Here is a 99,811-nt window from a genome sequence, read left to right as displayed (position 1 = left end):
TTTTCTTTAAATTAGTCATAATTCCCTTTTTTATAGTCCCATTTTCATTATAATTATTAGGGTTATTACTTCTTCTTTGTCTATCTAATTTCCTGAGTAATATATTTTTTTTATGTTCTATATTTTCAACCTCAGGACATAATTCTAATAACTTAACTTCGTTTTTACTTGATATTGCAATTGTTCTTGTACCAATATCTATTCCAACATTTCCGTCACCTATTTTATTTCTAACCTCACCGGTTTCTTTATTATACTTAATCGGTGGAATTCCTTCTAGTATTAATTGAACATAATATTTAAATTTACCACGAATTAATTTTCTTACCACTCTACAATATTTAGTTTTATTTAATAATGCAACTTGTGCGTATTCATCGTTTTTATTTATAATTACATTTATATCTAATCCATTCCATCTTAATTTGTTGTCTATAAACCTAATCCCAGTTTTATTAGATTTTCCCTCAACACTATTCATTTCACCATACTTTTTAAAATAAACTCTATTGGACTTATGGAGCATTAATTTTTGAAAAGCACTAAAACACCTAGAAGCTATCTTTTGAGCAGTGAAACTATCTACATTATCTTTAAAATATTTCTGCATGACTTTGACATATTTATGGAAAGAATACTCTGTCAAATTATATCTCTTGTTTAATTCATTAAATTTTTTATTCCGTTCTTTCCCTTTAACCATATTAATTACTTTCTCATATTCTTTCGATTCTATCATATGATTATATCTTTTAAACAATTCACCTAAACAACTATTATAAATGCTTCTACTTATTTCTAATCTTTTATTTAATATGTCTTCTTGATATTTCTCTGTGTTTAATTTTAATGTTAAAATATAATTTGACGCAGCATTCACCCCCTTCTTAATATCTTGTCTTTTGATTATCTACATAATTTTTTACTGTTTCACTCTTTACGTTACCAGCCGTGGATACAAAATAACTTCTTGTCCATAGACTAGGCATTTTATTTAATTCTTGAAATTCTGCTCTCAAAACTTTACTTGTTGCACCTTTTATTTTTTGCATAATATCCGATGGTCCTAATTTGGGAAGACAATTTAAAAACATATGTGTATGATCCTTATCACATTCTATTGCAATAATTTCAATTTCTATTTCCTTACATACATCTTTGACCAAACACTTAAATCTTTCTTCTACATTAGGTATTAAAAATATTTTTCTTCTATATCTTGGGCAAAATATAAAATGATAATTAATTAAAGAAACTGTTGTTTTAGTTGTTCTATATTTATTTTCCATAATATCATTATACCCTATTATGTGTATGTTTAAACTCTTTTATACATATATATCAGATAAACTTTTATACATTATGCTATCCATCCCACACCTAAAGGAGTGGGCTTTCCGCACAATATATTGTAAATCTTAAAAAGTTCCATAAAGGAGGACTTATCATGTTTTTTACATCCGGATATTAATTTTTTTTCAATTCGTTCAACATCTCCTTTCGCTCCCACCGTAGAAATTAAAACATCTCTTTATAATATACACATAATTAATAAATAAAGTTTCAACTTCATTTTATTATTGATAGTTTTGCAACAAACAATATTTGGGAAGTTCATTTGAAAATTTTACAACTTTTTGTCTTTTTTTTGTATTTTTAAAAAGTTTTAGTTATAGATAAGTATATTTTTAATAAATTATACGCATTTAGATTGATTTTTTACAATAAGGACTAAAGTTTCTACCTTTAAATGTCGATAAAGTAACTAACAAACACATGAATAACATTAATTAGATATTGGAGGAATTTTAAATGATTAAAAAATTAGCAAATGGTGAATTGGATGTAACTGTACTAGAAATTAAAGATGTTATTGATATTAAATTACTTCAAACCTTTCAAGATAATTTCGCCACTGCAATGACTATGGCAAGTGTTACTGTAGATAAAGATGGTACCCCTGTAACTAAACCGAGTTCATATACAAAGTCATGTTTAGAGTTTACACAGTCTACAAAAATAGGCTGCGAAAGATGTGCATTATCACACAAAAAAGGTGGCCAGGAAGCTGCAAGAACTCTAAAACCGTATATATATACTTGTCATGCTGGACTATTGGATTTTGCTGCACCTATATTAGTAGGTGACCATCTAATAGGTACCATATTAGGAGGACAAGTTTTAACTTCTGCGCCAGAAGAATCTATCTATAGGAAAGTAGCAAATGAGATAGGTGTTAATGAAGAAGGTTATATTGATGCAGTTAATAAGATAGCTTTAACCAATGAAAAGAATATAACAGCAGCTGCGGAAGTATTATATATTGTAGCGAATTCGCTTTCACAAGCAGGCTATCAAAAACTTAAACTAAGCACTATGTCCCAAAACCTTTCCGATAATTTTAGCCAGATATCTGCAACTATGGAAGAACTCAGTGCTTCTTCAATAACTGTAACAAATAATCAGCAAAATTTAAGTGATGAAATTGTTAACGTAAAAGCTATATCAATAGATATAAATACAATACTCGATTCTATAAAAAGTATAGCTGCTCAGACAAAAATGCTCGGATTAAATGCGGCCATAGAAGCTGCTAGAGCAGGAGATGCTGGTAAAGGTTTTGGTGTAGTTGCAACTGAGATAAGATCTTTATCAGAAAATTCAAAGGAAACTGCTGTTAAAATATTAGCACTTACAACTAAAATACAAGAATCTGTTGATAAAACTATTGAAACTTCTCATGCTACACTTGAAACTACAGAGCAACAATCAGCTGCAATTCAAGAGGTTACCTCTAATCTGATGGAAGTTACAACTTTATCTGATGCATTAAATGAAATGGCAAATAGTAAATAAAAAGCTAATGATGCTTCCAAAGTTTAGCCTTTTGAAGCATCATTAGCTTTTAAGTTTAAGCTCCTAATGATATATTCTCTTCCTTTTCATCATCTTCAGCTCCATTTTTAACAATAGCATTTACGAACTTCTTTCCATATGGGAGAAAAAATTGTATGCATGGACCAGTTAACAATGCAGATATTATTGTACCTATACCAAACACCCCGCCAAGTGCAAAACCGATTACTAAAAAGCTAATATCTAATGCCATTCTAATCCAACGATATTGAAAATTAGTTTTATCTTGTATTATGAATGGAATAATATCATTTGGCGCAACACCTATATCACTTGCCGAAAGTATAGAAAATCCAATCGCAATTAGAATACATCCAAATACAATTAAAAGCATTTTCAAACCAATATTTAAAGATGCTATTGGGAAAAATGAAACAGCCTTTACTCCAAGGTCTATAATTGGGCCTACTCCAACTACACATATAATTGTTCCTATTTTTATACGAGTTCTTTCAACTAAAAGTATTATGCAAAATAATACAAATAAAATAATCATATTAGCATTTCCCGGTGTTTTATGTAATAAAAATGCTAATCCTTGAGTGAATAAAGTAAAGGGATCAGATCCAATATTCGTCTTTAAAAACAAGGCTACCCCCAGCTGTATTATACTCATTCCTACAAAAAACAGAATTAGTCTTTTAAATAAATTTAGTTTCTTAGTCATATCTTCATCCTTTTCTTTAGTTTTATAGTTGCTCTTTATTATATTTCCATAATTTCATTTATAAACTGACAAAAAGAGCAACTTTAATTATACAATAATACAAATTTATATACAAGTATATATTATTTCCTTAATGTTTTCTATTTTTGTTTAAATTCTGACCAAATTGAATCATACACCTTAGAGGCACTACCAGCATCCTGTAAATGTTTAGCTTTACTGAACTCATCTTTAGGTATATAGATAGCTTTGTTATTAAGCACCGCTTTTGGCATGAATTTTTGGGCTGCTGTATTAACATTTATATACTCTATGCTAGTTGTAATATCGCTACTTGCTTTACCCTCTAATACAAAATTTATAAATTTCTGCGCATTTTCTTTATGTGGTGCATTGACAGGCATTATTAAATTATCTTCTTCAAATTGCATTCCCTCTTTTGGATAAACAATTTTAAACTTTTTATTACCCTTAAGTGCTGCGGATGCCTGAGATCCCCACATAACTCCAATATTTGTATCTCCATTAATTAAGCTAGTCATTGGTGTATCTGCATCAAACACTTTAACATTTGCCCTAAGTTTTGTTAGTTCCGCTTTCGCCTGGGCTAGTTTTGCTGGATCTGTCTCATTAATGCTATAACCAAGCTTTGTTAATGCCATACCAATAACTGATCTTGAGTCTTCGAGTAATACCTCGGAACCTTTCAATGAAGGATCCCATAAATCACTTATTCCTTTAATATCTATTTTAACTTTATCCGGATTATAAACTATCATTTCACTTCCAAGTGAATAAGGCACTGAATACTTATTTGTCTTATCATAATATTGGCCTAAATAAGCCTTATCTATATTTTTATAATTAGGAATAGCCGCTTTATCAATAGGTTGTAATAATAAGTTTTTCTGTTTCGCCATAATTTGAACCATATAATCCGCACAAATTATTACATCATATGTTCCACCTTTTGATGCCTGTAGCTTTGAAAGCATCGCTTCATTTGTAGAAAAGTTGCTATAATTGACCTTAATTCCCGTCTTTTTTTGAAAATCTTTTACAACATTATCTGGCACATAATTTGCCCAGGTATAAATGTTAACTACTTTTTCCTCACTCTTCTTTGATGTACTTGATTTTCCGCACCCAACAAATGTTGATCCTATGACTGAAACTGCGAGTAAAATTATTAAAGCTTTAAATCTTTTTTTTAACATATAAATCCCCCCTAATTTCTTTAACAAAAGAAAAATTGATTATAAATGTATTCTATTTTTCCCTTTTTATTTTTATAACCTGTGATAATATTAAAAAGGCAAAAGTTGTTACTAGCATTATTGTACACAATGCATTTATTTCAGGTGAAAGCCCAAATTTTAGCATTGAGAATATTTTAATTGGAAGTGTAGTACTTGCTGGTCCACTCAAAAAAATATTTATGATTATATCATCCAGTGACAGTGCAAAAGCAAGCATAGCTCCTGAAAGCACTGCTGGTAAAATCATTGGAAATGTAATTGTTCTAAACACCGTAAGTTTTGATGCACCCAAATCCATCGCCGCATCTTCAATTGACAAATCAAGTCCAGCAAGTCTTGATTTAACATTTATAAGCACAAATGGTGTACAAAATGTTGTATGTGCTAGTACTAATGTAAATATGCCCAAATCAATTTGAAGAGTTGAGAACAAAATTAGTAATGATACTCCCATAATTATCTCTGGAATTACAATTGGAATATAAACAAGTAAACTTATAATTCCTTTTCCTTTGAACTTATGCCTTTTTAGTCCGATTGCTCCAAGAGTTCCAATTATCGCTGAAATTATTGTACTTATAGTTGCAATAGTTAAACTATTTACAAGCGCTGTAATTACATCCTCATCACTAAATAACTTAGTGTACCAATCAAGAGTAAAACCACTAAAAACTACATTAGATTTAGCTGCATTAAATGAGTACATAATAATTATTACTATTGGAACATACAAAAACGCAAATATACAAAATATATATGTTCGCTCGAGTCCTTTTGATAATTTTGAATCCATTAGAACACCTCCGCGTCTAACTTTTTACCAACTATTTTTACGTAAACAAAAATTAAAATTATAGATATAAAAATCATTACTATTGACAGCGCTGCCCCAAAAGGCCAATCATTTGCTCCCATAAATTGATTTTCAATTAGATTTCCAATAAGCATTACATTACTTCCACCCATTAAATCTGGTATGAAAAAGAGTCCTACAGAAGGTACAAATACTAAAATACAACCAGCAACTATTCCTGGCATAGTTAGAGGCACAGTAACTGTTATAAAAGTCCTCAACCTACTTGCCCCAAGATCTTTAGCTGCTTCAATATAAGCTCTATCCATTTTATCTATAGAATTATAAAGTGGAAGCACCATGAATGGAAACATTGTATATATCATTCCAATCATTACTGCCCCATAAGAGTACAACATCTTTAATGGTTCTTTTATGATTCCAGTTATAAGTAGTGCATGATTTAATATCCCCTCAGTACTTAGAATTACAATCCACCCATAAGTACGTATTAATGAATTAGTTAAAAATGGTGCCATTATTAAAAGCATTATTAAAATTTTATATTTCTTTATTTTAGTAGCAAAGTATGCAAAAGGATATCCAAACCCCAATGTAAATAATGTTGTAGTAAACGCCACGAGTATTGAATCCCAAAACACCTTAACATATAGAGGCTTCACCATTCTTGTATAATTTGAAATTGTTGCTACATATACTATACTACCGTCATCACCCCTTTGCATAAAGCTAATAAACACAATATACAAAAGGGGGATAGCCACGAAGAATAGCATCCAAAAGGATATTGGAACTATTGTAAAAACCTTCAAAATATTTTCTTTCATATTTTTCATTTTAGTCACCTAACCTTCTTCAACTATAACTACATCTTCAGGTTCAAAGTACATCCAAACCTCACTACCTATACCTATTAAATCTTTTTTCTTATCATAATCACAAACTATAATTTCCTGCCCACCTTCAATTTCCATAGTAGTTTTAATAATAGATCCAATATAACTATGTTCTTTTATTATTGCAATAAGCCCGAGTGGCGGTTTTATCCTAGTATATTTTATATTTTCCGGCCTGATTAAAATATAGCTTTCTTTATTTCCTGAATTATCATAGTTTTTATAATTCAAGTTCATATCATATTCACCTATTTTAGCAGATATCTTTTCTTCATCAATCTTTTTTATTTTGGTCTTAATTAAATTAGATTCTCCAATAAACCCTGCTACAAATTTTGTCTTAGGCCTCTCATATATGTCTTCCGGCGTTCCTATCTGCTCTATGATTCCGTCGTTCATCACTACTATTCGGTCAGACATATTAAGTGCTTCCTCTTGATCATGCGTAACATATACAAATGTAATTTGTAATTTTTTTTGAAGTTTTTTAAGCTCTACTTGCATTTGCTTTCTAAGTTTTAAATCAAGTGCACCTAACGGCTCATCTAAGAGTAATATTTTAGGATTGTTTATTAGCGCCCTGCCTATTGCAACTCTTTGTTTTTGACCACCGCTTAGTCCATCTATTTTTCTTTTCGCGTATCCTTCTAGCTGAACTAAACTAAGCATTTCGATAACTCTCTTTTTTATTTCTGTCTTATTCACCTTTCTAATTTTTAAACCATATGCTATATTATCAAACACATTCATATGTGGAAATAATGCATAATTTTGAAATACTGTATTTACATTTCTATCATTAGGTTGCTTATTCTCAACATGTATGCCTTCTAATAGAACGCTCCCACTTGTTGGTTTTTCAAACCCTGCTATTATTCTAAGGGTCGTTGTTTTACCACAGCCACTTGGCCCTAATAACGTTAAAAACTCACCTTTGTTTACTTTTAGCGATATATTCTTAATTACTTCCTGATTTCCAAACTTTTTTATTATATTATCTATTTCTAATATAATTTCTGACAATTTAAAAAAACTCCTCTCGTTTATCTAACATAAAAAAATATAATTCTAAAAATTTCTATTCTAATTATACCATAATGTTCATTATTATGATGATATATCCTAATTATACTATGTGTTTACCTAAATTTGTTTACATTATTTAACTTATTTAGTAAATACCTTTTCTTTGTTAACCATCCATATACCTATACATACTAATACAAGCGCAAATATGTTTTTATATTCAAATATATTTTCATTTAAAAATATTGCTGAGAGTATTGATCCAAAAATTGGTATTAAAAAATTAAAAATGGACACGGGACCTACCTTATTATATTTTAGAAGCAGATTCCATAATGAAAATGCCGCTGATGACAATAAAGCAAGGTACATTAATAAAAGTGAAGAATCCATTGTAAAATGATAAACGCTACCACCGGATAACATGCCAAGTAACATTAACATTATTCCTCCTACAAAAAGGCTATACCCCGTTACCACCATTACATCCATGCTTTTAGTAAGTTTTTTACCATATATAGCACCTACCGCAGAAACAAATGCCGCAATCATTAAAAAACCTTCTCCACTAAACCTAAAAGAAAAATCCAATAAGTCAGCACTAAAATTCATACTCATAACCCCTATAAATCCTACAATACATCCAAGTATTTTCTGCATACTCAATTTATCATTTGCATATATATAATGAGCTAAAATAACACTAAAAAATGTAACAGTAGAATTCATTATAGACCCTTTAACACCTGTTGTATTAGAAACACCAATATAAAAAAATATATACTGAAGTGTTGTTTGAATTACCCCCAAACAACTTAAATCCAGAACGTTTTTTCGCGAAATATTAAATATTTTCTTTCCACAACTTTTAGCAATAACAAGTAAAACTAGCCCTGCTATAATAAATCTATAACCAGCAAATACAAGTTTTGAAGGTATGTCACCTACAGAAATATTAAACATTACATATCCATTCTTAATCGCTGGGAATGCACTTCCCCATAAAAAACAACAAAACGTTGCAATAATAGCTACAACTTTTTTATTTGTAAAAATATTTTCGTTTCTCAAAATAATCAAAATCCTTTCCTATCTATTTATTTCACACTAATCATTATACATTTATCCTCTATTCAATACCAATTTCAATATTAATTACCATATTTAATAATAACTTTAACAAAATGACTCTATTAATAATATTATATAATATGTTTCTTTATTTATATTAAAAATCTAGAACACGAGGAGGAGATTATATGCGCATAAATAATATAGGAAACTCAAGTTTATCTACACTTAAGTATTTATATTCTAATTATAGAGAAATACCCCAACATGCTTTGAAGGACATATTTGAAAGCTGTATATTAAGCCGTGAGTTAAGTGATGACAATGATGAAATTTTGGATGTTACTGCTTCACTTTTAATAAAGACTTACAATGACAAGACAATTTTGCCCACAATAGTGGATACTATTTTTTCTAGAAACAGAAAAGGTCAATTTAATCATGATCTAATATGGACTTTTTTTCAAGCAAGAGAGCCCTATAGTTTAATGCTAATTGCAAATTATTTGAATTCAGATGACATAAATGATGTTAAATTAGCTAGTCAACTTTTAGACTTTATGCCCTCCCCAGATATGACTCGAGGTTGGGATAGCAAAAAACAATATATATCTTTTTTCTACTATCTTAAAGAAAACTACCCTTTTCTATATTTTACAGGTGAAAGTTTCCAACGGACAAGTAATCCAAAGCCTTACGCAATAGCAATCGATGCCAAATATTTATGCAAACGAGTATCTGTTTATACCGGTAAGCCCTTTATACCATTAACAAAAAATGAAAATAATTTATCTAATTATTTTAACAAATTAGATGATAATAACAAACAATTACTCTCAAACTTCTCTCTTAAAATTCAATATGAAAATAAATATTTATGGAGGTCATGGATTAACCAACCCATAATTAATCAAATAAACATAGCGGAGGTTAATATATGATAATAATTTCTAATAATGTTGTTGACGTTAATACTTTTATTCATGATTATAATCCAAATGATATTGAAAAAGATATTATAACTAAGATGGATTTAAGTAAATCGCAATATGAATATGATTCATTAACTCAATTTAAATTTGAGTTAGATTTTCGATATAGTATTGTTATTGCTGCGAAAAATCTAAATAAAGGAGATATGGATTTCAGAACCTTTCGTAAATCAATATGTAACCCTGATTATTGGGATCGTACTAAGGAAGGTGGTTTTATATTAAAAAAAGGAGTAGCCCCTAGTGATGCTATTAAGGACATTTCTATAAACAGTTATAAATATGGTACTGAATGTGCAACCGCCATGATTATTATTTATTATCAAGCATTACTTAATATATTTTCTGCAAATCTTTTCAATAGAGTATTTCCAAATATACAGTTAATGAATTGGCATTATATAGATAATCTTCTTGAAGATGTCGGTTTTATAAAAAAACGAAGTGACTATTTTCCAGGTGATAGAAGATACTTTTACAATCCGGATGTAGATCCCGTAGCACCTGAGTGGCAAGGAGAAAATGTTATAGACCTTAGTAATGGTCTTTATTATGGGCATGGCATAGGAATCGGAGATGCTGACGAAATAATTAGTGAATTAAATAAATTTAGAATAAAAGAAGCAACCACCTCTTCTTACTTATTAGATTCAGCTGCACGCCCGGATTTTAAATCTTTAGCTGATATAAAATAAACTGCTTCTAAAGGTAAATTTTTACCTTTAGAAACAGTTATTTTTACACTATCCTATTTTTCTTTATATTTTTTCGGCTAGGTTTCCCATCATTTCAGCTGTTGAATTTAATTCCTCAAGGGATGCTGCTATTTCTTCAAGTGTTGCAGCCTGCCCCTCAAACACTCCTGTTGATTTACCTATTTTTTCATTTATACTTTTTATTGAATCACCAATGTTTTTTAATACATCATCCACCTTTTTAACTGATTCACTAGTTGATGTTGATAATTTTCTGATTTCTGTTGCAACTACTTTAAATCCTCTCCCTGCATCTCCTGCTCTTGCAGCCTCAATTGCAGCATTTAAACCTAACATATTTGTTTTTGATGAAATTGCTTGAATAAAACTTAGGATCTCATCTGTATTTTTTGAACTTTTATCGGCCTCTTGAACTTTTAATACTATATCTTCATTCATATTAACTACATCTTGTACTCCTGAAGAAAGATCATTAACAGCATCTGATATTTGCCCAAGAGCTGACGATAAAGTTTGAGAAATACTCATTAACTCATTTCTTTTAACTAAGCTTTTCCCCATTACAATGCATCCTTCTACGGTGCCCTGTTTATTATGAACGGGAATTGCATAAGATCTAAATGGAACTCCATATACCTCTTTGGGCACATTCTTAACAAGTACTTTATCATTTTGCATTGCCGTATGTATTGCTCCATCAGGTGGTATTGCGTCGCCTTCCTTTAATTTCAAATCTAAGTTTGCATTACATACTACATTCAAATATGTTTTTGTATCTGCTACCCCAAAAGAAACATCATCATCATCAAAGAAATAGGGTAAGTACGGTAATAAAGTATTGAACGCTTTTAATACCTCATTGTTAGAAATTGTTTTTTCCATCTTTATTTTTCTCCTTTGTATTATAAATTTATCTTTTTTCACCTAATCACTTAATACTCGTTTATTATATATAATTCTTTATTTTTTTACATAAAAGTCTTATATAACAGACAATTTCGACATTTTCCATCCATTGGATACAACTAAAATCAACAGTTCATATTATAAAAGGCATAACAAACTATTGTTACACCTTTTTTGTAAACTATGTATAATATCAACTATCTAATTCTTCCACTCCGTCACATATTCCTCAAGTATCTTATGGAGCACTTTTCCTATTTTACTGTAATGCTCATCATCAAGATTTGCTAAGGATATTCTAATTGACCATTCAGGTCCATGAAATCCATCACCACCAAGTAATACTATAGAAGATTCTTGTGCTAAACGGAAAAGAATATCCACAGGTTTATATTTTTTTTGCAAATACTTTGCAAATTCATCACCATAATAATTACATGCCCACTCTAACAAATCAAATTCTGTATAATATGCTGCATCCAGCGGATCGCGTCGAAGTTCTAAACCCAACCCTTCAAATAAAAGTTTTTGCCTACGATGGCAAATATCTTTAGTAAGCTGCTTATATTTATTTTCTTTATCAAGAAGTGCAAATACGGAGAAAAAAGCCATTTGTATTTGTTGTGGTGTTGATAAACCTGCAGTATGATTTAGTGCTACTTGCCTACTATCTGCTACTATTCTATCAATAAATGGGATTTTTTCAGGATTAGTTGATAATGATGAATAACGTCTCCTTGCCCTTTCTTTTTTATCTTCAGGTAATTCTCTTAACAATTTATCAAATACATTATCTTCATAAAGAGCAATAGTCCCAAGGCGCCATCCTGTTACTCCAAAATATTTGGAAAAAGAATATACTCCTATTGAATTATATGGCAAATCAGCTACTAATGAACGGAAATTATCAACAAAAGTACCATAAACGTCATCTGAAATAATCATTAAATTAGGATTATCTTTTTTTACTATACTTTTTATAAGTTGAATTGTTTCAGATTTCATTGCGACCGATGGCGGATTGCTTGGGTTTACAATAAATAAAGCTTTTATAGATGGATCCCTAAGTTTTTCAATTTGATCATTAGGGTATTGCCAAGTATGGACTCCATCAGAAGTCGTCTCGGAAGCTAAAAGCTCCACAACATCAAAATTATAACGTGGTAAGTGTGGAATCTCAAGATAAGGAGTAAATATAGGTGCCATTAAAGCAACTTTATCACCAATAGATAATATATTATTAGCAATCAAACTATCAAATATATAACACATTCCAGCCGTTGCACCTTCTACAGCAAATAAATTGAATTTCCCAGCAATTTGAGAGTTATAACACAATTCCTGAATAAGATAATCATGAACAACTTTTTCAACATGTACAAGCATTCTATCAGGTTCTGGGTAGTTATCTCCTATAATTCCATCTACCAGTTCATATACCCAATCATCTTGATCAAATCCTTTGGATATTATTCCATAATTAATAATATTTTCAAGAAGCTCAATTCCTGGATAAGTAGGATTTTCTCTAATAAAATCTCGAAATCTATCTGCTATTCCTTTTTTTTCTGGCATCCCACCAAGATCATCATTATTCCATACTCTACGTGTTTCTAAAACCGAAAAAAGACCAAATGTAAAAAAAGCTTCCCGAGGAGTTGCAGCTGTCCAATTTGGATTCCCCCTACCTGCATCTAGTAATGCATGTGCACCCTTTTCTTTTGAATCTTCTGCAAGGCTAATTAATTTATTTTTAAGTTCAAATGGACTTACCTTACCATAAATATGTTCTATTTCTTTACGTTTGACATCAAGTGTATCCATATTTATCCTCCTCCTATATCAATATAATTAGTATTAGGAATTAATACTGTTTTATCCTATAATCTAATACTATTTTTTTCTTTGCTTTTTTTTAGTAGCCTTTACCTGTTTTTTCTTGTTCTTACTTTTCCCTTTGTTTAACTTACTAACTCCTAACATAAATTGAGATTTAGAGTCATTGTTTTTTTTAGCAAAACAATCCCAGCATCCTAGTTCTGCTATAGTATCATTAAAAAATGAATAACCTTCGTCCTTCAAATTCGGGAATTTTGTTATGTCATGTATTTTAATAGCTTCATCTACTTCTTCTAAAGATATACACTCCTCATCAACTAATTCATCCGCATAAGCTTTTTTTATATATTGATATAGTTCACTAGGACCTGCATCACAAGAATCGTATATAAGTTCATTCCAAACTTGTGAAAATTCACGTTCAAGTTTTCCTTCAAATAAACTCTTATAGTATTCAATAACTTCCTCTTGAGATATAACCCCTTCGCCCAGGAGTGCAATAAAGGATTTAATAGCAGCACTTCTAACATATTCATTAATGCCATTATCCTCCACTAATTTTTTTAATGGCTCTGTATCACTTCCACAAACTGAAGCTAGAATCTTATGTAAGTCTTCAGTAAGATATTCACGGAAAATATCGCTAGAAATTTCATTTTGTATACTAATCAAATCTATAATTGGATTAAGGCTCCTCTTTTCTTTAAACTGTGCTAACAAAAATATTGCATATATATGTGCAAAATAATCGGGTTTTTCTAGAATCTCTTCATAATTATCTTTAGCATTTTTTAATATTTCAAGTAATTCAGGTATAAACTCATCCCTGCGATTTATTATCTCTTTTAATTGTTCTTCTGGAAACTCCCCATTATTATATTCGATCTCTTTAAGTAATTCTTTCATAAAATAAAACTCCTTCTTCATTTAATTTGTTCACTACATTATATCTTATTTTATGCCCAAAATTTAAAAAGCGATAAATTATTACACTATTCGATATTTGATGACTATAGGTAGCTTTAAAAATTAAAATATATACATAGATGTCGCCTTGTTTACACCTTCTAAAAATTGTAGTATATTATATACTAACTACAATAATTTTATTATTGAAAACTTATCTAAATTATTTAAAATTTATATGAAGGGGTGATAACCATGGAAAATTTTACAACGCCTAATTATACTCACCTTGAGGATATTAAATTTAATATATCTGACTTAGAAAATTCATATTACGGTGGCAGTCAGTATTGGTTTCCAAAAAAACTTAATAAACTTAGTGGTTGTGGTCCAGTTGTTGCTGCTAATATAACTGCATATTTAGCTCAAATATTCCCAGATAAATACAGTGCTTTATACCCTTATAAGGGTATTATTAATAAAAATGATTTTATCATGCATATGATTGAGATTAGAAAATATGTAAAGCCAGGAATATTTGGACTTACCTCTGTTCAGCAATTTTCAGATAATGTTTTAGATTTTGCAAAAAAAAGAAATGTATCTTTAACGCCTCATATTTTAGATTATAGTGCTAATAGTATTGATGAAGCTGTAACCTTTATTTTAGAGGCTTTATCACAAAGACTTCCAGTGGCCCTCTTAGTTCTTAAGCATCCAGTAAAGGAATTTAAGGACTATGCTTGGCATTGGATGACTATAACTGGCCTAGAGCTAAATTTGAAAGACAATATATATTACATCTCGGTATCCACCTATGGTGAGCATCGGGAGATAAACTTAAATATGCTTTGGAATCAAAGACGTGCAAAAGATATAATTAGGCTTGCATATTTCATCTAAGAGTTCACTTTTTATAATCTCATTAAGACTTATAACTTTAAATAAGTCCTATGAGATTATTTTTTTTGAGATAAATTTTTTATTCTTATTTTAATGTAACTTAGCTATTTATCTTTAATATTACTTTTAGAGAATGTTTTTGTTAAATATGATATAAAGAATCCAAAAATTATAAATCCTACTGGACCACCATAATTTTTTAAAATTGGAACTATTGCTTCTGAGAAGTTCTTAGCTCCTGCAATATTTCCCCATCCTGCTCCAAAAAATGCTAATATACCTAATATAAAAACAACACTTGAAGCTATTATTACAGCCGCTTTTGATTTTAACATTACAAATGGAGGTACATTCCCTTTAAGTCTAAATACTAAATATGCAGCTGCAAGAACAATATAAGGTATTGCAAGTGATAGAGCTGACAACGTAGTTAATAGATTAAAGAATTTATCTATATTGTTTAATCCTGCAAGCGGTACTATTATTAATACTAATAATATGACGCATTGAACCCAAAGTGCATTAACTAATGTTCCATCCTCACGTTTTTCGGTTAATAATTTCGGGAATGTTCCACTAGGAACTTCTGAGAACATTGCTCTAATTGGAGATTCGAGCCATACTACAAATGCCGCTACAGATGATATAGTTAAAATAAATGCATATATTTGAACAAATATTTTACCATTCAAACCCCAATTTTCTGCTAATATCTTATAAACAACATACCCTGCATCTTTAACTCCAGCTTTAGTTATTAATTCAGGTGATGCAACTAAACAAATTGCAAGTGATCCAAGTATATATGCTCCTGCTACAAATGTAGTAGCAATAATAACAGCCTTTGGGAAAACTTTTTTAGGATTTTCGACATCCTTAATATATGTCCCCGCCACCTCAGCTCCAGCAACAGCAAGAATTAGCCATGAAAATGTTGAAAAATAACCTGCATCAAATTTAGGAATGACTGTTCCTGTGGTAAAGGCTGTAGCTGATGGTTGTTTTCCAACTAATACTCCAACAACAGCAAATAATATAAATATAACTGTAACAGCTAAAGTTAATTTCCCACCCAAATCACTTATTTTAGAGAATCTTTTAACTCCGGTTGTAGCAATATATGTTAATGCTATTGCTAGTCCCATGCCTATATAAGGTAATAAATATGCATTGGCATCGTTAAATCTATTTTCTCCAAAAAGAGTCCAAGATATCATTACTGGTATTCTCGCAAAAACCATTTGCAAATAGAATAGATTAGCAACAAAGTAGGACCAAGTGCCAATAAATGCCCATTTTGGTCCAATTGAGCATTCTATCCAGTTGTATAACCCTCCCTCTTTGTCTTTATTAGCAGAAGCAAGTTCTGCTATCATTATTGATAAAGGTAAAAAGAATAATAATGCAACTATAAGCCATGATGGAATAGCCGCGGGTCCAAGTGTCACCGCATTTGAAGCAATATTCCCAAATCCGAAGGTTGGAACAAAAATTAACATTACTAACGTCCATAAACCCAGTTTTTTTGTATCTTTCATAATTTCACTCCTTAATTTTAGAATCACCATTTATCATTCTACAAAATACGCTAATTTCCTCTAAATAAACACAATTAAATTATTTATTATATATAAAAGCTCAAAGCAAAACAGGCAAATTCAAAGAATTAGCCTGCTTTTATTATAACTTACAAAAAATTTATGATTTTATATGTTCCATCGCTGTTATCTTCTCTATCATCACTTTTGTCTTTCTCTCCACTCACATTTTCTAATGGAGACTTACTCTCAGAATTTTTTTTAAGAAGTTCATCTTTTATACTATGACTATTTGCTATACTATTTAGAAATTGTTTAACATTATCATTTTGGATTTTATCATTACCCTCATTATAATTTATATCATTATCCTTTGACATATAAATTCCTCCTAATTTTTAAATTCAATAGTATTATTTTAGGCTTTTTGCCTTCCTGTAATACTATGAAATTTTTGGAATTTATATATCAAACTTCTTTACATTTATAAATTTTTAGAAATTTCTTCCTCTGGTAATTCACCATCTATTCCTAAATAATAGTGACGAATCGGCTTTAAATCATCATCCAATTCATATACAAGTGGGACTCCGGTAGGTATATTCAAACTTACAATGTTGTCACTTGATATATTATCAAGATATTTAACTAAAGCCCTTAAAGTATTTCCATGTGCAGAAATTATAACCTTCTTGCCTACTTTTATTTGAGGTACTATCTCTTGAAACCATTCTACCATAACCCTCTTTATAGTATCCTCTAGACTTTCAGTTTTAGGAATCTCCTCTTCTCTTAATTCTTTATATTTTAACTCCGATCCAGGATACCTTTCATCCGCAATTGAAAGTTCTGGTGGCCTTACATCTACGTATCTTCTCCATTTATGGACTTGTTCATCTCCATATTTTTGCGCCGTCTCCGCCTTATTTAAACCTTGAAGCGCTCCATAATGTCTTTCATTTAGCTTCCATGACTTATATACAGGAATCCACATTAAATCCATCTCATGCAAAACAATCCAAAGTGTTCTAATTGCCCTTTTTAATACAGAAGTATATGCTATGTCAAAAATATACCCATTTGCCTTAAGTATTTGACCAGCCTTTCTTGCTTCAATTAGTCCATTCTCTGATAAATCTACATCTGTCCAACCAGTAAATCTGTTTTCTTTGTTCCAAAGACTTTCACCATGTCTTATTAATACAAGTTTAATCAACATAATCACTCCCTACTTAATTAAATATTTCTATTATCAACCTATGACAAACTACCTCTTAGTGCTTCTCTTTATTTTAAATGTAATATAATAGATTATGCTTATTATAACACCACTTGCTTATAACTTTATATGCAAAAATATAATACAGTAAAAAAACAAGCTAAAAGTTTTGGCATTAAACTAATACCATACTTTTAGCTCATATATTTTATCTACTAACCCTTCACACTACCTACTGTAAGCCCACCAACAAGATATTTAGACAAACAAACAAATAATATCATTACAGGGACAGCTGTAATTAAGGCACCTGCTGAATATATACCCCATGCAGTTGAAAATTGTCCTTGCATACTTACAAGCCCAACAGGTAACGTTAATTTTCCTGCGTCATTTATGATTACACTTGCAACTATATACTCAGACCAAGCTGCCATAAATGAGAATAATGCAGTTAATGCAACAGCTGGTTTTGCAAGTGGTAATATTATTTGATAAAAGGACCTAAATATCGAAGCTCCATCTACATAAGCACTCTCTTCAAGAGACTTCGGAATGGTATCATAGAATCCCTTCATCATCCAAATATTAAATGGAATTGCTGTTGATACGTAAATTACTGCCAATGCAAAATAACTATTTGTCATATTTAAATTAATTATCATTAAATATAAAGGCAACAAAGTCATAGCTAATGGAAACATCTGAGTAACTAAGAGCAAAGATAATCCCATCTGTTTACCTCTAAATTTAAACCTAGAAAATGCATACCCAGCTGTAACAGAAAGAATTATACTAAAAGCACAAGAAAAACTTGACACAATCAAACTATGAATAAGCCAATTTAACATATCATATTGTATAAACGCTTGCTTAAAGTTATCAAATGTTGCATTCGCTGGAATTATACTTAAAGATTTGGTAAACAATGCATTTGATGGTCTTAATGATACTGTTAATATATTTAAGATTGGATATAGTGAGCACATACATGCAATTATTAAAATTGCATATATTAGTATTATTTTTAAAGGAGAATCTCCCCTGTTAAATTTTGCTCTAAATTTATTACTTTTCATACAATTCACCTCTAATCCTCTGATTTTTGAGCTCTAATAAAGAATGTACTAAATGCTAATAAAATCAAGAATATAATTACTGAAAGTGCCGCTGATTGACCATATCTGAAATACTGGAATGCTCTCTTAAATACCATAGTTATAAGAATCTGAGATTCATCTGAAGCTGAACCACTCGTAATTATATATATTATATTAACCATATTAAATGTCCATACTGTTCCAAGGACTATAGCAGGAGTGAGTATAGGTTTTAAAAGTGGTAAAGTTATACTTTTGAATTTTTGAAAACCCGTTGCCCCATCAAGATCTGCAGCTTCATATAATTCTTCTGGAATACTTGAAAGTCCACCAAGTGATATCATCATCATAAAAGGAATTCCAAGCCATATGTTAGTTATTATGCACCCTACAAACGTCCAGCTTGGTACAGATAACCATGGAATAGCTGCCATATTGCCAAAGATATGCGTTAAAATGATATTAACAGAACCGTATTCAACATTATACATACCTTTCCAAGTCATTGCAGCAATATATTGTGGTATTGCCCAAGGTAAAATAAGCAAAACTCTTATAAATGCCTTACCCGGTAATTTTCTGTTTAAAAGTATAGCGAAAAACAATCCAAAGGTAACATGAAAAACCACATTAATAACAGTCCATAATATCGTTCTTATTAAAGTTGAATAAAATAAACTATCACTAAGTATATTTTTGTAATTATCAAGACCAACCCAAGGATAATTTTGACTTTTTAAATTTAGTAAAGTTACATTTTTAAATGAAATTATAATTTCATATATAAGTGGATAAGCAACAACAAGTAATAAAACTATAACAGCTGGTGCTAAAAAAAAGAAAGGTGTCATCTTACCTTGTCCTATTCCTAAACTAACATTGCCTTTTTTCTTTTTTAATTTTTCGACAGTCCCCTTCATGACAAAACTCCTTTCTTTAAAATAAAAGAGGATTTCTCCCCTTTTATAAATATATTTTATAAACCTAAAGCTTTAATTCCTTCCTCAGCTTTCTTCTGCATAATTGCTCCTGCATCCTCAGGTTTTGTTTTTCCTGACAATACATTTTGCTGAACTGGTTTAATAGCATCCCAAATAGCTCTCATTTGTGTAATATTTGGCATTGGTGTAGCTTTAGACAATTGATCTTTTTGCCCTGCTATTAGTGGATTTCCAGTAATCTTAGCATCTTTTATAGCCTCAAGATTAGTCGGAATTTGTTGATGTGCATCAACCATCTGTAACTGCGCATCTTTTGAGTTTACAAATATAAGGAATTTCTTGACCGCAGCTAGTTTATTTGCATCCTTTACTCCTGCAGATACTGTGTATCCTTTAACTGCAGAATAAGGTGCTGGAGATTTGCCATTTATCGTAGGTATTGACATTATGCCTAAATCAATTCCAGCTTTCTTATAATCTGCAAAGCCCCATGGTCCGTTGATTATAAATGCTGCTTTTCCACCTTTGAATAAGTTATCAGCAACTGTTGCATCAGATTCTTTAGGAATTAGACCTTCGCTGTGTATTTTTTTCATAAAAGTCATCCACTGAGTAACAGCTGGTGTATTTAGTGTTGGTTTAGGTGAAGCCGCATTAACATCGTCAAATACTTTACCACCATAAGCCCCTAAAAATCCAATTGAGAAAAATGGTTCAACTTCATTAAATACTAAGCCATAATCAACTTTACCTTCTTTTTTAAGTTGTAATCCCATTGCTTCTAATTCTTCAAAAGTTTTAGGTGGAGTTTTCACTAATTTTTTATTGTAAGAAACCAAAACTTCATTACCATTTCTATCTGGAATCATATATTGTTTTCCTGTAAACTTGCCAGCTTCTAATGTTTTTGGGTCTAAAGTTTTCATAAAATCTGCTCCAACAATAGTATCAATAGGTTGTACTAAGCTACCTGGAACAAATACTCCAAGGTTATCGTTTGGTGATAATACAATATCTGGTCCTGTTGTACCTAATGATGCCGTTGAGAAATTTTTTCTTAAATCTTCAGTCTCATAATGTGTTCTTTTAACTGTTATAGTAGGGTTTGCAGTGTGAAAATCAGTAATTAATTTATCAAGTGTCTTTTGTGCGGTCGCATCATCTTGTTCCCAAAACGCTAAACTTACTGGCTTACTTGAATCTACTGATGATGATTTTGTAGACGCCTTACTACCACACCCCGCTAGCGTTCCTACTACCAATGTTGATATCATTGCAATAGCTAAAATTGATTTAATCTTTTTCATTTCTTTACCCCCCTAAAATTTGTGAAAAATAAAAATTCAGGAATTACTTAGATACATTTTAAATGAGTTATCATTTATGGAAAATTTGAAAACGTTTGTAATTATCTATGCAACCGTTTGCCTAAATTTATTTTACTATTAATTTCTTTACATGTCAAACTGAATTTCAAAAATAATTATTTTATTTTTAAGTTCTAATTTGCCATACTCAACAGAATTATTATTGCTTCCTATTTTTTCACGCAAACGAATGCATAAAATGATAAAAAATATATACATACTTATATAATAATGTATATTACATAAGTATGTATTATGTTTTTGTCCAATTTGATTAATTATTTATATGTATAATGTCTACTTAACGGTTACTTTCATTTTGCTCACTAAAAATACTAATTTGATTTAAGTGATTCAAAATTTGAAGATAGTAATCTGACTTTATTTGAACTGATGAAATAAGTTTTTCAAGATATTCTCCTTCAGTCTTAGAACGCTCACCAACGTTAGTCAAATTTTTACTTATTTGCTCTATTTTTTGAATATTTAAATTTTGTGATTCTTCAACTTCTTGCATATGTCCATGAACACCATTCTCGGCTATTACAATATTATCTAAAAGACTAATAGACTTATCAATATTCTGGAGTGTATTCGTCATAACTGTTTTGCCTTCAACAGATTTATTGTTTAATGAGCCCATAATAACATCCATATTTTTTAATGCATCCATTATGTCTGTTGCACTATTTTTAGTAGATTGAGATAATTTTTTAATCTCATTTGCTACAACAGAAAAACCACGCCCAGCTTCCCCTGCGCGAGCAGCTTCAATTGCAGCATTCAATGAAAGAAGATTAGTTTGACTGGCAATACTCGTAATAATTGTTGCAAAATTGTTAATATTAGTATATTGGCTTTGCATTTGGCTAAAAAGGTTTAATAAACTTTCAAATACTGTAGAAACATTATTCATTTCCTTCGCTAAATCATTAATTCCAGACTTAGCGGAACTAACTTCCTCCGATGAATGGCTTAAACTACTAAAAACTGTAGATACTTGCCTTTGGGTATCATAGGCATTTTGAGATAATAATTTTAAATAAGCTTCTACTTCTTCAATTTGGTTTGTTGTACATCCAGTACCATTTAGAAGATCAGAAAAACCGAAAGTAATTGTGCCTTCTTCTTTAAGTAAATTATGAATTTGTATATTAGTTTGGTTTGCTAGTTCAAAAATTTCTTCTAAATTTTTAAAATCCGATGATTTAGAATTTGGTTCATTCAATAAATTATATGGTTGAACCTGCTTATTTGAGCTCCCATTTTTATTTTTAAATTTTAATAACATGTTATTATGCCTCCCCTTATTCTACTAGTAACAGTACCATAGTTTGATTAAAGTGATTTTGGTAGAATTGTTCACCATAACTAACAAATCCTGTTTGATTTTCACATAAAGATAGGAGGTTCGAACTTACATTTCCCCATAAATTTTTATCTAAAAACATTAAAGAACGAAGAATACAATTTATTGATAAAACAAAACTAGGTTTAAACACAGCAGATGTCACTGTTTCCTTCATAACTAAATTATAATTAGCAGGCTGTAAAACTTCAACGAAGGTATTAGGGAGTATTTGGCAATAAAATGTAATTGATTTATCTGGATTAACCTTCATAGGTGATGCTATATAAATTCTATCTTTAGAAACCTTCCCTAAGGGATTATTCATGAAATGATTAGCTAAATCAGCTTCCTTAATTCCTAACATTTTGGCATACTCTACAGTCGCTAAATTATTATTAAAAGTTTTTACAGTACGTTTAATAGGATCTGCATCAGTAACCAATAATTTTTTTCCTGAAGGGATATAAATATTTTCTTTAATTAGCTGTGTTCGTTTTTTCATATCAAAGAAAATAGCAACACTATGTACTTCTTTCTTACCAATATAAATTAGAGTTTTTTCAAATTTAAGATTATCGCCAGCACTTCCTCCAATAATTTTAAAATTAGGGTCTGCAAAATAAAAAGTAGTAATTATACTTTCTTCCATAGCAGCTAGACCATCACATAACAATAGAGTAAAAGCATTAGGATTATTTTTTACCTTTTCATATGATTTTTTGAGTTGCTGAAGACTTTTGGCCGGTGGATACATTATTTCAACAATTTCAGCAATCTCTGAATTATATGAAAAGCCCGTAATTACATTATCTTTATATCCTTTAGGAGAAAATTCACCCGATGTTGAGCAAAGAATGACGTTATCTGGGGCAGTTGTAGATAAACTTTTAATTAATGGAATACCTGCAAAAATAACAAATGAAAGGTCAGGATGATTCCCTATATAATCAAGAGTTTCTATAGGGGTAGAGAATAAAAAAGAGTTCATTAATTTGCGCCTCCTATAAATTTATAAAAATAAATCTAACTATTTCCATCAATGTAAATAGTTTTAATTATTTTTATAATTTAACTAAATTATAATATAACTCATTAAAATGTTCAATATAAATATAATTTGCTATTACAATAAAAAAAACCCTAGATATCTAGAGTTTTTTTGTTGAATCTCTTTCTACTAATTTTGTATCAATAATATAATTATTGATATCTTGCTTCTCATTTTCTAATTTGTTTATTAATAGCTTAACTGCATAATAACCTAATTTTTCAGAATTGATATCAACTGAAGATAACGTTGGGTTTCGAAAGGCTGCAATTGGAGTATTATTAAAACCAATAATTGAAATATGCTGGCCTACCACTTCACTTATAGCTTTTAATGCACCAAATGCTATTAAATCATCAGTGGTAACAACAGCTGTAGGTCTCCCTTTACTTAAGATTCTTTTCATAGCATCATACCCACTGTTTTCTGTAAACTCAGCTACTTGGACCATATTTTCATCAAGTTTTTCTCCAATATTATCCATAGCTCTCGTGTAACCATCTAATCTATTTATAGTTACATTAAGTGTAGGTGAACCTCCTATAAATGCAATCTTTCTCTCACCCTTTTGTATAAGATAATTGACAACACTGTACATAGCATGAAAATTATCATTATCAACCCATAAAACCCCTTCAGAATTTTCTGGTTTACCTATTACTACAAAAGGATAATCTGCTTCTTTCAAATAAGCAATGCATTTGTCATCCTTTCGAGCTACAGCCAGAATAATTCCGTCAACTCTTCTACTATTTATCAAACTTGCTATGTGTTCTACTTCTTGGTCTTCGTTATTACTGTATGTATACATGATATAATATCCTTTTTTCTGAGCATAATGACTTATGCCTCTCATAATCTGAATAAAAAAAGGATTAACAAATAAATCTTCATCAGTGTTAGGTAATATAAGTCCTATAGTCTTTGTTGTTTTACTAACTAGGCTCCTAGCTATTGCGTTAGGATGGTAATCTATTTCCTTCATTGTTTTATATACTCTTTGTTTTGTTTCATCGCTAATTCTAGGATTATCTGCAAGTACTCTTGAAACTGTTGATGGTGATACATTTGCGAGCTTTGCTACATCTTTTATAGTTACTGACATGTTACCTTCACTTCCCAATTTGTAAAAATATTCTACGCTTATTATATTATTAATTTTGATATTAATCAAGGTAACTCATGCAAATAGTGCCACATTCTAAAGTAGCTAAATAGAATGATAGTTTATGTATATTACAGCCATAATGACGTTAATAAAAAATAAATTAAATTATTTTGTGCAAACGCATTCACAAATCTATAATTTTATATTATTATATAAATATAGATGTCAGTAAAATAAAAATAAAGGAGACTTATATGCGAAGCATTAAAGCAATGATATTTGATTTAGATGGCGTATTAGTTGATACTGCTAAATATCATTATTTAGCATGGAAAAGGCTAGCAAAAGAATTAAACATTGAATTTTCTATAGAAGACAACGAGAGACTAAAAGGCGTAAGTAGAATGAATTCCCTAGAAATCATACTGGGTATTGGTGGTATTACATTAGATAATGATGCAAAAGTTAAACTAGCAGATAAAAAGAATATCTGGTATGTGGAATATATCTCTAAACTAACCCCCGCTGATATTTTACCTGGAGTTATAGACTTTTTAAAAAGCATTAAAATAAATGGACTAAAAATTGCCTTAGGTTCTTCAAGTAAGAATTCTATGCTTATCCTTAACAACTTAAAATTAACAGATTATTTTGATGCTATCATTGATGGTACAAAAGTTTCTAATACAAAACCAGACCCTGAAGTCTTTTTAAAGGGTGCACTAGCACTAGAAGTATTACCTTGTCAGTGTATAGTCTTTGAAGATGCACAGTCTGGCATCGATGCTGCTATTAATGCTGGTATGTACTGTATTGGTATAGGTTCTAAAAACATACTAAAAAAAGCTAATTTAGTCCTTTCGGGATTTTCTAATATGACTTTTGATAAATTGGAACTATTAAGTAATTAACTGTGAGACTAGCAAGGGGGATTTTAATGAAACATTATTATGAACTTGATGAATGGAATATTATTGAAAAAGGATTTGATTCTGATAATAACGAAATATCTGAGAGTATTTTCAGCTTAGGTAACGGGTTTATGGGACAACGAGCAAATTTTGAAGAAGACTATAGCGGTAACTCTCTTCGCGGAAACTATATAGCTGGAGTTTACTATCCTGATAAAACAAGAGTTGGTTGGTGGAAAAATGGATATCCAGAATATTTTGCTAAGGTTTTAAACTCAACAAATTGGATCGGAATAAACATTAGAATTAATGATCTTACTTTAGATCTTGCTAAATGTAGTGTTAGTGAATTTAAAAGAGTTTTGAATATGAAAGAAGGATATCTGAAAAGAAGTTTTGTGGCTACACTAGAAAATGGAAATGAGATTGAAGTAAATTCTAAAAGATTTATAAGCATGGAAAGATGTGAGATAGGTGTTATAAAGTATTCCATTAGGTTATTAAATTTCAGTGGTAAATTAGAATTTTCGCCTTACCTTGATGGAAACGTTGTGAACTGTGATTCAAACTACGATGAAACGTTTTGGGATGAGATTTCAAAAGGAGCTAAACCTTATGAATCATATGTGATGTTAAAAACTAAGAAATTAGATTTTCACATATGTACAAGCATGACTTTTGAGCTAACTAAAAATGGTGAAACAATTAAACCAATTGTAACACTCAACGAAGGCGAAAAATATGTTTCAAATACGGTCTCAGTCGATTGTTATAAAAACGATGAACTTATAATTTATAAATATGTTGCAAATACCTCATCAAGATATTATAAAATACCAGAATTAATTAAAATAACTAGAGAACTTGCAAGCATTGCTAAAAAAGATGGATTTGGGATGCTTCTAGAGGAACAGTCTAAGGCTTGGAGTGAAAAGTGGAGAGAAAGTGATATAGTTATAAAAGGTGATGTATCTGCTCAACAAGGCATTAGATTTAATATATTTCAATTAAATCAAACCTATACAGGGGAAGATTATAGACTAAACATAGGTCCAAAAGGTTTCACAGGTGAAAAATATGGTGGTGGAACCTACTGGGATACTGAAGCTTACTGCATTCCTTTCTATTTAAGTACAGCAAAGGAAAAAGTATCAAAGAATCTTTTATTATATAGATACAACCAATTAGGCAAAGCTATAGAAAATGCAAAAAAATTAGGTTTTAAAAATGGAGCGGCGTTATATCCAATGGTTACAATGAATGGGGAGGAATGCCATAACGAGTGGGAAATAACTTTTGAAGAAATCCATAGAAATGGAGCCATAGCTTATGCTATATACAATTACGTAAACTACACTGGCGACAAGTCTTACCTTTATGAATTTGGTCTTGAGGTACTTATAGCTATATCAAGGTTCTGGGCTCAAAGGGCAACTTTTTCAAGCAAAAAAAATAAATATGTAATTTTAGGTGTTACTGGACCTAATGAGTATGAAAACAATGTAAATAATAATTGGTATACTAATAAAATTGCCTGTTGGACGATGCAGTATACCCTTAATGTTATAAATTATTTAAGTGAACATGAAAGTAAAACATTAGATGAATTAAAATCAAAGGTTAATTTTAAGGATGATGAGATAGTTAATTGGATAAACATAATTAAGAACATGTACTATCCTCATGATGAAGAACATGGAATTTTCCTTCAACAAGATGGTTACATGGATAAAGAGCAAATATTAGTTAAAGATCTAGACAAAAAAAATATTCCGATAAATCAAAACTGGTCATGGGACAGAATACTTCGCTCATGCTTTATAAAACAAGCTGATGTACTTCAAGGTATTTATTTATTTGAGCAGGAATATGACATAGCCACAATTAAAAGAAATTTCGATTTCTATGAACCAAGAACTGTACATGAGTCGTCCTTGTCCCCATGTATTCATACAATACTCGCTGCTAAAATTGGGAATCATGAAAAAGCTTATGATATGTATTTAAGAGCATCTAGACTTGACCTTGATAATTATAATAATGACACAAAAGACGGCTGTCATACAACTAGCATGGCTGGAACTTGGATGGCAGTAGTACATGGTTTTGGTGGGCTTAGAGTTATTAACAACAAGTTAATTTTAAACCCATTTATTCCAGATCATTGGTGCTCATGTTCCTTCAAAATAATGTTTAGAGGTGCACTTTTAAATATTAAATTTACTAAAGAAACCCTCCAAATACAAAACGAGAATGAAATGCCTATAAACTTATTAGTCTATGAAACTGATTATTATTTAACTGGAAATGACTTATTAGAAGTTAAACTACCATAGATATAAATTCTTTTCTACAAAATGAATTTATTTACAAAAGGTATAGCAAAACTCCGCTATACCTTTTCTTAAATTTTTCTATATAAGCCTAGTGGCATTTCAGTTATCAATTTTTTTCATTAGTTCTTCTATTTTCTTTGCTGACATCGGTTTATAATAGTAATAACCTTGTATTTCATCGCACCCTTCCTTTTTCAAAAATTCTATCTGCTCCTTTGTCTCCACCCCTTCAGCAATTACCTTTAATTCTAAATTTTTAGCTAATGCAATTATAACCTTAATTATCGCTTCATCTTTATTGTTTATATTTATACCTCTAACAAACGAGATATCTATTTTTATTTTATCTACTGGTAATTGTTTAATATAATTTAAAGAAGAGTATTCTGTACCAAAATCATCTATTGCAATTTTTACCCCAAGTTGTTTTAATTGCTTTAAAGATTCAATGATATACTCTGTTTCCTTCATGATTATATTTTCTGTTATTTCTATTTCCAAATCATTTGGATCTAGACCTGTTTCCCTTAAAATCACAACAATATCTTCAATTATTTTTGTGTTTTGAAATTGATTCACTGAAATATTAACTGCTATAGGTACATTTAAAATGCCCATTTCTTGCCATTTTTTATTTTGTTTACATGCAGTTTTAAGTACCCATTCACCTATTGGCAATACCAAACCAGTCTTTTCAGCTATATGTATAAAATCTATTGGATTTACCATTCCAAGTTCTGTATTATTCCACCTTATTAATGCTTCTAGACCAATTATTTTACCTGTTATTAAACTAATTTGTGGTTGATAAAATAATTCTAGTTCATTTTTCTCTATTGCCCCAAATAAACTATTTGTTAACCTCATCTCTTCAACTAAGCTCGCCTTGATACTTTCAGTACAAAGCTGGAATTTGTTCCTACCCTTTTCTTTTGCCTTATACATTGCGATATCAGCATTTTTTATTAATGCTTCTACATCACTACCATCTATTGGATAAATGGACCCACCAATACTAGTAGTTATATATAAATCAGTATTATCTATTATAAATGGTTTTTTAAGATCAGTAAGTATTTTTTCTGATACAGCTTTAATCTCTTCGTCATTTTTTATATCTTGAATCAGAATAAGAAATTCATCTCCTCCAACCCTACAAACTGTATCACTTTCCAACATTATATTTGTTAACCTCTTTGAAACCATTTTTAAAAGCTCATCACCTTTTGCATGTCCCATTGTGTCATTTACCCTTTTAAATGAATCTAAATCAAGGAATAATACTCCTAGGAAACTTTTGCTTAGATCCGCATTAAAAATCCCCTGATTTAATCTATCAATAAATAATGTTCTATTTGGTAACCCCGTTAAGAAATCATAATACGCTAATTTTTTGATTTTAAATTCCATATCTATACGCGCACTTATTTCGCACTCGAGTTCTTCGTTAGAACTACTTAACTCCATAGTTCTCTCCCCTACCTTAATTTCAAGTTCATCATATGATTTCTTCAGTTTTTGCTGAACAAGTTTTATTTCAGATATATCCTGAAAAATGCAAACAATCCCCAGCGAATCTCCCCACTCATCCTTTAAGACTGAAGAAGACAAAAGTATTGGTAATTTATTATTGTTACTTTGTAAAACTTCAATTTCAAAACTACTACAGTTTGATAATTTAGATAATTTTATTGTATCTGCGAATAAATAATTTATAGGTTTATTAATTATCATACTTTTATCATAACCTAATAATTTAAGCGCTCCTTTATTAATATCTTTTATAATACCCTCATGATTTGCAATAATTAACCCTTCACTCATTATTTTCAAAACCTCTAGAGCAAAATTCTCAGGATTAAGGTCCATTAATTTGTATTTTTTAATAGAATACCATACTCCAATTACAGGTATTACAATAATTATAATACCAATACACGGCATAACTGGCCTTCTAATCATTGGAATTACGATATCTGTAATTCCACCTGCAACAACTGCAATAAAAGTTGTTACCAATATAAGTTTTGCCTGTTTTCTCTCTCTTACTATTTCTGAATTCCTCCACCATTTAAATAATAAGAATATAACTGAAATCATATAAGAAAGCCAATATATATTGAAAAAATTTGACCAAATAAACCCCTTATTTTTTGATGAAATATAAGCCCAACCTAATTTTGTTCCAACAAAATTTTGCGATGTTTCTGTATGTAAAACATAAAGATAAATAGATATTATTGCTGGTAAATATAAAATTATATTAGCGAATTTCTTTTTAAAAAAAGCGCCTTTATTAGTTAAAATAATTATAAAATTTAAAAATATACAATAAAAAATCGACCAAAAAAATGTAGAATATAAATGAAAATCACTTGCAGCTTTAGCACTCATTGAACCATTCATCAAGAAGAACATAAACGACCATAATGCCAAATTTATGGCCATTACAGAAAATAGTTTATTTAATTCATTCTTTGAATCATTTAAAAATGTAATAATACCCAAAATCACATATGTAATCCCACATAAAAAATATAAAGTTGTTAAAATAACCATGTATTACTCTCCCCCAGGTTAGTCCTGTTTCTAATTCATTTATAAAGTATACCATAATACTTACAAATTTTATCTATGCTTATTCTTTAAAATCGACAAAACTCCCCTTCTTAAATTTAAGAAAAGGAGTTTTGTTTTATTAATTAACACAATAATTATATTTAGATATTAAAATTTCTGTGCTACTTTCCTTGCTTCGTTTATAGCATTTTTCTTTATTTCATCTGCTTTATCTGGAGCCGAATTCATACCTTCTACAATAATTGATTGTTTATCTGTAATTCCAACAAAACTTAATATTGTATTTATATATCTGTCTCCTAATTCAAAATCTGCAGCAGGTCCACTAGAATACACGCCACCTCTAGCCTGAATATGGACTGCTTTTTTATCAGTTAAAAGTCCAACTGGTCCATTTTGTGTGTATTTAAATGTCTTATTAACTATACATATATTATCTAAATACGCTTTCATCATTGGAGGTATTGTGAAATTCCAAAGTGGTGTAACAAATACATATTTATCAGCTACCATAAACTGATCTAATAAATTATTCATAGCAAGCACTTTATTCTGTTCTTCTTTATCTAACTTTTCAAATGTAACTCCTGCTCCAAGTTTTCCCCAAGCACTGAATACTACCTCATCAATAAATGGAACCTCTGTTTTATATAAATCTAAAGTTATTATTTCATCAGATGGATTAGATTTTTTATAAGTTTCTAAAAATTCATTTCCTACAGCTAAACTAAACGAATTTTCCTTAGTTTTTGGATTTGATGTTATATATAATATTTTTGACATTTTTACATTCCCCTTTTCACTCTTTAATATATTTTTTTAATTTAAATAATTAGTATTGTTTTAATATTAATTTTATATGCTCTGATTTTATGTTACATAAAGTAACTTGTATACTTTTTGTAATTGGATTACTTTATATTGTTATAATACATTGATATACTTACTTTTGTCAAGTAAGTATGTTAAAATAATTATAGGAGATGATTTAGCATGGATAAATTTCATTTATGTCCAAGATTTGAAGCAGCTTTTCAAATTTTAGGGAAACGATGGACCGGATTAATTATACGTTCCTTATTAAGTGGTTCAAAAAGATTTTCAGAGCTACAAGAGATTATTCCAGCTTTAAGTTCTCGTGTACTTACAGAAAGGTTTAAAGAATTAGAAGAACTAGGCATTGTTACTCGTAGTGTTTACCCAGAAATGCCTGTACGTATAGAATATGGACTTACGCAAAAAGGCAAAGACTTAGAAAAAACTATGGATGAAATCCAAAAATGGGCAGAGAAATGGCCCGATAAGTAATTATTTTTATATACCCTCTAAAAAATCAGAGGGTATATTTATTTTTTGATTATATAAACATAGTAAACATATCATTTTATTAACAACTTTATATAAGAAACTTAATTTGTTATTGACTTCATGAAATTAATAAAGTAGAATGGTTTTGATAATCATTATCAAATAAGAAGTTAACAGAGGAGTTTTTACATGATTTTTATCTATTCTTTAATTTTCGCTTTACTATTATCGTTATTTTTTACATCAAACATCAAACAAAATTATTGGACTTATTATTTAATCTCCATAGTTATTGGAATCATTACTACTGTTTATGAAGTTCTTAGAATAACTTCAGGTGTCAAACTTTATGGATTTCCTCTCTACCTAGAAAAAATATTTATAAGAGGTTATATTTCCATAGCATTTTTCATTTTAGTAATGTTTGCAGGTGCTCTAAATTCTAAATGGAAAATAACAAGAAAACTCCAAAGCATAAGGGCGGAACTCGCAATTATGGCATCTATATTTATAATACCTCATGCTCTTATTTATTTTGTTCGCTTCATAGTACTTAAACTTCCAAAAATGTTTAGCACAGGTGTAATACCAAAATTATATATAGCTTATATTCTTTTGGGAATTATAGCATTTATTATAATGATTCCCTTATTTATTACCTCATTTAAAAGGATCAGACGCAAAATGCAAAGTGGAAAGTGGCGAAAATTGCAAAAGCGAGCATACATATTTTACTTTTTAATCTACATACATATCCTGATTATAATGTTAAATGAAAAAGAAATTGATCTGTTAAAATTAAGTAGTTACACAATTACATTTGGTACATACACAATTTTAAAGTTGATTAAATATAAAAATAATAGACAATCTAAATTAAAAATTGCTAGTTAAGTTATCTCCTGCGGAGCTGCAATATTAAAAACTAATAACTAAATATTAAATTTAGTTATTAGTTTTCTCCATATGATAGGTGTACCATTTGCTAATTAATACTTTAAAACAAGCAGCAACTGGTACCGCTATCATCATACCTATAAGTCCCCATACACTTCCACCTATTATAATTGCAAGCATAGTAAATACTGGATGTAGTCCCACACTGTCTCCAACAATTTTCGGTGCAAGTAATTTATTATCCACCTCCTGGACTACAATCATGCCAACAACTGCCCATACTGCTCTAATAGGTTGTCCACTTAGAAGTGCAATAATTACTGCGAGAATAGTTCCAACAACAGGCCCTATATATGGTATCATATTACAAATACCTGCAATAATTCCTATTATTAAAGCATAATCGATTCCAATGAAATACAAGACGATAGCCGATAAAACACCTACAATGCAAGCCTCTAATAATTGACCTCTTATATATTTATAAAAAGTAATATCTATAATTGATAAAATTTCTTTTAATTTATTTCCCACTTTACTTTTCCCAAATATGAGATTGAAAGTTTTTTCCCATAAATCCATAAAATATTCCGAGTCTTGTATTAAATATATACTCAATACTAAAGCTATAAAAAATGAAGCTATATTTCCACCTATAGATAAAACAGAATCTGTCATTATTCCTATACTTGTTGTAAAATAGTTCTGAACATAACCTACGATTTGAGTTATTTTATCATTTAAATTTCCTAGCATTGAAATATTTGAGTTTTGTAATTTCTTAGTGATTGAACTAACTGACAATGTTGGGTTATTTAAATATTGGGTAAGATATTCTGTCATATTGGTTATAGTTATATTATTAGAAAGCTTTCCTCCAATCATAATGTATATTCCACTAATAATAGCAGCAATACCAGCTATTACTAATAGATAAATTGCTAAAATTCCTACTAATCTTCTAGGTGCAGCTCGTTTAAATATCTTTCTCTTTTTTAAGAAATTTTCAATAGTTTTCACACCTGGCTTGAATAAGTACACAATTACTAATGCCATAAGAAGTGGTTTTACAAGTCCAATAATTTTCCCTATAAAGCTTGATACAAAAGAAAATATAGCACCTATATCATTAAAAATTGTTATACCTATATAAATTAAAAGCACCGTCGCCGCACCATATAAACAGTATTGTAATAATTTTCTATCTATTTTCATTTTTATCCCCTTTATTCTATAGTTACCTTACATTATAATAAATTTCTGAGTAATGGTAAAGGTTAATATTAAATATTACTAACACATTATAAATTTAGTATAGATTCGACATAAATTCATTGTTTTTATTTTAAAACCTTTGAAATCCACATTTATTTTAGTATAATATCTATTATAAAGCTTAAAGAGGAGACGGTAATTTATGTATTGTTCTAAATGTGGTTCTGAGATAAAAGATGGCGCCAATTTTTGCTTTAAATGTGGTAATAAAAGCACAAAACAAAGTATAGTAAATCATGAAAAGATTTCAACTATACCAGTATCAACTACTTCAAAGGGAATTAATGCTTCAAATGAAATGACTACTTCAATGACAAGCATCAAAAATAAACCTAATACTAAAAGGTTTATTATAATTGCTGTTGTAATTGGAGTATTATCAATAGGATTTATTAGCTATTATATTTCGCTTTCAAAATTTTCATCCACAACTACTAAAGCTTCAGACACAACTTCTATAAAAAACGAAGTTATTCCAAGTAATACTGGTACTAATAAAACCTCTAATACAAAATCTCAAGCTACTACATCTGCAAATAAAACTGATTCCTATATTTTTTCTAAAAGCGGTAGTGAAAATCTTTTAGAATCTGATATATCTAAATTAGTAAAAGGAGATTTATCTTTAGCTAGAAATGAAATCTTTGCAAGACATGGTTTTGTATTTAAAAGTGAACCTTTTAAGAGCTATTTCAATAATAAGTCTTGGTATAAACAAAATTCTCTTTTTAAAGGAACTGATCTAGAATTAAATGCAAAAGAATTATATAATGTACAATTAATTTTGAAATATGAAAACAAATAACAAAATTCAGAAAATGATGATAAAGTTATCTACATTTTCTGAATTTCTTGTAATTTTATAATAAATCAAAAATATCTTCTAATCATCTACATTACCAATCCGGTTTTCATTTTCCCTAATAACTTCGATAAACGAATCCGCAATTTCTTTATCAAACTGCTTTCCGCTACATCTTTTAAGCTCTTCAATAGCTTCTTTATAAGTTTTTCTTATATTATAGGGTCTAGAAGACGTCATAGCATCAAAACAATCTACTACTGTCAACATCCTCACAAGGTAAGGTATGTCTTTTCCTTTTAAATTATCTGGGTATCCATTACCATCGTATCTTTCATGGTGATATAATATTAGAGGAGCAATTTCCTTAAGTGATTCAACGGATTTTATAATCTCTACTCCATTTACTGAATGTTGTTTCATTATTTCCCATTCATCTGGGGTTAATGGCATATTTTTATTTAATATTTCCTTTGGAATGTTTATTTTTCCAATATCATGCATATAAGCGCCATATATTAATTCCTTTTTATTTTTTTCATTTAGTTTAAGTTTATCAGCGAGTAACCTACTGTAAATAACTACTCTTTCGACATGACCATATGTATATTTATCCTTAGCATTAATAACACTTATCAGAGTTTTTATTGATGTAATAATATCTATATGTTCACCTTCTGTATCGATTTTTAATTCTTCCAATATAGAAGTATAACTTTCAACTCTATTTTTATCAAAAAACTTAGCCCTATAAAGTGCATCATCCGCACTTTTAAAAAGTTCAACAGCATTTTTAGCTTTACTTGGATAAATTGATGTTCCTATTGAGACAGTCAATTTACCATTTGGCTGATTTTCTTCACCATTAAAATAGGTTACTTCTATCTTTTTTCTTAATCTTTCTGCTTGCTTAATTGCATCTTCCTCAGAAGTATTTGGAAGAACTATAACAAATTCTTCTCCCCCATATCTCGCAACTACATCATCTTTACTAAAACTATTTTTCAATATAAAAGCAACTAACTTAAGTACTTCATCACCCATTTGATGTCCATTCATATCATTATAAATTTTAAAATAATCTATATCTATCAAAATCATCGCTACTAAATTATTCTCTTTTTCACAGGTTTTCATTATTCCCTCTAATGCATCATAAAAAAATCTATGATTATAAAGCCCTGTAAGCCCATCTTCATTTGCTAATCCCTCGAGCTTCTTTATATGTTCACCTTCTATCCTTACATAAAATTCCAACGGCCATGCAGTAAGAATAAAAACTCCAGATAAAATTAAATCATTCTCAAAAAACTGATTAACTTGTACATTAGGTGCACCCATAATAAGATCTAATGATAATATAAAAATTGAAGAAATACTTGCAACTAACATCCCTTGTTTCATGCCTTGTTGAAGCGTTGAAGTTATTATAATAAATAAAAATAAAAATTTATAATCACTTGTATTTTTACCTGAATAAAATATAACAATAATAAAAAATAGAATAAATACAAGGTTTTCTATGATTTGTACAATGTTAGTATATTTAGAATCTATTTTTTTAATAGTTGCCATTGACCATATAAAATATACCGACAATAATATTAATATAACTACGAAAAATGAAATAAAACTATAATTAGTATCTACTGTGACTTCTGCTATGGTATTACCCTTAAAAAAATATCTTAGAAATACCATTCCAGAAAATAATAATGAAGCTAATTTTACTATTGACACTATTTCCCAGATTTTTTTTTGTTTGTCATCTTTTAAATCACCCATATTATCACTACCTCATTAAATTCATTATAATAAATAAAAAAGGTCAGTAAACTGACCTTTTTTATTTATTATTTTTCTCTTAGGCATTTTGGTTCTTCAGGCTGATAAACACCCCAATAACATGCCGAAGATGCCACAGAAGTCGCAGCAAGTGTTGTTGCTAATGCAATTAAAGTGAATAGGTGTTTCTTTAAAAATTTCATAATATTTACCCCCTATTTTTAATTATATGATATAAAAAGTGATCTACTTTACCTACTAATAAGTACCCTGGAGACGTAATAGTAAAAGTTTGCCATAATATGCCTGAATATAAACATAAAACATAAAACATAAGTTTTTTTTCTCCACTACTTATATATAACAAGATAAGAAATACTGTTATAGCTAAATAAACACTTAAAAGTATTATAGATACTTTCTTCATCCGATTTCTTTTTTCTTGTTTTACTATAGGTTTTGAGGCGCTGTCCACCGGAACTAATTTATAAATTATATAATAAGACCAAGTAAAAATTACAACTTCTAGTATTATAACTAATTTAAAATCAACTAAAAAATTTAATAAAAGTGATATTAATATTGCTTGTCCTACACTTACAATTGTGCCTATAAAATTGCAAATTCCTGGTGAACTTGCATGAACCCCTCCTGAATATTTTCTAAAAATAGCAGCTGTAAATGATATTATTAAAGCTTGAAAAGCTACATTAAACAATGATCCAAATATAAAAACAAGAATTATAGAAAAAAACATCTGTATTAAAGCAAAAGTACCATAGGCTATTACTTCCTGATTATCATTATCAAGGGATAATTCTAATACTACTTTATTAGCAATATTATTAGATAATTTCTCCATCTATAACCTCCTTCAACTTTTTATTTTTAACTAAATAGACATAATACATAGATACTATAGCAGCAAAAATCAACAATGATGGAATACCGTATAATATTTTTAATGAAGGATCGTTTAACACATACCTCACATCTGCTTTAAATATATACTGAATTATAAAAACGTTCGCTCCTTCACAGACGAACTCGAGAATTATTGTCATAATACTAGCTTGTATGGACTTAATTATACTTATCTTATTTATATTAATTGTTAATACAATAACTACTACAACAGCAATAATAGTATGTATCCCATATTGAATTGGTAATAACCTTATTAAATAAACTGCAATAATAAAAAATATACTTGATATTATATATTTTTTTACATTAATAACAGTTTTAGAAAATACATGAACTGCAAAAATAACTAAAAACTCCTCCGGCAGAATTCTTAAGAATACATATAATAACGTCAATCTTAACATCTTTTGTTTCTCTCCTAACAACCCTATGTATATTTTTGTATATGTTAATAATTATATCATTAATATTACAAAATAGGATATATTTATTAATATAGTTCAATTAATTTTATATACTATTAAATCAAAGTTCCATCTTCTATTACTTATGTTTTGTTAATGACTTTTATAGTATTAAATAGAATTATAAAAACAAAAACTCTTATACATATGTCGCCAATACTCATAATACAATAACCTACATCAATTATATCTGTTAAACACTTCAATTTAGTAACTCCACTTCCTAAAATGTGTATATCCTTAACCTTCATAAAAGAATCAGATTTTACATAACCAGTTAAGTATGATAATGTTGGAAATACAGGCATTTTCCCATTATTAGCTGCTATAACAATATTATTTAAGATACTTCCAATAATAATAAATATCGACCCTATAATTGCACTAATATTAAGTTTATATTTGATAATCAAAATTATAAATGTTAAAAGATAAAAATAATGAAAAACACTAGTATACTTGATAAATGTATAGTTATCATTAAATATCATAACCTCTGAAATTACATACAATAGTACAAATGTTAATACAGGGTATATCGCCCAGTTCTTAAAAAGTAGTCTTATTTTGTAACCTTTTATCTTTGCAAAAATAAGTGCTAAAAGTATTGGTTCAATCATATATATTCCTCACATTCAGAATTTTTACATTTAATTTAATTTATTTCTATTATACTAATATTTAGTATGTATTTCTACCTTTTTACAAAAAAAATGTGTTTTATAAATAAAATAAATAATACCCAGCGACGCCATTACAATATTTTTGATATTGTTCCATGGTTTTCTGGGTATTTTAAAATTTTATATAATAAGTATATTCATTTATTATTATTTTAAATATCGTAATGCTATTTCCTTGTATAATTTAATAGAATTAATGTATTTACTTATTTTTACATATTCGTTTGGCTTATGAGCTTGCGTTTCTTCGCCAGGTCCACAAATAATAACGGATAAATTATTATTAAAACTCGGAACAAATATGGATGCATCTGTACAATAAGTTACACCTTTGGCTTTATATTCACTTCCAAACAATTCTGTTGCTGTATCTAGTGTTAACTTAATAAATTGATCATCTGATTTGTTTTTTAATGCCACTTTATCATTGAAAACTTTAATATCAAATTTAGCTTTAGAACTTGACTCAATTTCTGCTAATAATGCCTTAATATCTGATAGAATTTCCTGATGATTTTGACCCGGAACAGTACGAATGTCAATTTGCAATTTGCACATATCAGGCACTACATTGACTTGGACGCCACCAGAAATAGTAGCAATATTTAAAGTTGGACCCCCAAGTAGGCTATCCTCCTTATATTTGAATTTAAACTTATCATGCAAAGCATTTATAAAATAGTTCATGTTATCAATTGCATTAATTCCATGTTCAGGCATTGACCCATGAGCAGTTTTACCATATGAAATTATCTCTAGCCACAAGGCACCTTTGTGGGCAACAAAAATTTCACCATCACTAGGCTCAGCTATGACCATAGCTCCAGCACCATTTAAGCTTCCATCCGCTACCATAGTGTTTGCACCTATACAATCAACCTCTTCTCCTGCAGTCGCTGCAAAAACCAGGTCCCCTTCCAGTGTTACTCCTGATTTAGAAACTTCAATCATAGCCATAATTAAAGCGGCTAAACCACCTTTCATGTCAGAGGATCCACGTCCATAAATTCGATCATCAATTTCTTCAGCTCCAAATGGTTCATGTTCCCATGGGATTTCTCCCACTGACACAGTATCCATATGACCGCAAAAAACTAAACTTTTTTTATGTCCTGTTCCCTTTATCCTAGCAATCAAATTGGCACGGTTGTCACCAACAGACTGTATTTTGGATTCAATACCACTTTCCCTTAACTGCTTTGCAATAGCCATAGCTACCATTATCTCATTACCAGGTGGATTGATACTGTTAATTCTTAAAAGATCTTTTAGAAAATCAATTGCCTCTTTAATTTGTAATCACTCCTCATAACATTGCTTATATACAATCTCTTTAATACCTCTTATATTTACATTCCCTAAAGATTATATTATATTCGATAATAGATATAAGTGCTCTTAATTATTGAAAATAAGAGATTAAATTGATAATATAACTCCACCATTCTGTATAATTTTATAATTTCAACTATATTGTATTAGGCTAAAATCTCATATATAATTATATTATGTGGTTTTTCATTTAGGTTTCAAAAGTAAATCAAAGAATATAGAATAAAAGGGGATATTATGAAAAAAATAATTTTAACTTTATTTGTTGCCCTTTTACCAGTTTTAGTGTTAAGTGGTTGTGTTCAATATTATAATGGTGTACCTGTTAACAGTGCAAGTTATACTAGAACATTTACTTTTACCAAAGATGAAGAGGGTTTCGAAGGTGGATTTGCAGATCTCCCTATTGATTATAATCCATTTATTTATACCTTGGCTTTTAAACAAGCAAGTGTACCAATTAAAGATAAACTTGATAAAGGCCTTATGTTAAAGGGTCATAATCGAAGTGATGATTTATTTATGTATGTTTCTAAAAAATTTAATGTTAAGGATGGATTACGTCCAAATACAAAATACACAGTACTTCTTAGTTTTGATATAGCTACAAATATTGCTGGTGGTGGAATTGGTGTTGGTGGCTCACCAGGAGCAAGTGTATATGTGAAAGCAGGGATTATAAACAAAGCACCTCTTGTTGAAAACATAAATGGCATGAAAACTATAAATGTTGATAAAGGAATTCAAGCAAATGGTGGAAAAGAAATGCAAGTTTTAGGAAATATAGAAAAAATAAACTCTACAGATGATACCTACGAATATAAAAATTTTCAAAATAAAATTGATGTAACTACAAATGCCAAGGGAGAAGCTTGGTTAATTATAGGAACAGATTCGGGTTTTGAGGGATTGACAGACATATATATAACCAATATTAAGCTAACTGCTAACCTATTCACTAAGTAAAAAATGATTTACACCCTACAAACATCTCCTAAACATAAAAATAACATGTAGTTATTATTTACATAACTACATGTTATTTTATATGTACTCATTAATGTACTCAGTGCATTTGTATTGCTAATTTGATAACTTACAGTTAGCGTCTAATGTTAAAACCATGTCATACCATTTCGCGCCACCATGTACTGATTCAGATACACCCATATTTTTATATCCAAATTTCGCATAATAATGAATAAGCCTCTCCTTGCACGTTAAAATAACCCCTTTTAGGCCCGCTACCTTTGATACTTCTATCATATAATTCATAAGTTGTGCTGCAATTCCTTGATTACGATACTTTGGTACTACATCTAGTCCAAAAATAGTCTGATAATCTCCATTTGGGTTATGTAGTGTAGCATTCTCGTAGAGCTCATCATAGATAACAGTTCCATTGATAACGCAGCCATTTACAAACCCAATAATTTCCCCGTCTACTTCTGCTACGAAAAAGTTTTCTGAGAATGTATGAATACGTTCTCCTAAAGATATTCTTGTAGCTGCTTCCGCCTTTGGAAAACAGCTTGATTCCACTTTCGTTATCGCGTCTAAATCTCCAATCACTGCTTGTCTAATTTCAATTTTCATTATAATTCTCCCTTCATTACCATCAATTTATGCCACTTTGTTTAACGACATTTCAGAAGGAGAATAATATTACAACAAAATACAACTTGATATTTATCAAGTTGTTTTTGTAACTATTATCTTTCATAATATCAACAATTTCTATTGCTATAGTATAAAATCTTTAGCTTTCCACTACATCCTCAATAAACTCAGCGCTTTCCAATTCCTCAAAAGCATCTTCTACAGATATACTGTCTAAAATCCTTCCTGTAAGAATTACACCTTTTTTGAAATCTTCATCCCATTGAAAATCGGTCATTACGCTATCAATTCCTAAATCTTCAGCCATATCCTTTGCACTAATATCTTGACCTTTATAGTTTTCTAGACCATCTTCACTGATTGTTATTTCATAAATTTTATTTTTATTTGACATTTTTATTCCTCCCTAGACCATAATATAGTATTTTAAAAATACTACATCTAATGTTCTACAAAGGACTGAATAATATCCCTCTGTTTTTTTTAGGATATAAAAGTTTAAATTATATTAAATCTTATATCCTGGTAAAAGTTAGCTATAGCAGCTTCATAGTAAGGCCTAATCCATAAAAATCCTATACCAAAAGTTATTATTCCTAATATGAACCAGCCTATATAACTACACCATAAACTAAACAGTTTAAATTTGAAGCCAACCATCATGCGTTTACTTCGGTCTAATGATTCCGAGGCACTTAGTTCAGGATTATCCATCATAATATAGTATGACATTGAATATCCTAGCGAAGCAATAATTCCTGGAATGATAAGAAGTAACATCCATAAAATTGTGAAAAGCCCAATAAGAAAATTTAGAACAAATGATTTCACAAAAAATTTAAAACCACTAAACATATTTTCAATAACTGGCCCCTCATTCCGTATAAGCTTAAGAAAATAAACTGATACACCAAGAGTTATTGGTCCAGACAAAACAAAACTTACCAAACTACCAAAGCCATTGGATGAGTACGTCATTGGAACTCTAACCAATTCTTCATTCTGCCAAATATTTTGAAAGGAATGTACAACATTCCCCCCTGAAAATGACATTGTAACTAACCAAGCAATAAAACACACGATCCCAGCTTGAAGCCATTTACCATTTAACTGTTCCCTTGCCCTACGTTTTAAATCACTACTTTGTTGTGGCATGTTTTTACCCTCCCCTTAATAATTTAACTAATCGCTCCTATTTATAGTATTCAAATATTGTCTTAAATAACCCTAAAAATTTAACTTTACTATCTTATCACATTTTTTAGCAAAACACTCTGCTTACATACTTCAATATCATTCTACAATTACCCTTTAAATTTCCTAGGAAATATCAAAAACCACTACTCCCATACGTAGTGGTTTTATAAAAAAAATTTTTCTAATCTTTAAAAGAAAGAGTCTTTATCTTTCTATCCGTACCAATAATAGTGTTTTTAAAAATAACTTCTGCTCTATCCTTATACTCTTCTGGGCTCAGCATTGAAGGACTAAAATGTGTTAATAAAAGCTCTTGTACTTCTCCGCCTACAGCAAGCTTGGCTGCCTCGCAAAAGGTCATATGTTTATTTCGTGTAGCTTTTTCAATATCATTTTCATCACCATAAGTTCCCTCACATACAAACAAGTCGCTTCCATTAATAAATGCTTTTATTTTAGAAATTGGTCTTGTATCCGTTATAAAACTAATCTTTATTCCTACTCTTTCAGCTCCAAAAACCAACTTTGGCAAATATGTTTTTCCATGGTCCGTTATAATCTCATTTTTCTGGAGTCTATTCCAAAATTCTTTTGGTATTTCATTTTCAATTGCACTTTTAACATCAAATTTTGGTTTTCTATTAAAATAGAGGCTATAACCTAAACAATTAGTTGAATGCTCAAGTTCCAGTGTTGAAATTATCAAGTCATTAAATTCTCCTACTGTAGTTTCTGTAGAATTTAACGGAGCTTTTATCTTCACAGGTTCTTGTGGATTTTCTAAGATATTAATTTCATAAGGAAGATAAGGGGCTATAACCATTAACCCTTTAACCATAGCCGTAATACCTATAGGCCCAATTATAGTAATTGGAAGCGTTCTGCCACTGTTACCAATTGTTAAAAGCAAACCGGGAAGTCCAACAATATGATCTGCATGTCCATGGGTTAAACAAATCACATCTATTGATTTAAATCCCCACCCAAGCATTTTCATAGATACTTGAGTGCCTTCTCCACAGTCCATTAATATTTTTCTTCCTTTATAACTTATTAGAAGTGAAGATAAATATCTTTCTGGAATTGGCATCCCTCCTCCACATCCTAGAAGTGCTAAATCAACCAATTAAATCATCTCCATCTATTTTTTGTTTGTAAAATATTATCTATATTTTTTTAACAAATTCAGATTTTAATTCCATGGCTCCAAAACCATCAATTTTACAATCAATATTATGATCTCCATCAACCAAACGAATGTTTTTTACTTTTGTACCTTTTTTTAAAGATGTTGGACTTCCCTTTACTTTAAGATCTTTAATTAGTGTTACAGAATCACCATTGTTTAATACATTCCCATTTGCATCTTTGATAATTTTTTTCTCTTCACTATTTTCAGTTTCTGATCCTAAAGTCCACTCATTTGCACATTCCGGGCAAACCAAAAGATTTCTATCCTCGTATGTGTATTCTGAATTACATTTTGGGCAATTTGGCAAATCGGCCATAATTTCATTTCCTCCATTCGTTATTGTTTCTAGTATATAATTCCTTCTAGATTTCATTTTTAAATCATCAACTGCGTTGCTGCAACAGCTTCGCAGAAGATACGTTAGTTTCTCATTCATTTATATACTATCATAGTCTTCTACTATCCACAAACCATCATGCAAATATATATAAAAAGCGCATTAGATAAAATATATATCTACTGCGCTTTAAATTTTAAATGTTTTAATTAATTTAATTTAGTTTTTGTTTCTAGTCCCTTCATTCGCCGCTTGGACGCTAGCATTTCCATTAACTTTATATCCATTGTTAGCATTTTTACTATCCAAGCTATTAGCAACAAGACTTTGATCCTTTTGTTTTATGCTCATATTTTTACTCAGACTATTATCACTATTAGGTATAATATTTTGATTATTTTCAGCTATGGTTTTATTTTGGCTCATAAAAAACATCTCCTTTAATAATTATTCTATATTATAATGCCATTAACCTAATATACTTATACTAAAATAGAAATTGCGTATTTAAATAATTTTTTTATTTTTTAGATTTAATAAATTTATCCGCTTGCTCCTGAACTGCTTTCATTACCTTATCTAATCCTGCAGCTTTTAATTTTTGACTGTAAATTTCAGTTCCCTTAACTGGATCTGCTATTATTCCAAGGTGAAGAGGAAGACCGTATTGAGTAACTACAGTGTTTATTGCTGCCATTTCATTTTTCACAAGACTATCATCAAATGTAAATGTCTCTAAAGGATTATGAATAGTATCATTCTTTTGCCATTTAGCAATAGTTTCTGGTACTATCTTTGGTCTAGCAACATCTGTACGGGTTATAGATGTATGCCATCCCCATGGGCAAACGTTTCCTGCTGGGAAATTAGCTGTGGCACCTAAAGTTTTGAATTCTTTATCACCGACAGCATCCCAATGAGTACCTTTTACTCCGTTAAATGTTATGTCATTTAAATCTTTATCATATCTTAAAAGGTCTAATGCCATTAATGCTCTCTCAGAATTTTTTGAATTTGCATTTATAGCCATACCATTATTAGTGTAAGGATTAGCAAATTTTTTGCTTCCTGGTAATATATCTGCTATTTCTACTTTCCACTCAGGATGAGCTGCATTCATTATTTTAAGGTCATTTGCAACTGATCCAATATTCCAAATCATTGATGCTGACTTTCCAGCTTTAAATCCATCATCTCTTGTTTCTTTACTAGATATAGAACTCTTAGACCAATACCCACTGTCTGCATATTTTTTCATTTTTACAGCGTAGTCTTTGTATTCTGGTGTATCAATTATAGAAAATATTTTTCCAGTAGTATCATTCATTTTATATCCTAAAATAGGATCAGAACCATAGGTTCCCATTACTCCAGTAAAACCATTTGCCTGAAGCTCTAAAGGAAATTGAAGATTTTGTCCTCCGCCATTAATTATAGGAACTATATCTTTTTCATTTTTTGCTATAGTCTCATAATATTTTTCAAGGCCTGCCTGACTTGTAATTGCAGGTATATGATATTTTTCTCTTAAATCCCCTCTAATACCTACAACTGAATATGCATACTCATCTTGGTCGTTAGGAATCATATATATTTTTTTATTAACCTTAGCTTGTTCCCATGCAAGTTTAGGTTCATTTTTAACGCTTTGAGGCGCATATTTTTGGAGTAGTTCAGGTGTTAACTCAAGGAATCCATTTCTAGTAGCCATTTGGTTATAATAACACCATCCTGTTGCAGTGAAGATCAAATCAAAATCTTCCCCTGAAGAGAATAGCAATGGATATTTTGTAGCTTGATCCCCCCAAGATATGAAATTAACATCAATGCTTGCATTAATTTTTTGCTTTAATATTGCATTCATTTTACCATAAACAGCATCAGCATCTTTTGGCTTATCTCCTAGAATATACATTTTAAGCTTTACCGCATCTTTTGTATCAGCAGTTGCTTTAGTCGAAGTTGTATTTTTGCTTGTTGAACAACCCGAAAGTGACGACATAATGATACCAGCTACTAAAAATGTAACCCCAAACTTTTTCATAAATTTATTCATAACTAATTTTCCCCCTCATAATGTAATATATATTTAATTAATGGGTACTACCCCTTAACTGCACCTATTGTAAGTCCTTGTACAAAATATTTTTGAACAAATGGATACAAGAATATTATCGGACCTGTAACTATAACTGTAAGTGCCATCTTTAAAGACTCACTTGGCAAATCCATTTTAACATTAACACTTCCTCCTGAAGTTGCTAATATGTTTTTGTAAGCATCGATATTATTAACTATTTTATAAAGAAAATATTGAAGACTATACATTTTGTCATTTTGAATAAATAACATTGCATTATACCAATCATTCCAATATCTTAAAGCAATAAACAAACCCACAGTAGCAAGGGCTGGTTTAGATAATGGTAGTATTAGTTTAATAAATATAGTAAAATCTCCAGCGCCATCAATTTTTGCAGACTCAGATATGGCATCCGGTATACTACTCATATAACTCTTCATTATCAATATATTAAAAACACTTAAAAGTAATGGAAGTATAAGTGCTAAATAATTATCCTTCATACCTAAATATCTAACCATTAATATATACCAGGGTACAAGTCCACCAGTAAATAAAGTGGTAAAATAAAAGTAGAAAGAAAATTTATTTCTCCATTCGAAATCCTTCCTTGTAAGTACATATGCTGTCATCGCAGTTACAAGTAGCCCAACAAACGTTCCAACAATTGTTATAAATATAGTAACACCATACGCTTTAAGTACTACCATAGGTTCCTTAAAAGCGAGTGCATAGGCTGAAGTTGTAAACTCCTTTGGTATTAAACTAAACCCATGTTTTAAAATATATGACTCAGATGTAAATGAGCCCGAAATTACAATTATTAATGGAATTATACAAAACAATGTCATAATTATTATAACAAGATAAGCTATTATATTAAATGCTGCTCTATCCTTTGATAATTTCTTCATATTCCTACCCCCTCCATTCTAAAATAATGCATTATCCTCATCGTGTTTTTTAACTGCAGTATTTACTACCATTATTGTTATGAAACAAAATACTGACTGATAAAGGCCTGCAGCAGCTGCCATACCAACTTCGTTAGTTTGAAGTAGTGCCCTAACTGTAAATGTATCAATAACATCAGTGGCATTGAAAAGCGTACCATTATTTCCAATGATTTGATAGAACATATCAAAGTTTCCTCTAAATATAGTACCAACCGCAAGTAGTGTAAGTATTGTTATTGTTGGAACAAGCGACGGAAGTGTAATATATCTAATACGCTCAAATATATTTGCTCCATCTATTTCTGCTGCTTCATAAATTTCTGTATCAATACCCATTATTGCTGCTAAATAAAGTACCGTACCATATCCAAGGCCTTGCCATGCACAAAATATTATTATGATTAAAACCCATGCAAGTGGTTTTGAATACATATCTATTGCTGCAATATGAAAGAATTTAAGTACAGAATTAAATGTTCCATGCTCAAAACTAAATATATTATACGATATAACCCCCACTATAACCCAAGATATAAAATATGGTAGAAACATAAGTGATTGAGTTATCTTTTTAAAATATTTGTTTTTTATCTCTGATAAAAATATAGCCATTGCAATTTGAAGTACTGTATTAACAAATATAAATGCCAAATTATATAAAACTGTATTACGAGTTACTATAAAAGCTTGCCCCGACATAAAGAAGAACTTAAAATTATCAAGACCAACCCATGGACTTCCAAATATTCCTCCCTTAAAGTTGTAACTCTTAAATGCAACAACTATTCCCGCAATCGGAAGATAGCTAAATATAAAGAAAAAAAGTACCGCCGGTAGAAGCATTAACAATAAAGTTTTATTTTTTTTAACCTTATGTAAGAAGCTTGTATTTTCCATTATAATCATCATCCTTTCAATTTATAAACGTTTTCATTACTATGACATGAGTATATCATTTTCAAGTTTAGAATTTATTAGCAATTTTTTACGATATTAGTAAAATCATATTTATATGGAGCGATTTGATTATAACTTCATTTAACTATATAATTACTATGTAATCGTTAATTGAAAAATTTGGTTAGTATGGGGGTTATGATGATTAAGGTACTAATAGTTGATGATGAAATTTTCACAAGAGAAGGAATAATCGCTGAAATTCCTTGGGCTAAACTAGGTCCTATTGAAATAGAGCAAGCCTATGATGGTATAAATGCTCTTGAAGTCGCAGAAAAGTTTGAGCCTGATATTTTATTAACTGATGTAAAAATGCCTAGAATGAATGGAGTAGAATTATCTTTTGAACTTAGAAAAAGCTACCCTACCTGTGAGATTATATTTTTGAGTGGCTATTCGGATAAACAGTATCTAAAATCAGCTATTGAGCTTAAAGCCGTTAGTTACGTTGAAAAACCTATAGATATTGAAGAACTTCAATCCGCAATTAAAAATGCAATAACACTTAAACTAAAAGAAACAGAAAATACTTTGAATATTAAAAATAATATTGCACTTAAGCTTATTGAAAAAAATGCTGATTTCTATAATTTAGGTAAATATATTGATGTAATTCCTGAAAGTAAACTTACAGGGACTAGTTTCATTACCATTTTAATTAATATTTTAAATAAAAACAAAATCATAGAGGAGGCTGTTCTCCTTGAGCTAAAAAGAATAGTAGTTAAATCTAATTTCAATTGTATTCTATGTTATAAAGAAGACGATCTTATACTTATGCACTTATACTTTCATACTGACATAAACTCTTTGTCTGTTAATACCATATTAGAAAATATATATAACCTAATATCTGAATATCTAAAGAGTTTCACAACTTTTTTTATATGCCAAGGTAAAAAAGTTATAGGTCCTACAAATATACCGATTTCCTACAGCTTTGCTGTGGACGCATTGAGCAAAGCTTTTTTTTATGATTATAATTCTGTAATTTATTATGATAAAATTAGCCTCCTTGTTTACAACTTAGATGAAAATCTTGTTGAAAATTTCACAAAAAATCTATTAAATGAAGATAAACAAAACAGCATTCTTCTAATTAACAGGCTTACTTCTGAAATAAAAGGGAGTGCTTCTACTCCAATAAATTATACAAAAGATGTTTATTATAGACTTTTACATCAATTATTAAAGTTTTCATATGACAGAAACTTAATCATAAATCAAAATGATTTGGATAATAAAAGTCCTTTTGAATATCTTGCGAATTCTTACACCCTTATGGATATCAAAAGTTATATGATAGAAAAAATACATACTATTTTTGACGCTGTTGAAGAAAAAAATTCGAATATAAACCCTGTTTCATCTATCCTAAAATATATACATGATAATTACTCAGATGTAGCTTTGTCCCTGCAAAATATTAGTAATAAAACTTATCTATCCACTGCATACATGTGCTCCATATTTAAAGAAGAAACTGGGACAACTATAAACAGTTATATTACCAAGTACAGAATTAATAAAGCAAAAGATCTTTTAAAAGACCCTCACATGAAAATTATTGATATAACAACTAAAGTAGGATATGGTGATGGAAATTATTTCTCAAAAATATTCAAAAAAGAAACAGGTTTAACGCCCTCTGAATATAAGAAGAAATTTTTGTGATGAGAAGGATAAAATTTTCAAATCTAAAACTTATGCAAAAATTCCTGTTATCTTATTTCATACTAATAATAATTCCATTGATTCTTTTATCTTCTATAACATACAAAACGGTTTCTACCATTTTAGAAACCTATATTACCTCTGCAACAAAACAAGCTTTTGAGCAAACTTATTCTTTTTTATCATATAAATTATATAGAGTTAATGATGTTTCAGATATAATTTCTAATGATAATAATATTACAACAATTGATAGTAATTTAATTACTATCCTTGGTAAATCCCCTAATACATATCCTATAAATGAACAAATTAAAGATATGTTTTTTCTGCGCAAATATCTTAGTTCTTATGAGAACGATATTGATATAAGTAATTTAAAACTCTATGTAAATAACGATTTTCTTTATTCCAATGAAGACTATAATATGTTTAGCCTTAATAAGGCCAAAAATTCTAAATGGCTTACTATATTCAAGGAAAATAACACAAGAAATTTATGGTGTCCTAGTTCCTATCTTGAGGATAAACCTAAAAACTCTACTAGAGAACTTTCCCTTGTATCTGCTATAAAAAATCCAAATGACTTTTCCAAGGATATTGGGTTTCTTCGTGTAGATTTTAAAAAATCAATGGTTGACGATATTATAAAAAAGACAAATTCAGTAGATGGTAGCTTTACATATATACAAAATTCCAAAGGGGTAGTTGTATCCTCTACAGATGACTCTTTAATTGCTAAATATAATCTTAACAATACTTTAGCCACCAGCCTTTCATCAAATACACAAAATTTTCAAAAGCTTACTATAAATAATAATAAATGCCTTTTGAAAAGCTCATTAATAAATAATACAGATTGGTATATGACGACAATTATACCTTATGATAGTATTCTTGTTAAAATTAAATTTATAAGAAATACCTTGATTTTGTTATTAAGTATACTTGGAACAATAGCTTTTACTCTTGCATACTACTTTTCAAATTCAATAACTAGAAGAATTACAAAACTTAATAAGGCTATGAGACAAGCCCACACGGGAAGCCTTGAAACTTATATTAAAGATTCAAGTTCTGATGAAATCGGTGAGCTCATAGATAATTATAATTTTATGATTACTAAAATGGTAATACTTATTGATGAACAGTATAAATCTGGCAAGGAAGTTAAAAATGCAGAATTAAAAGCCCTTCAAGCACAGATAAATCCACACTTTTTGTATAATACTTTGGATATGATAAATTGGATGGCTTTCAAGGATATGAATAAAGAAATCAGTAGCGCTGTTAAGAGCCTCGCAGGTTTTTATAAGATAAGTTTAAATAAAGGTAAATCTAAAGTCTCCATTAAAGATGAATTAACACATGCCTCCCTTTATGTTGATATTCAAAACATGAGGTACTCAAACAGAATAAAGCTCACAATAGATTTACCCGAGGAGCTTTATCGTTATAGTATTTTAAAGATAACACTACAACCTATTTTAGAAAATTCTATTTCACATGGCATTCTTGGCCGTGGTAATGTCAGCGGAGAGATAATAATTAGTGGTAAATTAGAAAATAATGATATAACTCTATATGTGAAAGATGACGGTATCGGTATACCTGAGGATAAAATAGATAAAATCTTAACAGATGATATAAGTAGTAAAACCGGAAGTGGTTATGGTCTTAAGAATATCGATAAGCGATTAAAACTATCTTATGGTGAAGGTTACGGCTTAACTTTTAAAAGCCATTACGGACATGGCACTACAGTAGAAATTAAAATTCCAGCTACCGTGCATGAAGATGGTTTTGTATTATAATTCAAAAAAAATAAAACACAGGATTCACGCGAGTCCTGTGTTTTATTTCTTATTTTATATCAAAGATTTTCTCTTCATAATTTTAAAACCATATGGCGTTAAGTTAATTTCTCCTTCTATTTTATTTCCAGAAAGTATATCTTCATATGAATTTTCATCTAAAGAAACTTTTTCATTACAATTATTAAAGTTCATTAAGAATATAAAGTCATTATCACCATCAGTTCTTAATTGCGCTGTAACTCCCTGTGGTAATTTTGTCTTAACTGTTTGTTTAATCCCAAGTCTCCTTATTAAATCACCATAGAATAACTCATTGAAATCATCTTTATTTCTCGATGCAATATAATAAGCAGAGCCGTCTCCATATTTATTAACTGTAAGAGCAGGTCTTCCAGCAAAGAAATCTGATTTATAAGTGGCTAGTACCTGTGCACCTTCAGCATGTATCAAATCAATTAACTCTACAGTTTCATATTCACCTTTTAGCTCTAACTTATTGCTATTATCAAATACTATATTATTTACTTCCCCATCATAAAGACTCTCTATCTCTTCTGACCATATTCCGAGTACTTTTCTAAGAGGTCCTGGGAAACCACCAAGGAAACACAGATCATTTTCATTTACTATGCCAGACCAATAGGTTGCTACAAACGTTCCGCCATTTTTTACAAATGCTTCAATTCTTTCTCCTACACCTGGTTTTACCATGTAAAGCATAGGTGCTACAAGCAATTTGTAACTAGAAAAATTACATTCCATATCAATTATATCAACCGGCACGCCACTTTCCCAAAATGGTTTATACTGCGCGTATACAGTGTCTTCATATTTGATTCCACAATTTCTTGGGCCTTGTGAATCATTTATAGCCCACCTATTTTCCCAATCAAATATTATAGCAACTTCTGGTTGTACACTAGTCCCTAAAATTTCATCTAACTTTTCAAGAACCGTACCCACCTGCGTAACATCTTTAAATACTCTAGTATTTTCATGACCACAATGATCAACTACTGCTCCATGAAATTTTTCACTTGATCCTCTGCTTTTTCTCCATTGAAAATACTGCACTGTATCTGAGCCGTGAGCAACAGCCTGAAGAGACGAAAGCAGATGCATCCCAGGCTTTTTAAGCTTGCTAGTAGCCTGCCAATTTGTACCACTTGGAGTGCTCTCCATTAACATAAATGGTTTACCACCCATTAAGCTTCTAAATATATCATGATTCATAGAAATCCTTGAAGCTAAAGAAGATTCATCTGCATTTTCATGCCACTTTGGATAATTATCCCAAGAAACTATGTCAAGTACCTCTGTAAACTTCCAATAATTTAATCCATCAAATAGTTCCATAAGATTCGCTACAACTGGCAATTTAGGATTTATTTCTTTTAAAGGTTTTATTTCTTGTTTACAAAAATCAACCGTTTGATCTGTAACGAATCTCTTCCAATCTAGGCTTAATCCATGTACACCAGCTTCCCCATGAGGCGCTGGCGACTCTATTTGAGACCAATCTGTGTAAGTATGACTCCAAAAAGTAGTCCACCAAGCATCATTCAAATTATCTAGAGACATATATTTATTTTTAAGCCAAGTTCTAAAAGCCTCCTGACATAAATCACAATGACAATCCCCACCATATTCATTAGAAATATGCCAAGCGACTATTCCAGGATGATTTGAATATCTCTCTGCCAATTTTCTATTTATAATTTGTGTCTTTTCCCTATAAACTGGAGATGTAAAACAGTGATTATGTCTTTGACCATAAAGATTTCTAACTCGATTTGCTCCTACTCTTAGAACCTGCGTATACTTAGCTGCCATCCATGCAGGACGTGCTCCTGTTGGAGTAGCTAAAATTGTATAGATACCGTTTTCATAAAGTTTATCTAAAACATAATCAAGCCACTTAAAATTAAATACTCCTTCCTCGGGCTCTATTGTAACCCATGAAAATATACCTATAGACATTACATTACACTTTGCTAGTTTCATAAGTCTTATATCTTCTTCAAAAATTCCAGGATATTTAAGCCATTGTTCTGGGTTATAGTCTGCACCGTGATAAAAGTGCTTTAGCTTCTCATTTATTAATGGAAATTTTTTTATCATTTTTTCACCTCATAAAATATTTTTTTAAACGCTTACAATTTAAATAATATGCATTCCAATTTAATAGTATTAGTAATATTATCTATAATAATAGCATTATTTTAATGTATAAAGTATAGTAAAATGTTTTGAACCTAGTAAATTATTCTCTGCTTAAAAAAACATTACATTATAAATAACTAGAGTGAATAAAATTTGATAAATTGTCAATAATTTAAATACACCAACCTATTATTAAATTGGTAAATAAGTAAAAAATAAAAATACTGCACTAGGATCCCCCTAAGTGCAGTATTTTTATTGAATTCTATTTAAATTAGAAATTATTTTTCATCATGAATGTGCTTCGTACTAAAATCAATTTCTTTTAGATTAACAATCTTTGTTTTATTCTTTACCTTATATACTAGCCATAAAAGTAAGAATAAAGGTAGTCCAATATACGAAGCAATTATATTTTTCCAATCAATTGAATCCGCTGTGAAATAGGTTATTCCCTGCCCTAATATAACAATTACACATAATACTAGTGCAAGAATTGGCCCAAAAGGAAATAATTTTGCCTTATATTTTAATTTAGCCAAATCTTTTCCTTGAGCCACAAATGCTTTACGGAAACGATAGTGGCATATTGCAATTCCTACCCATGCTATAAATCCAGCTAAGCCCGAAGCTGCAACTAACCACATATACACTGTTTCTTGTGCATATAAACCTACTAAGAAAGACGCCGAGGCTACTAATGTAGTAATTACTAATGCATTTACAGGAACCCCTCTCGAATTTACTTTACAAAGAGACTTTGGTGCCCTTCCTTCTTTCGCCATTGCATATAACATACGACTAGCCGCATACATTCCAGAGTTACCACATGAAAGAACTGATGTTAAAACTACAGCATTCATAATACTTGCAGCTCCTGCAATACCTGCCCTTTCAAAAATAACGGTGAAAGAACTTGTGGTCACGCCAGCTTGAGTAAACGGTATCAATGCACTGATAATAAATATAGCTCCTAAATAGAATATAATAATTCTCCAAAATACGCTTTTAATTGCTTTAGGTACATTTTTCTCTGGATTTTCACTTTCTCCAGCAGCTATACCAACGAGTTCTGTTCCCTGAAAAGAGAATCCAGCAATTAAAAAAACCATTAATATTCCTTTAAACCCAAATGGGAATGGTCCTTTAGCACCACTTTTAGGATCTAAAAATGTAAAATTTGAAAGTCCAATATGATGATCGCCAATTATTCCAAAGATCATTGCAACACCTATTGCTAGGAACACTAGAACTGCTACAACTTTAATGCTTGCAAACCAAAATTCTGACTCTCCATAAGCCTTAGCAGAAAGCATATTTAAACCAAATAGTAATACTAGAAAACCAACACTCCAAACAAGTGCGGGTACACCAGGAAACCAATATTGCATAATCATAGCTCCTGCAACCATTTCAACTGCAACAGTAATTGCCCAGTTGTACCAATAGTTCCAACCTAGCGCAAATCCAAATGCTGGATCAACAAATCTTGATGCATATGTTTCAAATGAACCAGTAACTGGCATGAATGTAGCCATTTCCCCTAAACTTGTCATTAAGAAATATACCATTACACCTATAAGTGTATATGCAACTAATGCTCCTCCTGGACCTGCTTGTTGCACTGTACCGCCTGAGGCTAAAAATAGACCTGTTCCTATTGCTCCACCAATAGCAATCATTTGAAGATGACGCGGCTTTAATCCTCTTTTCAATTCACCTGTTTTTACTTCACCCATTGTAAATACCCCCTTATTTAATAGCTACTTAACCTTAAAAAAGTAGTAAGAAGATGTTGAAAATTTTATATTCATACTAAACTAAACCTCTCTCAACCATTTCTGTGATAGCAAAACTTGCTACGTCACCAGCGAATTTACCTGGTCCAAAACCTGCATCGTACCCAAGTTCTTTTGCAAGTTCGTGAGTTATTCTTGGGCCCCCACAAATTAACACAACTTTATCTCTAATCCCTTCTGCTTCTAATAGTTCCACTAAATTAGTAAGGTTTTTTATGTGTATATCCTTTTGGGTTACTGTTTGAGAAACCAGAAGAACATCCGCTTTAAGCTCTATAGCTTTTTTAATAAATTCTTCATTTTCTACTTGGCTTCCTAAATTATAAGCTTCTATCATAGGATACCTTTCAAGACCATAATGTCCTGCAAATCCCTTCATATTCATTACGGCATCTATTCCAACTGTATGGGCGTCTGTTCCTGTACTAGCTCCAATTATTACAACTTCACGTTTAATATTTTCTTTTATATATTCTCCAACTTGTTTCATATCCATTATTTCTACTTCTACTGTTTGAACATGTACATCTTCATAGTTTACAGTATGCATTAATGAACCATAAATAACATAAAAAGAAAATTCTTTATCTAAAGCTTCATGATGAGCACAGTTTGTATCAACAAGGCCCATAGATTTTGCAAGTTGAATTGCAGCTTCCACTCCTCTTTCATTATTTTCTACAGGAAGAGTAAAACTCACTTGAACCTTACCATCATTCATAGTATCTCCATAAGGTTTAAGCTTTGTTAGGTCTAAGTTTTTATTGAATTCTTTAACCTCTAATGAATATTGTCCTCCACTCATTACTTCTTCCCCCCTAACATTAGATCTACAAATGGATTAAAGTAAGCTTTTTCTTTTTCTACAACTCCTGCAAGTCCCTTTCCACCATTTAGTGGCCTCTTAATTCCGGCAAATTTTCCTTGTTGCAATGTGCTAAATAAGCCTTCTTTTTCAATCTCTCCAATTAGATCTGCTGCTTTGTTTAATACCTCATCCACTCTTGTTTCCATTATGCCTCCTTTTTTAAAGGTAATTTCTGATCCTAAATCCTTCATAGTCCTAAATACATATTGAGCATTGTCTATTGATAACGCTCTATCTGACATAAATGGAGTGTGGATTGCTTCTGTCAGCATTCCAAGAAGATGTAATTTTTGTCCTGTCATAATAGTAACCATGTTGAATAATGCATCTTGCACTTGTCCTTTAAATATATTTCCAGTCATGAACTTAGTTGGTGGCATATATTTAAGTGGTGCTCTCGGGAAGATTTCTCTCGCCATTTGTGCTTGTGCTAATTCATATACAAATCCATTTTCAACATCTGGGCTTATTTCGAATGCATGCCCAAGTCCCATTTGTTCTTCTGGTATTCCAGCAACTAATGCAAATTGTTCATTTATAAATTGTGATGCAAGCACTGTATGAGCCTCTTCTACTGCATCTGATGTAGTTAAATAATTATCTTCCCCAGTGTTTATGATAACTCCAGCATATCCATTAATTATTCTTGAAAAATACTGGTCAACTATCGTTCTTTGCATATTAATATCTCTGAACAGAATTCCATATAGTGCGTCATTTAGCATTACGTCTAACCTTTCTATTGCTCCCATCGCAGCTATTTCAGGCATACATAAACCAGAACAATAATTGCAAATTCTAATATATCTTCCTAATTCTTCTCCCACCTCATCAAGTGCAGTCCTCATAAGTCTAAAATTCTCTTGAGTTGCAAGTGTTCCTCCGAAACCTTCCGTTGTAGCCCCATATGGAACATAGTCAAATAAACTTTGCCCTGTACTTCTTATTACTGCAATTATATCTGCACCTTGTTTTGCCGCTGCTCTTGCCTGGATTATATCTTCATAAATATTACCTGTAGCAACTATTACATAAAGATAAGGACTACTTTTATCGCCAAATCTTTCAAGATATGATTCCCTCTTATCTCTGTTTTGTTTGATTTTGAAAGTCATTGCTTTAGCCACTTTACCAACAGCCGTTTTGATCTCAAATTCTTCGTGCATAGGTATTTTAGTTAAATCTATTTCACCCTTTGATACTTTTACTGATATTTCTTGTGGTGAAAGTCCAGTTTCAACCATAGCATTTCCGATAAACATTGCGGCACCAAGTGCTAATCCATTACCATCTTTAATGTTGTCTACCACAATATTGGGAATTGGCACGAAAGCTTCATCTACACCATCAATACCTAAAAGTCTACATACTGTTCTTTCTACTGTTACTGTAGTATGCATGTCAATAAATTCTTGAGTATCTTTTGCTATGTTTTTAGCTGATTGTCTAGCTTTTTCAACGAGATCCCAATTTAAATTCAATTTGCTTTCCATTTTACTCCTCCTCTTTATAGAAACTTTTTGCTATACTTACTATCTCTTCATCAAGGCCTAGTAATATTGCTATATTAAGTGCATCTTTTGGTACTCTATTTTCTTTTGAGACTTTTTCTAGTTTATACTCCATATGTTCTTGTATTATTTCAACAGATTGAGTTTTATTTAGATTTATCTCATTTTTTAGGGCATTTAAATCTACATTTTTGAGCCCAGTTACTTGATAATGCACCATATTATCTTTCACCACTCCGTCATAATGAGTTGAGATTAAGCTTATTGACTCAAATTTATTCAAATATTTTGAAAGGGCTCTCACAAGATAATAACCTTCTTTTGGGTTAGTGCCCCTTGCAAACTCATCTAAAGCTACAAATCCATTTTCTCTCGCTGCACACTCTACCACTTCTTTTAGCTTTATTATTTCTGCTCCAAATGTACTTAACCCTTTGGAAATGGATTGCATATCATCGGATACAAAATGAATAAAATTAAGGATTGGGAATTTTGATTTTTTAGCGAATACGAAAAAGCCCATTTGCCCAAGAAGTAAATTCAAAACAATAGTCTTTAGGGTCACACTTTTCCCACCCATATTCGCCCCTGTTATAATAGTCGTACCTCTAGACAAGCTTAAACTAACTGGGGTAAATGCCTTCTTACCTTTTTCTAATATCTCTTTGATTTCAGGATTAAAGGCTTCAATAAATTCAATTTCCATCTTCTCAGAAATTTTTGGTCGAGAAGCATTATAAGATAATGCTAAATTTGCTTTAGCAATTAAAAAGTCTAATCTTCCTATTGCTTTTATATTTTGGTTTATAATTTCTGTTTTTTTAGAAATTTGAAGTGTTAACTCTTTTCTAATCCTTAATTCTTCCTCTTCTTCTTCTATAACTAAATCTAATCTTTGTTTTCTTAATTCACTTATTTCCTCTTCGGTTATCGCCATAAAAATTTCTTTTTCCTTTTGTCTTTTCTTTTTGCGAGTATATTTCAAAGTTTCAGAATACTCATCATAAACATAAAAGGTAGATATTCCATTTTTTTGTGGATCTAGAAGATAAATAATTTCATCTAGAGAATTCAAATGAATTTCATCTATATTAAGATGTAATTTATCCAGGATATTTTTTAATTCTGTTACTAATATTGAAAAATATTTAATTTCATATAACTCAACTTCATCTAATGATTCAGCCTCATTACATCTTTTAATAGAATTTCTAATATCTTTCATAATGCAAAATATTCTACCTATTTTGTTATACTCATAAGTATTAGTTTTTATGGATTTAATTATATTTTCTAGGTTATTTAACTCCTTTGTTAATTTATTTATTTCGCAGGTTTTAAATGGCCTAATATTTTTGCTCTCACAAAGTCCATAAGAAGTGATTATCCCCAGCTTATCCATAACGAAGGAAAAGCCAATTTGATCTCTCTGCTGCTTATCTAAAAACTTCATTTTACTCCCCTCCAACTACATCAAATACAGGTATATTTAATTTATTGCGAAGCTCATGTAAAAACTTATTTCTATCAAATTCATACCCATAAGGTGATTTTGGATTGGATGTAACACATACTATATTAATAGATTTTATTGTTTTTATGATTCCACCTCTATTTTTAAATTTATAAAGAGTTTCCCTAGTTAAAAACAACTTTGTTCCGTCTTCAACTAGGAAAGTTACTCCCTTATAGTTGTTCGTGGATGTCATAATTTCTTCTAATAGTTTGTCTGTTACTACACCTTTGATAACAACATGTGTTGTATTTTTGTCTAATAACTGCGCAATCTCTTTAGATGCTCCAATTGATGTAATCACAGCTAACATCCTTATAGCATTATCTCTGTCAATAATACCTATTTTGCCTTTGCATAAAATTTCCTTCGCACTCTTTAATACTTCCATATCTTTTTCACTCTCTAATGATAATAAATTCACTATATGACAGGTTGCGTCTATTACCTTTACCATACTTTTTGACATTGCTGCTCCAGTTGATAAAATTGTAGCATTAGTAATTGATGGTGATGCAAAAGTTTTTCTACTAAAAGCACCATCCACAATTACAAGCTTACTTCCAAAGCTTTTAAGTTCATTGCATATTAAAGTCATATAAGAATTTATAGAAGTACCACCTAAATCCACATATCCATCACTTATTGCTCTGCATATAATTATTTCTCCCATAGGAGTATTAAACCCAGTTGTTTTTAAAATCTCGCGAGTTATATCACTATTTAATAAACACTGTTTTGCTGTCGCAATTATACTTCCTTTTTCTATATAAATTTTAGGTTTTTCGGTTCCAGTTACTCTATCTGTTTTTTCACCGTCACGTCCTATAGATGTAAGCCCAAGGGATATTCTCCCTCTAGCTTCTCTTAAAATATGATTTAGAGTAGTTGTTTTCCCTACATTTTTATCCATCCCTATTATAGAAATGCTTTCATAATCGCGAATCATATTGAAAATGCTGCTTATATTTTTTATATCTTCCATTTTACTCGTGATGTCCTCTTAAATTTCTCTCAAGTCCAACTGGTTCCATTGACATTTGTTGATTATTTAATAATCCAGCTACTCCCACTTTGTGAACCTTTTTGACTCCTTCGCATACTTCACAATGGCAACCTGAAGTATAGCTAGTTGGTTGTTCATAAGTAGTTATAACACCCTCAAAGTTTCTGAGTACTACTTTTTCAGGACTTTGAGATATAACATAGTTTGGCATCACCGGAGTTTTCCCACCTCCGCCTGGAGCATCAACAACAAATGTTGGCACACAGAACCCTGAAGTATGCCCTCTTAAAGCTTCAATAATTTCTATTCCTTTAGATACTGGTGTTCTAAAGTGCTCAAGCCCCATTGAAAGGTCGCATTGATAAATATAATATGGGCGAACCCTAATTTTGACAAGCTCATGAACTAAATCCATCATTACATGCGTACAGTCGTTAACCCCTCTTAAAAGTACTGATTGATTTCCAAGAGGTATTCCTGCATTTGCAAGCCTTTCGCAAGCAATTTTTGCTTCCTGCGTAATTTCATTTGGATGATTAAAATGAGTATTTAACCAAATTGGGTGATATTTCTTTAACATATTAACTAATTTTGGCGTAATTCTTTGTGGAAGAACTACAGGTACTCTTGAACCCAGTCTTATTATTTCAACATGGGGTATATCTCTTAATCTTTCGATTATATATTCTAATTTGTCATCATCAACAAGTAGGCAATCTCCACCTGATAATAATACGTCTCTTACTTGCACCGTATTTCTGATATATTCGATTGCTTTATCTATTCTTGCCATTGGCAGATCACTATCGCTATGCCCTGCGAATCTTCTTCTTGTACAGTGCCTGCAATACATGGAACACTGATCAGTTATTAATAGTAATACTCTATCTGGGTACCTATGAGTAAGCCCCGGCACTGGAGAATCCGTATCTTCATGTAGTGGGTCAAGTAAATCAGCGTGCGCCTTGTGTAATTCAAGTGCTGTTGGTATAGCCTGTTTTCTTATTGGATCATTTGGATCATTTATATCTATTAAAGAAAGATAGTAAGGAGTTATTGCCATTCTTAATGTTTGTAAACATTTCCTTGCTCCTTCTTCCTCATCTTCTGTTAGTGGTATATATTTTTTAAGTTCATCCACAGTCTCAATTCTATTTTTAACTTGCCATTTCCAATCGTTCCACTGCTCATCTGTTACATCTTTAAATAGTTCGACTCTTCTATTAACCCTCATGTCAGCCCCTCCATCGTATAATAATTTATCTATAACTAAACATATAATTCTTCGAATATTCCTCTTAATGTCTCATTTTCCCTTAACTCTTCAAGCGTTATTTCAGCATGTCCTTTAGTGTATCCATTTCCTACAATCATGGTAATGTCTTTACCTACTCCTTCAGCTCCAAGTGCTGCTTTTGTAAAGCTTGTAGACATAGAGAAGAAGTAAACTACTCCGCCATCTTTTACAGGCAGTATTGTTGACATTTCAGTATCGGAAACGTTTACCATATTGATTGCAACATCCACTTCACACCCATTGTTGCACTCCAGAGTAGCATTCATTACATCAATAGCAGCTCTAGCATCACAAATAACTATTTTCATTTTTAAACCAAGTCTTTTCAATCTCGTTTTTTCTTCCTCGTTTCTTACAAGTCCAATAACATTTCCTGTTGGTCCTACCCTCTTAACCGCTTCATAAGAGCAAAGCATTCCCGATTTACCTGCAGCACCAAGTAAAAGAACTGATTGACCTGGTTTAACAAGTTTGGCAACTTGAGCTGCTGCCCCTGCAACGTCTAATGCTGCTAATGCTAAATTTTCATCCATATCTTTTGGAAGTTTTGCATATAATCCACTTTCAAACAAAATAGCTTTTCCTTTTATCACAACTCTATCTATGTCCGGTTTAATATCTATAATTTCATCTATTTTTAAAGGAGTTAACGATAATGAAACTAATGTGGATATTTTGTCTCCAACTTTAAGATCTATTTTTCCATCTAATGCTTCACCTATTTTTTCGACTGTTCCAATAAGCATTCCACCTGATCCAGTTACTGGATTTTGCATCTTTCCTCTTTCTGCAACAATCTCAATGATTTTAGCTTTTATTTTTTCGATGTCATGTCCAGCTTCTTCATCTATTTGGGTAAAGCTAGCTGAATCTATATTTAAAGCATGAACATCTATTAAAATTTCATTATCGTATATATTCATATCATTTGAGATTTTTGCTGCTGGCTGTGGCATAACACCTATTGGTTGAATTACCCTGTGTGTTCCGTATTTACATCCTTTTTCCATAATCAATTCCCCCCTTTATATATCCATTATTTTCAAGTTCTCTGATATAATCAATTCAGCCTCAGTAAGTGATTTAACTTCTTCAACTGTTGTATCTTTATGAATTTCAATAAGTACAAGACCTTTATCCGTAACTTCCATTACTCCAAGTTCTGTAACTATTAGGTTAACTTGTGCTTTTGCTGTTAACGGTAATGTACACATCTTTAGTATTTTAGGAATTCCTTTAGCTGTATGTTGCATTGCAATAATAACCTTTTTAGCTCCTACTACTAAATCCATAGCGCCACCCATACCAGGAACCATTTTGCCCGGCACAATCCAATTAGCTAAGTTACCTTCTTGATCTACTTCTAATGCTCCAAGGACAGTTATATCAACATGTCCGCCTCTTATTAAAGTAAAAGACATTGCAGTATCAAAGAATGCCCCACCGGGAATTATTGAAGTAAATTGACCTCCTGCATTAATTACATCGTTGTTTTCTTCTACTGGGGCCGTTCCCATTCCAATCATTCCATTTTCCGATTGGAGAGTAACATGTACACCTTCGGGAATATATTTTGTAACTAATGTTGGGAGCCCTATACCCAAATTAACAAGTTGGCCATTTTTAAATTCTTTTGCAATTCTTTTTGCAATAATTTGTTTTGCAAGTTTACTATCTATACCCATATTAGTTATCCTCCCTAATAATATAATCAACCAGTACGCATGGAGTAACAATATTGTTTGGATCAAGATCCCCAACTTTAACAATCTTTTTAGCTTCAATTATTACAATTTCTGCAGCAGTAGCTATAATGGGATTAAAGTTTTTTGTTGTTCCATAATAAATTGCATTGCCAATTTCATCTACCACACTTGCATAAACAAGTGCTAAATCTGCTTTAATTGGAGTCTCTAACAAATATTTTTTTCCTTCTATTGTAAGTTTTTGTTTTCCTTCTTCTATCATAGTACCAACTCCAGTTGGCGTAAGCACTCCACCAAGTCCAGCTCCAGCTGCTCTTATTCTTTCAATTAGCGTTCCTTGTGGCACAAGTTCTACTTCTATTTTTTCCTCTGTCATAAGCCTCCCTGTTTCTGCATTTGTTCCTATATGAGAAGCTACAAGTCTTTTAACTTGACCATTTACTATAAGTTTTCCTATACCTCTATCTACATAACTTGTATCATTTGCAATTATAGTTAAATTTTTAATATTTGTTTCTACTAATAAATCTATAATCTTTTCTGGTGTTCCACAGGCTAGAAATCCTCCTATCATTATTGACATTCCGTCTTTAAGTAGAGGTCTAATTTGTTCTAACTCTACAACTTTATTCACTTATTTTGCCTCCTTCTATTCATTTTTGGGATAGAACAACCTTTATCGCTTAACACCTATCTTGATTTAAGGTAATAAACCTAATATTTTTCTTGCTTCATGTGGAGTTGCAATTTCTCTACTAAGATCCTTCGCAATTCTAACTACTCTTTCTACTAATTCTGCATTTGATTTAGCCGGGATACCCTTTTCAATATATACATTATCTTCAAATCCAACTCTTACATGCCCACCCATAATAATGGCCATAGCTACCATTTGAAACTCATATTTCCCAATTCCTGATACTGTGAAAGTACTTCCCACTGGTATACTTTCTTGCATAAATACTAGATCTCTTGGTGATGCATTAATCCCACCATTTACACCCATAACAAAATTAAAATGCATTGGTGTTTTTATAAAACCTTTCTTTTGAAGTCTTATAGCCATGTCTACCATTCCCTTATCAAAAACTTCAATTTCCGGTTTTACGCCGGATTCAATCATCCTTTCTCCAAATTCTTTAATTGTATTTTCAGTATTTACAAATATGTCATCTCCACCAAAATTACAAGTTCCTGCATCTAAAGTTGCCATTTCTGGTCTAAGATTTATAGGTTGTAATCTTTCTGCGTTACTCATCCCTACCGCTCCACCGGTTGACGGTTGAATGATTACATCTGGGCACCTTTCTTTTATAGCTTCCATGCATGCCTCGAATCTTATTAAGTCTTGAGTAGGTGTTCCATCATCTTTCCTTACATGCAAATGAATAATGCTAGCTCCTGCTTTATATGCTTTTTCAGCTTCCATTGCTATTTCAAGAACAGTATAAGGCACATTTAAATTATGTTCTTTTGTAACTTCCGCTCCGCATATAGCTGCAGTAATTATTAATTTTTCCATCTGTTACCTCCTTGTTGTTCTCTATTTTCTTTGTTTATCTTTTAGAACTACACAAGTCCCACTTGCCTTGCAAACAACTATTGGTTCATCTAATACGTCACAAGCTGAATCATTTATATCTGGTCTTGGCACTATAATTTTCCTTGCCTCAAAAATCATTTTTCTTGAAGAATTCCCTACACTCACTATTTCTCCAACCGCTTCTATATAATCTCCCGCATAAACTGGTGCTAAGAACTCTACAGCATCATAGGCTTTGAATAATCCTTCATCACCATCATTTAGAATTAGAAGTTCTGTAGCCACATCCCCGAATAATTGAAGCATTCTTGCTCCATCCACTAAATTTCCACCATAATGTGCATCATGAGCACTCATTCTTAGTCTAATTAAAGATTTCATTTTATCCTCCTTTTTAATCATAGTGTCTAATTTGCAATCCTAGGTTGATTCTATTGTGAACACAGAAAAAGGCACTGAATTTTCAGTGCCTTAATTAATAGAAACAAAAACCTATTAATGCAATGAAAAATTAACTTTCCATTACATAAATAGCTCTCCATAAGAACTTCATGACAGTGATAGAAATACTGTTCTCTATCGCCAAGAATATTTTAAAGAACCAAAATATCCTTTCGGCAAACAAATCCTTCATTTTTGACATTGGATGTTCTTATCCTTAACATTCAAAAACTACCCCTTTATCTGCACCTCTATTTATGTTAAATTATTAAATTTTATTTTAATTTTGTTTCTAACTTAATTATATTATTTACACTCCAACCTCCTAAAATTTCTTATGATACCACTTTATTCAATTTTCTAAGATATATTACAGTTTTAAATAATAAAGTTCAAGATAATAAAACTTTAATTACTACGCCAAATAAGCCTGTTGACTGGTTTAGATGTATCTACAACATAATCACTAATTACAACAAATTCCATTTGCATCGCGAATGGTACTAAATCACAAAAGTGAAAACCAAAATAATGTTAACTAATGAATAATTGAAACTAAATAGCTAAATCTAAAATCACAAAAATAGGGCAAGCAGATATATTTATCCACTGACCCTATTTCTCTAAGATTTTTATTATTTACTCTGTCTACTTTAAAGAAAAAATATCAACTTTTTTTATAATAATTCCAACGTTCTAATTATTGTCTTAACTTAATTACTGAAGAATTTTCTGAGATATAAGGTAATTGTTTTATCATAGTATAAATATATTTTGGTTTTAATTTATCATCACTTAGAACTTGCTTCAGTGATAATTTTTCATAGTACAACAATTTACACCAAAAACTGGAAAAGTCTTCTTTTGTAATAAAAATTGTATCATCACTTTCTTTAACAACAAATCCCGAATCAAATTTCTCCAAAATGTTCATGTCTATGTAGTCATCATTTGATAGCAGTAATAATACATCATCCCACATTTTCTTAAATGTAATCATTAAATTTCCCCCTAGATATAAAATTTATTTTCAGAATATTTTTTTAATTTCATTTTACCGCATTTTTTTATTCTACCATATTTTTACATCTTTATCAATACATTTATTTTAATATATGGTATTATTATTCATTTAATAATTTATTTACAAATACACTTATTTAAAATTAACATAACCTAAAATTAATCTAAAGTACCTATAAGTATAAAATAATATTTGTTACAATAACTATATATGTAATAAATTTCAAGAACGGTGATATTTTGAAGAACATCTCAAAAATCCAGTAGCAAAATTACTACTACTGGATAATCAACAAAATATTATTTAGATTATAGGTTGATGTCTTGCTTCCAATTCTTTAACGATTTTAGGATGAATACTATCTAACTTATAAAATGCTAATGCATATTCAATAGCTGCGCCACCAATAGCCACCCCTACTTTTGTGAAAAAACTATAACCAGCATAAAGTGTTCCTTCTGTACGTTCTCCAAATTTCCATTCATTATAATCAACAGAATTTGCTATCATTCCAAACACAGCCCCTGAATTAATTCCACCAAAGATATTTTCAATTAAATAAATTCCAATAAACAAAACCATATTACCTCTAAAAAATGGCATAATACAAAAATAGATAGTTATTGCTACAACTGCTCCAATTTTTACAAACATAAGTAATGCAAAAACAACAGTTGATACCCATGGTCCGTTTTTAAAAGAATTTTTATAAGTTTGGAGGATTCTAATTTTGTGCTTATCTTTTGTTTGTACATTTATTTGTACATTTATTTGTACATTTATTTGTACATATTTCTCTTTACAATTGAAATATACAACTAAATAACAACCGATCCCAACTACTGAAAACAAGGTAGCTATCAACAAAAATACCATTTTTGAATTTCCTTTACCCAATGAATTTACAAACGGTCCAGGTCCAACAGCTTTTGTAGATATTTCTATACAATGCACATTCATTCTACATAAAAAAAATACAAACACATTCTTATAATTATCTACTTTTACTTGTATTTTTATCTAAAATATAAATCTTTGTGTTCTTTTCTTAAGATAGATTAAAATTTATAACATATAATTAACCTTTATTCTTTATAGATTGTTTATTGATTGCATTTTCAATTGCCTCTATTCTAAGACCAAACAGATTAATAACTGGCAGGATAATTTGAGTATCCATAATACTAGAAAAGTTCATAAATTATCCTCCTAAATTTTGTTTATAATCCCACGATACTTTAGTTTAAATATAAGTGCAAAATAGAAAACTAAAGAAATCGTTTCAAATTGTTAATATCGCGTAAATAATTTATCAAAATTATAGAAACTTTATATGGAAATGTTATAAAATAATTTTTACTTAAATATTCTTTTAGTACTATCACATACTGTGGATCCTTGATAAATATGACCCTAATAATAGTATTAAATACACCAACCTATTATTAAATTGGTAAAAAAATAAAAATACTGCACTAGGATCCCCCTAAGTGCAGTATTTTTATTGAATTCTATTTAAAAATAATCTAAACCACCTATAAGTGCAAAACAATATCTGTTACAATAATTATATATGTAATAAATCGCAAGGATGGTGATATTGTGAAGAAAATTAACTTTAATAAAAATGTATTGGATTTCTTATTTGTAAGCATAGGTTGTTTATTGATTGCATTTTCAATTACTTCTATACTAAGACCAAATGGATTAATAACTGGTGGGATAACTGGAACATCAATAATACTCGAAAAACTAATTCATATTAAATATACATATATCGATTATATGTTATCTATTTTAGTTTTAGCTGTTGCTTGGATATCTATGGGCAAAAGGGAAGGTATAAAAATAATCACCCTCTCCGTAATATTTCCTATTATACTAATAATTTTTGAAAGATTTAATTATTGCTTTATAAAAAATGATATGATGCTGGCTTCAGTTTATTTTGGACTTATTTGTGGAATTGGAACTGGTCTTGTGCTAAAAAGAGGATTTTCAATGGGAGGAACTGATACTGTTGCGAAAATTCTTCATCATAAGATTTTTACTTTTGTAAGCATAAGTGAGATTCTACTTTGTATTGATGGAACACTAATTGCATCATCAGTTATAGTATATAATTCAAATATCGCACTTTATGCTATTCTTTCACAAATTATAATGGTGAATATGATTGACGCTGTGATGTTTGGATTTGGTTCAAAGAAGGTCAAACTTGAAATAATAAGCGATCATCATCAAGCTATAACTCAATACATAATCCACACTATTAAAAGAGGAGTTACCAGTTATGAAGTAAAAGGCGGTTATAAAAATTTACCACGCTTAAAACTTCTAACACTCTGTTCTCCAAGAGAATCTATGTTAATTAAGAGGTATATAGCAGAAACTGATCCAGATGCCTTTGTAGATGTTTTACCTGTAATTTCGGTATGGGGCAAAGGAATAGGATTTGATCGTTTATCCGAGGAGTAAAATAAATACGTTACAACTTAAATCTTTGAACCATAATGTTTAATTGCTCTGCTAGCATTGCTTGGTTTTGTGAAGCTTTTGTTATTTCCTCAATCGCTATAACAGATTCATTAACACTTTCTAATATTTCCTCAGAACTTGCTACTGATTCCTCAGATGTAGTTGATATACTTTCAATTGCCTTTTTAATTTCTAATACAGTCTGGTTTACAATATTCATTGAATCTCCTATATCTGAGGACATCTTATTAAATACTACAGCATCTTTACCATACTGCTTACCTGTACCTACAAATGAATCATAATCAGGTTTTACCTTATTATCAATAAAGCCTAATACATCCTGAGCGTTGCTAGAAAGATTCTGGAATGCTAGTTGAACTTTACCTGTTACTTCTTGAATCCTTTGAACTGCAGTAGATGACTGTTCAGCTAATTTCCTAACTTCATCTGCAACCACGGCAAAACCTTTACCTTGCTCTCCGGCTCTTGCTGCCTCAATTGCTGCATTAAGTGCGAGAAGGTTTGTTTGACTTGCTATATTCCCTATCTCATCCGCCATTAACTTAACTTCACGAACAACTTCACCATCCTCAATTGCTTTTAATATGTTCCCTTGTTTTTCTAAATATAGTTTATTTGAAGTTATAGAACTCTTTTCAGCATCTTCACTAATTTGTTTTGCCTTTAGTTCTATATCCTTTGCAATCTCATTTCCTTTATTTGCACGTACAGTAACCTCCCCGACATTTTCTGCAATACTTTCCGTGGTCGCATTTACCTCTTGAGTAGTAGCACTTAACTGTTCTGTCCCTAAAGATACTTGCCTCACTGATTCATTTACGATCTCCATCTTAACAGATATTTCCTGTATTGTAGCAGATAGTTCTTCACTTGTAGCACTAATTTCATTAGCACTACCCGATATTTCGCCAATTAGTATTTTTAAGTTTGTTATAGCCTTATTTAAAGCTTTTGCCAAACCTCCAAGCTCACTTTTATTATCAATGTCAATAATTTTTGATAAATCATTTTCGGAAAGTGCTTCAGCTACGATTACAACCTTCTTTATTTGCCTTGAAATTGACATAGCAATTATTAGACCTAAGATTATAGCAACGAATAATCCCAAACTAGTTAATGATATTATTTTAACATAGGCACTATTATATAATGCGTTACTATTATTATAATTTACTTTTCCTCTATCTGTAATTAATTTTAATTGTTTATCTAAAAATTTGATCTTATTGGTTGAAATTGCTGCATAACCCATTATGTACTCATTTGAATGAGCATAGTTACCTTCATCAACTTGTTTAAGTATTTTAGCCTCCACTATCCGAGAACTTTCCACTAATTTTTCAAAATTAACAAACTGTATTCTATCGTTATCTGTAATTATAAGTCCCTTGTAACTTGCAATAAGTTCATTATCACTAATTTTCGTACTTGCAAGGTCTTTTTTAAAAAAGTTTAGCCCCACCTTGAATGATGGAGTAAGGATTAATAATATTTCCTTCTCTCCTGTAATTGAATTTGTTTTAAGTTTGTTAGTAATAACACTTATTTGATCATTATTGTAAAGGTTCATAATATTTTTATTAATGACTCTCATGCTATTCATTCCGATAAATCCCACAATGCCTATAAATAATGCAATCATGACAAACGATGAAACTAGCTTTTGAATCATTTTTAAGTTATTAAACCATTTCATTAATCCCACTCCTCGTATAAAATATTACAAACCCTCTTCTTAATTATATTATACTGTCGTTACTATCAACAATATCATAATTAAAAAAATCCTACAGATTAAATTTATCATTTATCTAATCTACAGAATTCTTTTATGTACTTTATCTTTATTTATAAATTAAATATATTTACTATTTAGAACGTCTTTCTTCAATTTCTGTAGCATAGCTTGTTGCTTTTGCTTAGTTATACCATAGAAACACATTGGAATTATTCCTTAAAAAAATCCTTTCTGATTGTTTCCATGACCTAATGCAGTCACTAAAGGCATAAGTAAAGCACCTGTAATAACACTAGATATCAAAGCGAAGAATCCTCTGTATGAATTCACCTCCTTATTAATATTTATATAATTCAATATAATAGCAGCTTAGCTTATCTTTTAAATGCAATGCCATTTTTTCATCCCCATTTAAAACACGGCTACACTTCCACTCACCATTCTCAAATTCTCCTTCTTCAAACTTCAAAATATCTACCTTCTTATTTTCACCCAATTTTGGTAAAATATTAATATTACACATCATACCAATAATATAAAAGCTATTTTCTCCAACTTGATATATCATACCAGCTGCTACTGGTTTCTTTGGTTGTTTGGGAGCATATCCAATCTGAAAATCATAGTTCTCAAATTCGAAAAATGTACCATAATCAATTTCTGACGTTTTCACAAAGCTTTTTAAATTAGGGGTGCCACGATATTTAAAATACAATGGCTTAATTTCTTCCATCAATCCATATACTCTTGCAAGATACTCCTTACTACCTTCTATATCAAAGGATGTTGGATCTATATTTAATGCAATCATTAATTCCATAGGAGGTTTTTGAATAGCCTCTGGATTCATTCCATATTCTTCTATTGAAAAAGGTGAATAGCCGATAGCATTATATTTTCCAAAGGCATACAATGCATACGATGCTGTCACAGCATCCTTACGTACTTCTGGAATGAAAAGCGGATTTCCATTTTGAGTATATTCCTCCATTACTTGAGGTACATATGATACATAAGTATCTGGTGCAAGGCAGAACAATGATGGTGCAATCAGTTTCCACATCTTATGCATAGATGCAACAGGTCCGCCACATGGATATGATCCTAAATGCCATGGATACTGTTCTAACCAAGCATTTGCATAACAGGGAATATTATATTCTTTTTGTGCTGCCTTTGTAATATATTCTACTGCCTTAGCATAATAATATGCCATAAAATATTCTCCTGCTTCATATCCAAAGCACTCTTTCCAATTTCCTTGAACAGAAAATTCTTTTTCTATCTCAGCTGGAACATTCTTCGCAAATTCACTTTCTCCCTCTATTGAATAATCTCTATCAGTCCCCATCAGACCAATTTCATTTTCTACCTGAATTGCAATAACTGTATTTTGTTTTTCATCAATTTCTTTTATATGTTCCATAATGTGAGCTAATGCATTAGCATCCTTTTCAATAGCAGTCTGACATAAAGGTGATACGGTATTCGTCACTTCACCATTCACTTTTTTCGCACGGAAATACGTATTAGAGTTTTTTTTCACCCAACCTGGAACATAAGTGGATTCTGTATTCTTCCATAACCCAAACCATAATAAAATTAAATGCATATTATTCTTTCTTGCTTGGTCGATAATACCATCTAAAATTGAATAATTAAAAACTCCTTCTTCTTCCTCAATCAACTCCCAGTAAATTGGAATGAGGGCTGTATTCATATTTAACCCTTTTAGATTAGGCCAAACATTTTCCTCCATAAATTCAAGATTACTGGCACTTGAATTATGTATTTCTCCACCAAGTACAATAAAAGGTTCATTATGAACAAATAATGTATCAATTCCGTTATATTTTTTAATACCAGGTAAGTTTTCCATAAAAACATTCCTCCATAATTTTATATTTCAAATGTGACCTAAAATGATACGGTTGCCCATAAAATACGTGCATGGGATTTTTTTCTGTAATATTCCTTTTTCATCAGTTCAATTTTCTCTTCTTAAGTCATTCTTACTAATTTTCGCCTATATACTCAAACCAATCAAAGTCTGCTATATTATCACAAGCGACCCCATTACTACTTGCAAACATACCTATATATGTTCCTACACACCCTCCTGCTACTTCAGAACATAATATCCTACCATCTACATTTTCTATTAGCAGTTCCATTGAGTCTAAAGATGATCCATAGTAGAAACTATAATCTTGACCCCTTACAGATACCTTTAAATAAATTATTTGTGAATTAAAGACTTTCTGTTCAAGCTTACTTTCTATGTTTTCATAGCTGAAGGTTTTTGCGTGAAAATCCATGTCCACTTTAGCTATACATTTCATTAAGCGTATAATTTTTTCTCCATTTTCTATTGAATATTCAAATCTAAATTGATGATTATTATCTTGAACCATTGCAATTCCTGCAGTTTCCAAATCGTTTTTAGGACTAAATTCCATTTTTGTACAAGCATCGAAATTCATGTGTTGTATACGTCGTCCTATAAAGCTAGGATTATCTACAATCGTTTCTTTTTCTTTATAACAAAGTCTCTTACTTTCATCATAAGGTGGTGCTTTAAGAATATCCACCATCCCTTGAGTTCTAAGTTTTAGTCTAAGATTACCAGGTCTTTCTGTTAGACTAAAAAACTGTTTTCTTGGAGTACGAATGCTATTCCATATATAATCTAGTGTTTCTTTATTAAAATCATCACGATTTGCTCTTGAATCAACATCAAATTTCGTAAGGTTTGGAATGGAATATTCAAACTCTATTTTTCCTGTTCCAGGACTTACAATCGGCCAACCATCTTCCCAAATCATAGGCATTAGAAATGTTTCTCTTGCTAGATTTTTATAATATCCTCCATAAGGCCTAGAAGCAAGTGCAACCATCCACCATTCACCATTTTGAGTCTCAACAAAGTCCGCATGTCCAGTATTTGAAATAGGATAGCTTTTACCAAGATGGCGGTGGGTTAATATTGGATTTCCAGGGTTTCCTTCATAAGGTCCAAAAATATCCTTACTTCTTGAAATAGTAACTGAATGAAAATGCTCAGTACCACCTTCTGCAATCATTAAATAATAAAAATTATTAATTTTATATAGATGAGGTCCTTCAATAAAATACGCATTTTTTAAAGCACCTTTCCAAAGTACATAACTTTCACCAATAAGCTGCATTGTATTTAAATCAAGCTCTTGACACCAAATATCTTGGTCTCCCATATACTGTGGATCTTGTGGACTTCTTGTACCAGTATAATAAGCCCTACCATCCTCATCAAAAAAGAGAGAAGGATCAATCCCAGGTGCTCTCTTTATCCAATATGGATCTGACCATGGACCTGATGGATTTGTTGCAGTTACAATAAAGTTTCCTCCATTGTTTACATTTGTAGTTATCACATAGTACACACCTTTATGATAACGAATAGTAGGAGCAAATATTCCTCCTGTAAATCCAGCGCCATCCAAATTTAACTGAGATGGGTGATCTAATACATGGCCAATCTGTTCCCAGTGTACAAGATCCTTACTGTGCTGTATTGGTATGCCAGGAAAATACATAAAACTGGAATTAATCATATAATAATCTTCCCCTACACGGCATATAGAAGGATCCGGATAAAATCCTGGTAAAATTGGGTTATTAAAAGTCTCTTCTTCTTTATTTTTAATTATCATTTTAAAATCTCCTTATCAGCTTTTTATTTAACCCTTAGCTACTCCAACGCCTATACCCTTTACAAAATACTTTTTCGAAGAAATGGTATAAAATGATAATTGGAATAATTTCTATAATCTCAATTAATCTTAAAATTATAGGAGTAAATTTTTTAGATTTATCAATTATATTATAAGTTACTCTTCAGTAATGCTTTTATTACGTCTTTCAAGTAATATTTCACTAGTTTTCGTAGCCCTAATTTTAGTAATACCATAAAAGGACATTGGTATTGTCGCTAATAAAAACATTATGCCTGGTAATAAATTTACTATAATATTTATTCCATGTACTGCTTCTGCAGTCTGTTGTGCTTTTGCAACATAACCTACCATGCCTAAAAAAGTAACACTTAGAGCTCCTACTAATGCATTCGAAATTTTTGTTATAAGACTTGTAAAAGAGTATATTGATCCATCACTACGAAATCCAGTTTTAAGTTGATTATCATCTATACAGTCAGCTACCATACTAAATATCATAATACCATTAATCCCCAATGGTATACATGCAAAAACTGACAAGATTAGAATCATTGTAATGTTTGTTTCAGGAGTTAAATAGATGCCACAAAGTGAAATCCCAGTTGTTACTAATCCAATTCTTAGTAATGTACTCTTTTCAATGTGTTTTGTAGCTATCGAAGGTATGAATGAACCAATAGCCATGCAAACAGATAATAATGTAAATAAAACCGCTATTAAATCAGGACGTTTTAAATAATATATGCAGTAATACATTAAAGTTCCTAATCTTTCAAATAAACCAGTAAACAGTAAGAATAGAGTTGCATATACCAACAGTAATTGCTTATTTGAAAATGCAGCCTTTAAAGATTGTTTTACTGTAGGCTTTTCTGCCTTTGTAGGTGTTATAACTTCTTTACAATTTTTAAATGTTATAAACAACATAGGCATTGAAATTAATGATAATACAATTGATGCATAGAAGTAACCCTTTTGATTATTACCTTTACCTAATATTTGAATTAAAGGCATTACTGTAGCTCCTGTAAGAATTCCTGCAATAGTTCCAAAGAATCCCCTGAAAGAATTTAAACTAGTTCTTTCATTAGTATCCCTAGTCATAACTGTAGCAAGTGCACCATATGGAACATTAACTAGCGAATGAACTGAACCTAATAATAAATATGTTACAGCTGCATAGATTATCTTTGATACGCCAGTAAAAGATGGAGTATAAAAAGTTAATACATTAAATATACAAAGAGCTATTGAACCAAATAGGATATATGGTCTAAACCTTCCAAACCTAGTATTTGTATGTTCCATAACTATACCTAGTAATGGATCTACAACACAATCCCATACTCGTGCTACAAGTAATAATACAGCTACAACGGTACCTGGTAATCCAAATACATCTGTATAAAAAAACAAAAGATAAGATGCTATTAGACTCCAAACAATACTACAAGCAAATTCACCTAAACCGTAACTAACTTTTGTGCCAAAACTAAGTTTTTTAGTAACCATTTTTTGAATAACCATTTCCTTATTACTTAATTTAGTTTCCATATATTACCCTCCCTAACATAATTAATAATATCTGTTTGGTCACGATTACAACGTTAATAAATGTATTAGGCAACAATACCATATACTATGAAATCAACAACCTTCATTAGTTTTAAACTTATTTCACTGATGACCAAATAATCTATAATAACGTTTTCATTATTGGCTTTTATAATAGATCTCTTTAGTAGTTTATTTGGTATAAGCAACTATTAAAGAGATCTATGAAAGACTATTGAATTTTCATGGTCTTTTATTTATTTTGTTAATTTATCAAAATCTTTATATCTTTGTAATAGTTCTGGCAATATATCCTTTGCTGCTTTCATTTTTGGTCCTGCTATAGCACCAAATCCTTGAATCTCTAAATAATGCTCCTTAAGTCCTGCGTATGTTCCTCTGGCACGCTCTTGTTGCTCTTTTGAGAAAGTTACATTTACCCTTTCTCCATCTATTTTTAATTTACCTTCAATACCACATACTGTACACTCTACAGTAGTTGTACCGTTTAATGTAATTAAATTTTGATGACATACTGGGCAAGTTCCTTCTTCTCCGTACCATTCTATATCATCATCAGGTCTACCTATTGCTTCTGCAACCTTAACTCCTAGTGTATTTACATTTTTAATTAAATCTTTGTTTAATACTGGACTTCCTGTTCTTCCCATATCATATACATCAACTTCTCCAACAACTTTCATTGCCATTGACATACCAAAAGTATGCATAGTAGGCATTCCTAAAGAAACCCAATTTTTAGTATGTGCACCTCCAACAGAAATATACCCAACATAAAACTTCTTAAAATACCTTGGATCAACTTGGTTATCTACCTCACCTCTTACTATACGTTTATCCTGTTCACCTTGCATTGCTGCACTGTCATGACGAGGTCCAAATCTATCAATAAAATCTTTAAATTGTCCAACTGGTTCAAGCACATACACTGGAGCAGCTACAATTATTGCATCCGCATTAAGAATCTTCTCCTCTAATTCTTGAAAATCATCTTTGATAATACATTGTGTATCTTTTCCCTTTTGAAATCCTGTACTACATGCTCCACAACCAGTACAACGACCAATGTTCAGATTAACTGTATTTACAAATTCAACCTGCGCACCTGCAGCTTTTGCTCCGAATAATGCTTCTTTTACTAATATATCATTGTTAGCCATCTTTTTACCAAATGAAATTCCTAATACTTTCATGTTTTTAATCTCCTCTATGTCATATTTATATTTATATATCGAATACTAATTTTACTCCACCATAAATCCCTGCATAATTCCCCAATGTAGCAAGTTCAAATTTTGTTCTTTCAGAAGCATGAAATGCTTTTTTTATAAAATGTTTTTGAATTACATTCAGAAGAATTTCTCCTGCTTTTGATAAACCTCCACCTATAACGAAAATTTCCGGATCACATACACATGATACATTTGCAAGTGTATTTCCTAATTTTTCTCCCAAATCTTCAACTAACTTACTTGCTAACTCGTCACCCTCTCTTGCAGCATCAAATATTTCTTTTGCTGTTATTTTACTATGATTTCTTAGTATAGAGGGGCTACTATCATTTTCTAAAAGCTTTTGTGACTCTTTTACGATACCATTAGCTGATGCATATTGTTCAAGGCAGCCTGTTTTTCCACATCCACAAACTTCTGTTTCATTTTCAACAACTTTAATATGTCCAATTTCTCCGCCTGCACCGTGTATACCTGAAATTATTTTACCATCAATTATAATTCCACCGCCTACTCCAGTCCCAAGTGTGACCATTATTAAACTTTTATATCCTTTGCCTCCACCCTGCCACATTTCTCCTAATGCAGCAACATTGGCATCATTGCCAGCTTTTACTGGAAGATCAATCATTTTGCTCAAAGTTTCTTCTACATTAAATATGTCCCAACCTAAATTAACGCATTTTAATACAGTTCCGTCACAACTTACAGGTCCAGGTACACCAATTCCAACACCTACTACACTATTTTTATCTATTTTTTTTTGCTTTAATTTATTTTCTATTTCCATAGATATATCCTCTAATATATATTTACCATTTTTCTTTCTATTGGTATCTATCTCCCATTTTTCTAATAATGTTCCATCAACTTTAAACAATCCTATTTTTATTGCGGTTCCACCAATATCTACCCCAAATCCATATTCTCTCATTTGATTTCCCTTCGCCTTTTTTTCTTTTATATAAAATAACTTAAAACATTATAGCTTTGTTTGTTTCACTAGATTCAAATGCAGCTTCCATAACAGATAACACTTTTCTTACTTCTGGAATCTTTATTTTTAATTCTTCTTTTCCATTTATTACTTGAACAAAATTCTTATAAAAATCTGTCCATTCTGTTTTCACTTCCGGTAGTGCTTCTGAATACAATACACCTGCAGGTTGAGGTGCAAATTGTCTAGTTGGACCAGCAACAGTTTCTGCAATTTGTGCAGGTAATTTATCTAATAATTCACTAGTTCTCCAAATCTCACCATCACAAGCAAATGAATTGATTTTTAAAGTTCCTCTATTTCCTGCAACTAACCATCTTGGCTGATAACTTAATATATAAGTACCTAACTCAAGATGCACTGTAATACCATTATCAAATTTCATTAGAATTTTAAAATAATCATCAACTTCGTCATTTATAATACTTTTAATATCTGCAAACACACTCACTAAGTGTGCATCCCCCATCATAAATAATGTTTGGTCTATTAAATGCACTCCCCAGTCATACATCATACCGCCACCGTATTTTTTGTATAAATGCCATTCATGAATTCTTCCATTTGCTGTATGAAGTTTTGATTCTATTGTGAATATTTTACCTATTAAATTTTCCTCATATACTTTTTTTACAATTTGAAAATCTTTATCCCATCTTCTATTTTGATGCACTGTAAAAATTACATTGTTATCTTTTGCTGCTTGTGTCATCTCATCAAGTTCTTTTACATTAAGTGCTGCTGGCTTTTCGCATATAATATTTTTCCCAGCTTTAGCAGCTTTTATTGCCATCTCTTTGTGTAAATAATTTGGGACTGTAAGCAACACTGTATTAATATCAGGATTTGCTAAAAAATCATCTACAAATTCATAGGATTTTACTCCTCTCGCTTCTGACTCTTTTCTTTTTTCTTCCTTAATATCACAACTTGCTATAATTTCTACTTGGTCAACTCTTCTGGCATTTTCTTCGTGCCATTTTCCCATACCGCCAAAGCCTAAAATCCCTAATTTAACGTTCATAGTATTACCTCCTTGTATTTATATTACAAATTGTCTAAGATATTTTGCACTTAAAATTACGGCCTTCTTTGCATCTTCAACGGAGCCTTCAAATGCTTTATCCTCAACTTCAATACATGTGTATCCTTTGTAACCTATATCAGTAAGCGCTGAAACATATTTACCCCAATTAACATCGCCAAGTCCCGGTAATTTAGGTGACATATATTGAAGTGGTGTTGCCATAATTCCAACATCGCAAAGTTTATCCTTGTATATCTTTATATCCTTATAATGTACATGAAAAATCTTATCTTTAAATTCATATAATGGCTTAATATAATCAATTTGTTGCCATATAAAGTGCGATGGATCATAGTTTATCCCGAAATTGGGACTATCTATTATTTCAAAAACTTTTCTCCAATTTGCTGGTGATGTCATAAGGTTTTGTCCACCTGGCCATTCATTATCTGAAAATAACATTGGACAATTTTCAATTGCAATCTTTACACCTTTTTCTTCTGCATATTTTACAATTGGAGGCCAAACTTCCTTAACTATTTCTAAATTTTCCTCTACTGTCTTTGAAGGTACTCGTCCTACAAAAGTAGTAATCATATTAACATCTAATTTACTAGCCGCATCAATTAATTTATATATATGTTCAATATATGTTTTCCTTTTTTCTAAATCAGCATCAATTGTATTTGGATAATACGCTAAAGAAGATATTTCAACACCTTTTTTAGAGCAATAGTCTTTGATATAAATAGCTTTTTCATCATCTAAAGTATTTACATCAATATGGCTTACCCCTGCATATCTTCTATCAACTTTTCCTTTAGGCCAACATGCAACTTCAAGGCACTCTAATCCATTTTCAGACGTAAAATCTACTAATTCCTCAAAACTTAATTCTCCTAGTATTGCACTAATAAAACCTAATTCCATAAATTTTCACCTCTCATAAGTATTTAACTTTCCAATAACTTTCTTTCCATCATAAGATGTTTTTTAGTCATTTCGATTGCACGTCCAGATGCATGATCTTCATACTCTGACATTATATATCCTTCAAAATCCGAGTTTTGTATAACAGGTAATATCTCCTGATATGGAATACTCGCTTCATGGTTTTGTTCGTCCATGTAATGGAATTTACCATGAAAGTGAAAACAATATGGGATTATATTTTTTAGTCCTTCTAAATCTGGTTCTTTACGAAACTGCACGAATCCATACATTCCTTCAAGTGCCCCAAATACTGGTCCACCTGCCCCTACTTCTATTAATTTTTTTCTAGTTTCCTCTTTTGGAACATCATCATATCTCATCTTAGCAGCTAATTCTAAATGTTCTAGTTTTGCTCCTGCTTTCAATGCATCATCCCAAATTGGTTTATTAGGTTTCGTTGCAAAACATCCAAAGTCAGGAATCAATCCAATAAATTTTGAACCTGATTCTTTAATAACTTCAATATATTCTTTAACAATTGGAGTTGATGGAGTTTCAGGATTATGAATTTCTATACCAACTTTTATTCCATACTCTTCTGCATAAGGGGCTAATCTTCCTAGTGCTTTTGGAGATAACAGATATTGAGCCCTCATAATTTTACATCCTAATTTATGTGCACTTTTCAAATCAATAATAGCACTAGCTAATAATTCATCTTCTGTTAAGTTACGCCCTGGAATCATACCTCTATCTTGGTTTGCACTATAGCAAATAGGCTTGATACCATATTTTTGTGTACAATTTTGAACTAAACCTAAGAATTCATCACTTACATATGGATAAGAAGGATTCATTTGTGTCCCTACAACTTCATATCCTTCAGCACCCATTTGTGCAGCAATACGAACACAATCTTCAAATGATAAAATTCCTCTTGCATATTCGGCTGTAAAACAATATAGAGTTACACCTAATTTAATATTACTCATATTTTTCCCTCCTTTAATCTTCTTTAATACTTAAAACCTTTTCACCACAACTGTCTAATGGCATATAATTCGAGTCTTCTGCAGATGCAGATAGTGGCATATAGGGAACTCTTAACATTAAGTGTACTTTAATATCATGATTTCCAGCACTTAAGCCGCTCTTTTTATGTACCATTATATGAGCTGGTTCAATTAGTTGCCAAAATTCACTTATTAAATTAGAAAATTGATTTACATTAAATTCTTTATTATTTATACCAAAAGTAACCTTTTCGTCAGCAATTTCTTCACCATCAACTGTAACTTTAAATTCATCAATACATGAAAGATAGTGTCCTCTATAATTACTTAAACGCATATCAAAAAGAAATCCTCTTTTTTCTCCATTTACATAAGTATTCTTTAAACTATTGTCGCAAATAACATCAACAAAATTAATTCTCATTGCAAATCCCACATTAAGACCTCCTATTTTTAAAATATAATTTCTTTTCCGAGTGCAGCTGATTTATAGATATAATCAAGTATTTTTGTTACGATAAAAGCCTGTTCAGGTTTTACTAATGGCTCTGTATTGTTTTTAATAGCCTCTAACCATTGTTTTGCTTCTACCATCTCTGGTGATGATGCACTTCCTTCAAAGAATGAAATACTTCCTGCTGCTGAATTTTTTTCTTCTACTAGCATTCCATGATGAGCTCTGTTGTATATTAATTCATTTACTGGGAAACTCATTCCTGATTTGATTTCTGCTCCTGCCTTTGTTCCACAAAGTGTAGTAGATGCTTCCTTAGACTCTACTACATTTAATGCCCATGAAGATTCTAAGAAGATAGTTGCTCCATTTTCCATTTTAATAAATCCAAATGCTGAATCTTCTACTTCAAAAGTTTTAGGATCCCACGGTCCAAACATATTGCCTTCAGGGCCGTCTTCCAAATTCCCTAATTTATAAAACACAGAACCCGTTACTGAAACAGGTTTATAATTATCCATCATCCACAAAGTTATATCAAGTGCATGTGTTCCAATATCTATTAATGGCCCCCCACCTTGTTGTGATTTATCTGGGAATACTCCCCAAGTTGGAACTGCTCTTCTTCTAAGTGCATGTGCTTTTGCAAAATAAATATCACCAAGTTCTTCTTTTGCACAAGCTTCATGTAATGATAGTACTTCAGGGCGAAATCTATTTTGATATCCAATCGTAAACTTCTTTCCTGATTTCTTCCAAGCATCAATCATCGCTTGAGCTGCATCGGTTGTATGTGCCATTGGTTTTTCACACATTACATTTTTTCCTGCCTCAAATGCTGCCACCGTAATTGGACTATGCATTACATTAGGTGTTAATACATGAATTACCTCTATCGATTTATCCTTTAACAATTCATTATAATCTGTGTAAACCTTTGCTCCGGGTGCCCCAAATTTTTTAGCGGCTTTAACAGCTCTTTCTTCAACAATATCGCAAAATGCTACCATTTCACATAAATCCTTGTGGAATGTTAATGCGGGGAAATGCTTGTTATTTGCAATACCTCCACATCCTATAATACCTATTCTAATTTTACTCATTTTTATTTCCCTCCTATTGTTACATTTCTTATTTTTCTTACTACCTAAATTATACTTTTTTAAACAGATTCAATCATCCAATTAATTACACCTAATTCAATTAACTATTGCCCAGTTTTATATTTAAAAAATTTTCATAAAAAATAAGGTCAAAAACAGTACGTCTGTTTTTTGACCTTATTTTATATTGACCTTGATATTAATCTTTATATGATATGTGTATCATGCTAAACTCATGTGCTGTTAAATTAATCTCTAAATTCAACACATTTTCATCTACTTTACATCTTTTTATAGACAACCTAGGTGTTGAAATTCGTTTTAAATACTCTATCTCATCCTTCCCTAAATCGTCAAACTCATCCATTTTAACCCATTCATCTAGTACACTTCCATTTTGTCTACTTACTGAATAAGTTTTTACATCATATTGCCCATTCAATACATTTTTAATTTGAAAATTCAAACATAAATCTTCATAATTATTGAATATTTTATCCTGCTCACTTGCCTTAATTTGATCCTCTGCTTTTAAATAATAGTAATAATTAAAATGTTTATAATTATGACAAGCTATATAATATCCATTATGATTGTTAGCAGTTATAATATAATTGTTCCCTTTATCTATAATACTATTGCTCATTCTATTCATGAATTCAATGGCATAAAATGGTGGTTTTTTTATTTCATCCTTCGAAATTAAACCTGCACCACCATTTAACAATATGTTAGAATCATAAAACTCTGAAAATAAATCAGAACCAATCCAATACCCTAGTAAATCTACTTCATATATATTATCAATAATAGTTTTCATTACATAAGCACCTTTATAACAGCTATCATTAGTATAATTACGACTAGATATTGTGTCATTCCATTCAGTAATATATAATTCTTTCACATTCCATTGTATATCTTTCAATATTTTATTAATGTATTTGGTCTCATTTAAAATAAAATTTTTATCCGTGGTGCGTTTTGAATATTTCTCACCTTTCTCACTCCCTGCCAAATATGGATAAAGATAAACTGATAGAAAATCTGGCTGAATACTTTCAGCTTTCCACTCTGTAAAATCTTTAATTAACTGTTTTTGTCCATAATCCACACAAAATCCTGCTCCACCAATTTTACAATTTGGAATATAACGTTTTAACTCTGTATATCCCACATTAAAAATAGTAATATAATCAACCTGTATATACTCATTAAGGTTGTCTTTCCACATTTCAAAACACCAAGTCTGAACCTCCTCACCACCATATCTCTTAACAATATGAGTAGCAAAAGCCTTTACAATATTTCTCCATTCATTGATGTTCGAAAAAAGTGGTTTATCTTCCTTAAATATAATTGGTTTACTTACTGTTCTATTAACTCTCTTAGGTTTTTGCCCAAGTTCAATAAATGGTTTTATATTATATTTTACCAAGAAATCTAAAACTCTATCTATTTTATCAAAATTATATTTCCCTGTTATATCTGATACATTTACATACATATCATGTCCAAATATATCCCAAAACCTAACAAATTTAAATTTCAAATCATTTTTTAATATTATTATATGTTCTTGCATATCTGAATGTAACAAATCGCTTGCTACTCCAATGTTAATGACTTTATCCCAATTCTTTTCATATTCTTTTTTGCTGTTTGTATCTACAATTATATACTGGTTATCTTTTACCTTATCTGATTTGTTTTCTGACAAATTTCCTTCAAAATGAGTCTCAAGTCTAGATAATATAGTTTTCTTATAACCAGCATTATCGATTTCATCTAGACTATTATCTTTGTCTTTTGTTAGTTTCTTTTGATATACAGAAGGCGTCATATTATAAGTTGCTTTAAATAACTTGTTGAACACAGCTGTATTCGCAAATCCATTATTCAAAGCTATCCTAGTAATAGTTGTATCCGTATATAATAACTCCTCTAACGCATGATGCAATCTAACATTATTTAAATACTCTATAAAGTTCATTCCCAGTTGTTTCTTCAAATATCTTGATAAATAAGCGTTAGATAAATGTAACTGATTGGCTAAATCATTAAGGCTTATTGCTTTATTATAATTACCTTGAATATAATTAGTAATCTCATTAATTCTATCATCATATTTGCTAGTCATATTATGAAAACGCTCATCTGCATTATGTATTAGAAAACTACTTGTTAATAAATTTAATAATTGATAAAACAGACTATATTCGTAAAAATCTTCTTCTCCCTTTCTATTTAAATAATTATTAAAGATTAATTTCAATATTCTCCTAACTTCTTGGTATGAATCATCTTTATCTATAGTTGAATTACACCAAAATAATATTAAATTATTACCAAGGAAACTACTTAGTTTTTGAAATGAAATATAGAAACTTGCCATAAGAATATTTTCTGAACACTTATAACTATGTTTTTTATTGGCATTAATAACTACGAAATCATCCTGCTCCAAGTGGAATTTATCAGCTTCAACTTCTAATTCCATTTTACCTTCTAATATATAAACTAACTCAATCTCTTGATGTGAGTGAATTCCCATTCTTTTATTATCCATTATATTGTATGTAATTATTTTTTCTCTACCCATACTTACATCTTCCACCTAATAACCTCCATGCTTTTTAGACTCTCAGTACCTTTAAATTGAACATACCTTCTTTATGATTCTATATGTTGATCTTAATGATTGCAAGTAGGGTTATGAATTTAATACTGCACTGGGATCCCCCTAAGTGCAGTATTTTTATTAAAACCTATTTAAATTATTATTCTGTCTACTTTAATGGTAACACATCAATTCATAATACTCTTTTATATTACAAAAGCTGATACACAAATAGAATTTATGTATCAGCTTCTCACTATTTCATTCACCATAGCCTTTATATTTCTCAAGTAATTCCTTTTTATTCGGTATTTGACCAGGTCCAACAGCTTTTGTAGATATTTCTATACAATGCTCAAGTTTTCCTGCATAAAATAAACGGGAGCGTTTTTTCTGAGCCTCACTAAAGTTTACTTTAATTTCTCCATCCACTAAGCTTAAATCTCCACTAATTCCGCAAACCGGGCATTCTACCTGATTTTTGTTATGAACTATGGTTAACATGTCACAATGGCATACAGGACAAACACCTTCTTCATTTCCTCTCCATTTACTCATTTCTTCTTCATTACTATGAATGGCCTCAGACATATTTTGACCAAGCCTTACCATACGCTCCATTACTTCTTTATTTCCTACTACATGCTCATGTGCCATGGCACCAAAATACTCATATTTATCTACTACATCTATTCCCATTGACATCGTAAATTCATACATTGTTGGCATTGCAAATGATAACCAATTTTGCGTCAATGCGCCACCAACAGTAATTAATGCAGCGACTCTAGGTTTAAATGATCTCTCATCCGGTAATTCATTTGGTTTTTTACCCATTTTAATTCCGTTTTCTTTTGCATTTGTTCTAAAAGAAATATCATGAGATGGCCCTAGCCTATCACATACTGTTTTAAAATTACCAGTAGGTGATAAAACATATGTAGGCGAGCCAACTATCACAGCATCACACTCTAATAATGCCTCATCAATAATATTCATATCATCTTTTAAATGACACTTTCCATTGCCTCCACCTAATAAACTTATTACACAAGAAATACAGCCTGTACAATTTTTAATATCTAAATCATCAGCACGAATAAATTTAATCTCTGCTCCTGATTTTTCGCATTCCATTAATGCAGTCTTAATCATTACCTCAGTATTGCTCATTTTTCTTCCAAAAGAAATACCTAACACCTTTTTTTTCATAATTAAATCTCCTTTATATATAATCTACTAGTATTTTCTAAAATAAATCATCCACTACTTGTCACTTTTTAAATCTAACTTGCTTCCTATACATTCATTCTACATTTAAAAAAATACATACACATCATTATAATTATCTACTTTTATTTATATATTTATCTAAAATTTAAATCTTAGTGTTCTTTGATTAAAACAGATTAAAATTTATAATATATAATTATCCTTTATTCTTTATTCTTTATTCTTTATTCTTTATTCTTTATTCTTTATAGATTCTTTATAGATTGTTTATTAATTGTATTTTCAATTACCTCTATTCTAATACCAAACGAATTAATAATTGGCGGACTAACTGGAGTATCAATCATACTAGAAAAGTTAATTCATATTAAATATATAATCCGCGGCAAGAAATCAAAAAAGGATAATAAACTATTATCCTTTTTGTAATGTAATCTCCATTATATAATCTTATAAAAATTAATAAAGCTTCATAGTTTTAAATTAAAAACTATGAAGCTTTACTAATTTCTATTTCTTCATTATTAGCATTCTCGATATTTCTAACAAGATTATTTAACTCTAAGTAATAAGATCCACTGTGATTGGGTTGAGCCAATAACATACCTATCATAGCCTTCTTAATATTTTTAGAACCAAATATTTCTTTCATAATTTCTTTCATAAATCATCCTCCTAAATTTTATTTATAATGTTATGATACTCTAATTCAAATAAAAGTACAAAGATGGAAAACATAAGAAATCGTTTTAAAATACTAATAAATCATGAACATTTTGTTAATATTCTAGAAATCCTATCTGAAAATATTGTAAGATTATTTAAAATTTTAACAACATTTCAAATGGAAAGTCGTTAAAAGAGGAGTTACCTCCTATTGCCACTTCCACTAGGACACAAATCACTTCTTCTAATTTATCTGCGCAAAACATTTTTCAAACGTCTATTTACAGAATCCGAATCATAGTCCTTATACCTCTGACCCTGCGCCCACCTTTTCGTATTTTCATATTCAGCATGATTAGGATTTTTCATTGTTTTTAAAAATTCCTTGTATCCAGTAATACCACCAACATCTTCTGGTGGAGTATTACCACTCCCCATTACACATGTTGGATAATTTTTATCATAATTCGCATTAACACCTTGTATAGTAATTTCATGCTCCCAGTTATCCCCGTAGTCATAACAATAAACTATTCTATATTTCTGATTAGTGTATTCTGAAATATCAACCTGTGAATCTAAAAGTATTTTACATTCCTTCGATTCTTCATAAATTTCCTCAAATTCACTAATAACATTTGAGACATATTTACCTGAATCATCAATAATATTGAATTCATACAGATGGTAGTCTTTCCAGTCAAAAGCGACTTGGAGTATTTCATGAAGCTCCTTAAATGTAGTATTTATAGGAGTTATAATTCTTCTCCATGCTATTTCAGGATATAATTTAAGCTTAACTATTAAATCTACTGCCTCACACCTAACAATTTCTTCACCAGCAAATATTTTAAGATCCTTGCTTAAGAGTTCATACGGATAGTGATAATCAGATTCCTTACTCATTTTTACAATGTCCGTATTAATTATTCTAGTTGCCGAAGTTTGAAAAAGTTCACTTAATTCTAAATTATCTCCAAGTCCTTTTATAAGTTCACAAGCTTTATTAAGCCTAGCCACATATTTCGAACCTCTTGTCTTCGAATAAATAAATTCTCCCGAACTTTTCAAATACTTATCTACGATTTCTTCCTTAATTTTTTCATCTCTCAAACAATTTCTAATTCCAATAATGAGTAACTCATTTAAATTTTTAAATTGTTTTGCTTTTAACCCATAAAGAACAAATCCGAATCTATTGCTATCATTTACCATAACAATTGTCTTTCTTCGATTTACGGTAATCAAATGTACACTCCAGCAAAAGAAATCTTCCTCTTCAGTTTCATTTTGAAGCACTATTCCCATCTCATCTTGTAGTTTCTTTGTACAACATATTTGCATTTTATCCCCCCTTAACCCTGTCTTTCGGAATCCACTCCTATTAATTTATAGAATTATTTTATTATAACATTTTATTGTCATAATTGACCTAAAAAACTATCATTTTCTTGTGTGATCGTGGAATTTGACTTTAATAAAAAATAAAACATAGGATTAACGATATTGTCGTTAATCCTATGTTTTATTTATTTTTTATATCTACGTTTTTCTCTGCATAACTTAAAAATCAAAAGTGATACAAAGTCATTCGTTGTTTAATTAACAGTCAGATAAAAGCGACTTATCCGGAGTTACAAGTATTTTCACATGTTTCTTCTTTTCTGGTCCAGTTAAAGCTGCGAACCCTTCTTCTACTATATCATCAAGAGCTATCTTTTTAGTTATATATCCTTCAGCTTTAATTCTTCCATCACTCATTAAAGCAATTGTTGATGGGAATTCATGCCTATACGCTAATGTTCCTACTATTTTCTTTTCAGTGAATACCAAAACATTTGGATTAAAGCTTACATCACCTTCCCAAATGCTTGTTATAACCATAGTTCCTTCGTATTTTAAACTATCAATACCTATATCAAAACCTATTTTTGCTCCAGTAGTTTCAAACGCTGCATCTACACCTACTCCACCTGTAAGTTTTTTAACTTCCTTAGCTATATCAACTTCATTTGGATCAAGAACAACATTTGCGCCTGCTCTTTTTGCATATTCTTGTCTTATTGATTTTCTTTGCAATACTATTATAAGTCTTGCTCCTGCAGCTTTTAAGCATTCTATTGTTGCAAGACCTATTGGGCCTGAACCAAGTACAATCGCAGTATCTCCTGTATTAAAATTAGCCATTCTAATAGAATGAAGAGCAACTGCTATTGGCTCTATCAATGCTGCTTGTTCATAGGACATATTGTCAGGTATTTTATGAACATATTCTTCTGGGAATACAGTATATTCAGCAAGTCCACCGCCACTTCCACAAAGTCCATGAAATCCTAATGATGAGCAAAGATTATATTTTCCTTCTTTACATGCTGGGCATTTACCACAAGCTACAATAGGTTCCACTGTAACTCTATCTCCAACCTTAATATTAGTTACATTTTCTCCAATTTCTACAACGTCACCTGAAAACTCATGACCTAAAACAACTGGTGCAACATTACCACTTATAGGATGAGGTTCTCCGACTGGTATAAAAATTGGTCCTCCTAGGTACTCATGTAAATCTGATCCACATATTCCACACCATTTTACTTTAATTTTAATATTTCCTTTAGTAACCTTTGGTTCTTCTATTTCTTCAACTCTAACATCTCTTACTCCATACCACAATGCTGCCTTCATAATAAAAATCCCTCCTAAATGATATAATTATATGTTTTATTGTTAATTTTCTCACATACTTATATAGCAATTATCATTCCAAGATAATAATTTCAGCATAATATTAAAAAAAAAGCATTTACCTCATTGCTAAACTTTCTTAAATCACTGCTGTATAATAGCTACCACTTAAAAAAATTAATTATTTTTTCTCATCTTACAAAATAAAAAGCCTGATAAAAATTATTGAAAATAGCCTCAATCTCAAAAAGACACACTAATTAGTGTGTCTTTTTGACATTTTACATGTTTTAACTCTCTTTTTAGTACACTTTATAGTTATTTGTTTTAAATTTGAAAGTTAAATATGGAATATATATTTAAACATTGTTAATATTATATTTTTTAATTTTTCTGTACATAGTAGATCTACTTATTTTCAACATTTTAGCTGCTTTTACTAGGTTCCCATGACAAAATTTAAGAGCCTTTATTATACTCTCTTTCTCTAAAATATCTATAGGTATAATGTCTATATCTTTAATTTCTTTATCTTTAGTTTTTTCTATACATTTATTTATTTCTACTATATCTGAAGACTCTAATCCAATTATATTATCTTCGCTTGAATAATAATCTCTTTCTATAACATTCCTAAGTTCTCTCACATTACCTGGCCATTCATATTCCATAAGATTCGTGATATAATTTTTATTCATGACTTTGATTTTATCATTATTTTTCATATTTAGCATGTCTATGAAATATTTTGCAAGTACTCCTATGTCCTCTTTTCTTTCTACAAGTGGAATAGTTTTTATATTCATTACATTTAACCTATAATAAAGATCCGCTCTAAAAGTTTTCTTTTTTACCTCTTCTTTTAGCCTCTTATTAGTTGCACATATAATTCTAACATTTAACTCCTTCTCATAGGTTCCACCGACTCTAACAATTTTATTGTTATCGAGTACCCTTAATAGTTTAGATTGAATATCTAAAGGAAGTTCTCCTACTTCATCTAAAAAAATAGTTCCTCCATCTGCAAGCTCAAATTTTCCAGGGTGTCCCTCTTTAATCGCTCCCGTAAATGCGCCTCTATCATACCCAAAAAGTTCACTTTCTACCAATTCTCTTGGTATAGATGCGCAATTTATAGCTACAAAAGGTCCCTGCTGCCTTTTACTATAATTATGTATTGATTGAGCCACTAGCTCTTTACCTGTACCACTTGAACCTTCAATTAGTATATTACAATCACTTTTTGCAGCTTTCTTTGCAAATTCTATTAAACTTTTCATTTTTTCATTATCACTTATAATATCATCAAATTTATAGGTTGCTTTATATCCCACTACTTTATTAACCAACTTATGTACATATTGCGTTTCTCTAAAAGTTATAACGCTGCCCATAAATTTATGATTAACTTTCATAGCAACAGCATTTATTATACATTTTATTCTCTTATTTCTTATATGAAAATCACATTCTATATTATTATAAGCTTGCCTAGAACTCGATATCATATGATCAAAATTTAAATCTTTTAGTGTTTCTTTTATGTTCATTTTAAATATTTCATTTTGTGTTATTCCTAAAATATTTTCAGCCCTGTCATTTATCCTTTTGATATTAAAATTCTCATCAATAACAATCATACCCTCCACTATTGAATCAAAGGTTATGTTTAATAAATCATAAGAAATAATAAGTGCTAGCTGCTTTTTTATGGACTCCGCTGCTGCCGTAACAATTCCTAATGTATGTAAATGTGCATCACGACAAATACCTGACATATTTATACACCCTATTATATTTCCCTCTTCATCATGAATAGGCGCTGAAGAACATGTCCAAGAATGTTGATTTATACCATAATGTTCAGCCCCTATTGTCTGTATAGGTTTATCTAAGTGGATCGCTGTTCCTATAGCATTAGTGCCCACTGCCCTTTCTGTCCACAGAGCTCCTTTTACAAAATTCAACTCATTTGCCTTTTGTATAATATTACTTTCTCCAATAATATCAAGTATATATCCATCTCTATCTGATAAGAACAAAGCAAATCCAGAACCCGCTATAATATTATGTATATCCTCCATTATAGGACGGGCTACGGAAACAAGTTCCGCATTTTCTTTGATTTTAGATTCTACAGATACCGCATAAGCATCATTACCACGACCATCCATAAAATCTACACCATATCCCTTGCATCTTTTCCAGGAGTCTGCTATTTCTAATCTTACATCATTATTCATATTCCCTTGCTTCACAAATTCTTCCCACGCCTTAGAAATAAACCCCATATACTCTGACATATTCTTCATTCCACCCTCCCTTTTGTGCCACCCACGTGGCAAGTGGCATTTTATTATATTATACTATTTTATTATGAGAAAGCAATTTGAAACTGTTACCACTACAATTGATAGCAAAAGTTATTCTGTAAATAAGGTATCATGTTAGGGTGTATTTAAAATCAATATTTTTATGTTAAATATTTGAAATTTATATTGATATTCTATATAATTGAATAAGGACATACTTAAAATAAAAATTCAAGCAAATTTTAGTTAAAAGACAACAACTATTATTGTTAAATGCTTATTATATTAGAAACTAAGAGGGAGTGGTATTATTATTCTGAATAATATATTTATACTTTTCATATTTATAGTAGGATTGTGCATTATTCTGTATGGAATGACGAGAACAGAAACAAATTTCGATATGCTTAGATATGCTTTAACTACAAATACAAAAATTGAAAATAAAAAGGGGTATGTAAAATCTTATAAAATTAGCTCTTTAGTAATAGGGTTTTTATTCTTAACGTTAAGTGTTCTATCGTATGCTGAGGTATTTTCTTTTTGGTATACGACTTTATGTTTTCCTTCAATAATTTTATTGAAATTTATAATGAGACTGTTTATTCAATTTAAATATTCTAAAAAATCTACAACGTAAGGGATGTTTAAATATATTATTTTAGTGGTTAATTATTGTGTAATTTGTTAAAGGGAAAACATTTTTATTTCTATGCGAGACAACTCAAATAAAAAGACATATCTAAGAGTTTTTCTATAATATACCCTATAGAGTAGACAATAAAAAAAGCCGCTCTATAGGGCGTTTTTATGGATATTCCCGTCATCAACGGTTATCTACAGTATATAACAAAACATTAAAAGGTATATTTACAAGAAAATTTCACCTAACCTCACATCTAATTAATGATGGAAACTAACTTTGTCGTGATTATTTAATACTGGGTTTTTCTTTAAATACTCCAGTTCTTTACGAAAATCACGAAGTAGTAAAAATATCATGTCCCTACTAACTCCATGACGAATTAAAATACGTTGTACGGTCATATTTTGACGATCACTTGGGAGTGGATAGGATGCAATTTGCCAACCGTGCATTCTTAAACGGTCAGAAAGATCGTAAAGTGAAAATCCTGCTTCCTCTTCATCTTTTAACGAATAACAAACTGCTGGTATACCACCGTGTCCATCATATAATATTTCCAAAGTATCTATTTCCCTTAATTGCTCACCTAAATACTGAGCAGTGCTAGCACATTCACTTTGAATTGTAGTAAAGCCATCACGACCCAATCGTAAAAAGTTGTAATATTGAGCAATAATTTGACCAGCTGGCCTTGAAAAATTTAGAGCAAACGTCGGCATTTGTCCCCCTAAGTAATCAACATTAAAAATTAACTCCTTAGGCAGATCAGCCACAGTCCTCCAAATTATCCAACCAACGCCAAGTGGTGCCATACCAAATTTATGACCTGATGCATTAATTGATTTGACTCTAGCAATGCAAAAGTCCCACTTAAGCTTTTTCTGTATAAATGGGGCAATGAATCCTCCACTAGCTCCATCTACATGAATAGGTATATCAAAACCTTTTTCATTTTGAATCTTATCTAAGGCTCCAGCTAGCTCCTCTACCGGTTCATATATTCCAGTAAAAGTACTACCCAAAGTTGCTACTACTCCAATTGTATTTTCATCACAATAATCATTTAGCTTATCTGGATTTATACCTAATTCATCTTCGGTTATTGGAATCTCTCTAATTTCCACATCAAAGTAACGTGCAAATTTATGCCAACATATCTGAACAGGCCCACATACAATATTAGGATTATTAGTAGATTTCCCCTCGGCTTCACGCCTCTTACGCCACTGCCATTTAAGTGCAAGCCCCCCAAGCATCGCAGCTTCACTTGATCCCGTTGTTGAACATCCAATGGTATCTTCTTTTTCAGGTGAATGCCATAAATTTGCGAGTATACTCACGCATCTATGTTCAATTTCAGAAGTTTGAGGGTACTCATCCTTGTCTATCATATTTTTATCGATTGACAAATCCATGAGCTCATGAACTTCATCTTCGATATATGTTGTGCAAAATGTTGCTAAATTTTGACGCGCATTTCCATCCATAAAAAGCTCATCGAGAACTAATTGCCTAATTACTTTAGGATCTGAAGTTGTTTCAGGCAACTCATTTTTGGGAAGCTGATCTAGTGCTATTGAATTAGTATAAAGATCCTTAAACTCATCTTCATCTCTACCTTTTTTATAATGATATAATGTCATAGTCTATTCCTCCTTGCTCCCTGCGATAATGTTATTTTAACATTAATACATCTAAATACTTGTCATTTTTATTCAATTCCGCTTTAGCGTAAGGACAGATAGGAATTATTTTTTTGTTTGTATCTCTCGCTAAACTAACAATCTTTTCTAACAATTGTCTAGCTACATTTTGACCTCTTAACCCATCAGATACAAAAGTATGATCGATGGTTATCGCATCTCCATGATATGCAAATTCCATCTTAGCGAGTGGTTTTTCTTCATTATCACCCACATAAAAACTCTTTACTCCTTTTTTTATATCTAACAAAATAATACCTCCTTTAGTATAAATATATTTATTCTTTTATAATGATAATACTACATTAAATCATCTCGTGCGAAGTTGCAATATTAATTATTTATAGCTGTTATCATTAATTTAGGAATCCCTCCAGTAGAAGTCACTTCATTAATCCAAATATTAAAAATATCCTCACCAAACATTATCCCTTGATAATTTACAAATAGATTTTTTGTGAATGAATTACTTATTGATGCCTTATATTTTGGATAGAAAATCAAATCATAATTCTTAATAAAATAATCTTTATTTTGTATTTTTACAACCTTACCATTAATTTTAGCATTTATAGGATATTTTATTTGCTCAGCTAATCCCTGCTTATCACCATTTACTACATAACTTTGAATTTTGCGAGCAAATTCCTCAACATCTTTGTCCTTTTTAGTATTTAAAGCTACAGCATACCTTTTCCCATATACGTCTGACGCAATGTTACTTTTAAGTGTTAATGTAAATGGATAGCTACTTTTATTATCAGCGCTTACCCATTTACCCTCAATTTTATCAACTGTTTTCATTGTTCCTGTAAATATACCCGTATTTTTACCTTTGGCATCATATTCATATAGAATAATATCTTTTTCATCAGACTTTCCTTTTAGTTTAATCTCCTTCTTCTGCTTTTCATAAAAATATGTCCCTACTATCTCTTTGTTCTGCTTATAAATACTCATTTGAATTTTAATATTATTTTTTATAGTTCCCTCATAATCATAATATCCTTTTTTAAACATACTTTTAGTAATATCCATATTTTCTAGCAAACTAGAAAACGATTTACTATTAGTATCTTTATTACTTTGGGCTTTAGTTACTGTTTTTGCTGTGGCCGCTGTTTTTGTCTGTTCTTGATTACTACTACTCTGAGTATTATTAACATCCTGTTTTGCACTTGAACACCCTGTCATTAAAGTAGTTATCATAATAATTAGTATTATTTTCCTCACATTAAGCCCTCCTATGTGTATAGCATATTTACCTTATTATAACATAATGCATGTTATTTTCATTAGTAGTATGAGCTAAAATCAGAAAAGGTATAACAAAATAAAATTGCTATACCTTAAACTTTGAGTTAAGTTTTTTACTAACCATTTACTATAACTGGATCATTATCTCCTATTGTTATTGTAACTTGATTTTCTACATATAATACCTCTTCTTTTAGTCCTAATGCCTTTGCAACCTCTATATTCTTGAAAAATTTAGTGTTCATATTTTTTTCTTCCTAATATTTTGTTTTCACATATTCTTGCTTTCCTATGTCTTTATTTTATGCTTATTTAAGTTATAAGAATGTGATTTGAATCAAATTATTAGGATTATAAATTTTTTTTATATAAGTCTCTCAAAATTATGATTTTTAGGCCTAGCATAATTAAACTTTAGTCCAAAACATTCACGCGTAAGTAATCCCTTTTCTGAAGAAAAATCCACTACATGCTCTAAAACTTGAACTATCTTTTCTTTTTCTGAATCAGTAATATCTAATTTCACTCCATATATATATTTATTTTCTTCAACCTTTTCTCTCCATGACATATAACCTTTAGCATAAATTTTTGTATCAGCAATAACTATACTAAATTCTAACATTGTATTCTCATCTATTACTAAATTAATATCCGTAATAAATTGAATACCATCATGTGAGATATTATCTATTCGTATAGTGACCCACTGCGAAATGCCCGATTTATTACTTATTTTATGCACTTTCATTTTCGCAACAAAATTATTATTAAGTTTATATCTTTTATATGTTCTTCTATCAACATTCACCGTACATTTTCTAATACAATCTACGTCATATGAACAATTACCAGAATTCTCTAAAGTTCCATTTTTATTTAACTCATTAAGCCTGCTCATAAACTGTTCATGGTCATCATCGCCAGCCTTATTAATAAACTTAACTCCATATCTATATATGCCACCATCGACTTCTTCTTTCCTCACAATATAGCCATAAAAAGCAGTACACTCCTCTTCAACGGTCAACTTAAACTCAATAATCATAATATCACTTACTGGCAAATTTAAGCTAGAAAGAAACTTGAGTCCACCAGAACTGATATTTTCTACACAGATATTTCCTTTTCCTGTAGTGACAATTTTATTATTAAATTTAACAATAGAAATTTGTGTACAAATTGGTGTCTTACATTCAATTCTAGAATATTTTCTAATGCCTCTTGTTTCCATAAAACCGTCCTTTCTAAATCGAGATATATTACATATTTAATACATTTTATTATCGTACGATTACGTTAAGCCCTGAACTATCACTCTCTAAAATTTATACCTAATATGTCTTTAGTATATGTGATAAGACAAAAAAAATTTACTTACTTATCTTCATTTAAAAGCAATTCAAAGTAAAACAGATAAAACCGAAGCTTGTTTAAGATATATTTTACATTTGAGTTATACTGGGGTTATATGAGCTTATATGATATAATACTAATATAGATCAAAAAAAATAAAATATTATTTAGGAGGACAACAAATGAATATATGTATTTTAGGTGGTGGAAATATAGGTACACTTTTAATGGGAGACATCGGAAGAAACAAGAATATTTCTGTTCGATTATTGACTTCCAGACCAAATGATTGGAACCATATTATTGAGGTTTGTGATAATGATGGCACAATTAAACACACAGGGAGAATAGATATTATATCTAGTAACCCAGAGGAAACAATAAAAGATGCTGACATCATTATATCCACACTTCCATCTTATATATTTAGCAAAACGCTTCAAAGAATAAAACCTTTTCTTAAAAAAGGAGTTTGGATTGGCATGATGCCAGGTAACGGTGGTGGAGAATTCTATTGTAGCGATCTTATTGAAAACGGCTGTACAGTATTCGGATTTCAGAGAGTTTATGGCATAGCTAGATTAAAGGAGTACGGAAAATCTGTATATGACCTAGGTAAGAAAGAAGAGCTTTTTATAGGAGCTATTCCTGCTAGTAATACCTCAGAAGTATGCAAGGCATTAGAGACCATACTTAGCATGAAGTGTAATCCACTAGAAAATTTTCTGCAAGTTTCACTTACACCAGCTAATCCAATTCTTCATACTGCAAGACTTTATGGAATCTTTCACGATTATAAAGAAGGAGTATATTTTAAAAATATGATTCAATTTTATAATGAGTGGACGGATGAATGTTCAGAAATGTTAATAGCTACTGATGAAGAGGTTCAGAACTTGTGCCTAAAGCTCGGGACTATTGATTTGAAGAAAGTCGGTTTTATAAAAGAGTATTTTGGAGCAGATTCCTCGCATCAAATGACAAAGCAAATTAGTGGTAAGCCTGCACTTAAGAATATAGAGTCTCCGCTTATAAAAACAGAAAATGGGTATATTCCAGATTTTAATTCAAGGTACTTTCTAGAAGATTTTCCATATGGACTATGCATTATTAAGAGCTTTTGCGAATTAGCGGAAGTTAAAACTCCATTTATTGATAAAATTCTTATGTGGTTTGAGAGCTTTTTCGGGGTTGAATATTATGTAGATAATAAATTTATAGGAAAAGATTTAAAAGGTCTTCCTCTTCCACAAAATTTCGGGATAAAATCAATAGAAGATGTGTTTGCATATTATAAGTAAATTAGGATTATCCTCGACAGTACTACATTAAAGTACTGTCGAGGATTTTTTTTGATAAATGAGTGGCCTTTTATCTTGTTAAATATTTTCAATGTAAAAACTACTAAATTCAATGTTATAATAATACTATTCTTCTTTAAGCTTAAGAAGACTAATGTTAAAGCTATTTAAATATAAAACATTATCTAAAATTTCTTAAGGAGAAGACGTAAAATGGGAAAAAAATATAATAAACACGAAAATGATTCTGAAAACATTAATAATTTAATCAATCATGACGGAATCGGTAATACTAAAAAATCAGCAATAATTCTTTCGCAAAAAGAAGTAGATAGATTTCTTTCTGCCAAAAAGTTATCTGGGCTTGCACTAAGTATTGGTGTATCTTTATGTAATATGGCAGTTATTTCGTCAATATTAATGTACACCCTCATAGATGACTACATTATCCGAGAGAATATGCTTGGACTAATAGTACCATTAGCTATCCTTTTATCCGCTATACCTTTTTTAATTTATTCCGGTAAGAAGTTGAAAAAGTACAAACATCTCAGAAGTGGTTTTGATTATTCTCTTGATGTAGCTTTAACTATTGAGATAAAAGACTCTGCTTTTGTATTAATTTACTTTTGGTCCTCCTTTATTGCTGGATGCCTCTTTATTATGTCACCTTCAGCAATTTGGATGGAGAACAAGTTTTATAATGACCAATCTAATTATGGAGTAGTTGCTATGCTTACAATAGTTTGTATTGCTGCTTTTATATTCATCTATGTAGGTTGTATTAATGAGGGTTACAAAATACTTTTAAATAAAAAGGACTATTCAAAAATAAAGACCCACCATAATAAACTTACCCTTAGAGTTGTCGCTGCAATTTGGTCACTTTCAGGATCTATTTTCTTTATTAGCGGATGTATTTTTAGCCAATGGAATATTATTATATTCCCTATTACAGGTATTTTAGTATATATCTATAATAAATCACAATACTCTACTTAATCTAAAATTGAATATATGTATATATTAAAAGGGAATTCATTTTGATATGCTCCCCTTATGGTAGACAGTTAAATAATAAAACTGTTTACTATAAGGAGAGCTATTTTTTATGGGAAGAAAATCAATTATCTCAGACCAACAAAAAATCAAGGC

General features: G+C 30.5%; 89 protein-coding genes, 1 pseudogene and 1 riboswitch. Of the genes and pseudogenes, 16 read left to right on the top strand and 74 right to left on the bottom strand.

All coding sequences use genetic code 11. The features are described 5' to 3' along the window. Together KPL44_RS18220 and tnpA are read right to left on the bottom strand one after the other, a co-directional pair. Nucleotides 1-880: pseudogene (locus KPL44_RS18220) on the bottom strand (RNA-guided endonuclease TnpB family protein); the annotation flags it as partial. Between the two features lie 7 nt (nt 881-887). Beyond that, nucleotides 888-1,289: an IS200/IS605 family transposase gene (gene tnpA, locus KPL44_RS18215; protein WP_216253034.1), complete on the bottom strand. Its 402-nt coding sequence runs from the start codon at nt 1,287-1,289 to the stop codon at nt 888-890. A 523-nt stretch (nt 1,290-1,812) separates the two neighbouring features. Between tnpA and KPL44_RS18210 the strand changes: the two genes are divergently transcribed. Further along, complete coding sequence (locus KPL44_RS18210) at nt 1,813-2,856, top strand: PocR ligand-binding domain-containing protein (RefSeq protein ID WP_216253033.1); 1,044 nt, start codon at nt 1,813-1,815, stop codon at nt 2,854-2,856. Between the two features lie 55 nt (nt 2,857-2,911). Here the strand turns inward: KPL44_RS18210 and KPL44_RS18205 are convergent, their stop codons facing one another. From KPL44_RS18205 to KPL44_RS18180, 6 genes are all read right to left on the bottom strand, one after another. Beyond that, complete coding sequence (locus tag KPL44_RS18205) at nt 2,912-3,583, bottom strand: YczE/YyaS/YitT family protein (protein WP_216253032.1); 672 nt, start codon at nt 3,581-3,583, stop codon at nt 2,912-2,914. 140 nt (nt 3,584-3,723) lie between these two features. Then, nucleotides 3,724-4,800 (bottom strand): polyamine ABC transporter substrate-binding protein, encoded by a 1,077-nt coding sequence (locus KPL44_RS18200; protein WP_216253031.1) that lies wholly within the window; start codon nt 4,798-4,800, stop codon nt 3,724-3,726. Nucleotides 4,801-4,852: 52 nt separating this feature from the next. Continuing rightward, complete coding sequence (locus tag KPL44_RS18195; protein ID WP_216253030.1) at nt 4,853-5,635, bottom strand: ABC transporter permease; 783 nt, start codon at nt 5,633-5,635, stop codon at nt 4,853-4,855. Next, nucleotides 5,635-6,492 (bottom strand): ABC transporter permease, encoded by an 858-nt coding sequence (locus KPL44_RS18190; RefSeq protein ID WP_253201838.1) that lies wholly within the window; start codon nt 6,490-6,492, stop codon nt 5,635-5,637. Before KPL44_RS18190 ends, KPL44_RS18195 begins: the two co-directional genes overlap by 1 nt. A gap of 9 nt (nt 6,493-6,501) precedes the next feature. After that, the gene (locus KPL44_RS18185; protein WP_216253029.1) at nt 6,502-7,575 is read right to left on the bottom strand and encodes an ABC transporter ATP-binding protein; all 1,074 of its coding nucleotides are present in this window, start codon (nt 7,573-7,575) and stop codon (nt 6,502-6,504) included. A gap of 144 nt (nt 7,576-7,719) precedes the next feature. After that, nucleotides 7,720-8,649 carry a DMT family transporter gene (locus tag KPL44_RS18180; RefSeq protein WP_216253028.1) on the bottom strand — a complete coding sequence of 310 codons (930 nt, stop codon included), beginning with the start codon at nt 8,647-8,649 and terminating at the stop codon, nt 7,720-7,722. Between the two features lie 188 nt (nt 8,650-8,837). Between KPL44_RS18180 and KPL44_RS18175 the strand changes: the two genes are divergently transcribed. Beyond that, nucleotides 8,838-9,590 carry a hypothetical protein gene (locus KPL44_RS18175; protein ID WP_216253027.1) on the top strand — a complete coding sequence of 251 codons (753 nt, stop codon included), beginning with the start codon at nt 8,838-8,840 and terminating at the stop codon, nt 9,588-9,590. Next, nucleotides 9,587-10,336: a protein-glutamine gamma-glutamyltransferase gene (locus KPL44_RS18170; RefSeq protein WP_216253025.1), complete on the top strand. Its 750-nt coding sequence runs from the start codon at nt 9,587-9,589 to the stop codon at nt 10,334-10,336. The genes KPL44_RS18175 and KPL44_RS18170 overlap by 4 nt, the downstream gene beginning before the upstream one ends. 63 nt (nt 10,337-10,399) lie before the next feature. Here the strand turns inward: KPL44_RS18170 and KPL44_RS18165 are convergent, their stop codons facing one another. The 3 genes from KPL44_RS18165 to KPL44_RS18155 form a co-directional block, all read right to left on the bottom strand. Beyond that, a complete protein-coding gene (locus tag KPL44_RS18165; RefSeq protein WP_216253023.1) occupies nt 10,400-11,239 on the bottom strand; it encodes a methyl-accepting chemotaxis protein in 840 nt (279 codons plus the stop codon). A gap of 225 nt (nt 11,240-11,464) precedes the next feature. Continuing rightward, nucleotides 11,465-13,087, bottom strand: coding sequence for an aspartate 4-decarboxylase (aspD, locus tag KPL44_RS18160; RefSeq protein ID WP_216253020.1), 1,623 nt, complete (start codon nt 13,085-13,087; stop codon nt 11,465-11,467). A gap of 69 nt (nt 13,088-13,156) precedes the next feature. After that, the gene (locus KPL44_RS18155; protein WP_216253019.1) at nt 13,157-14,008 is read right to left on the bottom strand and encodes a DUF1186 domain-containing protein; all 852 of its coding nucleotides are present in this window, start codon (nt 14,006-14,008) and stop codon (nt 13,157-13,159) included. 255 nt (nt 14,009-14,263) lie between these two features. Between KPL44_RS18155 and KPL44_RS18150 the strand changes: the two genes are divergently transcribed. After that, on the top strand, nt 14,264-14,911 hold the full coding sequence (locus KPL44_RS18150) for a hypothetical protein (protein WP_216253017.1): 648 nt from the start codon (nt 14,264-14,266) through the stop codon (nt 14,909-14,911). A 104-nt stretch (nt 14,912-15,015) separates the two neighbouring features. On the opposite strand, the gene KPL44_RS18145 is transcribed toward KPL44_RS18150, so the two are convergent. The 9 genes from KPL44_RS18145 to KPL44_RS18105 all read right to left on the bottom strand — a co-directional run bounded on the left by KPL44_RS18145 (nt 15,016) and on the right by KPL44_RS18105 (nt 24,580). Further along, the gene (locus tag KPL44_RS18145; RefSeq protein WP_216253015.1) at nt 15,016-16,449 is read right to left on the bottom strand and encodes an amino acid permease; all 1,434 of its coding nucleotides are present in this window, start codon (nt 16,447-16,449) and stop codon (nt 15,016-15,018) included. Nucleotides 16,450-16,598: 149 nt separating this feature from the next. After that, nucleotides 16,599-16,829 (bottom strand): hypothetical protein, encoded by a 231-nt coding sequence (locus KPL44_RS18140; protein ID WP_216253014.1) that lies wholly within the window; start codon nt 16,827-16,829, stop codon nt 16,599-16,601. A gap of 104 nt (nt 16,830-16,933) precedes the next feature. Continuing rightward, nucleotides 16,934-17,665, bottom strand: a complete 732-nt coding sequence (gpmA, locus tag KPL44_RS18135) for a 2,3-diphosphoglycerate-dependent phosphoglycerate mutase (protein ID WP_216253049.1) — start codon at nt 17,663-17,665, stop codon at nt 16,934-16,936. A gap of 218 nt (nt 17,666-17,883) precedes the next feature. Beyond that, nucleotides 17,884-18,747: a sugar ABC transporter permease gene (locus tag KPL44_RS18130; RefSeq protein WP_216253012.1), complete on the bottom strand. Its 864-nt coding sequence runs from the start codon at nt 18,745-18,747 to the stop codon at nt 17,884-17,886. Nucleotides 18,748-18,758: 11 nt separating this feature from the next. Then, a complete protein-coding gene (locus KPL44_RS18125; RefSeq protein ID WP_216206268.1) occupies nt 18,759-19,688 on the bottom strand; it encodes a carbohydrate ABC transporter permease in 930 nt (309 codons plus the stop codon). Between the two features lie 56 nt (nt 19,689-19,744). After that, the gene (locus tag KPL44_RS18120) at nt 19,745-21,016 is read right to left on the bottom strand and encodes a sugar ABC transporter substrate-binding protein (RefSeq protein WP_216253010.1); all 1,272 of its coding nucleotides are present in this window, start codon (nt 21,014-21,016) and stop codon (nt 19,745-19,747) included. A 361-nt stretch (nt 21,017-21,377) separates the two neighbouring features. Further along, entirely contained in the window at nt 21,378-22,367 is a 990-nt protein-coding gene (locus KPL44_RS18115) for a methyl-accepting chemotaxis protein (RefSeq protein WP_216253008.1), read from the bottom strand. A 16-nt stretch (nt 22,368-22,383) separates the two neighbouring features. Then, nucleotides 22,384-23,415: an FIST signal transduction protein gene (locus tag KPL44_RS18110; protein ID WP_216253007.1), complete on the bottom strand. Its 1,032-nt coding sequence runs from the start codon at nt 23,413-23,415 to the stop codon at nt 22,384-22,386. 160 nt (nt 23,416-23,575) lie between these two features. After that, on the bottom strand, nt 23,576-24,580 hold the full coding sequence (locus KPL44_RS18105; RefSeq protein ID WP_216253006.1) for a LacI family DNA-binding transcriptional regulator: 1,005 nt from the start codon (nt 24,578-24,580) through the stop codon (nt 23,576-23,578). Nucleotides 24,581-24,837: 257 nt separating this feature from the next. Between KPL44_RS18105 and pgmB the strand changes: the two genes are divergently transcribed. Further along, nucleotides 24,838-25,494: a beta-phosphoglucomutase gene (pgmB, locus tag KPL44_RS18100; protein WP_216253003.1), complete on the top strand. Its 657-nt coding sequence runs from the start codon at nt 24,838-24,840 to the stop codon at nt 25,492-25,494. Nucleotides 25,495-25,520: 26 nt separating this feature from the next. Next, a complete protein-coding gene (locus tag KPL44_RS18095) occupies nt 25,521-27,830 on the top strand; it encodes a family 65 glycosyl hydrolase domain-containing protein (protein WP_216253002.1) in 2,310 nt (769 codons plus the stop codon). A gap of 99 nt (nt 27,831-27,929) precedes the next feature. Here KPL44_RS18095 and KPL44_RS18090 read toward each other — a convergent pair whose 3' ends face one another. After that, nucleotides 27,930-30,389, bottom strand: a complete 2,460-nt coding sequence (locus KPL44_RS18090; RefSeq protein WP_216253000.1) for an EAL domain-containing protein — start codon at nt 30,387-30,389, stop codon at nt 27,930-27,932. A gap of 168 nt (nt 30,390-30,557) precedes the next feature. Next, on the bottom strand, nt 30,558-31,193 hold the full coding sequence (locus KPL44_RS18085) for an FMN-dependent NADH-azoreductase (protein WP_216252998.1): 636 nt from the start codon (nt 31,191-31,193) through the stop codon (nt 30,558-30,560). A 210-nt stretch (nt 31,194-31,403) separates the two neighbouring features. Here KPL44_RS18085 and KPL44_RS18080 point away from each other — a divergent pair, with 210 nt between their 5' ends. Both KPL44_RS18080 and KPL44_RS18075 read left to right on the top strand, forming a co-directional pair. Continuing rightward, a complete protein-coding gene (locus KPL44_RS18080; RefSeq protein ID WP_216252996.1) occupies nt 31,404-31,718 on the top strand; it encodes a winged helix-turn-helix transcriptional regulator in 315 nt (104 codons plus the stop codon). 189 nt (nt 31,719-31,907) lie between these two features. Beyond that, nucleotides 31,908-32,612 (top strand): ferric reductase-like transmembrane domain-containing protein, encoded by a 705-nt coding sequence (locus KPL44_RS18075; RefSeq protein WP_216252994.1) that lies wholly within the window; start codon nt 31,908-31,910, stop codon nt 32,610-32,612. Nucleotides 32,613-32,663: 51 nt separating this feature from the next. On the opposite strand, the gene KPL44_RS18070 is transcribed toward KPL44_RS18075, so the two are convergent. After that, on the bottom strand, nt 32,664-33,830 hold the full coding sequence (locus KPL44_RS18070; RefSeq protein ID WP_216252992.1) for an AI-2E family transporter: 1,167 nt from the start codon (nt 33,828-33,830) through the stop codon (nt 32,664-32,666). Nucleotides 33,831-34,032: 202 nt separating this feature from the next. On the opposite strand from KPL44_RS18070, the gene KPL44_RS18065 reads away from it, so the two are divergent. Next, the gene (locus tag KPL44_RS18065; RefSeq protein WP_216252990.1) at nt 34,033-34,695 is read left to right on the top strand and encodes a YARHG domain-containing protein; all 663 of its coding nucleotides are present in this window, start codon (nt 34,033-34,035) and stop codon (nt 34,693-34,695) included. A gap of 78 nt (nt 34,696-34,773) precedes the next feature. Here the strand turns inward: KPL44_RS18065 and KPL44_RS18060 are convergent, their stop codons facing one another. From KPL44_RS18060 to KPL44_RS18035, 6 genes are all read right to left on the bottom strand, one after another. Further along, nucleotides 34,774-36,477, bottom strand: a complete 1,704-nt coding sequence (locus KPL44_RS18060) for an HD-GYP domain-containing protein (protein ID WP_216252988.1) — start codon at nt 36,475-36,477, stop codon at nt 34,774-34,776. A 68-nt stretch (nt 36,478-36,545) separates the two neighbouring features. Continuing rightward, nucleotides 36,546-36,680, bottom strand: a complete 135-nt coding sequence (locus tag KPL44_RS18055; RefSeq protein ID WP_216252986.1) for a cyclic lactone autoinducer peptide — start codon at nt 36,678-36,680, stop codon at nt 36,546-36,548. 5 nt (nt 36,681-36,685) lie between these two features. After that, nucleotides 36,686-37,339 carry an accessory gene regulator ArgB-like protein gene (locus KPL44_RS18050; protein ID WP_216252984.1) on the bottom strand — a complete coding sequence of 218 codons (654 nt, stop codon included), beginning with the start codon at nt 37,337-37,339 and terminating at the stop codon, nt 36,686-36,688. Then, on the bottom strand, nt 37,323-37,808 hold the full coding sequence (locus KPL44_RS18045) for a hypothetical protein (RefSeq protein WP_216252982.1): 486 nt from the start codon (nt 37,806-37,808) through the stop codon (nt 37,323-37,325). The genes KPL44_RS18050 and KPL44_RS18045 overlap by 17 nt, the downstream gene beginning before the upstream one ends. Before the next feature lie 143 nt (nt 37,809-37,951). Continuing rightward, entirely contained in the window at nt 37,952-38,488 is a 537-nt protein-coding gene (locus KPL44_RS18040) for a DUF5317 family protein (protein ID WP_216252981.1), read from the bottom strand. A 210-nt stretch (nt 38,489-38,698) separates the two neighbouring features. Beyond that, nucleotides 38,699-39,832, bottom strand: a complete 1,134-nt coding sequence (locus KPL44_RS18035) for an ArgE/DapE family deacylase (RefSeq protein ID WP_367302959.1) — start codon at nt 39,830-39,832, stop codon at nt 38,699-38,701. 288 nt (nt 39,833-40,120) lie between these two features. Between KPL44_RS18035 and KPL44_RS18030 the strand changes: the two genes are divergently transcribed. Beyond that, nucleotides 40,121-40,849 (top strand): hypothetical protein, encoded by a 729-nt coding sequence (locus KPL44_RS18030; protein WP_216252979.1) that lies wholly within the window; start codon nt 40,121-40,123, stop codon nt 40,847-40,849. A 117-nt stretch (nt 40,850-40,966) separates the two neighbouring features. Here KPL44_RS18030 and KPL44_RS18025 read toward each other — a convergent pair whose 3' ends face one another. The 9 genes from KPL44_RS18025 to KPL44_RS17985 form a co-directional block, all read right to left on the bottom strand. Next, nucleotides 40,967-41,479: a GNAT family N-acetyltransferase gene (locus KPL44_RS18025; protein ID WP_216252977.1), complete on the bottom strand. Its 513-nt coding sequence runs from the start codon at nt 41,477-41,479 to the stop codon at nt 40,967-40,969. Between the two features lie 163 nt (nt 41,480-41,642). Further along, entirely contained in the window at nt 41,643-41,897 is a 255-nt protein-coding gene (locus KPL44_RS18020) for a hypothetical protein (protein WP_216252975.1), read from the bottom strand. A gap of 104 nt (nt 41,898-42,001) precedes the next feature. Next, a complete protein-coding gene (locus KPL44_RS18015; protein WP_216252973.1) occupies nt 42,002-42,658 on the bottom strand; it encodes a DUF975 family protein in 657 nt (218 codons plus the stop codon). Nucleotides 42,659-42,881: 223 nt separating this feature from the next. Beyond that, complete coding sequence (locus tag KPL44_RS18010; protein ID WP_216252971.1) at nt 42,882-43,826, bottom strand: ribonuclease Z; 945 nt, start codon at nt 43,824-43,826, stop codon at nt 42,882-42,884. Nucleotides 43,827-43,866: 40 nt separating this feature from the next. Next, nucleotides 43,867-44,208, bottom strand: a complete 342-nt coding sequence (locus KPL44_RS18005) for a zinc ribbon domain-containing protein YjdM (RefSeq protein WP_216253045.1) — start codon at nt 44,206-44,208, stop codon at nt 43,867-43,869. Nucleotides 44,209-44,448: 240 nt separating this feature from the next. Then, the gene (locus KPL44_RS18000) at nt 44,449-44,655 is read right to left on the bottom strand and encodes a hypothetical protein (protein ID WP_216105597.1); all 207 of its coding nucleotides are present in this window, start codon (nt 44,653-44,655) and stop codon (nt 44,449-44,451) included. A gap of 94 nt (nt 44,656-44,749) precedes the next feature. Then, on the bottom strand, nt 44,750-46,285 hold the full coding sequence (locus KPL44_RS17995; RefSeq protein WP_216252969.1) for a DUF3502 domain-containing protein: 1,536 nt from the start codon (nt 46,283-46,285) through the stop codon (nt 44,750-44,752). 47 nt (nt 46,286-46,332) lie between these two features. Next, nucleotides 46,333-47,226: a carbohydrate ABC transporter permease gene (locus KPL44_RS17990; protein ID WP_216105601.1), complete on the bottom strand. Its 894-nt coding sequence runs from the start codon at nt 47,224-47,226 to the stop codon at nt 46,333-46,335. An 18-nt stretch (nt 47,227-47,244) separates the two neighbouring features. Beyond that, a complete protein-coding gene (locus KPL44_RS17985) occupies nt 47,245-48,165 on the bottom strand; it encodes an ABC transporter permease (protein ID WP_253201836.1) in 921 nt (306 codons plus the stop codon). 201 nt (nt 48,166-48,366) lie between these two features. Between KPL44_RS17985 and KPL44_RS17980 the strand changes: the two genes are divergently transcribed. Both KPL44_RS17980 and KPL44_RS17975 read left to right on the top strand, forming a co-directional pair. Beyond that, nucleotides 48,367-49,899: a response regulator transcription factor gene (locus tag KPL44_RS17980; protein WP_216252968.1), complete on the top strand. Its 1,533-nt coding sequence runs from the start codon at nt 48,367-48,369 to the stop codon at nt 49,897-49,899. Then, nucleotides 49,899-51,713 carry a sensor histidine kinase gene (locus KPL44_RS17975; RefSeq protein ID WP_253201843.1) on the top strand — a complete coding sequence of 605 codons (1,815 nt, stop codon included), beginning with the start codon at nt 49,899-49,901 and terminating at the stop codon, nt 51,711-51,713. The genes KPL44_RS17980 and KPL44_RS17975 overlap by 1 nt, the downstream gene beginning before the upstream one ends. Before the next feature lie 54 nt (nt 51,714-51,767). Here KPL44_RS17975 and KPL44_RS17970 read toward each other — a convergent pair whose 3' ends face one another. The 14 genes from KPL44_RS17970 to KPL44_RS17905 all read right to left on the bottom strand — a co-directional run bounded on the left by KPL44_RS17970 (nt 51,768) and on the right by KPL44_RS17905 (nt 67,547). After that, nucleotides 51,768-53,837, bottom strand: a complete 2,070-nt coding sequence (locus KPL44_RS17970) for a beta-galactosidase (protein WP_216252965.1) — start codon at nt 53,835-53,837, stop codon at nt 51,768-51,770. 323 nt (nt 53,838-54,160) lie between these two features. Beyond that, nucleotides 54,161-55,618 carry an amino acid permease gene (locus KPL44_RS17965; protein WP_253201835.1) on the bottom strand — a complete coding sequence of 486 codons (1,458 nt, stop codon included), beginning with the start codon at nt 55,616-55,618 and terminating at the stop codon, nt 54,161-54,163. A gap of 76 nt (nt 55,619-55,694) precedes the next feature. Continuing rightward, the gene (locus tag KPL44_RS17960) at nt 55,695-56,483 is read right to left on the bottom strand and encodes a cobalamin B12-binding domain-containing protein (protein WP_071611629.1); all 789 of its coding nucleotides are present in this window, start codon (nt 56,481-56,483) and stop codon (nt 55,695-55,697) included. Continuing rightward, on the bottom strand, nt 56,483-58,039 hold the full coding sequence (locus tag KPL44_RS17955; RefSeq protein ID WP_216252963.1) for a lysine 5,6-aminomutase subunit alpha: 1,557 nt from the start codon (nt 58,037-58,039) through the stop codon (nt 56,483-56,485). Before KPL44_RS17955 ends, KPL44_RS17960 begins: the two co-directional genes overlap by 1 nt. Nucleotide 58,040: 1 nt before the next feature. Further along, complete coding sequence (locus KPL44_RS17950) at nt 58,041-59,510, bottom strand: MutS-related protein (RefSeq protein ID WP_216252960.1); 1,470 nt, start codon at nt 59,508-59,510, stop codon at nt 58,041-58,043. A 1-nt stretch (nt 59,511) separates the two neighbouring features. After that, nucleotides 59,512-60,555 carry a hypothetical protein gene (locus KPL44_RS17945; RefSeq protein WP_253201834.1) on the bottom strand — a complete coding sequence of 348 codons (1,044 nt, stop codon included), beginning with the start codon at nt 60,553-60,555 and terminating at the stop codon, nt 59,512-59,514. A 1-nt stretch (nt 60,556) separates the two neighbouring features. Continuing rightward, entirely contained in the window at nt 60,557-61,810 is a 1,254-nt protein-coding gene (gene ablA / locus KPL44_RS17940; RefSeq protein ID WP_216252959.1) for a lysine 2,3-aminomutase, read from the bottom strand. 35 nt (nt 61,811-61,845) lie between these two features. Then, the gene (locus KPL44_RS17935) at nt 61,846-62,883 is read right to left on the bottom strand and encodes an L-erythro-3,5-diaminohexanoate dehydrogenase (protein ID WP_216252956.1); all 1,038 of its coding nucleotides are present in this window, start codon (nt 62,881-62,883) and stop codon (nt 61,846-61,848) included. Nucleotides 62,884-62,898: 15 nt separating this feature from the next. Then, complete coding sequence (locus tag KPL44_RS17930; RefSeq protein ID WP_216252954.1) at nt 62,899-63,558, bottom strand: 3-oxoacid CoA-transferase subunit B; 660 nt, start codon at nt 63,556-63,558, stop codon at nt 62,899-62,901. A 1-nt stretch (nt 63,559) separates the two neighbouring features. Next, a complete protein-coding gene (gene atoD, locus KPL44_RS17925) occupies nt 63,560-64,213 on the bottom strand; it encodes an acetate CoA-transferase subunit alpha (RefSeq protein WP_216252952.1) in 654 nt (217 codons plus the stop codon). Between the two features lie 66 nt (nt 64,214-64,279). Beyond that, entirely contained in the window at nt 64,280-65,101 is an 822-nt protein-coding gene (locus KPL44_RS17920; protein WP_216252950.1) for a 3-keto-5-aminohexanoate cleavage protein, read from the bottom strand. 21 nt (nt 65,102-65,122) lie between these two features. Next, nucleotides 65,123-65,503 carry a hotdog fold domain-containing protein gene (locus KPL44_RS17915; RefSeq protein WP_216252948.1) on the bottom strand — a complete coding sequence of 127 codons (381 nt, stop codon included), beginning with the start codon at nt 65,501-65,503 and terminating at the stop codon, nt 65,123-65,125. A 142-nt stretch (nt 65,504-65,645) separates the two neighbouring features. Beyond that, nucleotides 65,646-65,825: riboswitch (Lysine riboswitch) on the bottom strand. 438 nt (nt 65,826-66,263) lie between these two features. Beyond that, nucleotides 66,264-66,563 (bottom strand): hypothetical protein, encoded by a 300-nt coding sequence (locus KPL44_RS17910; RefSeq protein ID WP_216252946.1) that lies wholly within the window; start codon nt 66,561-66,563, stop codon nt 66,264-66,266. A 327-nt stretch (nt 66,564-66,890) separates the two neighbouring features. Beyond that, nucleotides 66,891-67,547, bottom strand: coding sequence for an MFS transporter (locus tag KPL44_RS17905; RefSeq protein ID WP_216252944.1), 657 nt, complete (start codon nt 67,545-67,547; stop codon nt 66,891-66,893). Between the two features lie 642 nt (nt 67,548-68,189). Here KPL44_RS17905 and KPL44_RS17900 point away from each other — a divergent pair. Further along, nucleotides 68,190-69,065: a YitT family protein gene (locus KPL44_RS17900; protein WP_216252942.1), complete on the top strand. Its 876-nt coding sequence runs from the start codon at nt 68,190-68,192 to the stop codon at nt 69,063-69,065. Nucleotides 69,066-69,075: 10 nt separating this feature from the next. Here the strand turns inward: KPL44_RS17900 and KPL44_RS17895 are convergent, their stop codons facing one another. From KPL44_RS17895 to KPL44_RS17835, 13 genes are all read right to left on the bottom strand, one after another. After that, on the bottom strand, nt 69,076-70,785 hold the full coding sequence (locus tag KPL44_RS17895) for a methyl-accepting chemotaxis protein (protein WP_216252940.1): 1,710 nt from the start codon (nt 70,783-70,785) through the stop codon (nt 69,076-69,078). A gap of 379 nt (nt 70,786-71,164) precedes the next feature. Then, entirely contained in the window at nt 71,165-72,706 is a 1,542-nt protein-coding gene (locus tag KPL44_RS17890) for a DUF5597 domain-containing protein (RefSeq protein WP_216252938.1), read from the bottom strand. A gap of 136 nt (nt 72,707-72,842) precedes the next feature. Beyond that, the gene (locus KPL44_RS17885) at nt 72,843-74,519 is read right to left on the bottom strand and encodes a glycoside hydrolase family 43 protein (RefSeq protein WP_216252936.1); all 1,677 of its coding nucleotides are present in this window, start codon (nt 74,517-74,519) and stop codon (nt 72,843-72,845) included. 177 nt (nt 74,520-74,696) lie between these two features. Next, nucleotides 74,697-76,097: an MFS transporter gene (locus KPL44_RS17880; protein WP_253201833.1), complete on the bottom strand. Its 1,401-nt coding sequence runs from the start codon at nt 76,095-76,097 to the stop codon at nt 74,697-74,699. A 257-nt stretch (nt 76,098-76,354) separates the two neighbouring features. Then, nucleotides 76,355-77,311 carry a flavodoxin family protein gene (locus KPL44_RS17875; protein WP_216252934.1) on the bottom strand — a complete coding sequence of 319 codons (957 nt, stop codon included), beginning with the start codon at nt 77,309-77,311 and terminating at the stop codon, nt 76,355-76,357. Nucleotides 77,312-77,342: 31 nt separating this feature from the next. Further along, a complete protein-coding gene (locus KPL44_RS17870) occupies nt 77,343-78,284 on the bottom strand; it encodes an ROK family glucokinase (RefSeq protein ID WP_216252932.1) in 942 nt (313 codons plus the stop codon). 40 nt (nt 78,285-78,324) lie between these two features. Continuing rightward, complete coding sequence (locus tag KPL44_RS17865; protein WP_216252931.1) at nt 78,325-79,371, bottom strand: Gfo/Idh/MocA family protein; 1,047 nt, start codon at nt 79,369-79,371, stop codon at nt 78,325-78,327. 18 nt (nt 79,372-79,389) lie between these two features. Continuing rightward, on the bottom strand, nt 79,390-80,304 hold the full coding sequence (locus KPL44_RS17860) for a sugar phosphate isomerase/epimerase family protein (protein ID WP_216252929.1): 915 nt from the start codon (nt 80,302-80,304) through the stop codon (nt 79,390-79,392). A 23-nt stretch (nt 80,305-80,327) separates the two neighbouring features. After that, nucleotides 80,328-81,299, bottom strand: a complete 972-nt coding sequence (locus KPL44_RS17855) for a sugar phosphate isomerase/epimerase family protein (protein ID WP_216252926.1) — start codon at nt 81,297-81,299, stop codon at nt 80,328-80,330. Nucleotides 81,300-81,312: 13 nt separating this feature from the next. Next, nucleotides 81,313-81,756, bottom strand: coding sequence for a C-glycoside deglycosidase beta subunit domain-containing protein (locus KPL44_RS17850; RefSeq protein WP_216252924.1), 444 nt, complete (start codon nt 81,754-81,756; stop codon nt 81,313-81,315). 17 nt (nt 81,757-81,773) lie between these two features. Next, on the bottom strand, nt 81,774-82,877 hold the full coding sequence (locus KPL44_RS17845; protein WP_216252923.1) for a Gfo/Idh/MocA family protein: 1,104 nt from the start codon (nt 82,875-82,877) through the stop codon (nt 81,774-81,776). Nucleotides 82,878-83,076: 199 nt separating this feature from the next. Next, entirely contained in the window at nt 83,077-85,494 is a 2,418-nt protein-coding gene (locus KPL44_RS17840; protein WP_331702788.1) for a GH39 family glycosyl hydrolase, read from the bottom strand. Nucleotides 85,495-85,758: 264 nt separating this feature from the next. Beyond that, a complete protein-coding gene (locus tag KPL44_RS17835) occupies nt 85,759-86,709 on the bottom strand; it encodes a flavodoxin family protein (RefSeq protein ID WP_253201832.1) in 951 nt (316 codons plus the stop codon). A 213-nt stretch (nt 86,710-86,922) separates the two neighbouring features. Here KPL44_RS17835 and KPL44_RS25460 point away from each other — a divergent pair, with 213 nt between their 5' ends. After that, entirely contained in the window at nt 86,923-87,159 is a 237-nt protein-coding gene (locus KPL44_RS25460) for a YitT family protein (RefSeq protein WP_367302958.1), read from the top strand. Between the two features lie 61 nt (nt 87,160-87,220). Here the strand turns inward: KPL44_RS25460 and KPL44_RS17825 are convergent, their stop codons facing one another. The 9 genes from KPL44_RS17825 to KPL44_RS17790 form a co-directional block, all read right to left on the bottom strand. Further along, nucleotides 87,221-87,394, bottom strand: a complete 174-nt coding sequence (locus tag KPL44_RS17825; RefSeq protein ID WP_216252920.1) for a hypothetical protein — start codon at nt 87,392-87,394, stop codon at nt 87,221-87,223. Between the two features lie 251 nt (nt 87,395-87,645). Further along, nucleotides 87,646-88,740, bottom strand: coding sequence for a plasmid pRiA4b ORF-3 family protein (locus tag KPL44_RS17820; protein WP_216252918.1), 1,095 nt, complete (start codon nt 88,738-88,740; stop codon nt 87,646-87,648). Nucleotides 88,741-88,998: 258 nt separating this feature from the next. Continuing rightward, nucleotides 88,999-90,081, bottom strand: a complete 1,083-nt coding sequence (locus KPL44_RS17815) for a 2,3-butanediol dehydrogenase (protein WP_071611617.1) — start codon at nt 90,079-90,081, stop codon at nt 88,999-89,001. A 359-nt stretch (nt 90,082-90,440) separates the two neighbouring features. Then, nucleotides 90,441-92,384 (bottom strand): sigma-54-dependent Fis family transcriptional regulator, encoded by a 1,944-nt coding sequence (locus KPL44_RS17810; RefSeq protein ID WP_216253035.1) that lies wholly within the window; start codon nt 92,382-92,384, stop codon nt 90,441-90,443. A 912-nt stretch (nt 92,385-93,296) separates the two neighbouring features. Then, complete coding sequence (locus KPL44_RS17805; protein WP_216252916.1) at nt 93,297-94,682, bottom strand: glutamate decarboxylase; 1,386 nt, start codon at nt 94,680-94,682, stop codon at nt 93,297-93,299. A 31-nt stretch (nt 94,683-94,713) separates the two neighbouring features. Beyond that, complete coding sequence (locus KPL44_RS17800) at nt 94,714-94,992, bottom strand: GNAT family N-acetyltransferase (RefSeq protein WP_216252914.1); 279 nt, start codon at nt 94,990-94,992, stop codon at nt 94,714-94,716. A gap of 83 nt (nt 94,993-95,075) precedes the next feature. Continuing rightward, nucleotides 95,076-95,975, bottom strand: a complete 900-nt coding sequence (locus tag KPL44_RS17795) for a hypothetical protein (protein ID WP_216252912.1) — start codon at nt 95,973-95,975, stop codon at nt 95,076-95,078. 140 nt (nt 95,976-96,115) lie between these two features. Next, nucleotides 96,116-96,244, bottom strand: a complete 129-nt coding sequence (locus KPL44_RS25870; protein WP_301182977.1) for a hypothetical protein — start codon at nt 96,242-96,244, stop codon at nt 96,116-96,118. A gap of 119 nt (nt 96,245-96,363) precedes the next feature. Continuing rightward, complete coding sequence (locus KPL44_RS17790) at nt 96,364-97,233, bottom strand: PilZ domain-containing protein (protein ID WP_216252909.1); 870 nt, start codon at nt 97,231-97,233, stop codon at nt 96,364-96,366. 304 nt (nt 97,234-97,537) lie between these two features. Between KPL44_RS17790 and KPL44_RS17785 the strand changes: the two genes are divergently transcribed. Both KPL44_RS17785 and KPL44_RS17780 read left to right on the top strand, forming a co-directional pair. Further along, on the top strand, nt 97,538-98,656 hold the full coding sequence (locus KPL44_RS17785) for an NAD/NADP octopine/nopaline dehydrogenase family protein (RefSeq protein WP_216252908.1): 1,119 nt from the start codon (nt 97,538-97,540) through the stop codon (nt 98,654-98,656). 213 nt (nt 98,657-98,869) lie between these two features. Next, complete coding sequence (locus tag KPL44_RS17780) at nt 98,870-99,658, top strand: hypothetical protein (protein WP_216252907.1); 789 nt, start codon at nt 98,870-98,872, stop codon at nt 99,656-99,658. The last annotated feature ends 153 nt before the right edge of the window (nt 99,659-99,811 follow it).

It is taken from the genome of Clostridium sp. DSM 17811, from assembly GCF_018861905.1.
GTDB classification, from domain to species: domain Bacteria; phylum Bacillota; class Clostridia; order Clostridiales; family Clostridiaceae; genus Clostridium_AD; species Clostridium_AD frigoriphilum.
Note: the sequence above shows the minus strand (reverse complement) of the source record. Positions and strands in the feature narration are given on the sequence as shown.

What these genes read in the sequence shown, in the direction of transcription:
- tnpA (WP_216253034.1), bottom strand. Translation starts at nt 1,289, where the DNA reads ATGGAAAATAAATATAGAACAACTAAAACAACAGTTTCTTTAATTAAT.
- KPL44_RS18210 (WP_216253033.1), top strand. Translation starts at nt 1,813, where the DNA reads ATGATTAAAAAATTAGCAAATGGTGAATTGGATGTAACTGTACTAGAA.
- KPL44_RS18205 (WP_216253032.1), bottom strand. Translation starts at nt 3,583, where the DNA reads ATGACTAAGAAACTAAATTTATTTAAAAGACTAATTCTGTTTTTTGTA.
- KPL44_RS18200 (WP_216253031.1), bottom strand. Translation starts at nt 4,800, where the DNA reads ATGTTAAAAAAAAGATTTAAAGCTTTAATAATTTTACTCGCAGTTTCA.
- KPL44_RS18195 (WP_216253030.1), bottom strand. Translation starts at nt 5,635, where the DNA reads ATGGATTCAAAATTATCAAAAGGACTCGAGCGAACATATATATTTTGT.
- KPL44_RS18190 (WP_253201838.1), bottom strand. Translation starts at nt 6,492, where the DNA reads ATGAAAAATATGAAAGAAAATATTTTGAAGGTTTTTACAATAGTTCCA.
- KPL44_RS18175 (WP_216253027.1), top strand. Translation starts at nt 8,838, where the DNA reads ATGCGCATAAATAATATAGGAAACTCAAGTTTATCTACACTTAAGTAT.
- KPL44_RS18170 (WP_216253025.1), top strand. Translation starts at nt 9,587, where the DNA reads ATGATAATAATTTCTAATAATGTTGTTGACGTTAATACTTTTATTCAT.
- KPL44_RS18165 (WP_216253023.1), bottom strand. Translation starts at nt 11,239, where the DNA reads ATGGAAAAAACAATTTCTAACAATGAGGTATTAAAAGCGTTCAATACT.
- aspD (WP_216253020.1), bottom strand. Translation starts at nt 13,087, where the DNA reads ATGGATACACTTGATGTCAAACGTAAAGAAATAGAACATATTTATGGT.
- KPL44_RS18155 (WP_216253019.1), bottom strand. Translation starts at nt 14,008, where the DNA reads ATGAAAGAATTACTTAAAGAGATCGAATATAATAATGGGGAGTTTCCA.
- KPL44_RS18150 (WP_216253017.1), top strand. Translation starts at nt 14,264, where the DNA reads ATGGAAAATTTTACAACGCCTAATTATACTCACCTTGAGGATATTAAA.
- KPL44_RS18145 (WP_216253015.1), bottom strand. Translation starts at nt 16,449, where the DNA reads ATGAAAGATACAAAAAAACTGGGTTTATGGACGTTAGTAATGTTAATT.
- KPL44_RS18140 (WP_216253014.1), bottom strand. Translation starts at nt 16,829, where the DNA reads ATGTCAAAGGATAATGATATAAATTATAATGAGGGTAATGATAAAATC.
- KPL44_RS18130 (WP_216253012.1), bottom strand. Translation starts at nt 18,747, where the DNA reads ATGAAAAGTAATAAATTTAGAGCAAAATTTAACAGGGGAGATTCTCCT.
- KPL44_RS18125 (WP_216206268.1), bottom strand. Translation starts at nt 19,688, where the DNA reads ATGAAGGGGACTGTCGAAAAATTAAAAAAGAAAAAAGGCAATGTTAGT.
- KPL44_RS18120 (WP_216253010.1), bottom strand. Translation starts at nt 21,016, where the DNA reads ATGAAAAAGATTAAATCAATTTTAGCTATTGCAATGATATCAACATTG.
- KPL44_RS18115 (WP_216253008.1), bottom strand. Translation starts at nt 22,367, where the DNA reads ATGTTATTAAAATTTAAAAATAAAAATGGGAGCTCAAATAAGCAGGTT.
- KPL44_RS18110 (WP_216253007.1), bottom strand. Translation starts at nt 23,415, where the DNA reads ATGAACTCTTTTTTATTCTCTACCCCTATAGAAACTCTTGATTATATA.
- KPL44_RS18105 (WP_216253006.1), bottom strand. Translation starts at nt 24,580, where the DNA reads ATGTCAGTAACTATAAAAGATGTAGCAAAGCTCGCAAATGTATCACCA.
- pgmB (WP_216253003.1), top strand. Translation starts at nt 24,838, where the DNA reads ATGCGAAGCATTAAAGCAATGATATTTGATTTAGATGGCGTATTAGTT.
- KPL44_RS18095 (WP_216253002.1), top strand. Translation starts at nt 25,521, where the DNA reads ATGAAACATTATTATGAACTTGATGAATGGAATATTATTGAAAAAGGA.
- KPL44_RS18090 (WP_216253000.1), bottom strand. Translation starts at nt 30,389, where the DNA reads ATGGTTATTTTAACAACTTTATATTTTTTATGTGGGATTACATATGTG.
- KPL44_RS18085 (WP_216252998.1), bottom strand. Translation starts at nt 31,193, where the DNA reads ATGTCAAAAATATTATATATAACATCAAATCCAAAAACTAAGGAAAAT.
- KPL44_RS18080 (WP_216252996.1), top strand. Translation starts at nt 31,404, where the DNA reads ATGGATAAATTTCATTTATGTCCAAGATTTGAAGCAGCTTTTCAAATT.
- KPL44_RS18075 (WP_216252994.1), top strand. Translation starts at nt 31,908, where the DNA reads ATGATTTTTATCTATTCTTTAATTTTCGCTTTACTATTATCGTTATTT.
- KPL44_RS18070 (WP_216252992.1), bottom strand. Translation starts at nt 33,830, where the DNA reads ATGAAAATAGATAGAAAATTATTACAATACTGTTTATATGGTGCGGCG.
- KPL44_RS18065 (WP_216252990.1), top strand. Translation starts at nt 34,033, where the DNA reads ATGTATTGTTCTAAATGTGGTTCTGAGATAAAAGATGGCGCCAATTTT.
- KPL44_RS18060 (WP_216252988.1), bottom strand. Translation starts at nt 36,477, where the DNA reads ATGGGTGATTTAAAAGATGACAAACAAAAAAAAATCTGGGAAATAGTG.
- KPL44_RS18055 (WP_216252986.1), bottom strand. Translation starts at nt 36,680, where the DNA reads ATGAAATTTTTAAAGAAACACCTATTCACTTTAATTGCATTAGCAACA.
- KPL44_RS18050 (WP_216252984.1), bottom strand. Translation starts at nt 37,339, where the DNA reads ATGGAGAAATTATCTAATAATATTGCTAATAAAGTAGTATTAGAATTA.
- KPL44_RS18045 (WP_216252982.1), bottom strand. Translation starts at nt 37,808, where the DNA reads ATGTTAAGATTGACGTTATTATATGTATTCTTAAGAATTCTGCCGGAG.
- KPL44_RS18040 (WP_216252981.1), bottom strand. Translation starts at nt 38,488, where the DNA reads ATGATTGAACCAATACTTTTAGCACTTATTTTTGCAAAGATAAAAGGT.
- KPL44_RS18030 (WP_216252979.1), top strand. Translation starts at nt 40,121, where the DNA reads ATGAAAAAAATAATTTTAACTTTATTTGTTGCCCTTTTACCAGTTTTA.
- KPL44_RS18025 (WP_216252977.1), bottom strand. Translation starts at nt 41,479, where the DNA reads ATGAAAATTGAAATTAGACAAGCAGTGATTGGAGATTTAGACGCGATA.
- KPL44_RS18020 (WP_216252975.1), bottom strand. Translation starts at nt 41,897, where the DNA reads ATGTCAAATAAAAATAAAATTTATGAAATAACAATCAGTGAAGATGGT.
- KPL44_RS18015 (WP_216252973.1), bottom strand. Translation starts at nt 42,658, where the DNA reads ATGCCACAACAAAGTAGTGATTTAAAACGTAGGGCAAGGGAACAGTTA.
- KPL44_RS18005 (WP_216253045.1), bottom strand. Translation starts at nt 44,208, where the DNA reads ATGGCCGATTTGCCAAATTGCCCAAAATGTAATTCAGAATACACATAC.
- KPL44_RS18000 (WP_216105597.1), bottom strand. Translation starts at nt 44,655, where the DNA reads ATGAGCCAAAATAAAACCATAGCTGAAAATAATCAAAATATTATACCT.
- KPL44_RS17995 (WP_216252969.1), bottom strand. Translation starts at nt 46,285, where the DNA reads ATGAATAAATTTATGAAAAAGTTTGGGGTTACATTTTTAGTAGCTGGT.
- KPL44_RS17990 (WP_216105601.1), bottom strand. Translation starts at nt 47,226, where the DNA reads ATGAAGAAATTATCAAAGGATAGAGCAGCATTTAATATAATAGCTTAT.
- KPL44_RS17985 (WP_253201836.1), bottom strand. Translation starts at nt 48,165, where the DNA reads ATGGAAAATACAAGCTTCTTACATAAGGTTAAAAAAAATAAAACTTTA.
- KPL44_RS17980 (WP_216252968.1), top strand. Translation starts at nt 48,367, where the DNA reads ATGATTAAGGTACTAATAGTTGATGATGAAATTTTCACAAGAGAAGGA.
- KPL44_RS17975 (WP_253201843.1), top strand. Translation starts at nt 49,899, where the DNA reads ATGAGAAGGATAAAATTTTCAAATCTAAAACTTATGCAAAAATTCCTG.
- KPL44_RS17970 (WP_216252965.1), bottom strand. Translation starts at nt 53,837, where the DNA reads ATGATAAAAAAATTTCCATTAATAAATGAGAAGCTAAAGCACTTTTAT.
- KPL44_RS17965 (WP_253201835.1), bottom strand. Translation starts at nt 55,618, where the DNA reads ATGGGTGAAGTAAAAACAGGTGAATTGAAAAGAGGATTAAAGCCGCGT.
- KPL44_RS17960 (WP_071611629.1), bottom strand. Translation starts at nt 56,483, where the DNA reads ATGAGTGGAGGACAATATTCATTAGAGGTTAAAGAATTCAATAAAAAC.
- KPL44_RS17955 (WP_216252963.1), bottom strand. Translation starts at nt 58,039, where the DNA reads ATGGAAAGCAAATTGAATTTAAATTGGGATCTCGTTGAAAAAGCTAGA.
- KPL44_RS17950 (WP_216252960.1), bottom strand. Translation starts at nt 59,510, where the DNA reads ATGAAGTTTTTAGATAAGCAGCAGAGAGATCAAATTGGCTTTTCCTTC.
- KPL44_RS17945 (WP_253201834.1), bottom strand. Translation starts at nt 60,555, where the DNA reads ATGGAAGATATAAAAAATATAAGCAGCATTTTCAATATGATTCGCGAT.
- ablA (WP_216252959.1), bottom strand. Translation starts at nt 61,810, where the DNA reads ATGAGGGTTAATAGAAGAGTCGAACTATTTAAAGATGTAACAGATGAG.
- KPL44_RS17935 (WP_216252956.1), bottom strand. Translation starts at nt 62,883, where the DNA reads ATGGAAAAAGGATGTAAATACGGAACACACAGGGTAATTCAACCAATA.
- KPL44_RS17930 (WP_216252954.1), bottom strand. Translation starts at nt 63,558, where the DNA reads ATGGGTATAGATAGTAAACTTGCAAAACAAATTATTGCAAAAAGAATT.
- KPL44_RS17920 (WP_216252950.1), bottom strand. Translation starts at nt 65,101, where the DNA reads ATGGAAAAATTAATAATTACTGCAGCTATATGCGGAGCGGAAGTTACA.
- KPL44_RS17915 (WP_216252948.1), bottom strand. Translation starts at nt 65,503, where the DNA reads ATGAAATCTTTAATTAGACTAAGAATGAGTGCTCATGATGCACATTAT.
- KPL44_RS17910 (WP_216252946.1), bottom strand. Translation starts at nt 66,563, where the DNA reads ATGATTACATTTAAGAAAATGTGGGATGATGTATTATTACTGCTATCA.
- KPL44_RS17905 (WP_216252944.1), bottom strand. Translation starts at nt 67,547, where the DNA reads ATGAATGTGCATTGTATAGAAATATCTACAAAAGCTGTTGGACCTGGA.
- KPL44_RS17895 (WP_216252940.1), bottom strand. Translation starts at nt 70,785, where the DNA reads ATGAAATGGTTTAATAACTTAAAAATGATTCAAAAGCTAGTTTCATCG.
- KPL44_RS17890 (WP_216252938.1), bottom strand. Translation starts at nt 72,706, where the DNA reads ATGGAAAACTTACCTGGTATTAAAAAATATAACGGAATTGATACATTA.
- KPL44_RS17885 (WP_216252936.1), bottom strand. Translation starts at nt 74,519, where the DNA reads ATGATAATTAAAAATAAAGAAGAAGAGACTTTTAATAACCCAATTTTA.
- KPL44_RS17880 (WP_253201833.1), bottom strand. Translation starts at nt 76,097, where the DNA reads ATGGAAACTAAATTAAGTAATAAGGAAATGGTTATTCAAAAAATGGTT.
- KPL44_RS17875 (WP_216252934.1), bottom strand. Translation starts at nt 77,311, where the DNA reads ATGAAAGTATTAGGAATTTCATTTGGTAAAAAGATGGCTAACAATGAT.
- KPL44_RS17870 (WP_216252932.1), bottom strand. Translation starts at nt 78,284, where the DNA reads ATGAGAGAATATGGATTTGGGGTAGATATTGGTGGAACCGCAATAAAA.
- KPL44_RS17865 (WP_216252931.1), bottom strand. Translation starts at nt 79,371, where the DNA reads ATGAACGTTAAATTAGGGATTTTAGGCTTTGGCGGTATGGGAAAATGG.
- KPL44_RS17860 (WP_216252929.1), bottom strand. Translation starts at nt 80,304, where the DNA reads ATGGAATTAGGTTTTATTAGTGCAATACTAGGAGAATTAAGTTTTGAG.
- KPL44_RS17855 (WP_216252926.1), bottom strand. Translation starts at nt 81,299, where the DNA reads ATGAGTAATATTAAATTAGGTGTAACTCTATATTGTTTTACAGCCGAA.
- KPL44_RS17845 (WP_216252923.1), bottom strand. Translation starts at nt 82,877, where the DNA reads ATGAGTAAAATTAGAATAGGTATTATAGGATGTGGAGGTATTGCAAAT.
- KPL44_RS17835 (WP_253201832.1), bottom strand. Translation starts at nt 86,709, where the DNA reads ATGAAAAAAAAGGTGTTAGGTATTTCTTTTGGAAGAAAAATGAGCAAT.
- KPL44_RS17825 (WP_216252920.1), bottom strand. Translation starts at nt 87,394, where the DNA reads ATGAAAGAAATTATGAAAGAAATATTTGGTTCTAAAAATATTAAGAAG.
- KPL44_RS17820 (WP_216252918.1), bottom strand. Translation starts at nt 88,740, where the DNA reads ATGCAAATATGTTGTACAAAGAAACTACAAGATGAGATGGGAATAGTG.
- KPL44_RS17815 (WP_071611617.1), bottom strand. Translation starts at nt 90,081, where the DNA reads ATGAAGGCAGCATTGTGGTATGGAGTAAGAGATGTTAGAGTTGAAGAA.
- KPL44_RS17810 (WP_216253035.1), bottom strand. Translation starts at nt 92,384, where the DNA reads ATGTCAGAGTATATGGGGTTTATTTCTAAGGCGTGGGAAGAATTTGTG.
- KPL44_RS17805 (WP_216252916.1), bottom strand. Translation starts at nt 94,682, where the DNA reads ATGACATTATATCATTATAAAAAAGGTAGAGATGAAGATGAGTTTAAG.
- KPL44_RS25870 (WP_301182977.1), bottom strand. Translation starts at nt 96,244, where the DNA reads ATGAACACTAAATTTTTCAAGAATATAGAGGTTGCAAAGGCATTAGGA.
- KPL44_RS17790 (WP_216252909.1), bottom strand. Translation starts at nt 97,233, where the DNA reads ATGGAAACAAGAGGCATTAGAAAATATTCTAGAATTGAATGTAAGACA.
- KPL44_RS17785 (WP_216252908.1), top strand. Translation starts at nt 97,538, where the DNA reads ATGAATATATGTATTTTAGGTGGTGGAAATATAGGTACACTTTTAATG.
- KPL44_RS17780 (WP_216252907.1), top strand. Translation starts at nt 98,870, where the DNA reads ATGGGAAAAAAATATAATAAACACGAAAATGATTCTGAAAACATTAAT.